This window comes from Diplocloster modestus (assembly GCF_019042245.1).
Lineage (GTDB): Bacteria > Bacillota > Clostridia > Lachnospirales > Lachnospiraceae > Diplocloster > Diplocloster modestus.
The window spans coordinates 56,004-171,346 of the sequence record NZ_JAHQCX010000001.1; the positions used below are offsets into that span (position 1 = coordinate 56,004).

Annotated in this window: 112 protein-coding genes, 1 tRNA gene and 2 pseudogenes (2 of these 115 cut by a window edge); 90 read left to right on the plus strand and 25 right to left on the minus strand. The window is 47.7% G+C overall.

Annotated features, from left to right (window positions below; all coding sequences use genetic code 11):
• Positions 1–260 carry the 3' portion of a TnpV protein gene (locus tag KTH90_RS00345; protein WP_024724768.1) on the plus strand. It extends 94 nt beyond the left edge of the window, so the window shows 260 of its 354 coding nt (coding positions 95–354); its start codon lies off the left edge, out of view; its stop codon occupies positions 258–260.
• A gap of 60 nt (positions 261–320) precedes the next feature.
• Here the strand turns inward: KTH90_RS00345 and KTH90_RS00350 are convergent, their stop codons facing one another.
• Entirely contained in the window at positions 321–1,304 is a 984-nt protein-coding gene (locus tag KTH90_RS00350) for a helix-turn-helix transcriptional regulator (protein ID WP_050004277.1), read from the minus strand.
• A gap of 294 nt (positions 1,305–1,598) precedes the next feature.
• On the opposite strand from KTH90_RS00350, the gene KTH90_RS00355 reads away from it, so the two are divergent.
• The 12 genes from KTH90_RS00355 (at position 1,599) to mobQ (ending at position 12,801) form a co-directional block, all read left to right on the plus strand.
• Positions 1,599–2,204, plus strand: a complete 606-nt coding sequence (locus KTH90_RS00355; protein ID WP_015533385.1) for an MptD family putative ECF transporter S component — start codon at positions 1,599–1,601, stop codon at positions 2,202–2,204.
• Positions 2,204–2,944 (plus strand): energy-coupling factor transporter transmembrane component T, encoded by a 741-nt coding sequence (locus KTH90_RS00360; RefSeq protein WP_050004278.1) that lies wholly within the window; start codon positions 2,204–2,206, stop codon positions 2,942–2,944. Before KTH90_RS00355 ends, KTH90_RS00360 begins: the two co-directional genes overlap by 1 nt.
• The gene (locus KTH90_RS00365) at positions 2,944–4,437 is read left to right on the plus strand and encodes an ABC transporter ATP-binding protein (RefSeq protein WP_050004279.1); all 1,494 of its coding nucleotides are present in this window, start codon (positions 2,944–2,946) and stop codon (positions 4,435–4,437) included. The genes KTH90_RS00360 and KTH90_RS00365 overlap by 1 nt, the downstream gene beginning before the upstream one ends.
• Positions 4,418–5,080, plus strand: coding sequence for a hypothetical protein (locus KTH90_RS00370; RefSeq protein WP_059004508.1), 663 nt, complete (start codon positions 4,418–4,420; stop codon positions 5,078–5,080). The genes KTH90_RS00365 and KTH90_RS00370 overlap by 20 nt, the downstream gene beginning before the upstream one ends.
• Entirely contained in the window at positions 5,073–6,812 is a 1,740-nt protein-coding gene (locus KTH90_RS00375) for an ABC transporter ATP-binding protein (RefSeq protein ID WP_238726041.1), read from the plus strand. Before KTH90_RS00370 ends, KTH90_RS00375 begins: the two co-directional genes overlap by 8 nt.
• Positions 6,809–8,548 carry an ABC transporter ATP-binding protein gene (locus KTH90_RS00380; protein ID WP_238726042.1) on the plus strand — a complete coding sequence of 580 codons (1,740 nt, stop codon included), beginning with the start codon at positions 6,809–6,811 and terminating at the stop codon, positions 8,546–8,548. Before KTH90_RS00375 ends, KTH90_RS00380 begins: the two co-directional genes overlap by 4 nt.
• Positions 8,548–8,931, plus strand: a complete 384-nt coding sequence (locus KTH90_RS00385; RefSeq protein ID WP_238726043.1) for a metal-dependent transcriptional regulator — start codon at positions 8,548–8,550, stop codon at positions 8,929–8,931. The genes KTH90_RS00380 and KTH90_RS00385 overlap by 1 nt, the downstream gene beginning before the upstream one ends.
• 477 nt (positions 8,932–9,408) lie before the next feature.
• Entirely contained in the window at positions 9,409–9,822 is a 414-nt protein-coding gene (locus tag KTH90_RS00390) for an RNA polymerase sigma factor (protein ID WP_238726044.1), read from the plus strand.
• A 103-nt stretch (positions 9,823–9,925) separates the two neighbouring features.
• Positions 9,926–10,378, plus strand: coding sequence for an RNA polymerase subunit sigma-24 (locus tag KTH90_RS00395; protein ID WP_238726045.1), 453 nt, complete (start codon positions 9,926–9,928; stop codon positions 10,376–10,378).
• A 10-nt stretch (positions 10,379–10,388) separates the two neighbouring features.
• Entirely contained in the window at positions 10,389–10,850 is a 462-nt protein-coding gene (locus KTH90_RS00400; RefSeq protein ID WP_238726046.1) for an RNA polymerase sigma factor, read from the plus strand.
• A 28-nt stretch (positions 10,851–10,878) separates the two neighbouring features.
• The gene (locus tag KTH90_RS00405; protein WP_238726047.1) at positions 10,879–11,169 is read left to right on the plus strand and encodes a DUF3847 domain-containing protein; all 291 of its coding nucleotides are present in this window, start codon (positions 10,879–10,881) and stop codon (positions 11,167–11,169) included.
• Positions 11,170–11,355: 186 nt separating this feature from the next.
• Positions 11,356–12,801, plus strand: a complete 1,446-nt coding sequence (mobQ, locus tag KTH90_RS00410; protein WP_238726048.1) for a MobQ family relaxase — start codon at positions 11,356–11,358, stop codon at positions 12,799–12,801.
• Between the two features lie 106 nt (positions 12,802–12,907).
• Here the strand turns inward: mobQ and KTH90_RS00415 are convergent, their stop codons facing one another.
• Positions 12,908–13,198, minus strand: a complete 291-nt coding sequence (locus tag KTH90_RS00415; RefSeq protein WP_003509355.1) for a type II toxin-antitoxin system YafQ family toxin — start codon at positions 13,196–13,198, stop codon at positions 12,908–12,910.
• Positions 13,195–13,473 carry a type II toxin-antitoxin system RelB/DinJ family antitoxin gene (locus KTH90_RS00420; RefSeq protein WP_055175432.1) on the minus strand — a complete coding sequence of 93 codons (279 nt, stop codon included), beginning with the start codon at positions 13,471–13,473 and terminating at the stop codon, positions 13,195–13,197. The genes KTH90_RS00415 and KTH90_RS00420 overlap by 4 nt, the downstream gene beginning before the upstream one ends.
• A gap of 126 nt (positions 13,474–13,599) precedes the next feature.
• Between KTH90_RS00420 and KTH90_RS00425 the strand changes: the two genes are divergently transcribed.
• From KTH90_RS00425 to KTH90_RS00525, 21 genes and pseudogenes are all read left to right on the plus strand, one after another.
• Positions 13,600–13,998 (plus strand): cysteine-rich VLP domain-containing protein, encoded by a 399-nt coding sequence (locus KTH90_RS00425; protein ID WP_209290181.1) that lies wholly within the window; start codon positions 13,600–13,602, stop codon positions 13,996–13,998.
• A 113-nt stretch (positions 13,999–14,111) separates the two neighbouring features.
• The gene (locus KTH90_RS00430; protein ID WP_238726049.1) at positions 14,112–14,861 is read left to right on the plus strand and encodes a phage replisome organizer N-terminal domain-containing protein; all 750 of its coding nucleotides are present in this window, start codon (positions 14,112–14,114) and stop codon (positions 14,859–14,861) included.
• Complete coding sequence (locus KTH90_RS00435; protein ID WP_238726050.1) at positions 14,858–15,721, plus strand: ATP-binding protein; 864 nt, start codon at positions 14,858–14,860, stop codon at positions 15,719–15,721. The genes KTH90_RS00430 and KTH90_RS00435 overlap by 4 nt, the downstream gene beginning before the upstream one ends.
• Before the next feature lie 43 nt (positions 15,722–15,764).
• Entirely contained in the window at positions 15,765–15,959 is a 195-nt protein-coding gene (locus KTH90_RS00440; RefSeq protein WP_238726051.1) for a transposon-encoded TnpW family protein, read from the plus strand.
• Positions 15,960–16,031: 72 nt separating this feature from the next.
• Entirely contained in the window at positions 16,032–16,403 is a 372-nt protein-coding gene (locus tag KTH90_RS00445; RefSeq protein ID WP_330655766.1) for a hypothetical protein, read from the plus strand.
• Between the two features lie 94 nt (positions 16,404–16,497).
• Positions 16,498–17,349 (plus strand): annotated as a pseudogene (locus KTH90_RS00450) (VirD4-like conjugal transfer protein, CD1115 family); the annotation flags it as partial.
• A 150-nt stretch (positions 17,350–17,499) separates the two neighbouring features.
• Positions 17,500–17,715, plus strand: coding sequence for a Maff2 family mobile element protein (locus KTH90_RS00455; RefSeq protein WP_238726052.1), 216 nt, complete (start codon positions 17,500–17,502; stop codon positions 17,713–17,715).
• 82 nt (positions 17,716–17,797) lie between these two features.
• Positions 17,798–18,649, plus strand: a complete 852-nt coding sequence (locus tag KTH90_RS00460; RefSeq protein WP_238726216.1) for a VirB6/TrbL-like conjugal transfer protein, CD1112 family — start codon at positions 17,798–17,800, stop codon at positions 18,647–18,649.
• A 10-nt stretch (positions 18,650–18,659) separates the two neighbouring features.
• Entirely contained in the window at positions 18,660–19,208 is a 549-nt protein-coding gene (locus KTH90_RS00465; protein WP_238726053.1) for an MT-A70 family methyltransferase, read from the plus strand.
• Between the two features lies 1 nt (position 19,209).
• Positions 19,210–19,602, plus strand: coding sequence for a PrgI family protein (locus KTH90_RS00470; RefSeq protein WP_103228167.1), 393 nt, complete (start codon positions 19,210–19,212; stop codon positions 19,600–19,602).
• Complete coding sequence (locus KTH90_RS00475; RefSeq protein ID WP_238726054.1) at positions 19,562–21,958, plus strand: VirB4-like conjugal transfer ATPase, CD1110 family; 2,397 nt, start codon at positions 19,562–19,564, stop codon at positions 21,956–21,958. Before KTH90_RS00470 ends, KTH90_RS00475 begins: the two co-directional genes overlap by 41 nt.
• Positions 21,955–22,911 (plus strand): DNA-methyltransferase, encoded by a 957-nt coding sequence (locus tag KTH90_RS00480; RefSeq protein ID WP_238726055.1) that lies wholly within the window; start codon positions 21,955–21,957, stop codon positions 22,909–22,911. Before KTH90_RS00475 ends, KTH90_RS00480 begins: the two co-directional genes overlap by 4 nt.
• Positions 22,908–24,878, plus strand: a complete 1,971-nt coding sequence (locus KTH90_RS00485; RefSeq protein WP_238726056.1) for a C40 family peptidase — start codon at positions 22,908–22,910, stop codon at positions 24,876–24,878. Before KTH90_RS00480 ends, KTH90_RS00485 begins: the two co-directional genes overlap by 4 nt.
• A gap of 13 nt (positions 24,879–24,891) precedes the next feature.
• Entirely contained in the window at positions 24,892–25,623 is a 732-nt protein-coding gene (locus KTH90_RS00490; RefSeq protein ID WP_238726057.1) for a phosphoadenosine phosphosulfate reductase domain-containing protein, read from the plus strand.
• Positions 25,617–26,057 carry an XF1762 family protein gene (locus KTH90_RS00495; protein ID WP_021393617.1) on the plus strand — a complete coding sequence of 147 codons (441 nt, stop codon included), beginning with the start codon at positions 25,617–25,619 and terminating at the stop codon, positions 26,055–26,057. Before KTH90_RS00490 ends, KTH90_RS00495 begins: the two co-directional genes overlap by 7 nt.
• A 15-nt stretch (positions 26,058–26,072) precedes the next feature.
• The gene (locus KTH90_RS00500; protein ID WP_238726058.1) at positions 26,073–26,339 is read left to right on the plus strand and encodes a DUF4315 family protein; all 267 of its coding nucleotides are present in this window, start codon (positions 26,073–26,075) and stop codon (positions 26,337–26,339) included.
• Entirely contained in the window at positions 26,329–27,078 is a 750-nt protein-coding gene (locus KTH90_RS00505; protein ID WP_238726059.1) for a DUF4366 domain-containing protein, read from the plus strand. Before KTH90_RS00500 ends, KTH90_RS00505 begins: the two co-directional genes overlap by 11 nt.
• On the plus strand, positions 27,075–29,150 hold the full coding sequence (locus KTH90_RS00510; protein WP_238726060.1) for a type IA DNA topoisomerase: 2,076 nt from the start codon (positions 27,075–27,077) through the stop codon (positions 29,148–29,150). Before KTH90_RS00505 ends, KTH90_RS00510 begins: the two co-directional genes overlap by 4 nt.
• Positions 29,147–29,515 carry a cysteine-rich VLP domain-containing protein gene (locus KTH90_RS00515; protein WP_238726061.1) on the plus strand — a complete coding sequence of 123 codons (369 nt, stop codon included), beginning with the start codon at positions 29,147–29,149 and terminating at the stop codon, positions 29,513–29,515. The genes KTH90_RS00510 and KTH90_RS00515 overlap by 4 nt, the downstream gene beginning before the upstream one ends.
• 126 nt (positions 29,516–29,641) lie before the next feature.
• Positions 29,642–32,992, plus strand: coding sequence for a YodL domain-containing protein (locus tag KTH90_RS00520; protein WP_238726062.1), 3,351 nt, complete (start codon positions 29,642–29,644; stop codon positions 32,990–32,992).
• Between the two features lie 4 nt (positions 32,993–32,996).
• The gene (locus tag KTH90_RS00525; protein WP_238726063.1) at positions 32,997–33,206 is read left to right on the plus strand and encodes a transposon-transfer assisting family protein; all 210 of its coding nucleotides are present in this window, start codon (positions 32,997–32,999) and stop codon (positions 33,204–33,206) included.
• Between the two features lie 190 nt (positions 33,207–33,396).
• Here the strand turns inward: KTH90_RS00525 and KTH90_RS00530 are convergent, their stop codons facing one another.
• The 4 genes from KTH90_RS00530 to KTH90_RS00545 all read right to left on the minus strand — a co-directional run bounded on the left by KTH90_RS00530 (position 33,397) and on the right by KTH90_RS00545 (position 36,527).
• Positions 33,397–34,272, minus strand: a complete 876-nt coding sequence (locus KTH90_RS00530) for a BRO family protein (protein WP_238726064.1) — start codon at positions 34,270–34,272, stop codon at positions 33,397–33,399.
• Between the two features lie 66 nt (positions 34,273–34,338).
• A complete protein-coding gene (locus KTH90_RS00535) occupies positions 34,339–35,679 on the minus strand; it encodes a relaxase/mobilization nuclease domain-containing protein (RefSeq protein ID WP_238726065.1) in 1,341 nt (446 codons plus the stop codon).
• Positions 35,640–35,969: a plasmid mobilization protein gene (locus KTH90_RS00540; RefSeq protein ID WP_002584958.1), complete on the minus strand. Its 330-nt coding sequence runs from the start codon at positions 35,967–35,969 to the stop codon at positions 35,640–35,642. The genes KTH90_RS00535 and KTH90_RS00540 overlap by 40 nt, the downstream gene beginning before the upstream one ends.
• Before the next feature lie 201 nt (positions 35,970–36,170).
• The gene (locus KTH90_RS00545) at positions 36,171–36,527 is read right to left on the minus strand and encodes a helix-turn-helix transcriptional regulator (protein WP_002584957.1); all 357 of its coding nucleotides are present in this window, start codon (positions 36,525–36,527) and stop codon (positions 36,171–36,173) included.
• Between the two features lie 398 nt (positions 36,528–36,925).
• Between KTH90_RS00545 and KTH90_RS00550 the strand changes: the two genes are divergently transcribed.
• From KTH90_RS00550 to KTH90_RS00590, 9 genes are all read left to right on the plus strand, one after another.
• Positions 36,926–37,111 carry a cysteine-rich KTR domain-containing protein gene (locus KTH90_RS00550; RefSeq protein ID WP_003431289.1) on the plus strand — a complete coding sequence of 62 codons (186 nt, stop codon included), beginning with the start codon at positions 36,926–36,928 and terminating at the stop codon, positions 37,109–37,111.
• 16 nt (positions 37,112–37,127) lie between these two features.
• Positions 37,128–38,111 (plus strand): 23S rRNA (adenine(2503)-C(2))-methyltransferase RlmN, encoded by a 984-nt coding sequence (gene rlmN / locus KTH90_RS00555; protein WP_002584956.1) that lies wholly within the window; start codon positions 37,128–37,130, stop codon positions 38,109–38,111.
• A gap of 473 nt (positions 38,112–38,584) precedes the next feature.
• Positions 38,585–39,022, plus strand: a complete 438-nt coding sequence (locus KTH90_RS00560) for a sigma-70 family RNA polymerase sigma factor (RefSeq protein ID WP_002604474.1) — start codon at positions 38,585–38,587, stop codon at positions 39,020–39,022.
• Entirely contained in the window at positions 39,006–39,248 is a 243-nt protein-coding gene (locus KTH90_RS00565) for a helix-turn-helix domain-containing protein (RefSeq protein ID WP_238726066.1), read from the plus strand. Before KTH90_RS00560 ends, KTH90_RS00565 begins: the two co-directional genes overlap by 17 nt.
• A gap of 122 nt (positions 39,249–39,370) precedes the next feature.
• Positions 39,371–39,982 carry a DUF6870 family protein gene (locus KTH90_RS00570; protein ID WP_238726067.1) on the plus strand — a complete coding sequence of 204 codons (612 nt, stop codon included), beginning with the start codon at positions 39,371–39,373 and terminating at the stop codon, positions 39,980–39,982.
• 96 nt (positions 39,983–40,078) lie between these two features.
• On the plus strand, positions 40,079–41,761 hold the full coding sequence (locus KTH90_RS00575) for a recombinase family protein (RefSeq protein ID WP_238726068.1): 1,683 nt from the start codon (positions 40,079–40,081) through the stop codon (positions 41,759–41,761).
• Positions 41,762–42,094: 333 nt separating this feature from the next.
• Positions 42,095–42,781, plus strand: a complete 687-nt coding sequence (locus KTH90_RS00580; protein WP_238726069.1) for a collagen-like triple helix repeat-containing protein — start codon at positions 42,095–42,097, stop codon at positions 42,779–42,781.
• A 388-nt stretch (positions 42,782–43,169) separates the two neighbouring features.
• A complete protein-coding gene (locus KTH90_RS00585) occupies positions 43,170–43,580 on the plus strand; it encodes a phage holin family protein (RefSeq protein WP_238726070.1) in 411 nt (136 codons plus the stop codon).
• Positions 43,577–44,518, plus strand: coding sequence for a GH25 family lysozyme (locus tag KTH90_RS00590; protein WP_238726071.1), 942 nt, complete (start codon positions 43,577–43,579; stop codon positions 44,516–44,518). Before KTH90_RS00585 ends, KTH90_RS00590 begins: the two co-directional genes overlap by 4 nt.
• Positions 44,519–44,809: 291 nt before the next feature.
• On the opposite strand, the gene KTH90_RS00595 is transcribed toward KTH90_RS00590, so the two are convergent.
• From KTH90_RS00595 to KTH90_RS00610, 4 genes are all read right to left on the minus strand, one after another.
• Complete coding sequence (locus KTH90_RS00595) at positions 44,810–46,078, minus strand: hypothetical protein (protein ID WP_238726072.1); 1,269 nt, start codon at positions 46,076–46,078, stop codon at positions 44,810–44,812.
• A gap of 97 nt (positions 46,079–46,175) precedes the next feature.
• Positions 46,176–47,096 (minus strand): recombinase family protein, encoded by a 921-nt coding sequence (locus KTH90_RS00600; RefSeq protein WP_238726073.1) that lies wholly within the window; start codon positions 47,094–47,096, stop codon positions 46,176–46,178.
• Between the two features lie 211 nt (positions 47,097–47,307).
• Entirely contained in the window at positions 47,308–47,583 is a 276-nt protein-coding gene (locus KTH90_RS00605; RefSeq protein ID WP_238726074.1) for a hypothetical protein, read from the minus strand.
• A gap of 44 nt (positions 47,584–47,627) precedes the next feature.
• Complete coding sequence (locus KTH90_RS00610; RefSeq protein WP_238726075.1) at positions 47,628–48,005, minus strand: hypothetical protein; 378 nt, start codon at positions 48,003–48,005, stop codon at positions 47,628–47,630.
• A gap of 125 nt (positions 48,006–48,130) precedes the next feature.
• Between KTH90_RS00610 and KTH90_RS25245 the strand changes: the two genes are divergently transcribed.
• On the plus strand, positions 48,131–48,379 hold the full coding sequence (locus KTH90_RS25245) for a helix-turn-helix domain-containing protein (RefSeq protein WP_238726076.1): 249 nt from the start codon (positions 48,131–48,133) through the stop codon (positions 48,377–48,379).
• Between the two features lie 114 nt (positions 48,380–48,493).
• Positions 48,494–48,631: a hypothetical protein gene (locus KTH90_RS00620; RefSeq protein WP_238726077.1), complete on the plus strand. Its 138-nt coding sequence runs from the start codon at positions 48,494–48,496 to the stop codon at positions 48,629–48,631.
• Between the two features lie 82 nt (positions 48,632–48,713).
• Here the strand turns inward: KTH90_RS00620 and KTH90_RS00625 are convergent, their stop codons facing one another.
• Entirely contained in the window at positions 48,714–48,932 is a 219-nt protein-coding gene (locus KTH90_RS00625) for a helix-turn-helix transcriptional regulator (protein ID WP_238726078.1), read from the minus strand.
• A gap of 1,114 nt (positions 48,933–50,046) precedes the next feature.
• On the opposite strand from KTH90_RS00625, the gene KTH90_RS00630 reads away from it, so the two are divergent.
• The 8 genes from KTH90_RS00630 to KTH90_RS00670 all read left to right on the plus strand — a co-directional run bounded on the left by KTH90_RS00630 (position 50,047) and on the right by KTH90_RS00670 (position 56,014).
• Complete coding sequence (locus tag KTH90_RS00630) at positions 50,047–51,063, plus strand: hypothetical protein (RefSeq protein ID WP_238726079.1); 1,017 nt, start codon at positions 50,047–50,049, stop codon at positions 51,061–51,063.
• 191 nt (positions 51,064–51,254) lie between these two features.
• Positions 51,255–52,262, plus strand: coding sequence for a PDDEXK nuclease domain-containing protein (locus KTH90_RS00635; protein WP_158351490.1), 1,008 nt, complete (start codon positions 51,255–51,257; stop codon positions 52,260–52,262).
• Between the two features lie 420 nt (positions 52,263–52,682).
• Positions 52,683–52,904 carry a hypothetical protein gene (locus tag KTH90_RS00640; protein ID WP_158351492.1) on the plus strand — a complete coding sequence of 74 codons (222 nt, stop codon included), beginning with the start codon at positions 52,683–52,685 and terminating at the stop codon, positions 52,902–52,904.
• A gap of 128 nt (positions 52,905–53,032) precedes the next feature.
• The gene (locus KTH90_RS25250) at positions 53,033–53,272 is read left to right on the plus strand and encodes a DUF1016 N-terminal domain-containing protein (RefSeq protein ID WP_238726217.1); all 240 of its coding nucleotides are present in this window, start codon (positions 53,033–53,035) and stop codon (positions 53,270–53,272) included.
• 187 nt (positions 53,273–53,459) lie between these two features.
• Positions 53,460–53,933 carry a GNAT family N-acetyltransferase gene (locus tag KTH90_RS00650; protein WP_158351494.1) on the plus strand — a complete coding sequence of 158 codons (474 nt, stop codon included), beginning with the start codon at positions 53,460–53,462 and terminating at the stop codon, positions 53,931–53,933.
• Positions 53,934–54,185: 252 nt separating this feature from the next.
• Entirely contained in the window at positions 54,186–54,698 is a 513-nt protein-coding gene (locus KTH90_RS00655; RefSeq protein ID WP_158351496.1) for a dihydrofolate reductase family protein, read from the plus strand.
• Between the two features lie 148 nt (positions 54,699–54,846).
• The gene (locus KTH90_RS25565) at positions 54,847–55,467 is read left to right on the plus strand and encodes a DUF1905 domain-containing protein (protein WP_330655770.1); all 621 of its coding nucleotides are present in this window, start codon (positions 54,847–54,849) and stop codon (positions 55,465–55,467) included.
• A gap of 55 nt (positions 55,468–55,522) precedes the next feature.
• Entirely contained in the window at positions 55,523–56,014 is a 492-nt protein-coding gene (locus KTH90_RS00670; protein ID WP_158351497.1) for an AAA family ATPase, read from the plus strand.
• 127 nt (positions 56,015–56,141) lie between these two features.
• Here the strand turns inward: KTH90_RS00670 and KTH90_RS00675 are convergent, their stop codons facing one another.
• Together KTH90_RS00675 and KTH90_RS00680 are read right to left on the minus strand one after the other, a co-directional pair.
• Positions 56,142–57,188 (minus strand): Fic family protein, encoded by a 1,047-nt coding sequence (locus KTH90_RS00675; RefSeq protein ID WP_158351499.1) that lies wholly within the window; start codon positions 57,186–57,188, stop codon positions 56,142–56,144.
• 119 nt (positions 57,189–57,307) lie between these two features.
• The gene (locus KTH90_RS00680; RefSeq protein WP_158351501.1) at positions 57,308–58,300 is read right to left on the minus strand and encodes a linear amide C-N hydrolase; all 993 of its coding nucleotides are present in this window, start codon (positions 58,298–58,300) and stop codon (positions 57,308–57,310) included.
• A gap of 338 nt (positions 58,301–58,638) precedes the next feature.
• Here KTH90_RS00680 and KTH90_RS00685 point away from each other — a divergent pair.
• The 3 genes and pseudogenes from KTH90_RS00685 to KTH90_RS00695 form a co-directional block, all read left to right on the plus strand.
• Positions 58,639–59,169, plus strand: a pseudogene (locus tag KTH90_RS00685) (sugar O-acetyltransferase); the annotation flags it as partial.
• Between the two features lie 406 nt (positions 59,170–59,575).
• The gene (locus KTH90_RS00690) at positions 59,576–59,989 is read left to right on the plus strand and encodes a bacteriohemerythrin (protein ID WP_158351505.1); all 414 of its coding nucleotides are present in this window, start codon (positions 59,576–59,578) and stop codon (positions 59,987–59,989) included.
• A gap of 183 nt (positions 59,990–60,172) precedes the next feature.
• On the plus strand, positions 60,173–60,658 hold the full coding sequence (locus KTH90_RS00695; protein ID WP_158351507.1) for an amidase domain-containing protein: 486 nt from the start codon (positions 60,173–60,175) through the stop codon (positions 60,656–60,658).
• A 3-nt stretch (positions 60,659–60,661) separates the two neighbouring features.
• Here KTH90_RS00695 and KTH90_RS00700 read toward each other — a convergent pair whose 3' ends face one another.
• Together KTH90_RS00700 and KTH90_RS00705 are read right to left on the minus strand one after the other, a co-directional pair.
• Positions 60,662–61,285, minus strand: coding sequence for a DUF47 domain-containing protein (locus tag KTH90_RS00700; protein ID WP_158351508.1), 624 nt, complete (start codon positions 61,283–61,285; stop codon positions 60,662–60,664).
• A gap of 12 nt (positions 61,286–61,297) precedes the next feature.
• Positions 61,298–62,350: an inorganic phosphate transporter gene (locus KTH90_RS00705; protein ID WP_158351510.1), complete on the minus strand. Its 1,053-nt coding sequence runs from the start codon at positions 62,348–62,350 to the stop codon at positions 61,298–61,300.
• Between the two features lie 263 nt (positions 62,351–62,613).
• Between KTH90_RS00705 and KTH90_RS00710 the strand changes: the two genes are divergently transcribed.
• From KTH90_RS00710 to KTH90_RS00720, 3 genes are all read left to right on the plus strand, one after another.
• Complete coding sequence (locus tag KTH90_RS00710; RefSeq protein ID WP_158351512.1) at positions 62,614–63,222, plus strand: uracil-DNA glycosylase family protein; 609 nt, start codon at positions 62,614–62,616, stop codon at positions 63,220–63,222.
• Positions 63,223–63,363: 141 nt separating this feature from the next.
• Positions 63,364–68,691, plus strand: coding sequence for a diguanylate cyclase domain-containing protein (locus KTH90_RS00715; RefSeq protein WP_158351514.1), 5,328 nt, complete (start codon positions 63,364–63,366; stop codon positions 68,689–68,691).
• A gap of 87 nt (positions 68,692–68,778) precedes the next feature.
• Positions 68,779–69,345 (plus strand): tRNA (mnm(5)s(2)U34)-methyltransferase, encoded by a 567-nt coding sequence (locus KTH90_RS00720; RefSeq protein ID WP_158351516.1) that lies wholly within the window; start codon positions 68,779–68,781, stop codon positions 69,343–69,345.
• On the opposite strand, the gene KTH90_RS00725 is transcribed toward KTH90_RS00720, so the two are convergent.
• Positions 69,342–70,535: a M23 family metallopeptidase gene (locus KTH90_RS00725; RefSeq protein ID WP_158351518.1), complete on the minus strand. Its 1,194-nt coding sequence runs from the start codon at positions 70,533–70,535 to the stop codon at positions 69,342–69,344. The genes KTH90_RS00720 and KTH90_RS00725 overlap by 4 nt on opposite strands.
• Positions 70,536–70,761: 226 nt before the next feature.
• A tRNA-Arg gene (locus KTH90_RS00730) sits at positions 70,762–70,835 on the minus strand.
• 190 nt (positions 70,836–71,025) lie between these two features.
• Between KTH90_RS00730 and KTH90_RS00735 the strand changes: the two genes are divergently transcribed.
• The 12 genes from KTH90_RS00735 (at position 71,026) to KTH90_RS00790 (ending at position 82,498) form a co-directional block, all read left to right on the plus strand.
• On the plus strand, positions 71,026–71,496 hold the full coding sequence (locus KTH90_RS00735; RefSeq protein WP_158351520.1) for a hypothetical protein: 471 nt from the start codon (positions 71,026–71,028) through the stop codon (positions 71,494–71,496).
• A 35-nt stretch (positions 71,497–71,531) separates the two neighbouring features.
• On the plus strand, positions 71,532–72,230 hold the full coding sequence (locus KTH90_RS00740) for a M48 family metallopeptidase (RefSeq protein WP_238726080.1): 699 nt from the start codon (positions 71,532–71,534) through the stop codon (positions 72,228–72,230).
• A gap of 161 nt (positions 72,231–72,391) precedes the next feature.
• Positions 72,392–73,243, plus strand: a complete 852-nt coding sequence (locus KTH90_RS00745; RefSeq protein WP_238726081.1) for a DegV family protein — start codon at positions 72,392–72,394, stop codon at positions 73,241–73,243.
• Complete coding sequence (locus KTH90_RS00750) at positions 73,230–73,655, plus strand: hypothetical protein (RefSeq protein WP_238726082.1); 426 nt, start codon at positions 73,230–73,232, stop codon at positions 73,653–73,655. The genes KTH90_RS00745 and KTH90_RS00750 overlap by 14 nt, the downstream gene beginning before the upstream one ends.
• A 308-nt stretch (positions 73,656–73,963) precedes the next feature.
• Complete coding sequence (locus KTH90_RS00755) at positions 73,964–75,058, plus strand: 2-oxoacid:acceptor oxidoreductase family protein (protein WP_238726083.1); 1,095 nt, start codon at positions 73,964–73,966, stop codon at positions 75,056–75,058.
• Positions 75,058–77,286: a thiamine pyrophosphate-dependent enzyme gene (locus KTH90_RS00760; protein WP_238726084.1), complete on the plus strand. Its 2,229-nt coding sequence runs from the start codon at positions 75,058–75,060 to the stop codon at positions 77,284–77,286. The genes KTH90_RS00755 and KTH90_RS00760 overlap by 1 nt, the downstream gene beginning before the upstream one ends.
• Before the next feature lie 98 nt (positions 77,287–77,384).
• Complete coding sequence (gene rbr, locus KTH90_RS00765; protein WP_158351529.1) at positions 77,385–77,981, plus strand: rubrerythrin; 597 nt, start codon at positions 77,385–77,387, stop codon at positions 77,979–77,981.
• A 95-nt stretch (positions 77,982–78,076) separates the two neighbouring features.
• A complete protein-coding gene (locus tag KTH90_RS00770) occupies positions 78,077–78,634 on the plus strand; it encodes a DUF4358 domain-containing protein (protein WP_158351530.1) in 558 nt (185 codons plus the stop codon).
• A 6-nt stretch (positions 78,635–78,640) separates the two neighbouring features.
• On the plus strand, positions 78,641–80,155 hold the full coding sequence (locus KTH90_RS00775) for an MBOAT family O-acyltransferase (RefSeq protein ID WP_238726085.1): 1,515 nt from the start codon (positions 78,641–78,643) through the stop codon (positions 80,153–80,155).
• Between the two features lie 14 nt (positions 80,156–80,169).
• Entirely contained in the window at positions 80,170–81,330 is a 1,161-nt protein-coding gene (locus tag KTH90_RS00780) for a DHHW family protein (RefSeq protein ID WP_238726086.1), read from the plus strand.
• Between the two features lie 134 nt (positions 81,331–81,464).
• On the plus strand, positions 81,465–81,908 hold the full coding sequence (locus KTH90_RS00785; RefSeq protein ID WP_158351536.1) for a hypothetical protein: 444 nt from the start codon (positions 81,465–81,467) through the stop codon (positions 81,906–81,908).
• 62 nt (positions 81,909–81,970) lie between these two features.
• Positions 81,971–82,498, plus strand: a complete 528-nt coding sequence (locus KTH90_RS00790) for a DNA-deoxyinosine glycosylase (RefSeq protein WP_238726087.1) — start codon at positions 81,971–81,973, stop codon at positions 82,496–82,498.
• Here the strand turns inward: KTH90_RS00790 and KTH90_RS00795 are convergent.
• The 3 genes from KTH90_RS00795 to KTH90_RS00805 form a co-directional block, all read right to left on the minus strand.
• Positions 82,464–83,678 carry a D-alanine--D-alanine ligase family protein gene (locus tag KTH90_RS00795; protein WP_238726088.1) on the minus strand — a complete coding sequence of 405 codons (1,215 nt, stop codon included), beginning with the start codon at positions 83,676–83,678 and terminating at the stop codon, positions 82,464–82,466. The genes KTH90_RS00790 and KTH90_RS00795 overlap by 35 nt on opposite strands.
• Before the next feature lie 82 nt (positions 83,679–83,760).
• Complete coding sequence (locus tag KTH90_RS00800) at positions 83,761–85,323, minus strand: UDP-N-acetylmuramoyl-tripeptide--D-alanyl-D-alanine ligase (protein WP_238726089.1); 1,563 nt, start codon at positions 85,321–85,323, stop codon at positions 83,761–83,763.
• Between the two features lie 3 nt (positions 85,324–85,326).
• Positions 85,327–86,100, minus strand: coding sequence for an alpha/beta fold hydrolase (locus KTH90_RS00805; protein WP_158351542.1), 774 nt, complete (start codon positions 86,098–86,100; stop codon positions 85,327–85,329).
• Between the two features lie 463 nt (positions 86,101–86,563).
• On the opposite strand from KTH90_RS00805, the gene KTH90_RS00810 reads away from it, so the two are divergent.
• The 8 genes from KTH90_RS00810 to uvrA all read left to right on the plus strand — a co-directional run bounded on the left by KTH90_RS00810 (position 86,564) and on the right by uvrA (position 100,507).
• Positions 86,564–87,610, plus strand: coding sequence for a PLP-dependent cysteine synthase family protein (locus KTH90_RS00810; RefSeq protein WP_238726090.1), 1,047 nt, complete (start codon positions 86,564–86,566; stop codon positions 87,608–87,610).
• Between the two features lie 415 nt (positions 87,611–88,025).
• On the plus strand, positions 88,026–89,381 hold the full coding sequence (locus KTH90_RS00815) for an MATE family efflux transporter (protein ID WP_238726091.1): 1,356 nt from the start codon (positions 88,026–88,028) through the stop codon (positions 89,379–89,381).
• A gap of 166 nt (positions 89,382–89,547) precedes the next feature.
• Complete coding sequence (locus tag KTH90_RS00820) at positions 89,548–92,640, plus strand: PAS domain-containing hybrid sensor histidine kinase/response regulator (RefSeq protein WP_238726092.1); 3,093 nt, start codon at positions 89,548–89,550, stop codon at positions 92,638–92,640.
• Positions 92,641–92,738: 98 nt separating this feature from the next.
• Positions 92,739–93,353 (plus strand): TetR/AcrR family transcriptional regulator, encoded by a 615-nt coding sequence (locus KTH90_RS00825; protein WP_158351549.1) that lies wholly within the window; start codon positions 92,739–92,741, stop codon positions 93,351–93,353.
• Positions 93,350–94,585, plus strand: coding sequence for a cation:proton antiporter (locus KTH90_RS00830; RefSeq protein ID WP_275061292.1), 1,236 nt, complete (start codon positions 93,350–93,352; stop codon positions 94,583–94,585). Before KTH90_RS00825 ends, KTH90_RS00830 begins: the two co-directional genes overlap by 4 nt.
• Positions 94,586–94,792: 207 nt before the next feature.
• Positions 94,793–95,041 (plus strand): RNA polymerase sigma factor, encoded by a 249-nt coding sequence (locus tag KTH90_RS00835; protein WP_238726093.1) that lies wholly within the window; start codon positions 94,793–94,795, stop codon positions 95,039–95,041.
• A 595-nt stretch (positions 95,042–95,636) separates the two neighbouring features.
• Positions 95,637–97,649 carry an excinuclease ABC subunit UvrB gene (gene uvrB, locus KTH90_RS00840; protein ID WP_275061293.1) on the plus strand — a complete coding sequence of 671 codons (2,013 nt, stop codon included), beginning with the start codon at positions 95,637–95,639 and terminating at the stop codon, positions 97,647–97,649.
• 17 nt (positions 97,650–97,666) lie between these two features.
• A complete protein-coding gene (uvrA, locus tag KTH90_RS00845; protein WP_238726095.1) occupies positions 97,667–100,507 on the plus strand; it encodes an excinuclease ABC subunit UvrA in 2,841 nt (946 codons plus the stop codon).
• 64 nt (positions 100,508–100,571) lie between these two features.
• On the opposite strand, the gene KTH90_RS00850 is transcribed toward uvrA, so the two are convergent.
• Together KTH90_RS00850 and KTH90_RS00855 are read right to left on the minus strand one after the other, a co-directional pair.
• On the minus strand, positions 100,572–101,108 hold the full coding sequence (locus KTH90_RS00850) for a hypothetical protein (RefSeq protein WP_158351558.1): 537 nt from the start codon (positions 101,106–101,108) through the stop codon (positions 100,572–100,574).
• A 59-nt stretch (positions 101,109–101,167) separates the two neighbouring features.
• Positions 101,168–101,581, minus strand: coding sequence for a hypothetical protein (locus KTH90_RS00855; protein WP_158351560.1), 414 nt, complete (start codon positions 101,579–101,581; stop codon positions 101,168–101,170).
• A gap of 265 nt (positions 101,582–101,846) precedes the next feature.
• Between KTH90_RS00855 and KTH90_RS00860 the strand changes: the two genes are divergently transcribed.
• The 11 genes from KTH90_RS00860 (at position 101,847) to KTH90_RS00910 (ending at position 113,586) form a co-directional block, all read left to right on the plus strand.
• Positions 101,847–102,761, plus strand: a complete 915-nt coding sequence (locus KTH90_RS00860) for a diacylglycerol/lipid kinase family protein (RefSeq protein ID WP_238726096.1) — start codon at positions 101,847–101,849, stop codon at positions 102,759–102,761.
• Positions 102,762–102,956: 195 nt separating this feature from the next.
• Positions 102,957–103,949, plus strand: coding sequence for a rod shape-determining protein (mreB, locus tag KTH90_RS00865; RefSeq protein ID WP_158341832.1), 993 nt, complete (start codon positions 102,957–102,959; stop codon positions 103,947–103,949).
• A 135-nt stretch (positions 103,950–104,084) separates the two neighbouring features.
• Positions 104,085–106,310 carry an SF1B family DNA helicase RecD2 gene (gene recD2 / locus KTH90_RS00870; RefSeq protein WP_238726097.1) on the plus strand — a complete coding sequence of 742 codons (2,226 nt, stop codon included), beginning with the start codon at positions 104,085–104,087 and terminating at the stop codon, positions 106,308–106,310.
• Positions 106,307–107,023 (plus strand): ComF family protein, encoded by a 717-nt coding sequence (locus KTH90_RS00875; protein WP_238726098.1) that lies wholly within the window; start codon positions 106,307–106,309, stop codon positions 107,021–107,023. Before recD2 ends, KTH90_RS00875 begins: the two co-directional genes overlap by 4 nt.
• Before the next feature lie 276 nt (positions 107,024–107,299).
• Positions 107,300–107,755: a hypothetical protein gene (locus tag KTH90_RS00880; protein WP_158351567.1), complete on the plus strand. Its 456-nt coding sequence runs from the start codon at positions 107,300–107,302 to the stop codon at positions 107,753–107,755.
• The gene (locus KTH90_RS00885) at positions 107,730–108,686 is read left to right on the plus strand and encodes a hypothetical protein (protein WP_238726099.1); all 957 of its coding nucleotides are present in this window, start codon (positions 107,730–107,732) and stop codon (positions 108,684–108,686) included. Before KTH90_RS00880 ends, KTH90_RS00885 begins: the two co-directional genes overlap by 26 nt.
• Positions 108,687–108,800: 114 nt before the next feature.
• Positions 108,801–109,682, plus strand: a complete 882-nt coding sequence (cdaA, locus tag KTH90_RS00890) for a diadenylate cyclase CdaA (protein WP_158351569.1) — start codon at positions 108,801–108,803, stop codon at positions 109,680–109,682.
• The gene (locus KTH90_RS00895) at positions 109,660–110,934 is read left to right on the plus strand and encodes a CdaR family protein (RefSeq protein ID WP_238726100.1); all 1,275 of its coding nucleotides are present in this window, start codon (positions 109,660–109,662) and stop codon (positions 110,932–110,934) included. Before cdaA ends, KTH90_RS00895 begins: the two co-directional genes overlap by 23 nt.
• Before the next feature lie 158 nt (positions 110,935–111,092).
• Positions 111,093–112,442 (plus strand): phosphoglucosamine mutase, encoded by a 1,350-nt coding sequence (gene glmM / locus KTH90_RS00900; RefSeq protein ID WP_238726101.1) that lies wholly within the window; start codon positions 111,093–111,095, stop codon positions 112,440–112,442.
• A 14-nt stretch (positions 112,443–112,456) separates the two neighbouring features.
• A complete protein-coding gene (locus KTH90_RS00905) occupies positions 112,457–112,720 on the plus strand; it encodes an HPr family phosphocarrier protein (protein WP_158341818.1) in 264 nt (87 codons plus the stop codon).
• Between the two features lie 572 nt (positions 112,721–113,292).
• Positions 113,293–113,586, plus strand: a complete 294-nt coding sequence (locus KTH90_RS00910; RefSeq protein ID WP_158351575.1) for a hypothetical protein — start codon at positions 113,293–113,295, stop codon at positions 113,584–113,586.
• 32 nt (positions 113,587–113,618) lie between these two features.
• Here the strand turns inward: KTH90_RS00910 and KTH90_RS00915 are convergent, their stop codons facing one another.
• Positions 113,619–114,494, minus strand: coding sequence for an alpha-1,2-fucosyltransferase (locus KTH90_RS00915; RefSeq protein WP_158351577.1), 876 nt, complete (start codon positions 114,492–114,494; stop codon positions 113,619–113,621).
• A 125-nt stretch (positions 114,495–114,619) separates the two neighbouring features.
• Positions 114,620–115,343: the 3' portion of a DUF2142 domain-containing protein gene (locus KTH90_RS00920; RefSeq protein WP_238726102.1), read on the minus strand. The gene runs 1,223 nt beyond the window's last position; the window shows 724 of its 1,947 coding nt (coding positions 1,224–1,947); its start codon lies off the right edge, out of view — the gene reads right to left on this strand; its stop codon occupies positions 114,620–114,622.

Here is a 115,343-nt window from a genome sequence, read left to right on the forward strand (position 1 = left end):
GAATGCGAAAATCCTACCTAAAGGAACATCGCCCCATTCTCTACAACCATCTGCTGATGAGCGAGAAGCTGTATCCACACCTGTTAGAGATTGAGCGGACAGCACAGGGGCGTGTGGAAACCATGTTGCCTCACATGATGGAAGTTGCGGGTGTCACGGAGGAACTGAAAGCCTGTGACCCTATGCGCTGGATGGGGCTGATGAACACGCTGAAAGCGCAGGCAGAAGAAATCATATTAGCAGAATTGATTAACGACTGATTCCCTAACAATAAATTACAATATAATCAAAAAGACGAAGTTAGTGTAAATAGACTGACTTCATCTTTTTTGATTCCTATATTCTTCTGGGGATTTTCCATAAACTTTACGGAAAGTGGCCGCAAATTTACTTGCATTGGCATAGCCCAAATGCTCTGCAATATTGCCGATTGTCAAATTCGGTTTTGACATCAATAAAAGCGCATACCGCATTTTTGCCTGTCGGATATAAGCCCCAATAGGAACACCATACATGGCTTTGAATGATTCTCGAAGTTTGGTCTGCCCCATTGCTGCTATTTTGCAAAGCTGCGAGAGTTCTGGTGGGTTTAAAATATTCTGTTCAATAGCCAGACGTACAGATTCCAGCGCCTTTTTCTCTTGTTTGGAAAGAGACTGGTGTTTAGATGCTATCTCCTGTCGCTGTTTATGAAAGTTGCCTGCCACAATAGAAAGCAGTTCACCTACTTTGCTTTCGTAGTAAAGACGGGAGGTTTCGCCAGCAATCAGTTTATCCCGTATCTGCAAAAACAGGGTTCCAATTTCCGGGGTATTATAATCAAAAGCTTTCCAATCATAAACCTCTGCATAGTCAAAATCGTCCGGGGTAAAACGGTCTTGCAGATTTTTCTCTATGTAATCTTCAAACAGCAAAACTGACGCATAGCTGATTGGTATATTGGGTTGATATAATACTCGCCCCTGTGACGGCTTATTTAGATAAAGGTGGATTCCCTCTGTGATAGGTTGGGCTTTCCGCCCATTCTGGATCAGGGTAACACCGCCGGATTCCAAATAATAAATTTTCACCAGCTTTTGATTGATCTCATATTTGCGTTCCATTGAGGCGTATGGTATCCAGCTTCCGGTTGACAGGAATAATCCATCTGTCGGTTGAACCTGATAGATATTTCCATAGCCTTGTCTGTTTTGCGGCTGCAAGGTGCAGATTCCATTATGATTATCCTGTCGAAAATGATAATCATGCAGATAAAAAGAAGCATCCCCTAATTCGTGCGCGGCCTGTGTAGAATCGGTCTGCATCCTGCTCACCCCCGTTTCTTATGTAGTCGGAATAATCCGCAGTATCTTTTTTTATGCTCCAAAATGTCGCAAAGGCTGTCAGCAAAACCACAAAAAGCACTGATATATCCGGTTGTTTTTCCACTTTTAACTCCTGTTTTGACCTTTTTTGCCGGATTTGACACCCAAAAAATCACTGAGTAGAATGACATTACTGGCTGGTTAGCTGACTCTAATCACAGCAATTCTATCACGATTTTGTGCGTAGGTCAATGAGGCTTCTGCCAGCAAATAATAAATAGGAGGACGTTGAAAATGTCTAATTCACAACAAATGAAAAAAGGGCTGTCTGTGCGTGATTTGATTACCACCGGCATCCTTGCTGCTTTGTACATGGTATGCGCCATGATTGGCGAGGCTATCTTTGGGTTCTTCCCTGTACTGACTTTCCTTTGCCCGCTGTCTATTGCGCTGCTGTGCGGCCCGGTTTATATGCTGATACTGGCGAAGGTGCCGAAGCATGGCCCAATCATTGTCACCGGTATTTTGGTAGGAGGTGTACTGTTCGTACTCGGTATGTACTGGTCTATGTGTTTGGCATATTGTATTCTCGGCGTTGTGGCCGATCTGCTGGCCGGTTCCGGGAACTTTAGAAACAAAGGGCGTAACCTGTTGTCCTACATGATTTTTGTTCTCAGCCCAGTTTTCTCCTACGGTATGCTTTGGTTTGACCGCGACGCCTATGTGCAATATTTGGTAGAAAAGGGAACAGAACAGACCTATATGGACACAATGGTTTCAACCGCGCAAAACTGGATGCTCCCGGCAATGATTATCGGCGTGTTGATCTGTGCTGCTATCAGCGGTCTTGTAGGCCAGAAACTATTGAAAAAGCATTTTGAAAAGGCCGGAGTAGTGTAATGGAGATGCAACTGCAAACAAAAGACACACTTGCCACATTACATTTAGACCCTCGCACAAAACTATATCTGTTGATCGTCGGAAATGTTGCGTTGTTCCTTGCGCCCTCTTTACTCTATGAGATTGCGCTGGTTGTATGCGTTGTGATTCTCGGCATCCTTGTAGGAGCAAAGCGGTTTACGGTAAGAATGGCTGCTGTCTATGCGGGAATGGTTGTTCTGCATATCATTGGAACAAATTATTTGACAGGGACTTTGCAGATTGCGATTGTAACATTTACCGTATTTATCCGTAAAATCTTTCCTTGTGCCATGCTCGGAGGTATTTTAGTCAGCACGACAAGGGTAAATGAATTTATGGCGGCCATGAACCGTATTCATATGCCAAAAGCAATGGTTATTCCTCTGACGGTCATGCTCCGCTATTTTCCTATGGTGCATGAGGATTGGGGCTATATCAGCGACGCCATGCGGATGCGCGATGTAGCTCCAACCGTCAAAAGTCTGCTGACCCATCCGGCCCGAACAGTGGAATGTATCTATGTTCCGATGATGATGTCAGCACTGAAAGTGGCGGATGAATTGTCGGCGGCGGCTGTTACAAGGGGGCTGGAAAATCCGAAGCCCCGAACCTGCTTGCAGGAAATCCACTTTAGTGTTGCGGATGCCGTATGCTTTATCCTGTTCACTTTGTTTATGTCAGTGTCAATCTGGCTGAAATTGAAAGGGGGTGCAGGCTAATGATCCGTTTTGACAAGGTTTCTTTTACCTATCAGGAATCATTACAAAATGGCGGACTGCGCGATGTTGATTTGACAATCAACAAAGGCGAGTGTGTGCTGTTGTGTGGGCGAAGCGGCTGTGGGAAAACCACATTGACCCGTCTTGTGAATGGCCTGATTCCATACTTTTATCCGGGAGAAGTCACCGGAACAACCTATGTTGACGGTAAAAATATACAGGATTATCCCATATATGAAGTGTCCGAGTATGTGGGGTCTGTATTCCAAAATCCACGCTCTCAATTTTTTAATGTAGATACAGACAGTGAAATCTCCTTTGGAATGGAAAATCTGACTTATCCAAGGGAAAAAATGAAAGAACGCATTTCAAAGACAGTTGCGGATTTAGATATAGCACATCTGACGGGGAGAAGCATATTTGAATTGTCTGGCGGTGAAAAACAAAAGGTGGCGTTTGCGTCCATCTATGCTATGTCTCCGAGTATTTACTTGTTAGATGAACCATCGTCCAATCTGGATATGGATGCTATTGAGGATTTGCGGCGTACACTTGAACTCCTAAAGAAACAAGGCAAGACCATTCTAATTGCAGAACATAGGATTTATTATCTGAGGGAATTAGTTGACCGCATTGCGTATATGGAAAACGGGGCTATATCTGCTGTGTTTTCTCCAAGCCAGTTTCTTTCTATTCCTGAAGAACAGCGGCATAGTATGGGACTTCGCGCTTTAGATTTGTCAAAGGTACAGCCAAGGGCCTTTGCTGAAAATTCTCAAAAGCCGATTTTGGAAGTCAGGAACTTATCCTTGTTCTATAAGAAAAAACTGGTTCTGGACGATTTGAATTTGAGTGCGGCACCGGGAGAAATCATAGGAATTATCGGCCATAACGGAGCCGGGAAATCTACATTTTCCAGAACACTATGCGGCCTGCACACAAACTGTACGGGACAAATTCTTTGGGATGGTAAAGAACTGAACGCAAAGAGCCGGTTAAAACGCTCCTATATGGTGATGCAGGACGTAAGCTATCAGTTATTTGCCGATACATTGGAAAAGGAATGTGTATTTGGAATTAAGCATCCTGATCTGGATGCAGCAAAACAGGCAATGGAACGGCTGGGTATTTATGAGTACCGTACTCATCATCCCAATACACTTTCCGGGGGGCAGAAGCAGCGTGCAGCCGTGGCGGTCAGTATGGTATGCCGTAAGGATGTTTTAATTTTTGATGAACCAACTAGCGGACTTGATTATGACAGCATGATTCAGGTTGCGGGGTTATTTCAAACGCTTTCCAAAATGGGAAAGGTAATTTTTGTTGTAACCCATGATTACGAATTTTTAGCGGCAGCCTGTACAAGAGTGATTCATTTAGATAACGGAAAACAGCAGGAAGATTACCCACTTTCCCCCGACAATCTGCATCGACTACATGATTTTTTCTTGCGGTCAGAAAGGAGGCAGAACCTTGAGGAGAATGGAAAATGACCTCCTGTTCTTCCATGAGCTGATTGGTAACTGTTCCGTTGAAAAGGATTCAAAGATATATACAATTTCTCCCAAATTTGGGAAAGGCACCATGCAGAGCTTTGAAGTGATGCCTGGTGCTGAAATTGTTTATAGCAATGTTCATATCACAACTCCAATTCAAAAAAATATCCAATGTATAGATCGTTTTATTGAAGTCACCTATTGCTTTCATGGGCGAGTGAATATGCTGTTCAGCGACCAGCCGGAGATGATTATGAGCGACCATTATATTTCTGTTTTCAATGGTGCAAGCCACCTGAAAAGCTGTGATTTTGGAGAAGAACCTTTTGTTGGTGTTTCAGTGGTGGCTTATCTGCCGCAGATCATAAACAGCCTGAATATCATGCTGGGGACAATCGCGTTTGACGAGGACATGGATTTTCAAGGACTTTTTACAGCGGGCGGATGCTTTATAGCACCCGCAACAAAAAGTGTGGAGCATATTTTTACCGAACTGCTCTTGCTGCCGGAACAGTACCGCAATTACCTTATGCGTATTAAAGTCATGGAACTATTGCTATACCTGGTTGGCAAAATGGAGTATCGGACAGATTTTGGAATTTCACTATTCCGCAAGGAGGAGATGAATTGTAATGAGTGATGTAAAAGCCCTGTTTGGACTAATTGATAAGAGAAATAAGCGCCGCCTGATTGGTGCGGTGATCTGTTGCGTCCTGTCTGTTTTGTGCGGCATCCTGCCCTATTTAGGCGTTTGGGGTATTGTGACCTGTTTCCTGGATGAACGGACAGAGAACCTTTTTCAATATGTGTGCCTGATTGCCGCAGCAATCATTTTGAAACATCTGCTGTTTGGAACCGGCACAAAAATCTCTCACAAGGTAGCCTACCAGACATTGGGGGAAACCCGTAAAAAGCTGTTCCGTAAAATTGCCCGCTTACCAATGGGCTATGTGAAAACAACGGCATCCGGGCAGGTCAAAACGATCATTATGGACAATATGGAACAGTTGGAGACATTTTACGCCCATAACATTCCAGAGATTATTTCCGGCCTCGCTGTACCGCTGTGTATGGAAATCCTGCTGGTGATATTGGACATCAGGGTAGCCGGTATCATGCTGATTCCGGTCGTTCTGTTTATTCTTGTCGGTATTCTTATGATTATCGTTCAGATGAAAAAAATGGACGAATTTAATCAGGCGTTTGCCGATGTCAGCGTTAAGACGGTGGAATATGTCAACGGTATGAAAGAACTGAAGATATTTGCTGCCGACGAATCCACTTATGGCCGCCTGTCAGAAAGCATCCGCACTTACAGCACCGTTGTAACAGAGTGGTTCCAAAGCTGCTTGAAATATGTTGCTTTCAATCATACCGACTTAAACAGCAACCTTGTGTTCCTGTTTCCGCTTGCCGGTTTGATGTACCTCTCCGGCAGCGTGACAGCGGCCAGCTATATTATGTATCTGTTTATGGGGCTTGCCATGCTGATTCCGTTGGAAACTGTTTCTAATAACTTTGATTATATCGGCATGAACGCCTCTGTTGCAAAAAAGATAGACGAAATTCTGAAGCTGGATGAAATGGCGGATACGACCTCAAAGGCAGAACTTGCCGACCACACGATTGCGTTTGAACACGTTACATTTTCCTATGGGGAAGAACAGCCGGTATTAAAAGATGTCTCATTTACTGTTCCTGACGGAAAAGTAACGGCGCTCGCCGGTGTTTCCGGCAGCGGCAAAAGTACAGCGGCCAGCCTGATCTGCCGGTTTTGGGATATAACCGAGGGACAGATTTGTATGGGCGGCGTACCGCTGAACCAGATTCCGCTATCCGATCTGATGTCCCAGATTTCCTTTGTGACCCAGAATACGTTCCTGTTCAAAAAGAGCATCCGGGATAACATTATGATGGGAAACCCAGAGGCCACGGAGGAAGAAATGATGCAGGCAGCCAAGGATGCCGTATGTCACGACTTTATTATGCGGCTTCCAAAGGGCTATGACACAGTGATAGACAAGGAAACCAAGTTGAGCGGCGGTGAAAAACAGAGAATCACATTGGCAAGGGCGATTCTGAAAAATGCGCCGGTCGTGATTCTTGACGAGGCAACGGCTTACATTGATGCCGACAATGAAGATTTACTGCAAAAGGCGCTAGCTAAATTATCAGAGGGAAAAACCGTACTCGTAATAGCGCACCGTCTTTCCAGTATCAAGGAAGCTGATTCGATTGTGGTTCTGGAACAGGGCGAAGTGATTGACTGCGGCACACATGATGAATTGATAAACCGTTGCTCCCCGTATCGGGATATGTGGGCGGCCTTTGAGCAATCCGATCAATGGAAAATGGGAGGTGTAAACGCATGATTGCTATGATACGGAAATTCTTAGACCTTGCAGGCGAGCGCAAAAAGCAGCTTTATCTTGCGTGGCTGTTTCAGGCGTTGACCTCAATTTGTGAGGGTGCGATATATTTCATGCTGTTCCTTGCGATAAAAGATATTTTGGGTGGCTCGTTTACAAGGGAAAAACTGATGCAGTATAGCCTTATGTTTCTGATCTATACTGTCCTGCATTTTGTTTTTTATTACTTTACGATTGCAAAACAGCGCCCGGTATCTTATGCCATGATGCGGGATGAACGTCTTTCGATTGCGGCGAAAATCAAACAGTTTCCGCTCTACTACTTTACAAAAGACAAGATCAGCCAGCTTACATCTTTGTTTACAACTGATTTAAGTTTCGTGGAAATGAATATCATGGAGATTATTGCCGGTTTCGTTTCCAGCATGATCATGACGGTTGTATTTGCTCTGATGCTGCTTAGTGTGGACTGGCATATGGCGCTTCTTCTGTTTGTGGGGATCATCCCCGGCTATATCCTCTACCAGCAGTTTCAAAAGAGCATGGTTCAACTGGGAGAGCAGAAGAAAAATACGCAGGTGGCAATGATTGATTCCACGCTGGAATATGTACAGGGCATGGAAACGATTAAGGCATACCGGCTGGAGCAATCCGGTAAGCTCGTGGAGAAGCAGGTGAACGGATATTGCACGGCTTCTGACCGTTATGAAGCGACGCTGACGAATTGGAGCATGGGTTATAAAATCTGCCTGAATCTGGGCCTGTTTTTGAGTTTGGGTGTTGGCATTGCAATGGTTCGTTCTGGTTCATTAGCCCCGGCAACCTATTTGTTTTTTGCAATCATGGGTATTATTTTTTACCGTCCGCTGGAAGCTCTGATGGGTTCCTTTGCCATGATGAATCTTGCAAACGCATCGTTGGATAATATAGCAGAAATCAACAACCTGCCGACCGAAAATGAAAAACAGGGAACTACACAGTTTGCAGATACACAAGCCGATGTACGGTTTGAAAATGTATCGTTTAGCTATGATGGAAAGCGTGACGCAGTTAGTCATGTAAGTTTTTCAGCTAAACCCGGAACGATTACTGCATTGGTGGGTCCTTCTGGAAGCGGCAAATCCACTCTCCTTAATTTAATTCCGGGATTCGTGACGCCGAAAAACGGGCGGATTCTGTTGAATGGGAAAGATGCGGCAACATTAAAGCATAGTGATCTGGTGCGTCATGTGAGTGTCGTTTTTCAGGAAGTATATCTTTTTCAGGATACCATGATGAATAATATCCGAATGGGAAACCAGAGTGCAACGGACGAGCAGGTGATAGAGGCGGCAAAAAAAGCTCACTGTCACGAATTTATAGAAAAGCTCCCGCAGGGCTATCAAACGGTTATCAGCGAGGGCGGCGCAAGCCTTTCCGGTGGTGAGCGTCAGCGCGTCGCTATTGCGAGGGCAATTTTGAAAGATTCCCCGATCATTCTTTTAGATGAGGCGCTTTCCAGTCTGGATGCTGAAAATGCCGTAGCAATACAAAAGGGCATAGAAGAAATGATTAAGGGAAAGACGGTGTTCCTTGTATCACACACTTTGTCCTATATCCAAAATGCAGATCAGATACTAGTCCTATCTGACGGCATATTGCAGGGCTGTGGGAAACATGAAGAACTATTACAGACCGTGCCACTTTATCAAACTATGTGGGAAAAAGAAAAATCCATTAAAAACTGGAAGCTGGCATAATGAGCAGCAAGAACAAACTTCATACGCCTGGGGAGGACTACCTGGAAACCATCCTTGTTCTCCAAAAGAAACGCGGTATGGTACGCTCCGTAGATGTGGCCCGGCACATGGAGGTGTCAAAGCCCAGCGTGTGCCATGCAGTGGCTATCTTGCGGGACGGCGGCTTTCTCACTATGGACGAAGATCACTTTCTCCATCTGACCGATGTGGGCCGCGAGGTAGCCGAAAAAATCTACGAGCGTCACTGCTTCTTTACCGAGCAGCTTATCGCCGCAGGCGTTGACCCCAGGACTGCGGAGGCTGACGCCTGCCGGATTGAACACATCATCAGCGATGAGAGCTTTTCACGGCTGAAAGAGGCAGCCGAACAGGAACAAACCTAAACCAAATAAGACAAGCGATCCTGCCCCGCAAGACGGGGAAAGAAAAAAACCGTTGCAGGGCAGGCAGCTTCGTGCGCCCATAATGGATTTTCCGGGTACTGCGGCGGTTTTGAGTAACATCAAGGCCGCCGTTCCTTATGCCCTCAACAAAGGAGTGACGACTACACGCTGACACGGCGGCTTTAGGAGGGAACCGCCATGAAGCACATTGACCGCCGACAAATTCAGACGATATTTCACTACCGTCAAAAAAAGCCCAGTCAACGAACAGGCCCCGTCTGGTAGCCGGTGCGAAAATTGTCATTCTGTAAGTGAATATTGGAGTTTTTGCGCTCGAATAGCTTTTTGCTGTCCGGGCGCTTTTTTGTCCCTATGGAGCCGGAACATCGGGCCAGCATGGCCCGAACCCTGGCCCCAGTGCCGCGCCCCGCCGCCTCATTCAGATTTACCCAAAAAATCTGAATGGAGGAAAGGCAGATGGAAGTTACCATCAATTATAACGGACAAGCTGTAGCCGTGGAGGTTACGCTGGAAGTCTATGAATTTCTTGACCGGGCCGATCACAAAACGGAGAACCTGTTCCATGAACAGCGGCGGCATTGGGATGGCCGGGAGTTTGACGAGTACATCATTACCACCGAGGGTGTAGGGGTCTACGGCGAAACGCCGGAGGAATACCTTTGCCGCATGGAAACGCTGCATGAGCTGATGGCTGTTCTGGACACCTGTACCGAGGCCCAGCGCCGCCGGTTCCTGCTCTATGCGCTTGACGAGCTGAGCCTTGCAGAGATCGGTGTGCTGTGCGGCTGCTCCAAAGTGGCTGTGTATCAAAGTGTGGAGGCGGTCAGAAAAAAATTTATAAATTTCTTTGAGAACAGGCTTAACGAATGACCTGTTTTCTGGCTACCAAGTGAAAGGGATCATTTCCCTTATCTCAGCGAGGGGCGGACAGCGGACGAGCTGTCCGCCTCTCCCATTTTCAGGAGGTAAGCCTATGAAAACAATCAATCTGCGGTGGATTTATCCCCACTACCGGCATGACGAGTTTGTGGAGGTCAGCGATGAGGTTTGGGAGGTCATGCGGCAGGCCCAGCGCGAGATGAACAACTATGAGCGCCGGAAGGTCTACCAGCGCGCCTACTACTCTCTGGACGCATACAGCTGGCTGGAAAATTACGCACTGGAACACAGCAGATCGCCGGAAGATATTTTGCTGGAACGAGAAGAAATGACCACCCGCCTGCACCTGATTGCAGCTCTGCCTGCGGCTCTGGCTCATGCCACTCCGACACAGGCCCGCCGTGTTCACGCCTACTACATCGCCGGTATCAAGCAGCCGGAAATCGCCCGGAGAGAGGGTATCCATAGCAGTAAGGTCAGCGTTGCCATCCACCGGGGGCTGCGGAATATGCGCCGCTGCTATGATGACCTTTTTCAAACAGAGTGAGGGCGTGCCTATGCAGACCATCAATCTCAAACAATATTATCCATTTTGCAAAGAGGACATTTTTGTGGAGGTGTCCGATGAGATCGTCGAAGCGTTTCTTCTGGACAAGAGAGCCGAGGCCGCCAGAGATCGCAAGATGTTCCGGTATAAGGCGTTTTATTCCCTCGATTGTAACGATGGAATCGAAAATGCCGCCATCGGCTGGGCGCAGCCAGCGCCGGAGGACTACCTGATAGAAAAAGAAGAATTAGCCGAATACGAAGAATTGATACGGCGATTGTACGAAGCCATTTCTTCCCTGCCGCCTATGCAGGCTCGCCGTGTCCATGCCCGCTATATGCTGGGTATGAAAGTGAAAGATATTGCCGCAATGGAGGGTATCACACCATCGCAGGCGGGAAAATCCATCCATGCCGCACTGCGGAGGCTGCGCCGGTACTTTGCTCGACAGAAATGGACGGTCAATCTATGAGTATTTCCAAAGAAAAGAGGTGCCTGACATGAACGAAAAAATTACAGCCCACCCCCAAAAAGAAGAACGGGAGAAAGTCCTGAAGGAGATTCGGCAGCTTGAAAACCGAAAGAAGATTTTGGAGAACAAGCAGCGGAACGAAGAACGCAGGGTTCGTACCCGCCGCCTGATTGAGCGCGGAGCTATTTTGGAGGGGATTTTCCCGTTGGCTCCCGACCTTTCCGGCGCAGAGGTTAAAGCATTTTTGATTACCCTGTCCCATCTTCCGGGGGCTGCGGAATTGACTGCAAACCTGCCAAAATCCGGGGACACGCCATAAGTCCCTTGTTTACAAGGGCGCACTTATACACCGTTGCCGGTGCTGTGCGCCCTGCCGGGAGCGTTGCGTACTTCGTCCGCGATGGGAAGCTACGCTCCCCAAACCCCTTGTGCGCTCTGCGCAGCCAGACACCCGCTTTGCGTTTGTCCGGCTCCACAGAGCCTGTTATCCCCTCACTGAAAGGAGGTGTTCCCCATAGATTTCTGTCATATCCCCGTCAGTATCATCAAGCGCAGCGCAGGCCGTTCTGCCGTTGCCGCAGCCGCCTACCGCAGCGGAACCAAGCTGACAAATGAATGGGATGGAATGACCCACGACTACACCCGGAAAGGCGGCATTGTTCATGCGGAGATCATGCTGCCTGCCTACGCCCCGCCGGAATTTGCAGACCGTTCGATCCTCTGGAACAGCGTGGAGCAAATCGAGAAGGCAAGGGACAGCCAGCTTGCCCGTGAGATCGAGGCAGCTCTGCCCCGTGAACTGTCCGGTGAACAGCAGCTTGCCCTTGTGCGCGCCTATGTGAAGGACAACTTTGTAGACAAAGGAATGTGTGCTGACTTTGCTATCCATGACAAGGGAATCGGCAACCCTCATGTCCATATCATGCTGACGCTCCGGCCTCTGAAAGAAAATGGACAGTGGGGCGCAAAGTGCCGCAAGGCATACGATCTGGACGAGAACGGCCAACGCATCCCGGACGGGAAAGGCGGCTGGAAGAACCACCGGGAGGACACCACCGACTGGAACGACAAAGGGAATGTGGAGATTTGGCGGGCGGCATGGGCGGCCTGCACCAACCGGGCATTGGAGGCCGCCGGTCATCCCGCCCTGGTAGACCACCGCAGCTACAAGCGCCGGGGCATTGATAAAATCCCCTCTGTCCATCTGGGGCCAGCCGCCAGCCAAATGGAAAAGCGCGGCATCCGCACCGACAAGGGCGAAGTAAACCGGCAGATCGCCGCCGACAACAAGCTGCTGAAAGAAATCAAGGCCCGCATTACCCGCCTCTACAACTGGTCGAAGGCCGAGGCCGAGAAGCCGGAGGGCCAGCAGCCCAGCATGATTGACTTGTGGGAGGCCCAGCAGCAGCTCAAGCGGCCCGACACCCGCACCGGCAAAATCCGGGCTTTACAGGAGAGCGCCGCCCTGTTCAGCTTTTTGCAGGCAAACGGCATCCAATCCATGCAGCAGCTCCATGAAAAAATCGCAGATATGAACACCCGTTACTATGACCTGCGGCGAGAGATCGTCAAGGCTGAGCGCCGGATCGCTGTCCTCACCGAGCGCGGGGAGATGTGGGCGCAGTACAACGAGTATAAGACTGTCCACAAGCAGCTTGCCAGGGTAAAGCCGGAGAAGCGGGAACTGTTCGAGCAGCGCCACAGCCGGGAACTGATCCTCTATGACGCGGCGGCCCGGTATCTGAAGGAACTAAAGGACAGCGGCGAGGAAATCACCCCCAAGGCATGGCAGCGCGAGATCGACCTGCTGACCGCCCAGAAGCAGGTGGACACCATCGACATGAAAGCCATGCGGGAGGAACTGAAAACTGTGGAACGGCTCCGCAAGGCCGCCGACCAACTGACCCGGCAGGAACGGGACAAGCCCCGCAACCGGGGGCCGGAGCGGTAAAGGGTACGGCGCTTTGCCGACCCCTTTCAGGTGCGTCGCGTTTCACGACACCCTTTTGCACACAGAAAAACCGCCGTACAGGTTTCCCCATACGGCGGCAGATGGTTTATTTGCCGAACAAGTCGCTGTGCGACCCGGTGCGGGCAAGCGTCAGCACCAGCACATCATCCTCGATACGGTAAATGAGCAGCCAGTCCGGGAGAATGTGACATTCCCGATGGCCCACCCAATCGCCGGACAAATCGTGATCGCGGTTTTTATCCGGCAGCGGTTCGCCCATCGACAGCAGAGCCACGACCTGTTCCAGCAATTCGATTTTCAGGCCGCGCTTGATTGCCCGCTTGTAGTCCTTTTTGAAAGCGGTCGTGTACTTGACGGTGTACTTTGTTTTCCTCATTTTTTCAGGTCGGCAAACAACTCGTCAAGGTCATTGTATCCCTTTACAGACGGGTCTTTTGCAATCCTTTCCGCTTCCAGCATGGCAGCAATCGTTTCCTTGTTGGGCTGTTCCAGCTTCACCTCAAAGGGAATGCCGCCCTCACGAAGCGACTGGCGCACGAAGATGTTGAACGCCGTAGTCAGGTTCATGCCAAGTTCAGTAAACAGTGCGTCCGCTTGCGCTTTCAAATCTGCGTCCATGCGGATACTGATGTTTGTGGTATTTCCAGCCATACGATCAACCCCTTTCTGCTGGCAATTATAGTATATGCCATTTGCACGAAGAAAACAATACTTTGCACGAATATTTAACAATAAATTCATTCGAGGAGGTTAGCTACACTATGAAAGAAATCATTTATGAAGAACAATAAGTCTGAATCTATCCCCGTCATGGATTACCGCCAGTACCGCAGAGCGCGGAGGCTGGTGCATGAGTGCTGCAACTACATCGACGGAAACTGTATCGCTCTGGACGATGGAGAGGAATGTGTCTGTGTCCAGTCTATTTCCTACTCCCTGTTGTGCAGGTGGTTTCGGGCGGCGGTATTGCCGCAGGATAAGGAACTGGAAACGGCGCTGTTCCACCGGATGAATGCGAAGAAATGCGCCGTATGTGGGGCGCTGTTTACCCCCGGTTCCAACCGGGCCAAATACTGCCCGGAATGTGCCGCACGCATGAAGCGGATCAATGCCGCAAAGCGCAAGCGGAAACAACGGGAGAAATGTCACGCTTTAGGGGCTGAAAAACCCTTGTAAATCAAGGCTTTTTTCGAGGGTGTCAAAGGCAGGCTGATAGATTTATCTTCCGACCACTAAAACGGCCTTAAAATGCGTACAGAATCCCAAGAGAAACCCCAAGGAGGAACCCTATGTCAGACAACCGAAAATATTATTACCTGAAACTCAAAGAAAACTATTTTGACGATGATTCCATCGTGCTGCTGGAAAGTATGCAGGATGGTGTGCTGTATTCCAACATTCTGCTCAAGCTGTATCTGAAATCGCTGAAACATGGCGGACGGCTTCAACTTGACGAGGACATTCCTTACACGGCGCAGATGATCGCCACCATTACCCGCCAGCAGATCGGCACTGTGGAGAGAGCCTTGCAGATCTTTTTGAAGCTGGGCCTTGTGGAAGTGCTGGACAGCGGCACATTCTACATGAGCAACATCGAACTTTTAATCGGCCAGTCCTCTACCGAGGCTGAGCGAAAGCGGGCTGCGAGGCTCCAAAATAAGGCTCTTTCTGCGCCCCGGACAAACGGCGGACATTTGTCCGACATTCGTCCACCAGAGATAGAGATAGAGTTAGAGAAAGAGATAGAGATAAAGAGAGAGATAGAGAAGGTACGCCCTGAAACGGGGCACCCTTCCCACACCTATGGCCGTTACCAGAATGTTTTCCTGACGGACGAGGAACTGGCAGACTTGCAGGCCAGTTTTCCCACTGTATGGGGCCAGTACATCGAAAAGCTGTCCGAATACATGGCCTCTACCGGTAAGCGGTATCAGAGCCATGCCGCCACCATCCGGCGCTGGGCCGGTGAGGACGCGAAAAAGGTGGCCCCGCCCACCCGCAACCGGGATTACAGCGTAAAGGAGGATGAAACCGTATGATGGAGATTACCGCAGAAATCCGGGCGTTCATCGACAAGGCAGCTGCTGGTGCGGAACTGGCTGAGGACGAGTATATAGATCCGTCAGACGGTCTCATTCACTGTAAGAAATGCGGCGGCCAGAGGCAGACCGTTGTGCCATGCTTTGGGAAATCCGGCTACTTTATGCCGCGCTGCATCTGCCAGTGCCAGCAGGAGGCTGAGGAGCAGCGCAAGGCTACTGAAGAACGGCAGCGCCGCATGGAGCGTATCAAACGCCGAAAGGCACAGGGTTTGCAAGACCGCTATCTCTATGACTACACCTTTGCCAACGACAACGGCAAAAACCCATTGATGGACAAGGCCCGCGCCTATGTGGAGAACTGGAAGGAGGCATATAAGAGCAATATCGGGCTTTTGCTGTTTGGAGATGTGGGAACCGGCAAGTCTTTCTTCGCCGGATGTATTGCCAACGCTTTGCTTGACCAGGATGTGCCGGTGCTGATGACGAACTTCCCCACCATTCTGAACCGCCTGACCGGGATGTTCTCTGAGGACAGGTCGGAGTTTATTGCCAGCTTTGACGAGTATGACCTGCTTATCATTGACGATTTGGGTGTAGAGCGCAGTACCGAATATACTATGGAGCAGATATTTTTCGTCATTGACAGCCGCTATCGCAGCCGCAGGCCCATGATCATCACCACCAACCTGAAGCTGGCCGAACTCAAAAACCCGCCTGACCTGGCCCACGCTCGTATCTATGACCGTATTCTGGAACGGTGTGCGCCGATTCTCTTTGACGGGAATAATTTCCGGGAAGAAAATGCCGGTGCTACCCGACAGGCAGCAAAAGACATTGTAAACAGTAAGCACGATTGATTTTTTACCGGGCGGCACAGACCCGTTCGGAGAAAGGAGCGCCATGAACAAAGAACCCCGTACTATGCAGGTGACAGACGCCGCTACTGCGTCCAGAGCGCCGAAAAACACGCCAGCGATGGTAAAGAAAATCGGCAAGACAACCTACAAGGTTCATGTCCATTTCAGCAATACCAGCACAGAAACCATGAGCGATAAAATCAAGCGTATGCTCAAAAATGAAATTCAGCAGATGTGAAAGACTGATAAACGAAGCCGCCTTGTGCTAAACTGATGGTGGTACGCACCAAAACTTTTATCTAAGGAGGACATGAAAATGCTGTACACAGAAAAAGAGAAAAATGAGATTGAGCGCGTCCGTAAAGTGTTCGAGAAACACATCCAACAAATGACTGCTTATGATTTGGTTTGGTCGGACAAGGTCGGCTATGTGTGGCTGGCAATATCTATCGACCCAGTCTATATTGATACCGGCAACTGGATAGAGTCCGCTGCTGGCCTTTGTTATGAGTGCTTGAATGATATAGCACTGGATGTTTTTGGAATGACCGGAAACGACCATGACTTCGAGGACGCCGATCCGCTGGAACTGGCCGAGATTAAGCGGCGCTGGAAACCCTATATCGGCCAACTGCCGGAATATGCGTACCTTTGCGACGAACTGTTAAGCAGGAGCAAATAACCCATCCGCAAAAGTGTCAGGAGCTAAAATCTGCTTCTGGCACTTTTTTGTGGCTTTTTTGTGAATTTGATTAAAAAGTCCTTGACAATTTGTCTCTGGCAAGACAGCAAAATCAATCCTCATTTCTTGCGGTGCGCGGCTTGCCCCCTTTGATATAAAGGAACTCCGCGATCTCATGTCCTACGACGAATTAGAACTTGATACGTTAGGCGATAGAAAAACAGCTTTGTTTTTGATTATGAGCGATACGGACAGCACATTTAATTTTGTTATCGCTATGCTGCAATCGCAGTTATTTAATCTCTTGTGCGACAAGGCCGACGACGAATACGGCGGCAAGCTGCCTGTTCATGTTCGCTGCCTGTTAGACGAGTTTGCGAACATTGGACAAATCCCACAGTTTGAAAAATTGATTGCCACAATCCGCAGCCGGGAAATCTCGGCTTCTATCATTCTGCAATCGCAGAGCCAGCTAAAAGCCATTTACAAGGACGCGGCAGAAATCATACTTGACAATGCCGACAGCACCTTGTTTTTGGGAGGGCGCGGGAAAAATGCAAAGGATATTTCGGAAAACTTGGGACGGGAAACAATCGACAGTTTCAACACTTCCGAAAATCGCGGCACGCAGGTTTCCCACGGCCTCAATTATCAAAAATTGGGAAAGGAGTTGATGACACAAGACGAAATCGCAGTTATGGACGGAGGAAAATGTATTTTGCAGTTACGCGGCGTGCGCCCCTTTTTCAGCGATAAATACGATATAACGCAGCACCCGAACTACAAATACCTTTCCGACTTCGACAAGAAAAACGCTTTTGACGTTGAACGGTATATGTCTACCCGTCCGGCAATCGTAAAGCCGGACGAACCCTTTGACATATACGAAATAGATTTGTCCGACGAGGACGCAGCCGCCAGTTTCGGGGACCCCGACGAAACGTAGTTTCGTTGGGGAGAGGAGGCGCAACGGAGTGATAGAGTTTTCGCATTTATGCGGAAACGATTGATACGAAGTTTGCGCCGACGAAACGGCGGCATTTTTATTTCAACAACATTTTTTTGAGCCGTTTTAGCGGCAGAAAGCGAGGTTTCTATGGATTTTTTCAACAGCGCAGTTGACGTATTGCAGACTTTGGTAATCGCGCTTGGCGCAGGACTTGGCATTTGGGGCGGCATTAACCTCATGGAGGGCTACGGCAACGACAACCCAGGTGCAAAATCCCAGGGCATGAAACAGCTTATGGCGGGCGGCGGCGTTGCCCTGATCGGTATGACCCTTGTACCGCTGCTCTCCGGCCTGTTTGGATAATGCCGCAAACTAACACTACCCGCCGCGCCCTCTCGGAAACGGGAGGGCGCGGGAAAGGAGGGATTAGCTTTTGATATGGCAGATGATTGAAGATTGGTTCCGGGGCATATTGACAGACGGGATTTTATCAAACCTTTCCGGGCTGTTTGACAGCGTAAATACAGAGGTTGGCGAAATCGCGTCGCAAGTCGGCACGACCCCCGCCGGGTGGAACGCGGGCATATTCAATATGATACGCAGCCTTTCGGAAAACGTCATTGTGCCGATTGCGGGCGTTATCATTACCTTTGTCATGTGCTACGAACTAATCCAGCTTGTAATTGAGAAAAACAATCTGCACGATCTCGACACTTGGATTTTCTTCAAGTGGATTTTCAAAACCTTTGTCGCGGTGCTGCTGGTAACAAATACTTGGAACATCGTCATGGGCGTTTTCGATATTACGCAAAGCGTCGTCAACGACAGCGCGGGCGTTATCATATCCGACACAAGCATAGATATTGCAACCGTTATCACCGATATAGAAACAAAGCTGGACGCTATGAGCGTCGGCGGACTTTTGGGGCTATGGTTTCAATCCCTTTTTGTAGGGCTTACCATGAAAGCCCTCTCTATCTGCATTATGCTGGTGGTGTATGGGCGCATGATTGAAATATACCTTGTAACGAGTATCGCCCCTATCCCCGTTGCGACAATGGTAAATCACGAATGGGGCGGCATGGGACAGAACTATCTGAAATCCTTACTTGCCCTCGGTTTCCAAGCGTTTTTAATCCTTGTGTGCGTCGGCATTTATGCGGTTTTGATACAGACAATCGCAGCAACCGACGATATATCCGGCGCGATCTGGTCTTGCATGGGCTATACCGTCCTCTTGTGCTTTACCCTGTTCAAGACGGGAAGCCTTGCAAAGAGCGTCTTTTCGGCGCATTAAGGGGGCGGGAATGAAAAAATATAAAATCATTTACGCAGATCCCCCGTGGCGGTATGAACGAAGCAAAGTACAGGGAGCAGCGGAAAAGCACTATCCTACTATGAGCATTGAGGAACTATGCGCTTTACCTATCAAGGAAATTGCGGACAAGGACTGCATTTTATTCCTATGGGCGACGTTCCCGCAGCTTAAAGAAGCGTTGCAGTTAATCAAGGCTTGGGGCTTTACTTATAAATCCGTTGCCTTTGTATGGTTAAAGCAAAATCGGAAATCGCCCACTTGGTTTTATGGCTTGGGCTTTTGGACGCGAGGAAATGCGGAAATCTGCTTGCTTGCTACCAAAGGACACCCGAAGCGGCAATCAAACAAGGTACATCAATTTATCATTTCCCCCGTCGAGCAGCACAGCAAGAAGCCGGATATAACGCGGGAAAAGATACTTGCCCTTATGGGCGATCTCCCGCGCATTGAACTGTTTGCAAGACAGCATACCCCCGGTTGGGACGTGTGGGGAAATGAAATTGCAAGCGACATACGGTTTGCCGGAAAGGAGGTTTGAAATGGCATATGTAACCGTCCCAAAGGATTTAACCAAAATCAAAAGCAAGGTAATGTTCAACCTTACCAAACGACAGTTAATTTGTTTCAGCGCGGCGGTGGCTATCGGGCTACCGCTATTCTTTTTGACAAAGGACAGCGCGGGAACGACAACGGCGGCTTTGTGCATGGTGCTTGCCATGCTGCCTATGTTCCTACTCGCTATGTACGAGAAGAACGGGCAACCGCTGGAAGTGATTATACGGCAATTTGTGGAAGTGAAGTTTCTTCGCCCCAAAGAGCGACCTTATCAGACCAACAATTTTTATACTGCCCTTGCGCGGCAGGAGCGATTAGATAAGGAGGTACGGGCGATTGTCAAAGGAAAAGGGAAAGACCCAAAACGAAAAGCGTAAACTTACGCGGCAGGAAAAGAAACAGATCGACGCGCTTATCCGGCAGGCAAAGGGCGACGGGAAGCCCCATACGGCGCAGGACAGCATACCGTTTGAGCGAATGTATAAGGACGGGATTTGCCGCCTTGCAAACGGGCGGTATTCCAAGTGCATTGAGTTTGAGGATATTAACTATCAGCTTGCACAGCCGGACGATAAGACCGCCATTTTTGAAGCCCTTTGCGATATGTATAACTCTTTTGACGCTTCGATTGGCGTGCAGCTTTCCTTAATCAGCCGCCATGCGAACAAGGAGGATTTCAAGAGCAGTATCACGATTGCCCCGCAAAATGACGACTTTGATAGTATCAGAGCCGAGTACACCGAAATGCTGCAAACGCAGCTTGAACGCGGCAACAACGGGCTTATCAAGACCAAGTTTCTCACCTTTACCATTGAAGCAAAAGATATTAAATCGGCGCGGGCGCGGCTTGCCCGTATCGAAACGGACACGCTCAATCATTTTAAGGTGATCGGCGCGGCGGCGCGGGTACTGGACGGGAAGCAGCGGCTTGAAGTGCTGCATGGGCTTTTCCACCCGGACGGGGAACGCTTCAACTTTGCGTGGGAATGGCTACCCGCAAGCGGCCTTTCCGTCAAAGACTTTATTGCCCCGTCCTCTTTCCGTTTTGGCGACGGGCGAATGTTTCAGATGGGCGGGAAGTTTGGCGCGGTTTCCTTTTTGCAGATTGCCGCGCCGGAACTTTCAGACCGTATGCTTGCCGACTTCATGGAAGCGGAAAACGGGATTGTCGTCAATCTGCACATTCAGAGTATCGACCACAACGAAGCGATCAAGACCATCAAGCGGAAAATCACCGACCTTGACCGCATGAAAATCGAGGAACAGAAAAAGGCAATCCGCAGCGGCTACGATATGGATATAATCCCGTCCGACCTTGCCACCTACGGCGGCGAAGCGAAAAACCTTTTGCGGGATTTGCAAAGCCGGAACGAGCGAATGTTTTTGCTTACGCTGTTAGTTTTGAATATGGCAGACACAAAGCAGAAATTGGACAACGATGTATTCAGTGCCGCAAGTATCGCGCAGAAATACAACTGTATGCTCACCCGCCTTGACTATCGGCAGGAACAGGGGCTTATGTCCTCTATCCCGTTGGGCGAAAACCTAATCCAAATCCAGCGGGGCTTGACGACTTCCAGCACCGCTATTTTCGTCCCCTTTACGGTGCAAGAGCTGTTCCAAAGCGGCGAAGCGTTGTATTACGGCTTAAACGCCCTTTCCAACAATATGATTCTGTGCGACAGAAAACGGCTGAAAAACCCAAACGGCCTTATCCTCGGCACACCGGGCAGCGGCAAGAGTTTTTCGGCAAAGCGCGAGATCACCAACGCTTTTCTCATTACCGCAGATGATATTATCATTTGCGACCCGGAAGCGGAGTATTACCCCCTTGTGGAACGGCTGAAAGGACAGGTTATCAAGGTTTCGCAGAATAGCACGCAGTACATTAACCCGATGGACATAAACCTCAATTACAGCGAGGGCGACACGCCCATAGCCTTAAAGAGCGATTTTATCCTTTCCTTTTGCGAACTCATTATGGGCGGCAAAAATGGGCTGGAAGCGGTTGAAAAGACCTTGATTGACCGCGCCGTTATCAGCGTGTACCGCAGCTACCTTGCAGACCCGAAGCCGGAGAATATGCCGATTTTGGGCGACCTCTACAATGAAATCAAGAAGCAGCCGGAAAAGGAAGCGCAGCGTATCGCGTCGGCATTGGAACTCTATGTAAACGGCAGCTTGAATGTGTTTAACCACCGCACAAACGTTGACATTCACAACCGCCTTGTCTGTTTTGACATTAAGGAACTCGGCACCCAGCTTAAAAAAGTCGGTATGCTCATTATCCAAGACCAGGTGTGGAACCGCGTAACGCTCAACCGCAGCGAGGGCAAGGCGACGCGGTACTACATCGACGAGTTTCATTTGCTGCTCAAAGAGGAACAGACCGCAGCGTACAGCGTTGAGATTTGGAAGCGTTTTCGCAAATGGGGCGGTATTCCGACAGGTATCACGCAGAACGTCAAAGACCTTTTGACGAGCAGAGAAGTTTCAAACGTTTTTGAAAACAGCGATTTTGTGTATATGCTCAACCAAGCGCAGGGCGACCGGGAAATCCTTGCAAAGCAGCTTAACATTTCGCAGCAGCAAATGACCTATGTAACCCATTCCGACGCGGGCGAGGGGCTTATCTTCTATGGCAACGTGATTTTGCCGTTTATTGACCGTTTCCCGCAGGATACGGAACTGTACCGCGTCATGACGACCAAACCCGGCGAGGTGTCGGCATGAGGATAGAAACGGACAAAATCTATTGCGGCGACAGCTTGCAGGTGCTTCAAACCTTGCCGGAAAACGCAGTTGATTGTTGCGTAACGTCCCCGCCCTACTATGCCTTGCGGGACTACGGCGCAGACGGGCAGATCGGACGGGAAGCAACGCCGGAAGAATATGTTTCCCGCATTACGGCGGTATTCCATGAGGTAAAGCGAGTGCTTACGCCGGAGGGGACTTGTTGGCTGAATATCGCGGACACTTATTGCGGCACAGGCAGCAAAGCCGACCACCAAGACCCCAAATACCCCAAAGGCAGGAACGGGCAGCAAGTGGCGTTTAACCACCGCGCCCCCGGCTGCAAGCCCAAAGATTTAATCGGTATTCCGTGGCTTGTAGCCCTTGCCTTGCGGGGCGACGGTTGGTATTTGCGCAGTTCTATTATTTGGCACAAAACAAACCCCATGCCGGAAAGCACGCGGGACAGGCCGACCCGCTGCTATGAATATGTCTTTCTGCTTACCAAGTCAAAGAAGTATTACTACGATTGGCAAGCAGTAGCCGAGCCGATAGCCCCCGCAACGGCGGGGCGGCTGAAAAGCGGAGTTGGCAAAGGAAACAAGTATAGCGTTACTGTTCCGGGGCAAAACCAACCGCAGAAAATCAACCGCCCCCGCGAAAAGGGCGCATACGCCGACGAGTTGATTTCTCCCGTCCGCAGCCGCCGCAACGTTTGGCAGATCAGCAACGTTGCTTATCGCGGCGGGCATTTCGCGGCATACCCGCCCAAACTTGCGGAAACGTGCATTTTGGCGGGGTGTCCCGTGGGCGGGATTGTCCTTGACCCGTTTTTAGGCAGCGGAACCACCGCAGCGGCGGCAAAAAACCTTGATCGCCGCTATATCGGCATTGAGTTAAACCCCAACTATTGCGAACTTGCAAAACAGCGGATTGGAGGTGATGAAGATTGAGCAAGGAACTGAAAGCCCCCGACAAGGTAACGCAGAAAATGACCCGCGACGGTGCGGTTGCAGAAAACCTTACGACGGGCGAAACGTCCAGTATCAGCGAAAGGCCGCAGGAGGAAAACTATTCAGCCCCCGCAGGGGCGGCAGCGGAAAAGGTTGTGCAGCATATCGGCGCAGAGGTTGAACGACACGCGGCAAAAGGCGCGGAGAAAAAAGCCCTTGACGCGGCGCAGCTAAAAAACCATACTTCCCGCTTGCAGTTTTCCGAAGCGGAACGGGCAACGCCGGAACTTCAAAAGGCAATTAAGAAATCGGACAAGGCGGCAGGCCGTTTAGATGCGGCGCGGGCAGCTATCCCCAAGCAGACCAAAATCAAGAAAGAGCGCGTTTTTGACGAAGCGAAAGGCAAGGCAAAGACGCGCCTTTCCTTTGAAAAGACCGATAAGCCCCCAAACGGCAAGTTGCGGCATAACCCCTTATCCCGTCCGGCGCAGGAGTTAAACAGTACCGTACACGGGAAAATCTACGAGGTAGAGAAAGAAAACGTCGGTGTGGAAAGCGGGCACCGGGTAGAACTTGCCGGAGAGAAAGCGGGCGGCATGGCGACACGGGCAGTTAAGGGCGGCATACGCAGCCATAAGCTGAAACCCTACCGGGCAGCGGCGGCAGCGGAGAAAAAAGCGGTAAAGGCAAACGCCGATTTTCTCTATCAAAAGGCGCTGCACGATAACCCCGCGCTTGCGCACTCAAACCCCATTTCCCGCTTTTGGCAGAAGCAGCGCATTAAAAAGCAGTATGCAAAGACGCTGAAAGCGGGCGGCAAAGTGAAAAAGACCGCCGAAGCCACCGCAAAGGCGGCGAAGAAAACCGCGCAGGAAACCAAACGGGCGACGTTCTTTGTTGTCCGGCACTGGAAAGGCTGCTTGATTGTGGGCGGGATTGCCTTTATCGTGCTGCTGCTTTTTGGCGGGCTGTCCTCTTGCTCCCTCTTTGGCGGCAACAGCGGCAGCGGCTTGATTGCGTCGTCCTATCTCTCCGAGGACGCGGATATTACGGGCGCGGAAAGCGCGTATGCCGCTATGGAAGCCGAGTTACAAGATATGCTGGACAATATCGAAAGCGAATACCCCGGCTACGACGAATACCGGGTAAACGCGGACGAGATCGAGCATGACCCCTATGTGCTAATTTCTATCCTTTCCGCGTGGCATGAGGGCGTGTTTACCCTTGACGAAGCGCAAAGCACCCTTGAAATGCTCTTTGAGAAACAGTATATCTTGACCGTTACGGAGGAAGTCGAGGTACGCTACCGCACCGAAACGCGGACGGACAGCGAGGGCAACGAATATGAGGTTGAAGTACCCTACAACTATTATATTCTTCATGTGGATTTGGAAAACTTCAACCTCTCCCATGTTCCCGTCTACATCATGGGCGAAGAACAGCTATCCATGTACGCTATGTATATGTCGTCGCTGGGAAACAGACCCGATTTGTTCCCGCAATCCGGCTATGTGTCTAAATACTATGAAAACCCGCCCGCAGATTACGAAGTCCCCGCCGCGCTGCTCAATTCCGATGAAAAGTTTGCGCGGCTCATGGAGGAAGCGGATAAATACGTCGGTTTTCCCTATGTGTGGGGCGGCAGCACCCCGGAAACCTCTTTTGATTGCAGCGGATTTGTGAGTTATGTGTTGACGAACAGCGGCCTATACAATACGGGCAGACTTGGGGCGCAAGGGCTTTACAACATTTCAACCCGCGTTTCCAACCCGCAGCCGGGGGATTTGGTTTTCTTTACGGGTACATACGATACCCCCGGCGTTTCCCATGTGGGGATTTATGTGGGCGAGGACGGGGACGGAAGCCCCGTCATGCTGCATTGTGGCGACCCTATCCAGTATTCAAGACTGGACACCAGCTATTGGCAATCCCACTTTTACGCCTACGGGCGGTTACATTACAACTAAAAGGAGTTGAAAAATGAATATTGTATCTTTTGGCGGCGGCACGAATAGTGCCGCCTTACTTATTGGCCTATACAAGCACAAAATCCCGGTTGACCTTATCACCTTTGCCGATACGGGTGCGGAACACCCGCATACCTATCAATTTGTTAAGGTAATCAATCAATGGCTTGCGGAACGCGGTATGCCGCAGATTACCGTTGTGCAGTATGTTGACCGCTACGGCAACCGCCTACCTCTTGAAACCGAGTGCTTGCGCTCTCATACGCTCCCGTCGATTGCCTACGGGCATAAGCGTTGTTCGCAGAAACACAAAATCGCACCGCAGGAAAAGTTTTGCAACCACTATGCGCCTTGCCGCGAAGTATGGCAGCGCGGCGAGAAAGTCAACCGCTATATCGGCTATGACGCAGGAGAAGTGAAACGGTATGAACATTCCCGCAAGTACAACGAAGCCGACAAAAAATATCATAACCGCTACCCCCTCATTGAAGAATGGGGCTGGAACAGGGACGATTGTATTCGGGAAATCAAAGCGGCAGGATTGCCGCAGCCGGGTAAATCGTCCTGTTTCTTTTGTCCGAGCATGAAGAAACAAGAGATTTTATATCTCAAAGAACACTATCCCGATCTATTTAACCGGGCGGCGGCTTTGGAAGAAAACGCTATGCCCTATCTTAAAACTGTAAAGGGCTTGGGGCGCAATTATTCATGGAAAGAGCGTTTTGGAGAGGAAAAGCCATGCTAATGCTTATTCCCGTTTCCCTTGCGGAAGCAAACGCCTTTGTTGCACAGCACCACCGCCACCATAAGCCCGTTACCGGACATAAGTTTTCAATCGGCTGCACCGCAGACGGGCAACTTGTAGGCGTTGCGATTGTGGGACGACCTGTTAGCCGTTATCTCGACGACGGGCAAACCCTTGAAGTCAACCGCCTTTGCACAGACGGAACAAAAAACGCTTGCAGTATGTTGTATGCCGCAGCTTGGCGGGCGGCGCGGGCTATGGGCTATCGGAAAATGATAACCTATATCCTTGACACAGAAAACGGCGCAAGCCTACGCGCCGCAGGTTGGAAATGTGCCGGGATTGCGGGCGGCAAGCGTTGGACGGGAAGCCGAAAACCCGCAACAGACCTCTATCCACCACAAATGAAATATCGTTACGAAAAAACAGTTTGAAAGGAGTAAATGACTATGGCGAACACGAAACTTGACCGTATCGAAAGGGATATTGAGAAAACGAGGGCAAAAGTCCTTGAATACCAAAAGAAGCTGAAAGACCTTGAAGCGCAGAAAGTCGAGGAAGAAAACGCGCAGATCGTGCAAATGGTAAAGGCGGTACACCTTGACGGGACGCAGCTTGCCGCGTTCCTCTCCGCTTACGCCAGCGGCGAAATTACCTTGCCGCAGCCGGAAGCGACCTACCCCGCCGAACAGGAGGACAGCGACAATGAAGAATAAAAAGCTAATCCGAACGTTTACCGTACTGCTTGCCGCGCTGGTTATCATGTGCGGCCTTTCTGTTACCGCATACGCGGGCGGCGGCGATGAAAGCGACGACACGCCTACCCCCGTAACCGAGGAAACACCCGCGCCGGAAACCGAGCCGGAAGAAACGACGGGCGGCTATGAGCCGCAGCCCCTTACCCCGGACGGGAATATGTCCCTTGTGGACGATATAACGGGTGAAGCGTCCGGCGACAAGCAGTTTATTACCGTCGTTACCAAAAGCGGCAACTATTTTTACATCATCATTGACCGCGCCGAGGACGGGGAAAACACCGTCCATTTCCTTAACCAAGTGGACGAAGCGGATTTAACCGCCCTTATGGAGGACGGGCAGACCGAAGCCCCCGTTTGTAGCTGCACCGAAAAATGCGTTGCCGGAAGCGTCAACACCGATTGCCCGGTTTGCAGCGTCAACATGGGCGAGTGCGCGGGCGTGGAAGCCGAGCCGGAGCCGGAAGAAACCGAGCAGCCGCAGGAGGAAGAAAAAGGCGGCGGCATGGGTATTCTGCTTGTCGTGCTGCTTGTTGCCGTAGCGGGCGGCGGCGCGTTCTACTACTTTAAGATTTTGAAGCCCAAAAAGGACGCGGCGAAAGGCAGCAGCAACCTTGACGACCTTGATTTTGACGAGGACGACGAGGAAACGGAAGTAGTTGAAACCGAACAGACCGAGCAGGAGGACGATAATCTATGAAACTTGTAATTGCAGAAAAACCGAGCGTCGGGGCGGCGATTGCCGCCGTTATGGGCGCGAATGAAAAGCGCAGCGGATATTTTGAGGGCAACGGTTATCTTGTGTCGTGGTGTATCGGGCATTTGATTAGCCTTGCAGACGCGGCGACCTACAATGAACAATTCCGTAAATGGAAGTACGACGATCTCCCCATTGTCCCGCAGGAGTGGCGGTTTATTGTTGCCAGCGGCAAGGAGCAGCAGTTTTCCATTCTCAAAGACCTTATGCACCGCAGCGACGTTACCGAGATTGTCAACGCTTGCGACAGCGGACGCGAGGGAGAACTCATTTTCCGCTTTGTCTATGAACAGGTGAATTGCAAAAAGCCCTTTTCCCGCCTTTGGATTAGCAGCATGGAAGAAAGCGCAATCCGCGAGGGCTTCTCTAATCTCAAAGACGGGCGCAGCTACGACAACCTTTATCAATCCGCGCTTTGCAGAGCAAAGGCCGATTGGCTCATTGGCATTAACGCGACCCGCCTTTTCTCTATCCTCTACCATAAAACATTGAATGTCGGCAGAGTGCAAACGCCCACCCTTGCTATGCTGGTAAACCGCGACTATGCGATCAGCAGCTTTCAGAAAGAGAAATATCATATCGTCCGGCTGGACGTTGGCGGCGTTGCCGCCCTTTCCGAAAGGCAGGACGACGAAGCGGCGGCGCGGCAGATGAAAGCGGCTTGCGAGAAATCGCAGGCCGTTTGTACTTCCCTCAAAAAAGAGAAAAAGACCGCAGCCCCGCCGAAACTGTTTGACCTTACTTCTTTGCAACGGGAAGCAAACCGCTTATATGGATTTACGGCGAAACAGACCCTTGACTATGCGCAAGCCCTCTATGAAAAGCGGCTTTTGACCTATCCCCGCACCGACAGCAAATATATCACTTCCGATATGGAGGGCAGCACAAAAGAACTCATTACCGGGCTTTGTTCTCTGCTTCCCTTTATGCAGGGCGTGAAGCTGCAAGCCGACCTTACAAGGATTTGCGACAACAGCAAAGTAACCGACCATCACGCCATTTTGCCGACAGCGGAGTTTTTGAAAAACGGTTTTGCGCCCCTTGCCGAGAGCGAGAAAAAGCTAATGACCCTTGTATGCGCAAAACTGCTTTGCGCCGTTGCCGCGCCCTATACCTATGAAGCAGTTACGGCGGTTTTCACTTGCGGCGGCTATGCCTTTACCGCAAAGGGCAGGACGACGCTTTGCGAGGGTTGGCGCGAGATTGAAAGACTGTCCCGCGCCGCGTCCGGGGAACAGGACGAGGACGCAGAGCCGGAAGCGGTTTTGCCCCCGCTTGCCGAGGGACAGGCCTTTGAAAATCCGGCAGCGGAGATCTCCGAGCGTTACACGCAGCCCCCAAAGGCATTTACCGAAGATACGTTACTTTCGGCTATGGAGAGCGCGGGCAAGGAGGACACGCCGGAGGACGCGGAACGCAAGGGATTAGGCACCACCGCGACGCGGGCGGGTATCATTGAAAAACTCATTTCAGCGGGCTTTGCCGAGCGCAAGGGCAAAAAGCTAATCCCCACAAAGGACGGGTATAACCTTGTCGCCATTCTGCCCGAAAGCCTTACGTCCCCGCAGCTTACGGCAGAATGGGAAACGCGCCTTACCGGGATTGCAAAGGGCAGCGACAGCCCCGCCGACTTCATGCGCGGGATTGAGGAAATGACAGCGGGGCTTGTCAAGACCTATTCCGCGATTTCCGAGGATAAAGCAAAACTGTTTACCCCGCAGCGGGAAGCAATCGGCACTTGCCCCCGTTGCGGCGCAGCGGTTTACGAGGGCAAGAAAAACTTTTATTGTTCCGACAGGGCTTGCAGCTTTGTCATGTGGAAGAATGACCGCTTTTTTGAGCAGCGTAAAAAGGCTTTCACAAAGGCGATTGCCGCCGCCCTTTTGAAAGACGGAAAGGTAAAAATCAAAGGTATGTACTCGACCAAGACGGGAAAGACCTTTGACGGTGTTGTGCTGCTTGCCGACACAGGCGGCAAGTATGTAAACTTCCGCGTCGAGCAGAACCGAAAATGATAAGGCTTGATGAAAAGCAGTACCGCGCCGTAAAGAAAATGACCCGCGCCGCTTGTGCAAACAACGATTGCGGGAATTGTCTGCTATTGGACGACGGGGAAACTTGCGTTTGTGTGCAGAGTATCAGCTATTCGCTGCTATGCCGCTATTTCCGCGAAGCGGTATTGCCCGCCGACAGGCAGCTTTGCGAGCAGATCACCCGCAGCGGGGAAACCGATTTGAAGCGTTGCGCGGTATGCGGCAGCACGTTTGCGGCGGGAAGCAACCGGGCGAAATACTGCCCCGATTGCGCGGCAAAGATACGTCGCAGACAGAAAGCCCAAAGCGAGAGAAACAGGCGTTTACGGAGTAAAACAACTACATAGCAAGCACAGCAAACGAGTACCCGTTTGCGAGAAATGCCCGCGCTGCTCTATGGGAAGCGCGGGCATTTTGCTTGTTGGGATAGTCCCAAACCCTTATATGACCGAGAAAGGACGTGATGAAACAATATGCCGTACACCTCATACGACCATGACAAATTAGAAGCCGCCGAAACCATGCGGATAGAACGCCGGATATATTTTGAAGCAAAGGACGGGGATATTGCCCCTTATGCTTCCTTGCCGATTGCGCAGCTACTTTCCATGCGCAGCGAAAGCGCGGCGGCAGAACAGGCGATTTTTGACAGCTTAAAGGAGCAAGCCGCCGCATGGGAAGAACAGGCGGGGAAAACGCTTTTGCTGGATAAAGCATTGGAATATGTGAGAACGCCGCACGTCCAGCACACCGCTAACCAGTGGCAGGAAAACGAGTATAACCGCCATACTCGCAGCAACCGGGTATATCAGATGAATTACTACATTTACGAGAATACCCGATACGACCGGGAAAAGCAAGAAAGCGTCCCTTACTCTTATTCTCTTACATGGGGCGTTTACACCAACAGTCCAAACAGAAACGGGCAAGCGAAGATCGCCGGACAGGACAGAAAGGTTTTCCCCGATAAGGCGGCTATGGAAAAGTATCTGAATGGGCGTATCAAAGCATACGACCGCTTGTTTACGGAAATATCCCCACCTATCCCGCAGGAGTACGCCGAGTATTTCAAAGTAAACGGTATGCTCATGCCGGACTACACCATAGAGGGCGAGGAACCCCCGCAGCAGCAACAGGCGGCAGCTATCCCCGAACCTACCGGGCAGCAAAAGGAGCGTGAACACATGGACGGACAATTTTCTATTATGATAGGCAACCGCAGCCGCTTTGAAGCGGGCGACCCAAGCGGCTATTGGCTGGATATGCCCGCCACAAAGGAGCAGTTACACGAAGCTATGCAGAGCGTCGGCGTTACCGCCGATAACCCGCAGGATTTTTCCATTCGCGGCTATTCCGACGACCCGGAGAAACATATTGCCTTGCCTTATGAAATGGTATGCGCCGCCGACGTGGACGAACTCAATTTTCTTGCGGCGCGGATTGAGCAGCTGGACCCCGCCGAGATCGGCAAGCTGAACGCAGCTTTGCAGCAGAAAAACGGGCTTGCAAATATTGGACAGGTAATTGACTTCACCTACAACGTGGATTTTTACGTCCATATCCCCGAAGTACATACCTACCGCGATTTGGGCGACTACTACTTAAATCAATCCGGCATGGTACAAATGCCCGAAGAATGGAAAGGCGGCATTGACCTTACTACTTTCGGAAGAAATGCCGCCGCGCAGGAAAAAGGCGCGTTTACCGAATATGGTTATATCGTGGAAAGCGGCGACGAGTGGGAACGGCAGTTTGAGGGGCGCGAAGTGCCGGAGGAATACAAGATTATGAGTTACCCGCAGCCGGAGCGCAGCGAACAGGACAAGACCTATATGGACGCAGCCGAAGTGCAGCAAGCAGCCGTACAGACCGCCGAGCCGCAGCAGCCCCGCCCCGTCGTCCCCATTATCCTTACTTCTGAAAAGCCCGCCGAAAAGGTAAAGGAGATTACCGCCCGTTTGGAGCAAGGCGTACAAGCAATTTTTGACAGCGACCGCTATAAAGAGTTTTTAACCGCTATGTCAAAGTTTCATGATTACAGTCTGAACAATACGATTTTGATTGCCATGCAGGGCGGCAATTTGGTAATGGGCTTCCGTCAATGGGAAAAGGAGTTTGACCGCCATGTAAAGAAAGGCGAGAAAGGCATTAAAATCTTTGCCCCCGCACCCTACAAGGTGAAAAAGCTGGTTGATAAAATCGACCCCGAAACGAGAAAGCCCATGCTTGACCGCGAGGGAAAAGCGATTAAGGAAGAAAAGGAAATCACCGTCCCCGCCTTTAAGGTTATAACCGTCTTTGATATTTCGCAGACCGAGGGCAAGGAGTTTCCCGACCTTTCCGTTAAACCGCTGCTTGCCGATGTGGAGCAATACGAGGATTTTTTCGCCGCCCTTGAAAAAGCGTCCCCCGTCCCGATTGCATTTGAGCAGATCACAAACGGCGCAAACGGGTATTTCAGTTTAACCGATAAGCGGATTGCCATTAAAGAGGGTGTAAGCGAGTTACAGGCGGTAAAGACCGCCATTCACGAAATCGCCCATGCGAAGCTGCACGATGTAGACTTGAACGCCCCGCCGGAGGAACAAAACCGCGTTGACCGCCATACCCGCGAGGTAGAAGCGGAAAGCGTCGCTTACACCGTCTGCCAGCACTTTGGCCTTGATACTTCCGATTATTCTTTCGGCTATGTGGCGGGTTGGAGCAGCGGCAAGGAAATGACCGAACTAAAAGCGTCCCTTGAAACGATACAGGCCACCGCAAAGGAACTCATTACCGAGATTGAGGGGCATTTTACCGAGTTGCAGCAACAGCGGCAAGCCGAGCAGGAGCAGGGCGACACCTTTTCCATTTATCAGTTAAAGCGCGGGGACGAAACAAGGGACTTGCGCTTTGAGCCTTACGACCGTCTGCAAGCAACGGGGCATACCGTAGACCGGGCAAATTATGAACTCGTTTATACCGCACCGCTTACAAAGGATATGACGCTGGGCGACATTTGGGAAAAGTTTAATATCGACCACCCCGCCGATTTCAAGGGGCATAGCCTTTCCGTTTCGGACATTGTTGTACTTCATCAGAACGGCGAGAACACCGCCCACTATGTAGACAGTATCGGTTTTCAGCAAGTGCCGGAGTTTTTGCAGGAACAGCAGACCCCCGTATTTGACAAGCTGCCGCCCGAACAGCAGCAAGCCCTATCCGACACCGTAAAAGACACCTTGCAAATGCTGGTTGACGCAGACAAGCGGATTTACGGCGATGTTACGGGTAAGACCCTTGAAGCAATCGCGGCGCAAGGGTATTCCTACAAGGACGGACAGCTTGAAAAGCAGCAGCCGGAAGCGACCCCCGAAAGCCTTTTGACGGGTGAAACTGTTAGAACGCCGAGGGGCAATTTTCATATTACCGATATGAGCCGCGAACAGATCGAAGCGGCGGGCTTTGGTTTTCACCATGCGTCGGAGGACGGGAAGTATCTCATTATGGGGAACGGCACACAGGCTTACGCCATAGCCGCCGAGCAGCCGCAGCGGGATAATCCCTTAAAGCACGTCGAGGACACCATAGAGCAGAACGACAACAATTTTGACGGGATTATCAATAACACGCCGCAAACGCCCACCGTCGCAGATTTGGAGCAGCGGGCAAAGGCGGGCGAAGCAATTTCCGTTACCGACCTTGCGAAAGCGGTAAAAGCCGAGAAACGGGAGCAGCCGCAGAAAAAGCCCTCTATTCTGAAAAAGCTGGACGAGTATAAGAAACAGGCGGCGCAGCAGCCGAAAGACAAACAGAAAGAGCATAAAAAGGATTTGGAGGTTTGATAGTATGAATATCCGCTTTACCATAGAGGAAGAAAGCATTGTTGCGATCTACGCCGAGGACAGCCGAGAAACAACGCTTGAAAATATCCTTGCCGTCATGCCCTACATGGACGAGGATATACGCCAGCTTGCCGCCGCAGCGGTGGACAAGCTGCAAGCCATGACGGACAGCGAGTTTTCTGAACGGGAGTTTATCTTGACCGACGAGGAATAGTCCATAGAAAACAGGGGCGCGGTTGCCGATTTCCGGCGCCGCGCCCCTGTTCTTTTTTTGTCCTTGCGTGGACAATTAGAAAGCCGTTTTTGCGGGTTTGAATATACTTTATCGTCTATGCCATTTCCCCGCGCTGGAAGCCGCAGAAACACAGGCGTTTTCAGCCCCTAACGTTCCACTTGCAGCCCCTTTATTCGTACGTTTCGTCTTTCTTCTTTTCCGCGTCCACAACGCCCTCAATCATGCCCGTTACAACGGCGTTTAATTGCGCCGCGTTTTGGGAAGTGATAACGGGCTTGCCCGTTTCCGCTTCAAGGGCTTGTTTTGCAATCCCGGCGACATTCCCGCCGCGACGGGCAACCTCTATGTTTTCTTCAAAGGTTTCCGGCTTGGACGCTTGGGAAATATCTTTTGTAGAGGTTTCCGCGAGCATATTCAAGATGATTTCCGTTGTACTCATGTTATCCCGTAGATTTTCTTTTTTTAAGCCTTTCAGCTTTTTGTATTGCCGCGTCGTCATTCCCGACCATGCGCGGGTGATCTCGTCGGTGAGTATCGCATATTCAACACCCTTTTTCACGCCCCGGTCTTGCCATTCGTCGGTTAATTCTTTCCGCACTTGGATTGCCTGTAACCGCTGGTTAATCCATTCGCGGGTATATCCCTTTTTTAGATAGGTTTCAAGGGCGCGGTCAATGGCCTGTTCCGGGTCTATGGTTTCTTCTATCCGTTCCCGCCCGACTTCCGCAAGCCACAGCTTAAACGGCTCTGCTTTCGGTGAGGGAATAGACTGAATGATACGCAAAAGCTGTTCCGTCGTTGCAACGTCGGTCAACCTCTTTTTCCCGTCAGCGGCGGTCATTTTCAAAGCGTTACAGTTTGTAACGGTTTCATTTCCCTCGTCTTTTAAGCGTTTTTTCATTACGCGCCAGTAGGTTTGAGGGTTGGGGCTGTCGGTCAAAACCGCGACAACATCAACAATGGAAAAGTACCATTCTTCCTTTTCCTCGTCCCATGCCGTTCTGATTGCTTTGTTTTCAAAAAGCTGCAATTTGTCGTTATCCATTTGCGGTACTCCTTTCCGGGCATTTCTATTTTACAATAAAATTATGACTTTTTCTACTGTAACCTCTTATCGTTCCTGCTCCCGCGTCTTGCTTTGGGACGGGTAAAGAATACTATCGACGTTCTTTTTGACAATGCCGTACTCCTGCATTTGCTTTTTCGCTTGGCGGTAATCCTCATACAATTTGCTTTTCCTGTCGTTTAAGCTGCTATACTCCTTACGCAGCGCGGCGAGATCGGGCAGCTTCTTTATCTGCATTTCCTTTAATGCCCTTGCCGCAGCTTCAAACAGGATAATTTCGCTTTCATGCCCCCGCAGATACTTTTCCTTGTCCCGCGACTTTTTGTATTCCTCGTAAATCGGTTTTAATTGTCGGTATGTGGTTGTGTGCTTGATAAGCAGCGACAAATCAGACATACGCTGCTCTACGTCCTTAACCGCCCTTGCCGCCGCGTCATGGGCGGTCATAATATCCGCGATTTTGCTTTCAAGGTCGCTATAATATTCAATCTTGTTTTCGGTTAGGAAGTTCATGCTTTTTGCCGCCTGTTTCAGATTATGGATTTTCGCCCACCGTTCATAGCCCGCCGACTGTTGTGCTTTGATACTGTTTTCAAGATCGACGACAAGCCGGATTTTCCTATCTTCCCGCAGCGGTTTTGACTTGGCGATATATACGCCCTTGATACGCTCCTTTATCGCTTCTTCCGTATAGGCCGCGCCGAGCGTCTTTTCTTTCAGACGGGTAAAATGCTCTTGTCCAGCGGCGCGGCAGGAAACATATTTGCCCCGTTTGATTTCATACCCCATTTCCTGCAAGCGGCGCAGCAGTTCGTCAAAATCTTTCACTTGGGGAATGAGAGTATCTATCGCCGTTTTCAGCTTTGCTTTGTAGCTTGTCCCTTGCTTTTCGGCGGTGTATTCTGCATAGCTTTTTCCCTTGTCCTGTCCCGGTACGACGACGGATAGCCCATGCTCTTTACATATCCTGTCGCTGGTGCGCCGGATAAAGTGATAGCTTTGCTTGTTGGAATGGTACTTTTTGTAGTCAACGAAGCTAACCGCGTTGAAAATCAAGTGATTATGCAGATGGTCTTTATCGACGTGAGTTGTCAAAACAAACTCATACTTGCCGCCTAATACCGCCCCGGCAAGTTCCATGCCGATTTTGTGCGCTTCTTCCGGTGTGGTTTCTCCCACCGCAAAGGATTGTATCAAGTGCCGCCCTAAATGTGTGCCGCGATCTCCGGCAGCTTCCCGCGTCCATGCAAACTCAATATCGGCGGTTTCCAGCCCGCAGCCGAAAGAGGACGCAAGCAGCTTCCCGTCTGTCTTTTCGGGATTTAAGATATAGTCTATCGCAGCCTTTAAGGTTGATTTAATAGGGTGCGTCTTTGTAACCGCCATATCTCGTCCACCGCCTTTTTAATGTCCTCTATATCCTGCCTGTAAACCGTCCCCGTCGCATTGGCGCGTTTTGCAATTTGGTTGATGTTCCGGCTCACCGCTTGCAGTTCCCGGATATATGCTTTTGTGTCGCTTCGGTCAACGACAAGAATATACCCGTCTATCGCCATTTTACGGAAGTATGCCCCATACTGCTTTATGGGAAGCTGCTTCATCTTCTCGTCGATCAGCCGCTTTTCTTCTTCCGTAACGTAAAACTTCATCTGTATATTTCTCTTTCGGTTTTCCATTTCCGCACCGCCTTTCGGTATAAGGGTTTGGGATTATCCCAACAAGCATTTTCCGCAAACGGGTACTCGTTTGCTGTGCTTGCTATCTACTCCATACCCCCACCGAAAGGCGGTATTTGTTGCGCGTTCCTTTGATTTTGGACGCAAAAAAAGATTGCAGCCGCCATGCGCTGCAATCTCCCGATTTCTCATATTGTGAGGTTAATCCTCTGCTTTTTCGACTTCCGTTATCTCCCTTGCTGTTGCGGTTACAATCCGTATGCCTTTATCGCTCATACCGTCCAGCAGCGCGTCAAGCTGCCGCCGCCCGGTGGATTTCTCCGCATTGCTGTTCGGGAAGAAAAATTGATCTACCGAAATATGATACCGGGTTACAAGGTCATAGAATACCTGTAAACTCGGCTGTTGTCCCTTGTTCTCGATATTCGCAAGGTAGCGCGGGGAAATATATAACTCGTCGCTTACCTTTTTGCGGCTCTCGCCGTATTCATTTCTCGCGGCTTTTATAGCTGCCCCGAAAGCCTTAAAGTCGTACAATGGTACGGGTCTTTTTGCCATTTTCATTCACCCTGTTACATTTTACAGTTCACCTTTCTTTTTGGATATGTCCACACAATTCATATCATTAGGTTAAATACTTCCTGTTGTGTATTGACAGTAGACTGATTTTCTGATAAAATAAAATTTATGTAAAAGGAGGCGGCGTTTATGTTGCATAGCATGCGTATTAGATAAGCATTGAAAAAAAGGATTTTCCCATTTTCAACATGGGCTTTTTTGTCATGCTTATTTTGCGGATGCTATACAAAAAACTAACGACGTATAGATATAGTATAGACATAGTGCAAGCTATGCCTTAGTTTTGTTGTACTGCTCTGTGCATTATAAATGCAGGTCAATGCTCATGTTGAGGATTGACCTGCATTTTTTTGTGTAAAAAGGACGAGTGAAATATAATGCTTAAAAAATATTGGATAAAATGTCCGATTTGTAACGGAAAGACGAGAGTTCAAGTATTTCATAATACTGTATTAAAAGATTTTCCTCTTTTCTGCCCTAAATGCAAATTGACGCATATCATTGATGTAGAAAAATTAGAGATTGTAATCAAAAATACAGAAAAACAAACTTTTATTATTTAGAAGAAAGGATATAAAAATGAAACGTTTACCTAAATATACGCCTGCGGAAGTACGGAATGATCCATACGGATTTACTTACAAAGAAATGTCGGAAGTTATTGGCGAGAATGAAGCAAAAGCCTTATATGAAGAATTATATAAGCAATTACCACGCAAAAAAAATCTATCAATGTTGGTAAAAAATATTTGCAAAAGCAGTGATACTGAAAAGTATGTTTACGAACTGAAAGACAACAAATACATTGAAACGGTTTTTATCAAGCGGCGAGATGGTGGAACTGTTTGCGTGAGCACACAAGTCGGTTGTCCTGTTGGTTGTATTTTTTGTGAGTCCGGGCGAAATGGCTTTGTTCGTAATCTAACATCGTCAGAAATCGTACAACAGATTATATTGTTGCGTCGAAAAGTAAACCGTATCGTTTTTATGGGTATGGGAGAGCCTTTATTCAATTATGACAACTTGATAAAAGCAATCCATATTCTCCGAGATAGATATGGGCTCAACTTTCCAACCGACGGCATTACCATATCAACAGTTGGTCCGGTCGATCAATTAAAAAAATTGCGCGAGGAACATCTTAAAATTCAGTTGACAATATCTTTACACGCAGCAACACAATCTGCAAGAAATCGTATTATTCCTCACATGCGCATATATGCTATTGAAGATGTTGTTAAGCAAGCCTTATCCTATTCTGAAAGGCATAATCGCAAAATTGTCTTTGCGTATTTGCTTTTACCGGGTATAAATGACCGGCCCTCAGATGTAAGACAACTTGCAAAATGGTTTCGGGGCAAAAAAGTTATGATTAACGTGTTACAATACAACCCAACAAGCAATTCAAGAATTAAAGCACCACAGAAACGGGAAATAGTTGCATTCAAACATCAATTAGAGCAAGCAGGACTTGAAGTTACTATGAGAGTTTCTCATGGCAGAGAGATTAACGCGGCTTGTGGACAGTTAGCTAACACATATAATAAATTCAAAAAAAAATGATTAAAAGTGCCAGACGCATAGACGCAGAGCCGATAACGCATTAGGTCAAAAAACCTATGTGTTATCGGCTTTTTTATTTAATATTGCGCAAAAGCCGCTGTTCCCTATTATAGAATGGATTGCGGGTAGTGTATTAAAGTCGCCCTTTTTTAAGGATACGGCGGTATCGGGGAGGTATCGCCGTGTCCATTTTTATTTACTGTAACCCGCCTAATGCTTTGCGGTCAAAAAAAGCTATGCTCCGCAAGCGGGATATTCCGGCTATGAATGTGAACTGTCAATACATTTAGCTACTGCTTACATTTCCTTTGCGCCCGTCCGCGTCTTGCGGACGGGCGCATTTTGCTTTTTTCAACTTTTTTCTGAAAAGCGCACTCAAGAGCCATCTCCCGAACGGGTACGGAGCGAAAGGGGCAGAGAGGACAAGCCCTTAACTCCCGTCCTCTACTCCACGCGGGAAGGAGGTGAACTCTATGGAGCTATCTTCTTCCGACAAGGAAAGAATACAACATCAGTACGACGCATTAGCAAAGAAAACTTTGGTCGGCGAAGCGAAAAGCCACCGCCGCACTCTTGCGAAACGCGCAGCACGCGAAGTTACTTTTTCGGATTTGAGCGAAAGCGAACTCGCGCAGCTTTTCACAACGGACGAATACGAAAGCGATTATTTCCGTTTTCAAGTGTCCGGCTTTGATGTACTCGTCAAAAATGAACTGCTTGCCGAAGCCCTTAACGCTTTGCCCGAAAGGAAACGCGACATTATCCTTTTGTCCTACTTCTTGGATATGAGCGACGCGGAAATTGGCGAACTGCTGAATGTTGTACGCACGACGGTTTTCCGGCACAGGAAATCCGCGCTTGCGAAAATCAAACAGTATTTGGAGGGAAAAGCAGATGATGAATACCGTTAGGAAGTCTGAAAATCTGTTGCCGTTCCCTGTTATTTCCGCAGCGGTCAACGGCGACACAAACGCCATGTGTGCGATCTTGAAGCATTACGAGGGCTACATAGCGAAACTTTGTACCCGTACGCTGAAAGACGACGCGGGCAATACCTATTCCTTTGTTGACGAGGAAATGAGGAACAGGCTGCAAGTGCGCCTTATCACCCGCACACTTGCGTTTCGTATCAGATAATTTTCAAGCCCATATGGGAAGTGTGTCCCCTTTTCCACGCTTCCCTCTATGGGTTATTTGTCGTTCCGTAACAGCATATCGGAAACGGTGTGCTGTTACAGGCCGACAAAGCCGATTGTTCTTTGACAAAGAAAGCGGCCTTTGGTGCGCAGCATAACAGGCAAACGGGTACATTCCGTCTGTATCGAGCCGGGCGGCAGGTACGCCATGACGCTTTTTCCCTACGGGGAAAAGCCGAGCGAGAACTACCGCGCCGTAAAACAGGTTTAGCAGCTTGTGGGCGACGACATACAAACGGCTACAATGATACTCCCGCGTTGAACGCCCTCAAAGCATTGCGCGGCGCACCCATCAGCATGGGCCGGGGTGAAACTCCCGTGAGGTTGCAGCTAACAACCGCCCGTTTTTGCCTTATTTCTCATATCGTACAAGCCGGAGCGCATATTCTGTACTATGCCGCTAACCGGGAGGGAAAGAAGATGATTACCAAATTACAGCTTCAACAAATGAGAAGCGTTGATATTACACAGGTAGACCGCAGCACTTTGGTTGATATTCGCAATATCCATATCGACAGTTCCTTGCCAGCAGTAAAGAAAATGCAAAGCTACTTGGAGCAGATCGTCAATCCGTATTGTTTTCTTTGCGGCGATACGCCCGTAAGAATACGGTTTGTCGCAGAGGATAGGACGCTGAAACAATCATTGTGCGATTACTTTTTAAGTCTGAAATAACCGCCGACCTTTCCCTAACCTTATGGGTAAAGACCTTGTGATTATGGGGCGAAAATGGTATAATTAACTCGTAATCATAGGGGGAAAGGAGGTATAATGCCCCGCATACGCAAAGACAAAGCGGTACGCAGTTATGCAGAGCCGTTTTGGAAAATTGGGCTATACATTCGACTATCCAGAGAGGACGACAACGAGGACGAAAGCGAGAGTGTTATCAACCAAGAAAAGATACTCCGCGACTTTGTAGACAGCTATTTTGAGCCAGGCACTTTTGTCATTGTGGACGTGTTTGCCGACGACGGATTGACAGGCACCGACACAGCGCGACCAAACTTCAAACGGCTTGAGGGCTGCATTGTCCGGAAAGAAGTAAACTGCATGATTATCAAATCCCTTGCACGCGGTTTCCGCAACCTTGCCGACCAGCAAAAGTTTTTAGAGGAGTTCATACCCATTAACGGCGCAAGGTTTATTTGCACAGGCACGCCATTTATTGACACTTACGCAAACCCCCATTCTGCAAGCGGGCTTGAAGTACCTATAAGGGGAATGTTCAATGAGCAGTTTGCCGCGACCACTTCCGAAGAAATCCGCAAAACATTCAAGATGAAACGGGAACGCGGCGAGTTCATAGGCGCATTTGCCCCTTACGGCTACAAGAAAGACCCAAACGACAAAAACAGCTTGATTGTAGATGAAGAAGCAGCGGAAGTTGTCAAAAGCATTTACCATTGGTTTGTCAATGAGGGGTACAGTAAAATGGGGATTGCAAAGCGACTTAACCAAATGGGAGAGCCGAACCCCGAAGCCTATAAGAAGAAAAAGGGCTTTAAGTACAACAACCCCAATTCCGACAAAAACGATGGTTTGTGGTCTGCCAGCACGATTGCAAGGATATTGCAAAATGAAGTTTATACGGGCGTAATGGTGCAAGGCCGTAATCGCGTAATAAGCTACAAAGTACACAAGCAGATCAACGTCCCCGAAGAAGAATGGTTTGTCGTCCCCAACACACACGAAGCGATCATTGACAGGGAAACGTTCGAGAAAGCGCAAGCCCTACATAAGCGCGACACAAGGACAGCCCCCGGCAAACAAGAAGTTTATCTCATGTCCGGCTTTGTCCGTTGCGCGGATTGCAAAAAGGCCATGCGGCGCAAAACCGCCCGCAATATTGCCTACTACTCTTGCCGCAGCTATACCGATAAGAAGATTTGCAGCAAACATTCTATCAGGCAAGACAAGTTGGAAAACGCGGTATTGGCAGCGTTGCAAATGCAAATTGCCCTTGTAGATCAGCTTGCAGAAGAAATTGAACGGATTAACAACGCGCCTGTTATCAACCGGGAAAGCAAGAGATTATCCCATTCCTTGAAACAGGCAGAGAAGCAGCTAAAACAGTACAATGACGCTTCCGATAGCTTGTACCTTGATTGGAAAAGCGGTGAGATTACCAAAGAGGAATACCGCCGCTTGAAAGGCAAGATTGCAGAACAGATACAACAGCTTGAAGCGAACATCTCCTATCTGAAAGAGGAAATGCAGGTAATGGCTGATGGTATCGGAACCGACGACCCGTATCTAACCGCCTTTCTGAAATACAAAAATATTCAGAGCCTTAACCGCGGGATTATGGTTGAACTCGTAAAAGCGGTTTGGGTGCATGAGAACGGGGAAATAACGGTTGACTTCAATTTTGCCGACGAGTACCAGCGAATTATTGATTACATCGAGAATAATCACAACGTTATCCGAGTGATTGAAAACAAGGCAATCTAACGGCTTGCCTACTCAACATAAAGGAAAATCTAATGTTGTGCATAAATAAACGGCTCTACTGGCCCACAAGGGCCTCAAGGAGAAACGGGACCTGCGGGGGAAACTGGTCCTACTGGTGCTACGGGGCAGAAAGGGGCAACGGGGGCGACCGGGGCTAAAGGTGATACTGGACAACGAGGAAGTCAATGGTACTCCGGTACCGGGATCACCGGAACGTCTACAACAGCAACCATATTTTCGGGATCTGGGGTGTCGGCAGCGTTGGTTGGTGACTATTATCTAAATACTTCTGCCGGATATGTATATAGATGCACAGTAGCCGGTGCTGCCAGTGTGGCAAAATGGGTATATGCTGGCAGCATTAAAGGGCCAACTGGGGCACAGGGGCCGACGGGACCAACTGGGGCGACTGGTCCGCAGGGCGCGAAAGGGGATAAGGGTGATAAAGGTGATAGGGGATTACAGGGGCCGCAGGGCGACAAAGGAGATACGGGCGCAGTAGATGCTACCACGGTGATCCCTTTTACCACGCCTTCTGTGGATACCGATATGGTCAGCGGCGATCCGATCAACATCCTGTTTGGCAAGATCAAAAAACGGTTGTCCGTCCTGGTGGACAAAATTGGTGATCTTACCACGCTGACAACGACGTCGAAAACGAGCGCTGTTTCCGCAATTAACGAGCTAAATAATAATTTATCGTGGTCAAAATTATCCGAATCCGCCGTCGTAGGAAGCACGAATCCCGTAAACCGGGACTTCACGCAATACCGGGAACTACTTATTGTAATTGGCGAAAATACCACAGGAAGTAATACTCGATTTGTTTTCAACATTCCAACGGCCTGTTTGACTGACACTATGCAAAAATTCCGGGACGGCTATTATCGTGACAGCAGTGTGAATGCATTTTGTTCCGTAGGTGTTACAACGACCACACTGTATGTTACCGATTTTAACATCAACGGTACATCATATATGAGTAATACCAACAATCTTAGGATTGTGTATGCACGGTAATGATTACTTATACAGGTATCCTACGGACGCGTAGCACCACTGGTTTACGCCTCCAGAGGACGCATTTGATAGCGATAAACTCGTAGGCTTTGCGGATGTACTGCCAAGCAAGTGGCCGGATACCGCAGCAGCATTAGATGCGCCCGTTACGCTGATCAAAAACGCGCATAAGTCTCCAGTATTGTATTCCAGGGCTATTGTGGTCTCCCCTCCGGTATTGAGATTTGCCTGGTACAGTTTTGAACGAAACTTAATAACGGTAGATAAATTATTATTTACCGAACAAATGGTTGGCTTTTGGAAAAGAGGGTGATAGACAAAAATTGAGATACCGTTTCAGCCGGTCCCTGCGGGGGCCGGTTTTAATTTAAGAAAGAGAGGAAAAAAGATGGAGAAAATATTTAATACAATCAGTTTTGTTTTTGGAGTTATCGGAGGATTTATCGCTAAATGGCTAGGGGGCTGGGATGCATTGTTAATAACAATTGTAGCCCTGGCAGCACTGGATTATGCGACCGGCGTGATTAAGGGGATCTATAAAAAGCAGCTATCATCCGAGATCGGATATAAGGGGCTGCTTAAAAAGATTGTTATGTTCATTGTGATTGCGGTGGCGTTTATAATTCAGAGATTAATAAGCGACATTATTCCGCTACGCGAGGTTGTGATCATGTTTTACGTATGCAATGAGGCATTAAGCTTGCTTGAAAATGCGGCCGAATTTGTGCCGATACCGGATAGGCTGAAAAATACGCTGTTGCAGCTTCGAGATAAAAACGATACGGAGGAAAAAGAATGAGAGGAATAGACGTAAGCTCCTATCAGGGGCGGATAGATTGGAACGCGGTTAAAAAAGACAATATTGATTTTGTCATCCTCCGGAGCATTACCCAAAACGGGAAGCCGGACGCCCGCTTTGATGAATATTATACCGGTTCCGTGGCTGCCGGATTCCGCCCGGATGTGTATGTGTACATGTACGATCTGACACCAGAGTCGGCGAGGGTCCGCGCCGGGAAGGTAGTGGATCTGATCCGAGACCGGCAGGTCAAGCGGGTGTGGCTTGACATGGAGTTGGCAGCACAGCGGAATCTCCCGAAATCCCGCCTGACCGAGATCATCAATGCGGCCGCAGAAGTGATCCGGGCCGCCGGATACGAGGTCGGGATCTATTGCAATCAGGATTGGTATGATAATGTCCTGGATGTGCCTAACCTGCCGTACATGTACTGGATCGCCAGGTATGGATTGAACAACGGGACCGCTCCGGATAAGTATCGCCCGGAGGAAGCTGTGATCTGGCAGCATACCAGCAATGGATTGGTGGACGGGATCGCTGGCCGTGTAGACATGAATATCTGCTATAAGCCTGAACTGTTCGACGTCATGTCCGATCCGGCCCCCGCCCCGTCGTCTGGCCAAGCAGAAGTGGAAGCGTTGCAGAATGCCCTGAACCTGGATGGATACAGGGACGCTGCCGGAAGACCGCTGGTTGTTGACGGGAAGATGGGGCCGCGTACCCGGGAGGCGATCCGTAAGGTGGTCCTTAAGCGGGGAAGCGACGGGGTGACCGTGGATTGGGTCCAGAAGCGGATCAACGAGATCATGGCTGCTGGCCTGGACGATGACGGAAAGTTCGGCCCTGCGACCGAAGCTGCCGTGAAAGATCAGCAGGCGCGGGCGGGGCTTGTCGTTGATGGCTTGTGCGGACCGAAGACGATCTCCAGTCTACTATAAGTATAAAATTCCCGACCAGTTTTGTTTTTTTATTTCTGGCCGGGAATTTTATATATTATCAATGATTTATAGACACTTTTAAAATTGTGTAATATAATAAAATGAGAGAGGTGAAAAATATGAAATTATTGAATTTTTTATATCGTATTTTTTTTAATACTGTCTCGTTTTTAGCTGTAATGAGCATATGCGTAGCAATTAATATCTTAGTCTTAAGCGAAGAACTCTTATTTTCATTAAACGGATTATTATTAACGGTATTCATTCTAGATATAATTATATCTATTTTTTTTACTGTGAAAATAAATCTGTTTCTGACAAAGTATCTTTAGCCAACTTCAATTTTTCTGGAGATATATCAGCTGGTGTTATTTCGAGAGGAATTATACATTTTTGGATAATATCCCGGACATCTTCTCCTATCATACCATCTAAACTGGCATCAATAAGTTGTGTTTGTATACGATTGATTTTATCTTCTAAATAATTATCGTCATTAATTTGTTTTGTTGCATCTAATATCTTAGCCTTTTCTTTTTCTTTTTCTTTTTTTAGTTCCAGTTCGAGTTTTTCATTTTCAAGCCTTTTAGTTCTTAATTCTTCTTTTTTTAATTCCGTATTAATTTTTTCTTGAGCGACTGTGGATTTTAAGGTAAATATTCTTTTTAAAAACTCTGGAAGATCGTTAATATTATTAATTAGTTTCTGAGATGTAATTAAAATAAGAAAAGCATTAAAAACAGTTTGACCATGATCTACAAAAAAGTCTATTATGTTTTTTATTGTAAATAAAATTGGCCCTTCTGAACTTACATTAACCTTAGTTGTTACTTTGGATGAATCAAAAAAATGAGAAAAGTATTTTCCGCTTCCGTATAAAAAACCAGATAGATCTGTTAATCCTATATCGTTCGACTGATTTACAAATAATGATATATGTAAATCACCCTGATAAATGAATATATCGAATATCAAACTTAAAATCAAAACCGCATGTTCATCAACATCATCAATGCCATTATAATTTCTTAAAGTCTGATAAAGATGATAATTGATTTTTTTAGTTTTTATGCTTCTTAATGGAATAATATGCCTCCTTTTTTTATATGGGCATTTTACGTTAATCATTGCGGCAGGTTCTTTTTCTATTCTATATGATATTTCATTTTCTTTTTCAATAGTAGCGGTATCATCCTCAAAGTAATCACCCGCTAATGCTATTGTAATTTCTTCAGTCCCTGAATTTGGAATAATAATTAGATCATTTATTTGAATGTCATTAATAAAATAATTGCATTTATTAATTACCTTTGTTGTTTGTTTTATATGTGGATGATCTTTTTTTATTTGATCAGGAAGAGTTGGATTAAATTTAACATTAAGATTTGTATTTTTATCGATTGTGTTATAACCTAAAGCAACAAATTCGTCTTTAATATATTCATGATAGAAGAAGCCTTTCTTAGATCTGATCATCCAATAATGGATATTTGGTGAAATAACAGGTATATTCTGATTAAACGATTCTTCTAAAATATTACCTAGATTTTTATTATCCATATGATTGTCCTCTGGCTTTTTTATTTATAATATACCAAAAATTTACAGATTACAACATAATGGACAAATATCTTTACAATTTAGTAATCCCCGGTCATCATTGGCCGGGGATTGTGATAATATCCTTTCGAGGATCTATGTAAAACAGCATATTATGTCTGTATCTGCCTACAAGTTGCCCCTGCGCCTTAAGTGTGCGGATAATTTTATTGTGGGTTTCTATACTTATAAGCCGCGGGTGCATGCCTTTATAAAATTTCCCGCAAAATTTGTTAAAACCGCAGTATAGTGGATTGGTAATAATCACAAAGACGGACTGCGGCGTGGGGCGCTTTCCGCGTTTTCCTCGATATCCTCTTTCGTCACACAACCGTGCAGTTTCTATTAAATTCTTCCGCTCTAAATAAGTTCGTGCCGCAAAAAGCACATACTCTGCTTCCAACTCATTATACATGAGACTGTCTTTCCCGTGTAGATCATACCCCAGGACGCTGGTACATGTCCGTTTCCCCTGTTCGGCGCGTTCAGCCATTCCTAACATCACATTTTCGGAGATGATTTCCCGCTCAAATTGTGCAACAAGTCCAAGGATTCCTCTCATAAATCGACCAATCGAGGTGCTGCTGTCAAACGGTTCAGTATAGCTGGTTAGAAAAGTATTATATTCTTCGATCTGGTCGCAGGTTTCAACCAGATCAATCAAGCATCGGGAAAAACGAGAAAGCTTCCAGACAAGAACAACTCGTTTTTTATTTTCAGGGTTGTCTTTAATGTCCTTAAGCAACCGCAACAGATCCGGCCGATGGACGATATCTTTTGCAGATATACCTCGATCCGCATAAAACCCGAGAACCTTGTATCCATGCTCTGTACAGTATTGTCTAAGCTTCTTTTCCTGCGCAGCCAGGGAGTACCCTTCCTCTGCCTGGTCTGCGGTACTTACCCGGATATATATAAACGCTTCCGTGACTTCTTTTTCTCGACGGAGCTTATATTTCTCGTATAGTCTTTTCTTCATATGATCACCTATTCTGATTTTGGGATAACAGGAATAGGTTCCGGGCTTTCTCCCTAAAAACCCGTCAAACTTGCTGACCGACGCCCGGTTCGCACTAAACTGGGCCAAAACTTGCTAAACAGTACACTATTCCTGCATCCACCCCGCCGGGTCTCCGGCGGACGCTTGCGGCTTAAGGATCTGTTTAGAGCCGCCGCAACGGCTACTATGTTTAATCTGTAAATTCCCAGCCTGCCTCCTGCAGGAGCTCAATGGCCTCATCAAGATACTCCTCCGCGCTATATGCGGTCTCAAGTTTGTAGATCGTCGGACTGCGGTATTCACGCCAATCATTTGAGCTGATGAACGTGTCGCTCCACACATCTGCGTCATCCGTATCAATCATCATTGTGTAGTAAGCACCGGTGTCGAGCTTGCAAAAGCGGATGGCTACCGCATATTCCCTTTCGATTTTCCTGGATAATTTTTTGATGCTAGTCTTTTTCATTTCAAATCCTTTCTGCCCTCATAACCTCCGGGGCGGGTGACATGTTATCTTACGTGCTCAATTACGTATTTCGCGCTGGTCATTGCGGAGAACTGATCCATCAGGCTATCCATGCCGGCATGATACTCATCTACAGTCATTTTCCCGCCGGCCATCATGCATTCACACAGCACGTTTGTTTTGTCGAGTTTCCGATTAATTATGTGTGATGCATAACTGATCTGCTTTTCAGTTCCTTCCAAATTCAGCTCACACCGGAAAATCCGGTTAATATCTTTTGAACTTCTCATTTCGATAACTAATGTCATTTCTTTCGCTTCCTCCCATGCCATTTTCAAACAGAGGGCGAAGATGTTCCGGCTATCCTCCTTTTTGATTTCCCATGCTCTTTTCATGATTTTTCTTAAATCGTATTTTTTCATCTTCGTTTCCTCCTTCATTTGATAGTTCAATTATACATGATATCTCATGTAATTTCCATCGACATAATGCATGAAATATCATGTAAAAAGTTGTGCAAAATGCATTAAAAATCGTGTAATTGACAATGAATGAAAAATCATGTACAATAAATAATAGGAAAGGGGTGAAGGATTTGTTGAAATATAAAATTGATGTCTTGGAATCGCTAAAAGAGGCTGGATATACGACTACCCGGCTAAGACGGGAAAAACTGTTGAACGAAAGTGCGATACAGTATTTGCGTGAAGGGAAGCCAGTCGGTCCGGTTCCTCTTAATCAGATATGCAAGTTACTGGATATGCAGCCAGGGAACATTTTAAAATATGTTGAGTAAAATACATGATAAAACATGTAAAAGTATATTGACAATACATGAAATATAATGTATACTTATATTAAGTTAAGAGATTAACTTAATAGCCGGGGCAGGACGGGGAAAGGAGGAACAATGACGGAGGCTATGACAAGACTGGAACTGCTTACATTGCTCTACTCTATACAAGCTCTGATGGAGACCGGGAACACAGATAAGGCGAAAGAGATCATCGAAAAGGTGATCAAAGAGGCGGAAAGCAACGAAAAATAAAAGAGCCAAAGGCTCTAAAGGGGTAAACAAGGGAGGGCGGGCTTGCCACCGCTCCCCCGTTTTTTATATGATAGCATATTTTTTAGGACCGGGAAAGGTCCTTTTTTAATTCCGCCGCCATCTGATCCAGGGTAATCCCATACAGCCGGCAGAGCTGCACGATATCATCGATCCGCGGCTCCCGGTGTCCGGTCTCCCAGTTCCCCAGGCATTGCCGGGATACATGGATCTGATCGGCGGCTTCCCGCTGCGTTAGGCCGGCAGCACGCCGGTACTCGGCCAGTTTTTTCCCGATTTCCATATGATCGCCCCCCTAATTGCTACATTATGAAGCTTTTTCGGTGCGATTGCAAGCTAAATAATAATTTATCATGGAAAAAGCTCTCGGAATCTGCTGTCGTTGGTAGTAGCAACCCTGTTAATAGGGACTACACCCAGTACAGAGAAATATTGATCGTGGTGGGTGAAAATACAACAGGTAGCAATACCCGGTTTATTTTCAACATCCCTACGGATTGTCTAACTGAAACTATGCAGAAGTTCCGGAGCGGCTATTATCGTGACAGCAGTGTAAATGCATTTTGCTCTGTCGGTGTTACGACTAGCACACTGTATGTTACCGATTTTAACATCGGGGGCACGTCATACATGAGTAATACCGACAATCTTAGGATTGTGTATGCTCGGTGATGATTACTTATATAAGTAGCCTACAACGGCATAGCACCATTGATTAACGGCCCCAGAGGACGCATTAGCAAGGTTTAAACTGGTAGGTTTTGCAGATGTGCCACCGAGTAAGTGCCCCGAAACTGCCGCAGCATTGGAGGCCCCGTGCACGCTGATCAGGAATGCACATACGTCGCCGGTATTGTACTCGAGCGATAGTGTTGTCTGACTCCCGGTGTTGATATTTGCCTGGTATAATTTCGAGCGAAACTTAATAACAGATGATAAATTATTATTTGGAGAACAAATGTTCTTGAACTCGCGCCGAAAAAAGGTAGGCAATGTCTACAATTTGTCTACCTTGTGCAAGTGTTGGTAAGTTATGAAAAATTATGATAAGATATAAAAAGTGATGAGGTTTCACATATAGCATAGGTTTAAGGACTTAAAAAATGTCAATAAGTTATGAAAAACGATAATAAATTATTGAGTGCTTACATACGGTGCATGTGGAGACCGTCACGCTTCTCGTGAGGAAACCTTAATTCAATGCGGGTTTGCGGGATTATTTGAAGAAAATGGAGTTGTGTTTTTACGGAAGGTAAGATGGATAAGTTTCCCTGGAGTTGGAGATGGGGATAACGTTGGAGAATTTGAAAATGAGTGCATTGTTGGATGAAAGATATAAACCGGCAAAACCTCTACTATCTGGCGAAACATATATTTGAAAAAGAAAGGATTATATTGTGGAACGAAAATATATATTTGAAGCTGGTCTTGATGTTTTTACATCATTTAAGACTATTGTTCCAGTAGAGAACCTAATGGAATTAAGTAAATTTGATGAGCATTTATATCATATTTATGGGATATTGTCTTATAATAGGATTTACTTTAGAAAAGAAAAGACAAAAGTAATTTCAAATGGTATTCAAGTTACTCTTTTCACTGTAGAAGATGGTAATGAGGTGAATTATGACTTACCTTTGTGGGAGATTTTTCCAGGAGTGGATTATCGTAAGGTAAAACTTACACTTACCTTCCCCTACACATTTATTGCGGTAAAAATAGAGGATGAGGATTTTTTGAGTTCGCATCCCGAAATTGTGAATCCGGAAATAGAAGTCCATGCACAACATTTATTTAGTCTATTTGCAGAGACCTTGGTGCATAAGCAGGAATTTAAGGTGCTTTATATTGGACAGGCATATGGAAAGAACGGTAGTAGAACCGCATTTGATCGACTAGCATCTCATTCTACATTACAAAGTATTTTGACAGATTACCAAACTAAAAATCCTAATAAATATATATATATTTTGCTCCTAGAATTTACGCCTAACTTGTCCATGTCATTTGACGGATTAACAAAAAGGTATACCAAGAGTGAGGAAGAAAGTGACCAGCATATGGAAGAAGTTTTATGCGATTTACCCAGAGGAGAGCAGATTATTAATATAACAGAAGCAGCACTTATTCATTATTTTAAACCGGAATATAATGTCACTTTTATAGAAAATTTTCCTAATGTGTATCATAAAGGATACAAACAGTATTTTGATTTGGATTATAATTCGTTGACAGTTGAATTAGACATGGAATTTGACCATGCGCCAACAATCCAACTATATAGTAAAACTAATCGTATTAATTCGTCCTTTGATTTTATAAGGTATAAATTATATAATGATATTGAACGTTTGAGCATGTATGAAATTTTTGAAAAGAAGGATAGAGGGCTGGCTATTAAAGGGTCAATCTAGTTTGAGAGATTGGTAGAGAGATGTACAGAAGTATGTATGATAGGTAATAATGACGGAAATAAAGTATGTCGATTGAATATTAAAGGTGGTGTCTGCGAAGCATACTTTAAAGGTGAAAAAGACATATCATATCTGGCTGAACAATTCGAAATAAGCAATTGAATAAAAGTTATTTAACGAAAGGGGAGGCTATGGAACAACAATTCTATGAACAAATTAAAAGAATTCTTTCTGAAGCCAGAAACAAAGTGTATAAAACTGCAAACTTTGCAATGGTGGAAGCATACTGGAATATAGGGAAAAGTATCGTGGTACAGCAAGGCGGTGAGGGAAAGGCTGAGTATGGAGCCAGACTAATGACAGAACTATCCAAACAGATGACCATGGATTTTGGAAAGGGATTTACTGTTGCGAATCTTAAAAACATGCGCCAGTTTTATCTTACTTTTCCAAAAAGCTACGCACTGCGTAGCGAATTGAGCTGGACACATTATCGTCTGCTTATGCGTGTGGAAAATAAAAATGCCCGTGAATTCTATACAGAAGAAGCAATAAAATCAAGTTGGAGCACACGGCAGTTAGAAAGACAGATTAATTCGTTTTTTTATGAAAGGTTGTTGTCCAGCCAAAATAAAGAAAAAGTTTCGGAAGAAATTCAGAAATTGGAACCCACAAAAGTTCCAGAGGATATTATACGCGATCCATATGTATTAGAGTTTCTGGGCCTAAGTCCAAATGATGATTTTTACGAGAGTGACCTTGAAGAAGCGTTAATAACACATTTGCAGAAATTCCTCTTAGAATTGGGAAGAGGTTTTTCTTTTGTTGCCAGACAAAAGAGGATTACGTTTGATGGGCGGCATTTCCGAATAGATCTTGTCTTTTATAATTACGTTTTAAAATGCTTTGTATTAATTGATTTAAAAATTGGAGATTTGACACATCAGGATCTAGGACAGATGCAGATGTATGTGCATTATTACGAACGTGAATTGATGAATGAGGGAGATAATCCTCCGATAGGAATTGTTCTTTGTGCGGATAAAAGTGAATCTGTAGTAAAGTATACATTGCCAGAAAATGAAACACAGATTTTTGCATCAAAGTATAAGCTATATCTTCCAAGCGAAGAAGAGCTGTTACAGGAATTGCAAAGAGAGTATAGAGCATTGGAATATGATAAAGAAAAATCAAATTAATTTTACTTAAAGATAGTGTAATTTTGGTGGGAGGGGGTAAATTTATTCATAAAGGGGTAATTTTCCTTCAAAAGGGGTAAGAGAGGTAGAATCATTGAAAAAATTTACTCCACCATTATGTAATGAAAATACTTTTGCCATGTAGTATAAAACCTATGTTCCAATGCATGTTGAAACCGTCGTGCTTCTCGTGCGGAAACCTTGATTTTAGGCGGGCTTGCGGATTTTTAGCAGGAAATGGAGTTGTATTTTAAAGGAGTAGAGATGGGTAAGTTTCCGCAGATAGGGGGACGGGGATAACGCCGGATAGTTCGAAGATGAAGATTTTGTTATGTAAATTAAACTATGTAGCAAAACCATACTACTGTAAAATAGTTAAATGATTTGATAAATTTATAAATTGGAATTTGGGGTGATAGAATGTTGGAGGCAATTACCTATCAGAATATGTTAAAAGATATTAACAGCAATGAAATTAAGGAAGATAAATCATTAAAAGACATTAGTAACGCATTTGGAAAGGATAAATTAATCCAAGTAACTAAAGAAAATATTTTAAAAAACATTCCATCAAGTCTGGCAAATGTATTTTATACAGGAAAAATATTTCAATATTTCTGTATTCGAAACTGTGGTAAATGAGTTGTATACAATTTTCGGAGGAATCAAATGGAACAACAATTTTATGAACAAATTAAAAGAATTCTTTTTGAAGCCAGAAACAAAGTATATCAAACTGAGAATTGAGTTGGACACATTATCGCTTGCTTATGCGTGTGGAAAATAAGAATGCCCGTCAGTTCTTCACAGAAGAGGCAATAAAATCGAATTGGAGCACACGGCAGCTGGAAAGGCAAATTAATTCGTTTTTTTATGAAAGGTTACTGTCCAGCCAGAATAAAGAAAAAGTTTCGGTAGAAATCCAGAAATTGGAACCCGCAAAGGTGCCAGAGGATATTATCCGCGATCCATATGTATTAGAGTTTCTGGGATTGAAACCGGTTGGATAGACAAATTTTCCGCTATCAAAAATGGAACTTTGGTTTATGGGCAGTCATCCTTATAGAAACGGTATGATAATGATGGACACATGGACAAAATATTATAAGGTGTCGATATGCCTCATTACCGCTATATCGTATATCGCTGACGAGTCCAGTTGCTGAACTGTTAAAACAAACTTATGCGGAGATATCTATGAACTACATTATCAGAGAAATATTAGAAAAAGAATACAGTCTGCTTGAAAATTTTTTATATGAAGCTATTTTTGTGCCGAAGGGTGTACCCGCTCCGCCGAGAACAATCATCGAACAGCCTGAGCTACAGATATATGTAACGGATTTTGGAAAGAAAAAAGATGACATTGGCTTGGTGGCAGAAGTTGGCACAAAAGTAGTCGGCGCTGTCTGGGTCCGTATTATGAACGATTACGGACATATAGATGATGCGACACCTTCCTTTGCCATTTCCCTGTATAAAGAGTATAGGGGATGGGGAATCGGTACTGCTTTAATGCAGGAAATGCTTTGTATATTAAAACGAAGAGGATATCAACAGGTATCACTTGCTGTACAAAAGGAAAACTATGCCGTGAAATTATACAAAAAAGTGGGATTTGAAATTGTCGATGAGAATGAGGAAGAATATATCATGGTCTGCTATTTATAGAAAAGCAGTTGACTATGCCTTTTTCCAATAGTAAAGGAATATGAGAATGCCGGAAAAAATAAGGCCTGCCATGTTTGCACCATGTGCATTGCTTACCAGGAGGTAATGGTGGTTGGTTTGCTGGCCATTTTATAGGGAAAAGGAGATCATCATCAGCAATCGAAAGAAAAAATGAGTTATATTAACCATTACTTGAATACAAGTCAATGTGCTGTTGAAACATTTAATTTGAAGATGATTGGAGCATGAGATATGAGCATATATTTTTATGGCTGTATTACTATGGATGGATATCTTGCTGACAAAGCCCATAATTTAGATTGGCTTTATCAAACTGGCACTACAACGGAAACAGGTTATGAAGAGTTTTATAAAAAAATGGATATTACGATTATGGGTAAAAGAACATTTAATGAAATAGAAAAAGCAGAAAATATTTGGGATTTCTATCCGACTACCCAAAATTATGTTTTTACCCATGCCAGTGATTTATCTCAAAATGGATTCATATCCATAAATGCTGATGTTGTGGAATTTGTAAAACAGATGGACAAAGACAAGAATATCTGGATTATCGGCGGCAACACGATATTGAGACCTCTGTTGAATAATAACATGGTTGACCATATTATAATGCAGGTTGCACCCGTATTATTGGGGACAGGAATTCCTTTGTTTACGCAAAAAGAGGAATTAAAGCGCTTTCGGCTGAAATCCGTAAAAAAATATGGACAGTTTGCAGAATTAGTTTACGAAAAGGTATAAGATAGCTTTATAAAGAAATTCCAATCTGCCGAGTTGAAAAAATTAGTATGTGTAGCACAAAAAAGGTGAATTGCTTGTAAAGTATAATTTATTTTCCAATACATGAAAGTGGAAGGTATGAAACACAATCTTGATAAGGAGAGAGAAAATGAAGAAAAAACTTGAATTTGACGCAGTTCTAATAAAAAATCCGGATATGGATGCTGCATATGTAGAGGTGCCTTTCGATGTAAAAGCGATTTTCGGAAAATCACGGCTGCCGGTACACGCAACTTTTGACGGCGAGCCTTATGACGGACAGGTGGTGAAGATGGGTACGCCATGGCATATCATTGGTGTCCGAAAGGATATTCGCACAAAGATTGGCAAACAGCCGGGAGATATGGTGCATGTGACCCTGGAAGAACGGGAAACGCCAAAGCCGGCGTTTTCTACTGTAGATGAATATATTGCAAGCTACAGCGGTGATGTGCGGCAGCGTATGGAAACGTTACGGCAGATTATTTTAGAGTGTTCACCGGATATCACCGAGAAGATTTCCTGGGGTATGGCTACTTTTGTGCTTAACGGTAATCTTGTTCATTTTTCAGGGGAAAAGAAACATCTGGGTTTTCATCCGTCCCCAAGCGCTATTGAAGCTTTTAAGGACGGTTTTGCGGATTACAAATATTCAAAAGGCACATTACAGTTGCCATATGATAAACCGATGCCATATGAATTGCTTCGTCAGATGATAATGTTCAGGGTTCAGGAACAAACGAAGAAATAAAGCAGGGAATGGAAAGGAATTCGTTAGTCAGGTATATTATTGGAGGGTTGAGGCAGTGAAAAGGTTATACATGATTGGTGGAACCATGGGTGTAGGAAAGACAGCTACCTGCCAGATTTTAAAGCAGAAGTTGGATAACAGCGTCTTTCTGGACGGTGATTGGTGCTGGGACATGCACCCGTTTCAGGTAACACAGGAAACAAAGAAGATGGTACTGGAGAACATAGCTTTTCTTCTGAATAACTTTATCCATTGCCCTGCCTATGAAAACATCATATTTTGCTGGGTGATGCATGAGCAGGATATCGTAGATGATGTTTTGTCCAGACTGGATACTTCCGGGTATCAGGTTCATGCGATATCACTTATATGCAGTGAGAAAGCTTTAAGAGAACGCCTGCAGAAGGATGTAGATATGAGATTGCGCACAGCGGATGTGATTCCACGGAGTTTGGCACGGTTGCCGATGTATGAGAAACTGGATACCGTCAAGATTAATGTATCCAGTCTTTCACCGGAACAGGCAGCAGATATAATGCTCATATAAAATCACTCCCTTCTATTAAAATTGGGCATAAGAAAAGCACCTACCATTTTGATATGCCTCTCGTAATGTTTATTGTTCCTCTTAAAACCATAGCATTTTTAAGGAAAAGCTGTTTGCATAAGGGCATTTACTTCAACCGAATGTAGCAGGTTGCTTTTCCTGTGCCTTCACGTTTTAATTCACCGGACTTTACCAGCTTTCGCAAAGAGCCCTCAATGGAACTGATGCTTAGGGACGGGCACAACTCCCGTATATCCTGCTTATTAAATTTTCCGATTTTGTTTTGCGTTGCTTTTCTTACCATGTCAATCGCAGGTAATTTGGTCTCAACAATGGAAAATCTATCTTCAAAATCCTTATATGCCGCCAGTATAGTACCAAGCAAGTATTTAATGAATGGAATGGTATCCTCGCAACCTTCATGCCATCCATCCTGTGACCGGCTAAGGGCGTCATAATAAAGGTCTTTCGCCTGTGCAATTTTAGACTCCAGTGAGATGTACTTTCCAACATAAAAACCATTTCGGTATAAAAGCAGTGTCGTGAGTAAGCGGCTCATTCGGCCATTTCCATCATTGAAGGGATGGATGCATAAAAAGTCATGGATAAATACTGGTATTGCAATCAAGGGCTCAACTTCCATGTTTCCAATGACTCGATTATATTCTTCGCAAATTCTATCAAGGGCTTCCGGCGTTTCGAATGGAGCAAGTGGAGTAAATAAAATTTCTTTGTGTCCATCCGAGTAGGCAGCACTGATATAGTTCTGAACATTTTTTGTCTGTCCTGCAATCGGGTTATTCATGTGGCTGTACATGATTTTGTGCAGCTGCAGAATGTAGTTTCTGGAAATCGGAATAGCATCGAAACTCTCATGAATGACATTCAGGACATCACGGTATCCGGCGATTTCCTGCTCATCACGGTTTCTGGGTTTCGTTTTTTCTTCCACCAGCTGTTTGATTCGTGTGTTGGTGGTGACAATACCTTCGATTGCATTAGATGCCCCGGTACTCTGCACTTTTGCAATTTGCACGAGCTTTTCCAGTTCCTCAGGACGTTGCTTCAGGTATTGTTCCTGCTTACCGGCTTCTTTATAGATGGCTGCTATATATCCAAGGATGTCAGAGTCCCATTTTTGTTCTCTGATTTGTGAGTAGTTGAATTCTCTCATTCCCTTAGCCTCCTTTCGATTCCCTTAAATACTATCATAAAATAAGGGAAAAGTCAATTCGCAGCTGCCTGCAGAAATACGGTGGTAAAGTCACTGCTAAAGAACGAGAATAACCTCCGTTAAGTATTCCATTCCTCCAGTTGTGCGGGCCTGATTAATTTACCGAGGGACTTAATTCCAGCCCATTGGCCGGAGGGCAGCCTGGCAGATACTACCTGACTATTCTCATAGGTTTTAAAATAATACTCACCGGCGCAAAGATCCATAAACGCGGTGTACTGTGTATAGTCCGGAGCGCACCGGTCCGTCATAACCGCTCCTTTGGGGATACTGACGCTTTCCATAATGTGGAAACATGCGTTGACCGCACCCTCTTTTGTTTCTGGAATAACAGTATGGTTTTTTAGATAAGCAGTTCTGACAAAGCGGGATGGCGGCGTATAATCTCCGGGCAGTCCAAAGGTACCGGCCCCCTGCCCAAAAGGAGTCAAATTTACCGGCCCCCATTCCTTTTCTGACTGTTGAGATGGAGCTATATTCATATAATTATTGAGGTTCGTCATATGCCACTGGAAATCGGGGCTGTTGGAGAGCACACCCAGAGGATTGGGGATCAGATGGAGACCCTCCGCCGTTTTTTCAACTACCATACATGCCCCCCTTTTATCGGCAATGATCCAGTGTAGGGGAGCAATGGACTCCGTCACAGGATCCTCCACGCCGACGATGCGGATGATGCGCAGGATAGACGCCGCTTGATCCACGCAAGCACATTGGCCCAGCAGAAAGTTGACCAGCTCCAGGGCAGCAACCGGAAGTTCTGGGGAATTCCCCGAGCCGGCCGCGTCGTATCGGGCATAACCGGGAAAATACAGGACTGCAGCTGCAAAGCCCATCTCGTTCACCCCATCCGCCAGGATCACGGGGGAGATATCCTGCCCGATCCCCATAATCCGGTATTGGTTTTCTATTCTATGAGTATTCCATAAATTATTCCATTTATAGCCTTTGGGGATCACATATAATTCAGGATCAAGAGGATAGGAAAAATCCATCGTGCGTCCGAAATAAATATCTCCGTGCGGTGTTTGTACATTCACAGCAGTACACATGTTACGCCTCCTATATTTGAAGATGCATGATTCTATGCTTATGTATATTCGATCCGCCGGGGGTTCATTCCTCTTTGTGATTAAGGCGCGCGGGAGGTGGGACTGTCCGAAACCAGGGCGCAGCCCGCCAGGTGTCCGCTCATATGGATGTGCCCTAAGGGGTGCTGACTGGGTGGACGGATATCCTGTCTGTAAGGAATAAAATCGTATATTTGGGTTGCGTGAAGGAATAACTCGTCATATAATCAAGCCATAGCGTTGTACTTTAAAAATTGAAACACATAGTGACAGGAAACAGACACAACAGCTTGAATGAGAAAAAGAAAAGGAGTTAAAATATGACAGAAAAAGAAAAAGCAGCCGCCGGCTATCTGTACGATGCCAACTATGACCAGGAGATCATCGAATCCCGTACCGCCTGTATGGACATGTGCCATGATTATAACCAGCTTCGTCCCTCGCAGGTAGAAGAGCAAAAAAAGATGATCAAAAAAATACTGGCAAAAACAACAGACAGATTCTGCATCGTAGCTCCATTCCACTGCGATTTGGGTTATAATGTAGAGATTGGGGATAACTTTTACGCTAATTACAATTGCATCATCCTCGATGGGGCGAAGGTGGTCTTTGGAGACAATGTGTTTATCGCGCCTAACTGCTGCTTCTCCACAGCGGGCCATGCGTTGGATGTGGAACAGAGAAACCGGGGACTGGAATTCGCTTATCCGATCACTGTGGGGAATAACGTATGGATCGGAGCCAATGTATCGGTTATGCCGGGGGTGACCATTGGGGATAATACGGTGATCGGCGCTGGAAGCGTAGTGACCAAAGATATACCGTCCGGCGTGATAGCGGTGGGCAATCCATGCAGGCCGGTTCGCGAGATCACAGAGGCAGACAGAGATAAATACCCCAGATCTGAGGATGATGTTCAGCCAATGAAAGAGTGGTGCCCGCACTGCCAGGCCATGCGGGATATAGAGGTCAGCGAGACAAAGGAAGTTGAAAAAACTGTGGATGGCGCTGTTCGCAGAGTAATGACCAAAAGCTACCAATGCGCTGTGTGCCATAGTTTCATAAAAAGTGAGGACAAACAAATTTAATGGATTCCGATAAACGCAAAAGACAGTACTACTAAAAGGATGCGGATCAGGCATTCATGGACTATGCTATATGGTCCGCTGTCAGATTATGAAAAGCCAATCATTTGCATATAATAACATTATCTGTGCAGTGTATTTGAAAAAAATGTGCGATAGGAGGCTGTAAAGAGTGGACATAGAATTTAACAAGAGTCTGTTAACGGGGAATGAATTAATCGATACACAACATCGGGAGCTGATTCATAGGGTTAATAAGCTTACCGGTGAATGCGCGGCCGGGAGGGAGAAGAACTCCGCTATCCAAACGCTGGATTTCCTGATGGATTATGTGGATTTTCATTTTTCTGCGGAGGAAGGACTCCAGGCAGAGAACGGGTATCCCCTTCTGGAAGCTCATAAAAAGCAGCATGCCTATTTTGCGGCGGCTGTGGATTCCCTGCGGGAGATGCTGGAGGAGGAAGAGGGGCCCAGCGGCGCTTTCGTGGCGGCGGTAAAGAAAAATGTGGTTGAATGGCTCTTAAACCATATCCAGATCTGGGATAAACAGGTCGCAGAATATATAAGGAGCCTGCAGTGCAAATGACTCCAAGCAAAACAGCGTAAGCCTGGACGGCTCAGCGGAAGTCTGGACGGCTCAGCAGAATTGCCACGAAACAACCTTCAGGGAGCAGGCGAAATATTTAACCGGTGAATATCTGGATATAGTATTGGATTCCCTGGTATCGGCATAGAATACTAAAAATGGGTATCAGGGAATGAATTCAGAATGAAAGAAAAATCTTACGATCGGGAAGCGGCTGTAGAATACGCGCGGACCTGGGCTTTTAAGAGAAATCCGGCCTATCTGGATTTTGAAAAGCTGGGAGGTGACTGCACCAACTACGCGTCCCAATGTCTCTTTGCCGGAAGTAAAACCATGAATCCCGCAAAAACCTTCGGATGGTACTATTATTCCGCCAGTAACCGCACCCCTTCCTGGACCGGTGTAAGGTATCTCTACAACTTTCTTACAAACAATAAAGGAGTTGGGCCCTATGCATCCGAGACTGACAGGAACAAGGTGAGTCCGGGCGATATCGTACAGTTAGGACGGGCAGACGGGACGTTCTATCACAGTCCGGTCATCGTGGCGGTTACGGCGGAAGATATCTTTGTGGCCGCGCACAGCTATGACGCCTATATGCGCCCTCTGAGCAGCTACACCTACGACCGAGCCCGGTTTCTGCATATAGACGGGGTGAGGACCTGGTAACGTTTATGAATTTTTCATAACCACCAGTTCCATGTCGCTGGTGACATCCTCCATGGAGTCCAGGCAGTTTTCCATACTCTGATAGATTTCTGTCCAGACCAGAAGCTCTACGGGGTCGGTGGAAGCGGAATACAGACTGCGAATGACGTCGGTATACAGCGCGTCCCCCTCATTTTCTATGGAATTGACCTCAATGATCAGCTCATGGAGTTTTGCTGGTTTTTTAAAGCGGCAGAATTCCTTCATAACGCTTCTCATGGCATCGCAGCAGGACAGAATCAGTTCCGCAAATTTTAAAGTGGCCTCCGGAAGTTCCTTTATATGAAACATATACATTTTAATCAGAACATCCTCAATCGCGTCCGTCACATCATCGATGCCCTGGGAGATGGTGACGATATCTTCACGGTCAATGGGAGTAATGAATTCCTTCATCAGATAATTCATCATGTCATGCTTCTTCAGATCACCGGTATGCTCAATCTCATGAGCTTCCCTGATCTGAAGCTCTGTGATCTCTCCTTCGTAATTAGAAAGGACCTTCTGAAGATGTTTGGCAGATTGATAGGAGCATTTCGAGAGGCCCTCCAGGGCTTCAAAGTAATCATACTTCTTGCTTTTTTTCATATCCAATCCCTCTTAAAATATGTGCAGGAACAATTTCGTGATAAGGTAGGCTATCAGGCCGCATCCAGGGAACGTCAGAATCCAGGTGAAAACCATTTCTTTAGCCGCTCCCCAGTTCACATTGGTGAGCCTTTTGGAGGCGCCTACCCCCATGATCGCAGTCGTTTTTGTCTGAGTGGAGCTGACAGGCAGTCCGCATAAGGAACAGAAAAGCAGAGACAGAGCACCAGCCAGATCCGCGGCAAACCCCTGATACTGCTGAAGCTTGACCACATTCATGCCCACGGCTTTGATAATCTTATACCCTCCGAAGCAGGTTCCGAGTCCCATGATCAAAGAGCAGAGAATCATAAGCCAGACCGGAATACGGAAGCCGCCCTGTAGATCCACGCCCTCGGCCATGAACATACCCAGCATGAAGACCCCCATAAATTTCTGCCCGTCCTGGGCGCCGTGCATAAAGGACATGGCAGCAGCCCCGGCTACCTGGGCGTTTTTAAAGAAACCGCTTGTTTTCTGCCGGTCCATCATCCTGAATATGTATTCCACAATCCGCACCACCGCCCAGCCGGTCAAAAATCCCAGGATTGCAGATAAAAACAGGCCATAAATAACTTTAACCCACTCTTCTGCGTTAATCCCCGAGAAGCTGTTCTGCATGGCGATCGCTGCTCCAGACAGACCGGCGATCAACGCATGGCTTTCGCTGGTGGGGATTCCAAAAAACCAGGCGGTCATGGCCCAGATTACAATAGCGATCATAGCCGCGCACAGCGCGATCAGCGAATCATGATAATTACTGCCAAAGTCCACCATATGATAGATTGTCTCAGCCACATTTGCATTGATAAATGTCATCACAAATACGCCGAGAAAATTACATATTACCGCCATGATAATAGCGGGATATGGCTTAATAGCGCGGGTGGAGACACCGGTGGCGATCGCATTCGGGGCATCGATCCAGCCATTTACCAGTACCACTCCCAAGGTTAGGGCCACCGTAATACATAACACCGGATTCCCGGCCAGATGATCCAGAAAATCAGGAAACGAGACAGTCATAACTCCTCCTGCACAACAACATTTTCCATCAAATAGTTAACTATGTAAAGTTTAGGATAGCACCATTTTCGATAGCATGCAAGAGGGCAGAAATAGGAGAAATTATAAAGGAGCAAATTAACTGGGGTTCCGAAGCGGATATGGCCGGGGATTTTGGAGATTAATAATAAAATGGCAGAAATAGCAAGGGTAGAAATAACAAGGACAGAAATAACAGGGACAGAGTGGACAGCATTGGAAAAATGGAAGGAGGGAGTAGGTTGATGAAAAACCGGGAAAGGGATAAAAGAGACTGGGAGATGCTGCAAGAAGAGATCAGGAGCTGCCGGTTATGCCAGGAGCGTTTTGGATTTGAGCCGAATCCTATAGTCTGGGGAAGCGCAGATTCTAAAATTATGCAGATCAGCCAGGCACCCAGCAAAAGAGTACATGAGACCCGTATTCCCTTTAACGACCTGAGCGGACAGAAGCTCCGAAGAGAGTGGTATGAGATCACGGATGAACAGTTTTACGATGTCCGTAATTTCTATATCGTCTCGGTGGGACACTGCTATCCTGGAAAAAACGCTTCGGGAGGTGACCGGATGCCGCCGGCCCTATGCGCCAGAACCTGGCTTGACAGAGAGATCAGGCTGGTAAACAATGAAATATACCTGTTGGTAGGAGGCGCGGCAGCCAAATTCTTTTTCCCCACCCGCAGCTTTACGGGTCTGGTATTCGAGAATCTCGAATTGAGGGGAAAACCGGCCTATGTACTCCCCCATCCGTCCCCGCTGAACATAAAATGGTTTCGTGACAATCCGGACTTCCTTGCGTACAGGCTAAAAGAAATCCGCCAGATCATTCATCAGACTCTAAACCTGCCGGAATAGATCCTATACCACCGTTACTTCTCCCAAAAGGCAAAAGATTTCTATACATTTTCCAGCCGATGTTATACAATAAAAACGGTGAAGCAGCAGTACGAAAGCGTGAGCGGTGTTGATGGAACGCCGGACTAAGGAGGAAATGTTGTGAGGGATCAGGACAGGACAAATTTCAAGATGACTCCTGGTGGGATTTTTCAGTGTAAATATGATCCCGGCTGGACCGTAATATATGCGAATGATGGGTTGTTTCAGTTTCTGGAATACACGCGGGAGGAGTTCCGGGAATTATTTGACAATCAGATGGCGGGCGTTATTTATCCGGAAGATCTGGAACCTATGTACAGAACCGTGAGTGAACAGCTGAAGAAGGGGAATGTGGTAGAAAATGAGAATCGGCTGGTCTGTAAAAGCGGTGAGGTAAAATGGATCTGGATCAGTTGTGAGTTCGTTGCCAGGGAAGGAGAGGAGCCGTATTTCTATTGCATGTTTCATGATATTACCAGGCAGAAACAGGCCCAGTCCAGAATTAAGATCAGCGAACAGCGTTACGATATCATTCTGTCTATGACGCAGGATGTGATTTATGAATGGAACTATGAGACCAGGGAGATTTATTATGCTCCTACTTTTGAGAAAAAATTCGGATATGTACCGCCTGCAAAAAATTTCCCCTGTACGGTACTGGAGAAGGGGATTATTTATCCCGATGATGAAGAACTGTTCCGCAGCCATTTTCAGAAGATCGTGGATGGTGAGGCCGAGGCGGTTGGAGAGTATCGGATTTTGAAAGCGGATGAAAGCTTTATCTGGTGCAGGATTACGGCGTCCGCGATACGGGATGATAATGCAAAGCTTCAAAAGGTGATCGGGATGATCTCCGATATCGATGAGCAGAAGCGGAAAGTTTTCTTCGCACAGGAACAGGCCATGCGGGATACGCTGACCGGGCTGTATAACCGGGGAGCGACGGAGAGGCTGATCAATGAATATCTGAATGGTTATGGCGGGATGGCTGCGTTCCTGGTTATTGACGTGGATAATTTTAAGGGCGTAAATGACACGCTGGGACATGTGTACGGAGATGCCGTGCTGGGGGATATGGGTTATCATCTGAAGAAAATGTCCAGGTCCGGAGATATTATCGGCCGGGTAGGCGGCGATGAATTTGTGGTGTTCCTGACCGAGCTTCCCAATGCGGAAACCGCGCTTCATGTCGCACAGCGGATCGGAAGAATATTTCATCGGTCTATTGAGGAAGCCCACATCCAGTATGAGATTACCGGAAGTATCGGGATTGCGTTTTATCCGAAGGATGGGCAGGATTATCTAAGCTTATTTTCCAGGGCCGATACGGCTATGTATTATGCCAAACACAGTGGGAAAAACCAGCTGGCTGTATATGATGAGATAGAGGCTTCGGAGCTTCCGTTAAACAGAAAAGAAGAACCGGATGAGGAAAAGGCAGGAATTCAGAAGAATTTCCGTGATAATATCATCGAGTATGTGTTTCGAATTTTTTATGAAAACGAAGATGTGGATAAAGCGCTGCCGGTACTGCTGGATTTAATCGGAAAAATATTTGATGAGAGCCGGCTCTACATCCTGGAGATCGTGGGCGGGCCGGGACTGGCCCGCAATACGTTCGAGTGGTGCAATACCGGGATCCCTTCTATGAAGGAAGAACAGGATGTGTTTGAATATTTACAGAACCCGATGGAGTTTGATCAGAATCAGATCTATTCCTGCGAGGATGTGGAGGCTTTACCGGAAGGCGAGTTTAAAGACTGGCTGGTCAAACGGGGAGCGGTCTCTACACTGATCTGTAAACTGATTGAAGATCACAGGGTGGTGGCAGTGATCGGATTCGAGGATTGCCGTAAGAAAAGACGGGCCTCCCTGGAAGAGAAGGATGCGCTGTCATTGATCTCGCAGACGATCAGTCTCTTCCTGATGAGAGCCAGGCGGCAGGAAGAGATTCGCAGACAGCAGGCTTTTTCTGAACGCCTGCTCAAACGGGTGACCACCTGTATCTACAGTATCGATCCGGAAAGCTATAAGCTTATCTTTGTCAACAGTAATATACGCTGCTATTTGAAGGGGCTGAAGGTGGGAGATCTATGCTACCGGTCCATAAGGGGAATGGAACGGCCGTGTCCGGACTGTCCCATGGCGGAGTTGAGCCAGGAACACAATTGTGTGACGAAAGAGCTGTACCATCCGAATATGAAAAAGTGGACGGAAACCACGGCTGCGTTCATGCGATGGGCAGACGGCAGAACGGTGTGTCTGGTCAACAGCTATGATATTACCAGATACAAGGAGAAAAAAGAAACAAATCCTGGCAGTGAAATCCAGTATATGACTGCTGCGAGCCATACAAGGCTGAAGGTATGGGAATATGATCTGCAAAAAGAGGTACTGATTCTGGCGGAAAGTACCAGGGGACAGGGAGACAGCCAGAGATGTCTGGAGCAGATACCGGAATCTTTGATCGATATGGGGATGATTCATCCGGAGAGTGTGGAAACGGTGCGGAAGCTGTATGCCGAGCTGAAGGAAGGCAAACGGGCGGTACAGCAGGAGATCAGAATCCGCACAGCCGATTGTCCAAAATGGCAGTGGGAGAGGATCCGGTATCTTACCATCTTCGATGAAGTGGGAAGGCCTGTCCGGGCTATCGGTGTAGGCGAAAATATAACACAGCAGAAGGAAGCTGAGATCAACTACCAAAAAGAACTTCAGGCTATGCATACCTTGTCGGACGGAGTGGTCTGGGTCAGCCGGGTCAATCTGACGGAGAACCGGGTAGAATATCTGAAAAGTGAGCAGTATCCTGATTATGAATACCAGGGAGTTATGCCATATGAGGAAATGCTGCAGCTGGTGTCCGGTGAGATTGTAAATCAGGATGACCGGAAACGGTTTTTAAGTACTATGTCCAGAGGGGCTTTAAGAACTGCCTACGCCAGTAATCACACCACGGTATCCATGGATTACCGGTTTAAAAACTCGAAGGGCAGAATGTACTGGGTAAATTACCATATAAAACTGGTGCCGGATGCGATTTCCAGAGATCTGTATGCCTACGGCATGGTGCGGAATATAGACGCCCAGAAAAATATGGAACTGTCCCTAAGTAAAAAGGCCCAAAAAGATCCGGCCACGGGGGTATACAATAAAGATACCGCCATGATCATGATGAAAGAGGCTATTCGCAAAGCGATGGAAGCACAAAAAAGCCAGCTGTTGCTGGTCTTCCGTCTGGATACCTACGGAGAACTGGTCAGAAGAGGCGGCTACCTCATGGCGGACGATGTGATGAAAGAGCTCAGCAGTCAATTAAAGCTGGTATTTGGTTCGATCCAGGTTATGGGAAGGTTCAATATGGACGAACTGGATATCCTGCTGATCAGCGAAAAAGCCGAGCAGGATATTCTGGGTCTGGTTAAGGAGGTACGAAAGACGATCAAGACTCCCTATCTGTTTGCGAAAATACCAATCGAAGCTATTATAACCACGGGGATCGCCTATACAGAAGGGAACTATACAGACGTGGCCCATACAGACCTGGAAAACTTGTATCAGAGAGCAAGAATCGCCCTGGAAGCCGCTGAAAAAGAGAATTCCAGATGCCAGATTTATTCGGAAAAGCTGTCTGCGAAAGACTGGAAGATAAAAACGGTAAAAGCCTGGGAGGACAGCCGGGTAACTTTTTATGAAAACAGAGATATGCAGGAGGTGCTGTTAAGGTGTGCATTTTCCCTGATGACCTCCAAGGAGTTCGAACGGGCGATTGACAATGTATTAAGGCAGATTGCCGGCTATTACGGTGCGGACCGTGCGTTCCTGGCAGAATTTAAATCCGGCGCAGATGAATGCAGGCAGTTCTATATTTCCGATATCGGCCACAATCAAATGATAAAGAAACAAACGGCCCCAGACGAAGTGAGTTTCTGGCGCAAGTGGTTTATGAACAATAAAAAACTGGCCTGTGAGAATATCGAAGAATTCCGGGATAATTTTCCGGAAGATTATAAGAGGCTGAAGAAAAACGGCATCTGTTCCATTCAGGCGGTGGCACTGGAGGCGGATAATGAGATTACGGGCTGCCTGGGAATTGAAAATCCGGTTAAGAACTGGATGGACTTTGATCTGCTGGATTCCGTGAAGCATTTCGTGATAAATGAGATGGTAAAGCGGGATATGCAGCAGGAGCAGAAATATCTGGGGTACCACGATGTGCTGACCAATCTTCTGAACCGAAACAGTTATATCCGATACAACACTTCTCTGAAAGAAGATGCACTGATCTCTCTGGGGGTACTGTCTGCGGATATCAACGGGCTGAAGAAAGTCAATATTGCCTATGGGCATGACGCGGGAGACCATCTGGTGAAATTGACGGCAGATATTCTAAACAGCCAGTTTTATGACAGCCAGGTCTTTCGTTTCGCGGGCGATGAATTCATGGTGGTGGCGGAAAACCTCACAAAGGATGTATTTCGGGAGCGTATCGAGTTAGTGCGCATGAAAGTGGCAGAAAGCTATGCCATGGGAGTTTCCATCGGCTATGCCTGGGCAGATACCGAGATCAATCTGGATCGTCTGGTTGCCCACGCCGATGAGCGCATGGTGATTGCAAAACAGAATTTTTATAAAAAAGAAGAGTGGGAAAGCGGCCGGTACAATCCCCACAGACTGGAAGGATTGAAGCGGGTAATCCAACAGGGACTCTTTAAAATGTATCTGCAGCCTAAAGCCGAGCTCCCCACCGGCCGCATCTGCGGCGCGGAAGCCCTGGTGCGCTTCGAGGACCAGAGGTTCGGCGTGATCGGCCCGGATAAATTTATCCCGCAGCTGGAGCGGGAAGGTATGGTCCATGCGGTAGATCTTTACATGTTCGGGAGGGTCTGCGAGACCCTCAGGGACTGGCAGGATCAAGGAATAACTCTGATTATGATCTCCGTAAATTTTTCCAGGTCCACACTGTTGGAGGAGAATCTGATGGAGCAGGTCGAAGAGATCTGGAAAAAATACCAGGTGCCGAAGGAGTACATTGAGATAGAGATCACGGAAAGTTTCGGCGAGATGGAACGGGAAACACTGGTACAGATCGGACAGCGGATCATAGAACATGGTTTCCGCGTGTCTCTGGATGACTTCGGCGCCCAGTACAGCAACATTGCGATCCTATCAGTACTCCCATTACACGAGTTAAAGTTGGATAAAAGTCTGACACACGACCTGTTTTCCAGCAACAATACCAGAGTAGTGGTAAAGCATTTCCTCAATCTGTGCAAAGAACTGGGTATCCTGAGTGTGGCAGAGGGTGTGGAGTCCAGCGAACAGCTGGACGTCCTGCGGGAACTGGGCTGCAATTATATCCAGGGATATTATCTGAATAAGCCGATACCACTGGCGGAGTTTGAACAGATGTATATGCTGATATCTCCTTCCACATCAGCACATTAGTGGGGGATTCCCAACAAATCTGCTTGAAAATTATGGACATATTGGATATACTGAAAAATAACGAATACATATGCAGGGAAAATTAGGATGAAACGTCATACGATTGTAGAGTACACACATGATTTTTTGAGGAAGTATATTGGGGAAGGGAATGTCTGTATCGATGCCACGGCTGGAAATGGAAATGATACCGAGTTTCTGTGCGGGCTGGTAGGCAGTGAGGGCAAAGTGATCGCTTTTGATATTCAGGAGGATGCGGTGAGTACGACCAGAAGTCTTCTGGAGATGTTCGGGCTGAGCGAGATCGCCGAGGTTTACCTGGATTCCCATGAGAACATGGATTCTTACGTGGAGCCGGACTCGGTGGACGGGATCGTGTTTAATCTGGGTTATCTGCCCGGCGGAGACCATTCCATATGTACCTGTCCGCAGACCACGATCTCCGCCATAAAAAAAGGACTGACGCTGCTGAAACCGGACGGTGTGATGTCGGTAAGTGTTTACAGCGGCAAAGACAGCGGATTCGAGGAGAGGGATGCCGTGCTGTCTTTTCTGGAAACTTTGGATTCCAAGGATTATACCGTTATTAAGAATGAATTTATTAATAAACCGAATCATCCGCCGATTCCGGTGTTTATATTTAAAAATTATTAATTGGATGTGGTTTTCGTGGAGTCGGAGGCGTTGGGGTGATGGGTGGAGGCGTATTCCTGAACGGAGGGATCTTTGATTTCATAGATCCGGAACCATTCTTTCGTGGATTCATCTTTGGTTGTCTCCGAACGGTTTTTGTACAGGAAGCGGACCAGGCTGTAACAGTCTACCCAGATCTCGGAGGCACCTTCTTTCTGGGACTCGTCGAAGATCAGCTGTAGACCGAAATGCAGATGTGTGGTGTCGATATTATTGACATTTTCCGTGGTGCTGTAACCGGTATGACCCATATAGCCGATGACATCACCGGCCTGTACGATGCTGCCTTCCTTTAAGGTTTTTACGTAGGGAAAGTTCTGGCGAAGATGCGCGTAATAGTAATAACGCTTCTGATCAAAACTACGGATGCCCAGGCGCCAGCCGCCGTACTGATTCCAACCTAAGGCCTCCACATAACCGGATTCCACGGCGATGATGGGGGTTCCCGTCTGCCCCATCATATCGTGTCCCAGATGCTGCCGCTGATAACCGTAGGAGCGGGATACCCCAAAATCATCATAATCGCTGTATTCAAATCCTTTCGCAATCGGGTGGTAGGCTTTCAGGCCGTACTTTTTCACCCATTCCAATTGGGACGGGTCTGATTCAGAGGGCTGCTGGATATCGTACTCACCTACAAAACCGCCCAGTATGGCCGTGTAGGCTTCCAGATAATAATTATAGTATTTCATATCCTTCGTGGCTTCTGCCATGGTAATCTCTTTGTTTTGCAGCTTTTCCGCCAGGGCGGACATATCTTTTAACGCACTTTTGGGAAAATCACCGCCGTTTTTGGCTGCCGTATAGGCAAGCAATTCGATCCAGTTCAGATGCACGGGTTCGGACTGGGTGTCCACATCATAGTGATAGGCGGCGTCAAGGGCTTCATAGGAAGCTTTGAAATCAACCCATTTGATAAAATCCTTCTGGGCGTCCTGCGTCTTGGTATCCGTCGTGCCGGCGGAGCCGGCCAGATCCGCGGTATTGTCCGCGGATTCTTTTTTAGTACCGGAGGAATCTTCCGGGCTGTTTGAGGCTGTGTAAACGGTATCTCCCGTTGCTTTCTGATAGGAAAATATACAGACAAACAAAAACAGGAGGATCAATTCACAATAGATACTTCTTTGAATTCTTTTCTTATATTTTTTCATAGTATCCCCTCAATCATATACAATTCAATTTTGACATGCAAAGCACACGGACGATTATAAAGCACTATTTAAACTCGGGTAAACATCCACCGTGTAATGAAATACAAGTCCTGTCTGAAATATTTTATGAAAGGGTAAGGGACAATATAACCTAAGAAAAAAGTCCGAGGGGAGAAAAAAGAACAAAAAAATTCCATATGCATAGACATATGGAATTTTTACTCTATGTACCCGATGCGATTCGAACGCACGGCCTTTGGAGTCGGAGTCCAACGCTCTATCCAGCTGAGCTACGGGTACGTGTCCTTATGTGGAAACCTTTCCTATTGTACCGCGGAAACAGGAAGAATGTCAATAGAAAATTGTCCATTTCCCCTTTTTCCTTTTGTATATTAACCAAAACTGGATTATTGATTCACAGATGAAAATTAATTATAATAGAAACAGAACTGATAAGATTGGACGCAGAGAGTAAAAGGGGAGGAAGCGTATGGGAGAAATCTATCCGGTGCCGGAAAGGGTATTAAAGAAAAAGGGAGCGCTGCTATTTTCGGAAATAGAAGAAGGCTTCTCCAGATACGAGCATGTGATCCTGGAGCGGACTGAGCCGGAATACCGCCATATGCTGGATGTAATGCTCCAGATCAACGGAAGGGAGGAAGCCTACTGTGATTTTTATTATGGGCGATTGTCGAGGGAAGAGCAGAGGGGATTCCGGCGGAGCCTGTCGGAGGAACAACTGGCGATGCTGATGAATTTTTATTTTCAAAAAGATGAAGTTTATTATCCGCTGACCCGTTCTATGATTCGGTTTTTGTCTGATATTACGGCCAGAGAGGTCCTTTTCTCGACTTTTTACTTTACCAGATATCCGTGCACGGTATGGGGGAACTACGGGCTGCGCTATCCGGTTTTTTTCAAGGACAAGCGTACAAAGTTTCAGTATTGTGATCTGATATGAAAAAAAAGGAATTTCATACATCGGAGGCAGACAGCATGAAATACCAGGCTGAATATCCATTTCCGATCGAGCTGGATCGGAAGAACATTAAAAATCTGTATATCAGAATCGTGCCGCCGGATGGAATTGTGCGGATATCGGCTCCCAGGCGTATGCCTGACCGGATGATCAGAGAAGCCATAGAAAAGCGTCTCACATGGATCATGACACATAGAATGAAAATGCTCGAAAGACCCGCACAACCGGTTCATGATTATAAAACCGGTGACCGGATTCTCTACTTCGGGCGGAAATATCCGATCCAGAATGTCCGGGGCCGCCGCAGTGATGCGGTAAAATTCAACGGGAAGCAGCTGCTTATCCCCTGTTGGGAGGGGCAGACAAGCGAAGAGGCGCAGAATAGTCTGTACCGGTGGTATGCAGGACAGCTTCAGGACGCAGCGGAACCGCTTCTGGAGAAATGGCAGGCGGCGATTGGGGTATCTATCACCCACCTTACGATCCGAAAAATGAAAACACGCTGGGGCTCCTGCAATGTAAGAGACCGAAGAATCAGCCTGAATCTGCACCTTGTAAAGTATCCGGTGCAATGCCTGGAATATGTCATTGTACATGAGCTGGTTCATCTATTGGAAAAAGGACATAATGCGGTGTTCTGGGGATATGTGGAACAGTTCTATCCGGATTGGAGAAATGCCAAATCTATATTAAACAGCGGGGGGATATGGGGATGATACAGCTTATGGGGAGTGATTGCAGAAGGAAACACAGAGCGGGGAAAATGAGATTTAGGGAAAGGGCTGTTCGAATTTAGGAATTTGTGATATTATATGTTCTGGTTTGATTTATAGATATATAAAATCTGAAAGATAGATAAAGATTTGGGGGTTTATGCATGAAGAAAGTAATATTGAGCGCGGACAGTACGTGTGATTTGGGACAGGAGCTGAAGGAGCGGTATCAGGTAAATTATTATCCTTATCATATTATTCTGGGCGGGAAGGATTATATGGATAATGTAGATATCACTCCGGATATTATCTATGATGCATATTGGACGAAGAAAATCCTGCCTAAGACTGCTGCGATTAATGTGGAGGAGTATAAACAGTATTTTAAGCCATGGATCAGTGAGGGGTATGAGGTGGTGCATCTGAATCTGGGCAGCGCCCTCTCCAGTTCCTATCAGAACTGTTGTCTGGCCGCGGAGGAGATGGGCGGCATTTATCCTGTGGATTCCTGTAACCTGTCTTCCGGTATGGGACATCTGGTATTGGATGCGGCGGAAATGATCGGCCGGGGTATGCCGGCGTCACAGATCAGTGAAGCGTTAAAAGCCAGAACCGGAAAATGCCATGCCAGCTTTATACTGGATACCCTGGAATTCATGCATGCGGGGGGAAGATGCTCTTCCGTTACCGCTCTGGGAGCCAATCTTTTGAATCTTAAACCCTGTATTGAGGTGGATAACAGCTCCGGCGCCATGGGAGTCGGTAAAAAATACAGGGGAAATCTGGAAAAGGTACTGGTGAAGTATACAAAAGATAAGCTGGCCGCTTATGAGCATATCAGAAGAAACCGGATCTTTATAACGCATTCCGGGATCGATGATTCTTATATTGAACTGGTGCGCAGAACCATTCAGGAGACGATGGACTTCGAGAATATCTACGTGACCAGAGCCAGCTGTACGATTTCCTGCCATTGCGGTCCTAATACTCTCGGGATCTTGTTTGAGACTGAGTGAGAAGGGGCCGGGCCTGGAGCAGGAAGAGGGGCGCGAGCGCGGCACGGGTTATCCGGGGCCCGGTGGCTGTCCCCTGCGGCAGGCCGCACACGGGAACGGATGGAGGACGGAGGCGGCAGTTTTGGCCGTGATCCTGGGCTGTGGGCTTGCGCCGGCAGCTGCTAAACAGAATCAGGACGGCGAATTCGGGAACCGGGCCTATTCACCAAGAACGCATGACGCGTTCTCGGTTCAGAGGCCCTTGCAGGTCGGCGGTGAACGCCGCCCCGCATCCCGAATTCACCGTCCTGATTCTGTTAAGCAGCTGCGCGGCTGCCCAATGCCCCGGATCACGGCCAAAACTGCCGCCTCCGTCCTCCATCCGTTCCCGTGTGCGGCCTGCCGCAGGGGACAGCCACCGGGCCCCGGATAACCCGTGCCGCGCTCGCGCCCCTCTGCCTGCGCCAGGCCCTGCTTTAATTATGAATCAGATGCCTGTCTTTTGAGACGGTGTTTATGAGGGGGTTAGAAATAGAATAGATTTTGCTTATGATTAGAGGAAAGAACCTATCATGTTTGACTTGTCTGGAAACGATGACGAGTTTAACGCGGCGAGTTTGGCGGCGGACATGTAAGGTTCTTTTTGCGTTTTTTACAGCTGATAATTTTTTTGTTTGATTATGCATATTTTTCCAATATTTCCAGCATACTACCATTGATTATGGATAAGGAGGAAAGGACATGTCTAAGAGTGCTGCATTGCCTGTTGCCAATGAGAGAGGGTATTATGAGATGCGCCTGGAGAGTATCGGCGGTCTGGGAGCGAATCTTTGCGGGAAGATGCTGGGCGAGCTGGGGGCGAATTATCTGGGGCTTAACTCGGCCAGTTTTTCAAGCTATGGGTCGGAGAAGAGAGGGTCACCTGTGAAGGCGTTTATCCGGTGGTGTGAGAAGGACCGGGATATTTATGTGAATAGTCCGGTGGAGAAACCTCATATTCTGGGGCTGTTTCATGAGGCTATGGCAGGAAAGATGCCTGTGACGGCGGGCGTGGATGCGAATACGAAGATCGTGATGAACACACCGGCGGGACCGGAGGAGATCCGGGAGAAGTTAAAGCTGTGTTCCGGGGAGATTTTTTGTATTGATGCGCTGAAGATCGCTATGGAGAATAAGAGCAGGATCAATATGGTGATGCTGGGGGCGATTGCGAAGGCGTCGGGATTTATTCCGCTGGAGGCCGTGATCGAACTGGCCAGGGATACGGTGGGGAAAAAGTATCCGAAACTGCTGGAGAATAATATTGTCGGGATTCAAAAGGGATATGAACTTACAAAGTCCATGATGTTTGAAGACGATGAAAAATATTCTTATGTTCCTTATAAGGAAGCACAGAATGAATGGGGTTATGAGACAGCCCCGTTAGGAGGTGTGAATCCCAGATTCGGGAGTACGGTGTCCAATGACCTGTCGGCTTCCCGGGAAGGGTATCTTCCTCTTTTTCTGCAGGATAAGTGCATCAATTGCGGGCTGTGTGACAGCACCTGCCCGGATATGGTGTTCCAGTTCCGGCCTGGTGAGTATAAGGGCAGGGAAATGATGGTCAATATGGGGCTGGATTACCACCACTGCAAGGGCTGTCTGCGTTGTGTGGATGTGTGTCCGACCAATGCTCTGGTCCGGGGACTGGAGAGAGAACATTCGGAGCCGAAGTGGTTTGTAAGGAATAAGGACCTGATTGTGGATCATCTGGAATTCGAGGATGTGGGCGCGAATTCCTGGGTGACCAGCGAAGCCTATCTGGAAGAAAAAAGAGTGGACGGAGGTCTGGTGTGATGGAAAAACAAAAAGTGCTCTTTGAAAGCGGTAATGAACTGGCGGCCTATGCGGCCAAACAGATTAATTATCATGTGATGGGGTATTATCCGATCACGCCGTCTACACAGATCGCGGAATTTTTGGATTTGATGAAGGCAGAGGGGGAACATGATATTTCCCTGATCGCTGCCGAGGGAGAGCACAGCGCGGCAGGGATCTGCTACGGAGCCTCCACGGCGGGAGGCCGTGTGTTTAACGCGACCAGCGCCAACGGGCTTTTGTACGCGCTGGAACAGCTGCCGGTACAGTCCGGCACCAGATTTCCCATGGTAATGAATGTGGCCTGCCGTACCGTATCAGGACCCCTCTCTATTAAGGGCGACCACAGCGATATTATGTATACACTGAATACGGGCTGGATCATTTTATACGCGAATACACCGCAGGCGGTCTATGATATGAACCTGTGTGCGCTGAAGATCGCGGAGCGGGTCAAGCTTCCGGTTATAGTGGCATTTGACGGTTTCTTTACCAGCCATCAGAAGAGGCGGTGTATGGTGTTTGAAGAGGACTGTACCGTACAGGAATTTTTGGGGAAATATGATGCGGATTATTCCTGCCTGGATCTGGAGCATCCTGTTTCTATCGGGTCTTATATGAATGAACCGGATACGCTTAATAATAAATACCAGCTGCATCTGGCCATGGAAGAGGCCCGGGAGGTAATCCCGGAGATTTTTGGTGAGTATGGGCAGCTTTCCGGAAGAAATTATACGGAGACGGAAGGGTACCGCACGGAGGATGCCGAGTTCCTGCTCTTTCTGCTGGGCTCCAGTTATCATACGGCCAAACTGGCTGTGGATGAGATGCGGGAGCACGGCTGCAAAGCAGGCGTATTTACCACGAATATCCTGCGTCCGTTCCCGGCAGATGAATTATATGAGCACTGCAGAAACGCCAAAGTGATATTGGTCTGTGACCGGCAGGACAGCTACGGGGCCCATGGTGGAAATATGACACTGGAGATCAAGGCGATGCTCCAGGAGCATGAGAAGACGGCTCATGTACTGAGCAGGATCTACGGCCTGGGCGGCAGGGATTTTTATGTGGAGGACGCGCTTAAGCTTTTTAAAGAGTGCGTGACGGATGATCCCGTACGCTTTGATTACTATGGAAAATATCCGGGAACGAAGTCCTATGACGGCTCACAGTATTTTAAGCCCATTACCGCCGCCGAGGCGTCACCTGGCCTGACAGTCTGTGAAAAGGATGAGAAAACCAATAAACTGACCGTAAAAGGTGCAAAAGTCGGAGATACCACCGCGATGCCGAAGAGACTGGCACCGGGACATGGAGCCTGCCCGGGCTGCGGTATTCCGGTGAATGTGAATCTGCTGCTGCGTGGAATCGAGGGAAATGTGGTGCTGCTGTTCCATACGGGCTGCGGCATGGTGGTGACGACCAACTACCCGAAAACGGCGTTCAAGGTACCCTATGTGCACAACCTGTTCCAGAATGGGCCGGCCACGCTGACCGGAATTCTGGAGATGTACCATCAGCGCCAGAAGAGAGGGGAATATCCGGACGAAGAGATTACGTTCCTTATGGTCAGCGGTGACGGCGGTATGGACATTGGTCTGGGTTCCGCGCTGGGAGCCGCTCTGAGAAATAATAAGCTGATTCTCTTTGAATACGACAACGGCGGCTATATGAATACCGGATATCAGCTGTCTTATTCCACACCGATGGGGGCCAAGAGCTCCACTTCCCATGTGGGAGCCCAGCAATACGGCAAGACATTTTTCCACAAGGACACACCTATGATTATGGCGGCTTCCCACATTCCTTATGTGGCGACGGTGGCGGAATCGAATCCGGCGGACTTTATAAAGAAGGCTGCCAAGGCACAGTATTATGCGAATCGATACGGCATGGCTTATGTCAAAACCCTGTCCGCCTGTCCGCTGAACTGGAGTGACCGTCCCGATACGGAGCGCAAAGTAATCGCCGCAGGCGTGGACTGCTGTTACTTCCCGCTGTATGAGATCGAGGAGGGAGTGACAAATATTAACTATAATCCGGAAAAAGGAAATAAAAAAATCCCGGTTCTGGATTGGCTGGCCATGATGGGCAGAACGAAGCATCTGGGTAAAGCAGAATATGCCTCAGTCGTGGAAAATATACAAAAAGAGACAGACCGCCGCTGGGAAAGGCTGAAAGCGAGAGCGGAGAACCCGTTGCTGTAATATCATTTACATTACTAACAACAGGAAAGATCAGATCGTAAATGTTCCCATTCAGTACCATAACCCAAAATAAATCAGGTAAATAGGAGGAATTCCAAATGTCAACAGAATTCAAAAACAGCCAGACGAAAGATAATTTAATGAGGGCTTTTGCCGGGGAATCCCAGGCCAGAAACCGTTATACTTTTGCAGCGTCTCAGGCCAAAAGCCAGAACTTGTATGTGATCCAGAGTATTTTCCAGTTTACAGCCGACCAGGAGAAAGAACACGCGGAGATTTATTATAACCACCTGACGGAACTGGCAGGGGAGAACATCCATGTGGACGGAGGTTATCCGGTGGATATCAGCAGCCGGGTAGTGGATCTGCTGAAATTCGCGCAGCATAATGAATATGAGGAATGGCAGGATGTCTACAAGACCTTCGGTGATATCGCGAAAGAAGAAGGTTTTCACAAAGTAGCCAGTTCCTTCCATATGATCGCCGAAATTGAAAAGACCCACGGTGACCGCTTTGGGAAATTCGCCGAAATGATGGAGCAGGATAAACTGTTTGTATCCGATGTTAAAACCGGCTGGATGTGCCTGAATTGCGGATATATTTATACTGGAACACAGGCGCCTGCGGTATGCCCGGTATGCACCCATAATCAGGGATATTTCATCCGTCTGGAGCTGGCGCCTTACCAGAAATAGAGATACGGTTATAAGAAATAAAGATAGCCTATTAAGAAATAGAGGCAGAAATAAAAACAGGATGGTTTAAGAAGGGATGGAAAGGTGAGAGTAAAATGTGCTTAAAAAAAGCAGGAATCCGGGGCATGATGCTTCTTATGATGACCACATCGCTGTGGGGGTGCTCCAGACCGGAAGAAAACAAGGGAGATACACCGGTAACGGATGTGGCGCTGGCAGATATCGAAAAAGCGGTGGCCGCGGTATATGGGGATAATTATATCCCCAATACGGAGTATGATGTCAGCGCGATTGAGTCTGAATTCGGAGTGAAACAGGACTGGTATGAGAATGCCATTGCCAAAGGCCCTATGATCAGCACACAGGTAGATACCTTTGTAGGTATAGAAGCGAAAAAGGATCACGCACAGGAAGTGGAGGATGCGTTGCAGGCATACCGCAAACGCCTGCTGGATGATACGATGCAATATCCCATGAACCTGATCAAAATCCAGGCTTCCCAGGTGGTCCGGTATGGAAATTACGTTTTCTTCCTGATGCTGGGAGAAGTATCTATGGAGGATATGGAGCGGGGAGATCAGGCGGCTCTTGAGGCGGCACAGGCAGAGAACCAAAAAGCTGTGGATGCCGTGGAAGAGATGCTGTACGAGTAGACGGTTATGGTATTCAGCAGCTTTGTATTTTTGTTCCGTTTTCTTCCTGCTGTCCTGCTGGTGTATTATCTGGTTCCCCGGATCTACAAGAACCTGGTGCTTTTTCTGGCCAGTCTGATTTTCTACGCATGGGGCGAGCCTCTCTATGTGGGACTTATGATTTTTTCCACAGTGACAGATTATGTTCATGGAAAACTGGTGGATTCCTTTCTCAACCGGAACCGGCGGCTGGCGGCGAAATGCACAGTCGCCTCTTCAGTTGTGATCAATGTCCTGTTGTTAGGCATTTTTAAATATTCGGATTTACTGATTCAATGGGTCAACCTGGCTGCACACACGCAGATCCCTTTGCTTGAACTGCCGCTGCCTGTGGGTATATCATTCTACACGTTCCAGACGATGTCCTATACCATCGATATTTACCGGAGGGAGGCCAGACCGGCCAGGAACATCATAGATTTCGGAGCTTTTGTGGCGCTGTTCCCCCAGTTGGTGGCCGGTCCTATTATCCGTTACGAGACCACGGATCTGCAGCTCAGAAAACGAGAAATCAACCGGGAAAAATTAGTCCGGGGTACCCTGCGTCTGGTCATCGGACTCGGGAAAAAAGTGCTCCTGGCTAATAATATCGGAGTCCTGTGGCAGACGGTGTCAGCGATCCCCATGGATGAAATGACTCTGTTAAAGGCGTGGCTTGGAACGGCGGCATTCGCTTTTCAGATCTACTTTGATTTTTCCGGTTATTCAGACATGGCCATCGGCCTGGGTTATCTGTTCGGATTCATTTATCCGGAAAATTTCCGTTATCCCTATATGGCCGACAGTATCACGGATTTCTGGAGACGGTGGCATATCACCCTGAGTACCTGGTTTAAGGAATATGTCTACTTTCCACTGGGAGGGAGCCGGAAAGGGAAGGGGATACAGATACGAAACCTGCTGATCGTATGGGGCCTTACCGGTATCTGGCACGGCGCATCCCTTAATTTTTTGTTTTGGGGTCTGTATTTTGCTGTTCTACTGATCAATGAGAAGCTTTGGCTGCTGAAAGCACTGGAAAAATGCCACGCGGTTGTCCGGCATCTCTATGCACTGTTCTTTATTATGATCGGCTGGGTAATTTTCGCATTCGATCATATTCAGGATGGAATCCGCTATATGTCTGCCATGTTCGGGGTCAGCGGGCTTCCGGCAGTGGATAGGGAAAGCCTGTACCTGCTGTCCGAATACGCCCTCCTGCTGGTCCTGCTGGCATTCGGCTGTACCAGGCTGCCCTCCAACCGGATCAGAACTCTGGTTTCTGAACATTGCAGAACAGCCGCCAGCCCCAGTCCCAGCACAGATACTGTCGACAGTGGTACTGCCAACAGCGGCACTGCCGGTGCCGGCACCGATCACGGCGGTATCCGGCGCGTTGGTATCTATTGCATCGTCTGCATGGGCACCGTGTGTATCTTGCTTTTATCCATTGCTTATCTGGTTAACGCATCCTATAACCCATTTTTGTATTTCCGATTCTAGAAAGGAACAGACCAATGAAAAGCTACCCTTGGATGGTCATTGCCGTATTTGCCGTGATTACCGGTATCAGCCTTCTGAGCCTGATACAGCCCCCGGCTTATTATTCCGAACATGAACGTCGTTTCCTGGCTCAGCAGCCGAATTGGAATATGTCCAACATGCGATCCGGAGACTTTGCCAAGGATTATGAGACCTATCTTTCAGATCAGTTTCCTTTCCGGGATGCCTGGATCTGCGTAAGAACCACCGCGGAACGTGTTCTCGGAAAGAAGGAGAGCAACGGAGTATATCTGGCTGACGACGGATACCTGATCGAGCGGCATACCAGAGAAGATATCGATGGAACGATATTCCGGGAAAATATAGAGCGGACCACCCGTTTTGTTAAGCAGGCGGAAGAGATCATCGGAAAAGGAAAAGTAAAAATCATGCTGATCCCTTCCGCGGACAGTATCCTGACCGACCGACTGCCCGCGTTCGCGGTGGGACTGGATCAATCCGAATTATTGAGCCAGGTGCGTCAGGCGCTGCCGGATCAATATGTGGATACGGAGGCAATCCTTCGGGAGCACAGGGAGGAGGAGATCTATTACCATACGGATCATCACTGGACCACCCTGGGAGCCTGGTACGGCTATCAGGCATGGGCGCAGGAAGCAGGAGTTTCAGCCTGGGCAGCGCAGGACTGGCATGTGGAAGAGCCTGACTATGATTTTTACGGAACCGTCTATTCCAAAGTCCATGTGAAAGTTCCGCCGGACCGGATTCAGATCTATACCCCGGCGGAAGAAATGTCTTACCAGGTAAATTATAATGATGGAGAACGGATTAGCGACAGCCTGTATGCGTACGATAAACTGAGTACCCGGGATGGCTATGAAGTATTTTTAAATGGCAACCAGCCATTGGTGAAAATAACGCGATGTGAGGGTATGGGGAACGGAAATCGCCCCGGTGGAACAGGAAATCTGCTGGTGATAAAAGATTCCTATGCCAACTGTATGATTCCCTTTCTGGTGAATCATTTCAACGAGACCCATATAATGGACCTGCGCTATCTGTGGCCCGACATACCGGCCTATATACGGGAAAATCAAATCACGGACATTCTGATCCTGTATCAGACCATCCAATACTCCAGCAGCAGCCTGTACAGATTGGAACATGGAAAATAATCGGGTATTTTTCCATCCGGTATCTGCCAGGCGGCCGCTGCCGCACAGAACATCTTTACAACAGAATCATTACACACTATAATATCAGAAGATTCCATGATAAATAAGACCGTACACAAGAAAGAGAGGATTTCATGAAATATTTCAAAGAATGCCAATACATCTGGAAAAACTATGTACCAGCAAAAGGCCAGTCTAACGTTCTCCAGGGAGAACTGCTGCGGCAAATCGAAAAGCTTCGTTATGAAGCACAGAACAATGGAAATATAAATTGGGATGAAGATTTTGAATACTTCTGTGATTTCCTGACCCGGGCGCTATGTTCAAGCGACGCCCTGTCCAGGCAGGAAAAAGCGCAGGTACAGGACGCACTACATAAAATGAAATCAGCGGGACAGACTGCCTTCCGATATCATAACGGCCAGATGAGCGACGAGGAACTGGAAACCAAATATCACGGCGAACTGGCCTGTACCCAGGACGAGCTCTACGACCTGGTAAACGATGCGATCGGAGCCTTCTACATGAAATATCCGACCCCAATCCCCTACAGTCCGAACCCATCAATCCACCGTTAATGGAAACACCCGTCCATAAGAACTGAAAAATAATAAAGTGATATAAATTTGAGGTCCTGACTATGTCCGAATATATTACCCATGCCTTTCCACCCATATACGATACAGAATCCCGTATTTTAATACTGGGTACCATGCCCTCCCCGAAATCCCGTGAAAACGGCTTCTACTACGGGCATCCGCGCAACCGTTTCTGGAAGGTGCTGTCAGAGATCCTGTCCCAGCCCCTTCCGGGAACGAATGAGGCCAAGATCTGCTTCCTGCGGGAGAATCACATAGCGTTATGGGATGTCCTGGCCTCCTGCGAGATCCACAGGGCCGACGACAGCAGTATCCGCAACCCGGTCCCAAACGACCTGACTCCAATCCTGGCCGCGGCCCCGATCCGTACCATTTTCACCACCGGAACCAAAGCCGCCGCCCTTTACAAACGCTATTGCTATCCGAAGACCCTGTTGCCGGCCACACAGCTTCCATCTACAAGCCCGGCCAACTGCGCGTTATCCTATGAGCAGTTAAGATCTGCCTATGCGGTTGTGGAGGAAGCCCTGCGCCTCAGCGCTTGGAACCCTTACTTCCCCCGAGGGTAACCCCGGCCAGAAGATTTGTATCAAAGGAAAAATGCAGGTCTTCACTTTCGCGTTCCCGCTTCAGGGCCAGCCGGATCATGCGGTCCAGAAGTTCGGAATAAGGGACGCCCAGAGGCTCCCAGAGATAGAAGGAGAGAGAACCCGGTATCGTGTTAATCTCATTTACATAGACTTCATTGGTATCCTGATCGATCATGAAATCAATACGGGCGACACCGCTGCAGCCCAGAGCCTTAAAGGTATCCACAGCCATGCTGCGGATCAGCTGCCGGACTTCCCCGCTGATCTCGGCGGGCAGTTTACGCTTCAGGCTGGACATACCGCCTTTAGCGCCGCCTGTTGAACCGGTTTTCGATCCGGACTTGGATCCGCCCCCGGACATATATTTATCCTCATAGCTTAAGATCTCATCGGAATTGACCGGTTCCTCACACTCAGAAGCCTCCGCTGATTCATAATCCCCTAAAACGGAGCAGTTGATTTCTTTCAGATTCGTGATGGCTTTTTCCACCAGTACCTTGGAGGAAAATTCAAAAGCGTAATCCAGTGCGTCCAGTAACTCGTCATGGTCATGGGCGATACGGATACCGACGCTGGAACCCAGATTGACAGGTTTGACGATTACCGGGTAGGAGAGGCGGGCTTCCACTCGGGCCAGATGCCGCTCCGTATCCGCATTATATTCCCGGATGTTCAGCACGACGCAGTCCAGTACCGGTATATCATGGTCTTTTAACACTGCTTTCATAACATATTTATCCATTCCCACCGCGGAGGAGAGAACGTCACAGCCCACATACAGAACATTCAGAAAATGAAGATAACCGGCCAGAGTGCCGTCCTCCACGTTCGTGCCGTGGACAGCGGGAAACGCCACATCTATATAATCGTACACGTTATTTCCGAACTTTTTCATCGGATATTTCATCAGGCACAGTTTATTCCCCTCTTTTACCGGGAGAACGCGCTGGCTCTTCTTCAGCAGTTCGGGAATGTTGCGGTATTCTTCGATCACTCCGGCATATTCTCCGGTATACATCTGATTCTCTTTGGTAATGTAAATGGGGACCACCTCGTATTTGTTCCGGTCGAAGGCATAACAGGCCTGAATTCCGGTGATCACGGAGACTTCATGCTCCACGCTCATTCCGCCAAACATAACGCCAACTTTGATTTTCATAACACTGACTCCTTTATTTTGATTCAGATATGGATAGAAGATATCCGGGGATTATATAGTTCAGTATGGGAAAGGCACCGGCTTAATAATTATCCGGCAGGTCATTTTCCAACAGGACCACCTTCATAGTTCCGTGGGCGTTGATGCCGTCCACCTTCTGTAACCCTTCCTGCAGATCATTGACTACAAAGAACTGCTCCGCAGGATAATCAGCTTCCGCCAGACCATCCTGGATCGGTTTTGTCTGCTTGGGCCCCACCAGGATTACATAATCACAGACGGCGGCTGCCTGCAGTCCGAACGTTTTATTGCATTGGTACTGCTGATCACCCAATTCTACCATTCCCGGAGTAACCAGGATCTTCAGGCCTTCGAACTGGTTCAGGGTATCTAAGGCCGCCTTGGCCCCGCTGGGATTCGAATTATAAGCGTCATCGATGATCAGCCTTGTGGGACCCGGAATCAGCTGTAGCCGATGGGGCACCCCGTTAAGCTTACGGACCTGGGTCACGATATCCTGCATGGGGACGCCCAGTTCCCATGCCACCGCTATGGCACCTGCGATATTTACCACATTGTGGATACCGATCAGTTTGGTGGAGAATTCATAAGTATGCCCATCAGGAGCATCCAGCTTAAAGGAGGAACCCTTCCTGGAAACCGTAATATCATAAGGATGAAAATCGCAGTCCGGATTCCCGGCCCCGTAAGTGACCACCGGTTTATCCAACTGCTTCTTACGGATATATTCATTGTCGTAATTCAAAAATACTTTTCCGGCAGGCGGTATCGAATCGGCCAGCTCAAATTTCGTTTTTATCACATTCTCAATCGATAGAAAACTCTCCAGATGCTGCGGCCCGATGGAAGTAATTACACCATAATCCGGATGCACCAGATCACAGATCTCCTTAATTTCCCCGACGGTCTTGGCGCCCATCTCACAGACAAAGATCTCATGGGTAGCCTTTAAATGCTCCCTGACTGTTTTCACTACACCCAGCGTTGTATTAAAATTGCCTGGAGTAACCAGAACGTTATATTTAGCGGATAACAATTTCCCCAGATAAAACTTCACGCTGGTTTTCCCATAACTGCCGGTCACACCGATGATGGTCAGGTTGGGCATAGCCTTCAAAATATCCTCGGCCTCCCGGATAAAATGCCGGTTAACGGATTTTTCCACAGGCCGGTTGATCAGATTGGCCAATAAAATGAGAAAAGGAGCCAGGATGCCAATGGCGGGAAGCACCAGTAAAAAAGCCGGATGCAGGAACCGATACAGCAAAATGCCGCCGCCGCTCAGAACCAGAAACAAGATTCCGTCAGTCACGAACATGCGAATGACCCGTTTGGTAAAAACCAAAGGCTTCTTCGCCTTTTTCGGACGGTTCCCCACAAGGGTAAGCAGATTGCAGACGATAGCCAGTACCTTAAAGACCGGATGCGGTATCAGCAGCAGAACCATACTGACCAGCAGAGCCAGAACCCGGCCGGTCATACTTCCCAGATGCTCCTTTAACCAGTGCACATGCGGCCCGGGCTTGTAGGAGTTCAGCTGGAACATGTGCATGTGATAAATGGACAGCACCACAAAAGCAGCCGTAAAGGAAACTGCATAGAGACCCAATATAAGATTATTCATAGATTACTCCTTAATATTCAAAAATGAACCGATAACTTTGTGAACCAGATAGCTGGATTCCAGGAAAGAGAAATGACCAGCCCCTTTGACCGTCACCAGGCCGGCGCCCGGAATTAATTTTTCCATGAGCTGGCCGTCGGTAAGCGGCGTAGCCGTATCCATTTCCCCCCATATCAGCAGGGCGGGCGAAGAAATCAAAGCGAGAAGCGGGGTCAGGTCCTCATTTACCACCTTAACCAGAACCTGCCGCATCAGCGGGGACGCCGCATTATAATCCGCAGATCCGCTTTTGGCGCGCATTCTCTCCAGGGCATCGGGATAAAGCTTTTTCACAATACCAATATTCAATATCTTCTTTCCTAATTTATATATTCGTATTTTGCATTTTTGTTTCAAAGTTTTTTTCGGAAGGATCCCGGCGCTGTCTATCAGGATCAGTTTAGGAAATGTCACAGGAAGATTCCGTCGGGTCACCATTTTAATAATCACTCTGCCCCCAAAGGAATGCCCGATCAGGATTACGGAACGGATTCCCATTTCCCGGATAAAATCCAGTACAAAGTCCACATAATTATCTACATTCCAGGCTGCCGGAGGTTCCGGTGTCTCCCCAAACCCAGGCATATCCAAAGCATAGACTCTATAATGCGGCGCCAGATAAGCTGCCATCTGATTGTGCAGAGTGAGATTCGAGCCCCACCCGTGCAGGATCAGGACATCCTCCCCTTCACCGGATACCATATAATTGGTGCGAATATTCTGAACCGTAATATTCAATAAAATCATCCTTTAACATATAATAATAGAGATCATTTCATTATAGTGCGAGACGAGCTCCTTTGTCAAGAAAACTGAGGGGGGAATTAGAGGGGGCCGGGGCTGCCGGGGCCGGGATGCGCAGGGATCGTCCGGCTGCAGGCAAAGTTCCCCCTGTACGGCCCGGCCGGATTACTTATGGCGGAAAAAAGCAACCTCATAAACAGCTCCGGGAGCCTCTGAAAGCAGGGAAAATGCCGGCAGGGAGCCGCCATTTTCCCTTGAGTCTCCCTCCGCTATTCGGCCATGCTTTTTTCTGCCATAAGTGATCCGGCCGGGACGGAGCCGTATGCTGTCAATGCTGGTGAATAGTAGTAAAGGGATAAATTGTGTATAGGGGAATGGGATAAAAATGTGCGCATTGACAGAGGAAAACGAAAGGGTTATGATGAAAAAAGTGAATTTAATAAGGAGCGTAATGGAAATGGATTTAGAAAAAATGAATTTATTTGATCGGATAGAACCGATGATTGGCAGGACGCCGTTGTTGGAGATTCAGTTTAAATTTAAGGGGACAAAAAGACGGATTTTTGCCAAAATGGAATCATATAACCTCACCGGTAATATAAAGGACCGGGTGGCTTTTTATATAATGAAGAAAGCCTATCAGGAGGGAAGTATTCATCCCGGGGATAAGATCGTGGAGGCGACCAGCGGTAATACTGGAATCGCTTTTTCTGCCCTGGGCAGTTATCTGGGGCATGAGGTAGTGATCTATATGCCGGACTGGATGAGCAGTGAACGTGTGAATCTGATGAAGAGCTATGGGGCTAATGTACGTCTGGTTTCCAGGGAAGAGGGCGGCTTCTTGGGTTCGATCCGGATGACCGAGGAACTGGCGGAAAAAGGGAACGTATTCTTGCCCCGCCAGTTCTCTAACGAGGACAATACGAAAGCGCATTATGAGACAACCGGACCGGAGATTGTAGCGCAGCTTTTAGAACTGGGACTAAGAGCGGACGGTTTTGTAGCTGGCGTGGGAACCGGCGGAACCGTTATGGGAGTCGGCCATGCACTCAAGGACAGCAATCCTTCCTGCAAAGCTTATCCTCTAGAGCCCCTGAACTCCCCCACACTTTCCACCGGTTATAAAGTCGGAAAACATAGAATCCAGGGAATTTCAGATGAATTTATACCGGATCTGCTGAAGCTTCCGGTACTGGATGAGGTGGTCTCCGTAGATGACGGTGATTCCATCATCATGGCCAGAATGCTTTCTGAGCGGCTGGGCTTAGGTGTCGGAGTATCCTCCGGCGCGAACTTCATCGGCTGTGTAATGAAGCAGGAAGAGCTGGGGCAGGACAGCGTATTTGTCACCACCTTCGCAGACGACAATAAAAAATATCTCTCAACAGACTATTCCGAACCACAGGAAATGAAAGATACCTATATAACCAAAGAACTGGAGCTTCTAAGTGTGACAGCCCATCCCTGTCCATCATGCCAAAAATCAGAGCACATGGATCTATAACTATCACCAAAGAAGGAGCGGGCTGGGGCAGGAAGGGGCTTGCGGGGACGGGCGCAGCGGAAAAGGGAACCGAATCCAGGGCGGGGGCCCAAACGTCACAGGCTGGAAATCGCTTGAGGCCGGATCTTAGAATGGGTTACGGAGAAGGGAACGGAACCTTGCAGGTTCGGGCCACTGTTTGAGCCGTATTTTGGCGAGTTTGGCCCGGACCTGCGAATAAAAGGTTCCGTTCCCTTCGGAGTTACCCATTCTTAGATCCGGCCGAAGCGATTTCCAGCCTGTGACGTTTGGGCCCCCGCCCTGGATTCGGTTCCCTTTTCCGCTGCGCCCGTCCCCACAAGCCCCTTCCTGCCCCAGCCCGCTCCTTCCCTTAGTAAAATAAAAATGTAGCAGAACCACAAACAGGAGGATGACTATGGAAGAAATACAACAGGAAAATAAGATGGGTGTTATGCCGATCAACAGATTATTGATTACGATGTCCCTGCCGATGGTGATATCCATGCTGGTGCAGGCTTTATATAATGTAGTGGACAGTATGTTCGTGGCTATGATCGGGGAGGATGCACTGACTGCGGTTTCTTTGGCCTTTCCGATCCAGAGCCTGATGATCGCGGTTTCTACAGGAACCGGCGTCGGGATCAATGCGCTGCTGAGCAGAAGCCTGGGGGAAAAGAATTTTAAGGAGGCGAACCGTGCGGCGGAAAACGGGGTCTTTCTGGGCATTTTGAGCTACCTGGCGTTTGCCTTGTTCGGCGTTTTTTTTTCGAGGATCTTTTTCGAAACACAGACGAATGATGCACAGATTATTCAATATGGAACAGAGTATCTGATGATCTGTACCATATTTTCACTTGGTATTTTTATGCAGATTACGTTTGAAAGGCTGATGCAGTCGACCGGACGAACGATTTATAATATGATCACCCAGGGTACCGGCGCTGTGATTAATATTGTGCTGGATCCGATTCTGATCTTCGGACTTTTGGGATTTCCGAAAATGGGAGTCGCCGGGGCTGCTGCCGCAACCGTAATAGGCCAGACTGTGTCCATGCTGATGAGTTTTTATTTTAATGAAAAGAAGAACGTGGAGATCAAACTGAAGGTCCGGGGATTCCGGCCGAACGCGAAAACGATCCGGAACATTTACGCGGTGGGATTTCCCTCTATTATCATGCAGTCCATTTCTTCGGTGATGACGTTTGGGGTAAATAAAATCCTGCTGATGTTTTCCTCTACGGCCGTTTCCGTATTTGGGGTTTATTTTAAACTGCAGAGTTTTATTTTTATGCCGATCTTTGGACTGAACAATGGAATGGTTCCGATCGTGGCTTATAACTATGGGGCCAGGAACAGAAAACGGATTATGGATACGGTAAAATTAAGTACCATACTGGCTGTGGGGATTATGCTGGTGGGAGTATTTATCTTTGAGATTTTCCCGGAACAGCTGCTGAAGCTGTTCAATGCTTCGGAGCAGATGCTGCAGATCGGCGTGCCGGCGCTTCGCATTATCAGCTTAAGCTTTGTGTTTGCCGGTGTAAGCATTACGGTTGTTTCCGTGTTTCAGGCGCTGGGGAACGGGATATACAGCCTGATTATTTCCATCGTCCGTCAGCTGGTTATTATCCTGCCGGTGGCATACCTGTTTGCTATAACGATCGGCCTTGGGGCGGTATGGTTTGCATTTCCCATCTCGGAGATCGCTTCCATTATCATGACGTTACTGATGTTCCGCCACATGTACAGACAGAAACTGGCCGATCTGTGATCCAGACAGAACGGCCTGCACAAAGATGATTGTGAAATAGGGAGGAATCAAGTATAATTAGATTCTAAAGGATATGTGTTATGCGCAGCAGGAAGCGCCGGTGCGGGGGCTGGAAGGACGCCGCATTCGGCAAGGGGTATGGTGTGCGTAAAGGAGGGAATGTGGGATGATGGACGGAGCAGGGACGGAGAGCTTAAGTAAAATACTCAATCATATGGGGAACACTGCCGTTTATGTAATAAGACGGGATACTCATGAACTACTCTTTTTTAATGATAAAGTCAAAGAGATCACACCGGATATTTCACTTGGAAAAATCTGCCATGAAGTGTGGAAAGGCAGCTGTTCCAACTGCCCGCTGCTTACGATGGGAGACCAGGAGACGAATACCAGGGTCAGTTATGGCGATCCTTTCGGAAAGGTTGTGGACATTTCAGCCACTAAGTTTACCTGGGGTGATGAAAATATCCCGGCATATCTGATCTCTGTCACGCCACATGTATCCAGCCTGGAAGAGCAGAAGCTGGAACGGGAAAGAGAAAAACTGGTTATTGTGGCGGGGAAAGAGTATCCGGTGATCTATTCGGTAAACCTGACGAAAAATACATATGTAAAATTGAGCCAGGAATCATCCCAGGCGGTTCTGCCCCGGCCTTCCGGGATCTTCGATGATCTGCCGCTGACGGCGTCGGAGACGGTGCATCCTGACTACCGGGAACGCTATCTGAAGATGTTCAACCGGCAGAATCTTCTGGCTTGTTATGCGGCCGGCCAGGAGGAGGTGGAACTGGAATTTCCGCAGCTTTATCAGGATGGAAATTATAAGTGGGTGCTTGTCCGGGTCGTATTTCTGGAGAGAATGACGGAACAAGGGGATGTGATGGAGATCACTCTCTGTAAAAATATAGATGTTCATAAGAAAATGAAGGATCAGCTGGAGCTGGAGCGACAGACTGCATTTGACAGTATTCCGGGCGGAGTGATCAAATGCCTGGCGGATGAGCAGTTTACTATAATGGAAATCAGCCGTAACTGCCGGGAAATGCTGAATATCTCCGGGACGGATCCGGGCGGCGGACTGCGTTTCTTCCAAAGCAAGAAAAATATAGAATACTGCAGAACCAGTTCTGCCAGGGGACTTCCGGTGAATTTCGACGGGCGGGTCAGGGGAGAACAGGGCCTGATACAGTGGTTCCATATAGAGGGGAAGAAAACCGGAGAGCAGAACGGAATCGCGGAGTATACCCTGGTGATGCTGGATATTACGAAACGCAAAGAAGCGGAGGCGGAACTGGAGCAGGAAAAGCTCAAATACCGGATTGCTGTGGAAAATTCCGCGGATGTCATTTTTGAATATTATCCTGAGGAGGATCTGTTCCTGAGCCAGGAGAATGCACAGATGGGCGGGAAGGCTGTCCGTATGGAAAAGTATCATGAAAAGGTGGCCGAGGTCATATATCCCCCGGATCAGCCTCTTATAGAACAGTTAATTATGGGGGAATCACACCAGGCGGAAGTGCGTATAATCCCATATCAGGGCCAGGATTATCACTGGTATCTGATCCAGGCGGATTACATGCGCGGTAAGAATGGAGTTATGCGTCTGATCGGGACCATGCGGGACATTAACCGTCTTAAGATGACAGAAGCAGAATATCGTTCCAAGGAAAAACTGTTAATCGATAGTGTAATGACTCTCTTTGGAGAATTTATCGTGTTGAATCTGGACACCGGTAAATTTATTTCTTACAAATCGGATGAGCTCATGAGCGCGATAAAAGAACAGGAGAATTTTCAGGCGTTCAATAAAGAATACGGAGAGACCATTGTCCATCCGGAAGACCGGGAGAGATTCTTTGAATTTTATAAGCTGGATCATATCCGTCAAAGAATCGGGAATAAAGACAGGAGGATTATACTGGAAGTGCGCCGGCTGAATGCCGCCGGGGAGTACCGGTGGTGCGAAATGATCGGCACTCTCCTGGAAGGACGCGAGGATAATTTGATTCTTCTGACTTTCCGTGATATCCACGAGCTGCATCTGGTCCTGCAGGATGCCCTTAAGATGGCGGAACAGGCAAACACTGCCAAAAGTGATTTTCTTTCCCGGATGTCCCACGATATCCGGACTCCGATGAACGCTATTATGGGAATGACTTCTATTGCCGCCGCGAATCTGGATAACCGCACGAAGATCGAAGACTGCCTGGCGAAAATAGGACTGTCTGCAAAGTTTTTGCTTTCCCTGCTGAACGATGTTTTGGATATGTCCAGAATTGAGAGCGGGAAGATAAATATTGTCAATGAACCATTTCAGATCCAGGAAGTGATTGAGAGCGTTATTCTGCTGATTGAAGGGCAGACCAAGGTGAAAGATCAGGAGCTCCAAATACAGATTGACGATAGGGTCAAAGGGACTTATATAGGAGATTCCCTGCGCGTTCATCAGATTCTGATGAATCTGCTCACAAACGCGGTAAAATATACCGATGAAGCCGGGCAGGTGTCCCTGTGTATCACACCAATCCGCCAGGTTCAGGATGTTATGTGGACTCGTATCGTGGTAAAAGACAATGGGATCGGCATGTCGAAGGAGTTTCAGCAAAAGATCTTCGAACCGTTTGAGCAGGAAAGACAAAACGGCGGAAGGGTCTTTGAGGGAAGCGGGCTGGGGCTTGCCATTGTGCAGAATCTGATTCATATGATGGGAGGCAGCATCTCGGTGGAAAGCAGTCAGGGTGAGGGCAGTTGTTTCACGGTGATATTGCCGATGCAAAAAGCAGAGTACCCCCAGGAAACGGAAATTTTATATGAGGAGGACAGCCTGCCTGATACCGGAGATTATGATTATCAGGGGGAACAGGTGCTGCTGGTGGAAGACAGTGAACTGAACCGGGAGATCGCGCAGACGATTCTGGAAATGCGCGGTCTTAAGGTAGATACCGCTGAAAATGGAAAGAAGGCTGTGGATCAATTTAACCGGTCGGCTCCTGGAACCTATCGGGCCATTCTCATGGATATCCGGATGCCGGTTATGGACGGACTAAAGGCCACGAAGATGATCCGGGAGGGGATGCATCCGGAGGCTGAGAGTATACCGATTATAGCAATGACGGCTAACGCGTTTGAAAATGAGAGGCAGGAAGCCGAGCAGATGGGAGTGGACGAATACCTTACGAAACCGATTGACCAGGATCAGTTGTTTTTTACATTGAATAAAGTGTTGCGGGGCAGGAATGGAAAATATACAGAGCTATAATTTTTTGAATATAATATAGACCGATCGGTCTGTTTGTGATATACTATGAAACAGACTGATTGGTTTGTTTTTTGTTTTAGTAAAAAAGGAGTGAAGATATGACCCGAGAGGAACAGAATACTAAGAGTAAGGAGGCCATCATTACCGCTGCCGTCGCAGAGTTTGGCAGACATGGGTATGAGGGCTCTTCCCTGAATACTGCGCTTAATGAGGCTGGTATTTCAAAAGGTAAAATTTATCATTATTTTGAAAGTAAGGACCAGGTGTACCTTGCATGTGTCAGTGCCTGCTTTGACCAGCTCATGGAAAGGCTGCAGGGAGAAAAGGATAAAGAGGTGCGGACGCTTCCGGGATATTTTCAGATAAGATGGGAATTTTTTGAAGAATACCCCTCATTCGCGCAAATTTTTTTTGAAGCGGTTGAACGTCCGCCGGAACATTTAAGGGCAGAGATACAGCAGCGGAAGGCCTGTTTTGATGAGTTTAATCTGTCCGTGTTCCGCGCGCAGCTTGCGGGACTAAAGCTGCGTGATGGAATCTCCGAGGAGGATGCGATCGAGTATTTCCAGGTGTTTCAGGAGATATTTCATCGTCTGATGATCACAAAGCTGAAGGATGCTCCGGCGCAAAATGTGCTGGAACTACATGAAAAAGAGCTGCGGAAGAACCTGGATATCCTCCTGTATGGCATAGCGAAGGAGGAGACCGTATGATAACGATATCGCTTCTTAGGCTGGCCATCGCTTTTGTGCTCGCTTTATTACTGGGGAAACTGGTGGCGAAAATCAGACTTCCATCAATACTAGGCTGGCTGCTGGCGGGTATGATTCTGGGGCCGCATGCCTTTCGGCTCATCGACACCTCTGTTTTAGATGCCGTATGGTTCCAAAATGCAGTCCATATTCTGGAGTGCGCTGTGGGTCTGATGATTGGTACGGAAATAATCTGGAAAGTGATCAGACGTTCTGGAAAACAGATTATCGTGACTACGCTGACAGAATCTCTGGGCACCTTTCTTGTAGTAACTCTGGTTTTCGGCATTATTTTTTTTATTGAAGGAGTTCCGTTATATCTTGCCGCTGTCTTCGGGGCCATTGCATTAGCTACTGCTCCAGCACCGTCTCTCTCTATCGTCAGGGAGTTTAAGACCAACGGTCCGGTGACAAAGACGCTTATCCCCATGGCGGCTTTGGATGATATCGTAGGCGTTGTGGTGTTTTTTACAGTCATTTCTGTGGTATCCGCCAAAGTGTCCGCTCAGGCGATGCCGGTTTGGGTGATTATACTGACGCCGGTTCTTCCGCTGCTGATCGGTGTAATTGTGGGAATACCCGCTGGATTTGTGTTGAAAAAGGTTCGGGGACGGTATGCGCTGCCCGTTCTTCTTGCCTTTATTCTGGCTGCGGCTGGCGTCGGATTTCTATTTAACAATTGGATTATGCCGCAGCCCGTATTGAATTTTATGCTGATTGGTATGGCATTTTCCGCCGCATTCGCCAATATAATCCCTACAACGCAGCTGGAAAGCCTTATGAAGAAGTTTAATCCTATTCTGGGCTTTTCCCTGATTGTGGTGATCCTTAATCTGGGAGCGCCGCTGGATTATCACTTGATTCTGGGGGCAGGCGCGTATACCGCTGTCTATATAATTACCCGCGCCATCGGAAAATACAGCGGTGCGTGGTTCGGTGCGCGTATCACGAAATCCCCGAAGGTCATTCAGAAATATCTGGGATTTACTTTGCTCCCTCATTCCGGTGTCTCTTTGGTATTTACCGGAATAGTGGTATCTACGCTGTCAGCTCCAGCTCCTGAGGAAGCAAAAATCGTTCAGGGCACGATTGCGGCTGCCGCTGTGGTCAACGAAGTAATCGCTGTGATCTTGGCTAAGAAGGGATTTGAATGGGCGGGAGAGACAGGAAAGCCGGAAATAACTGCTCCATAAGGTATAAGAAAAGGCATTGGAGGTCAGCGGGGTATCCGTCCGCTGCTTTTAAACCGGGCAGGGAAAGCGGTACCAGAGGATATCACAAGTATCTCAAGCTTTGCAGAGCTTCTGACTATCCTGGAGAGTGAAGGTTTATAAAAAAATTGTCACAACCTGCGTTCTTGGCTGTCTAATATAGTGAAAGTAATAGAAGGAGGAAATTGCATGCAGACGGAAACTTTTGAACTGATTGACAAAGCCGTGGATGGCAACAAAAAGGCGCTGGAAGGGTTGATTTTGGAGGTAGAGGATATGATCTACAACCTTTCCCTTCGAATGCTGGGGAGCCTTTATGACGCGCAGGATGCAACTCAGGAAATTATCATCAAAATCATTACCCAGCTCTCGACTTTGCTGGTTATGTCGGCGGTGCTGGGGACGGCTATTTCAGCAGCGGGTCATTTTATCCTGTAAGAATTCCGGTATATTGGAGGGGGCCCTGGCAAACTGGAGTGACGTTCTAGTATTATGTAGGAACGTAATCCGGTTAACTTCTGACGGTGTTGGTGTATTTTCCAGTATTGTAGTAGTATTTCTCTAAGCCGGTAAAGACGGAATTTCAGCATTAAGCTGGCGTTCCGTCTTTTTTAAATCTTATATTGGATATGGATTAGACAGCTTGTTAAAATATACAAACGGAATTAGGTTGGTAATATTTAGATGCGGAAAAAAGAACAAGTGTTCCATTTTTTCCTATACTTTTTTGAATGTCTATGGTATAATTCTTGTTAGTCTCAACATTGACCACAACAAAACCTTGCAGACCTTACTTTTATCACAGCAACTGGAGAAAGTGATGTAAATGCAATATATTTTGATGAAAATGTTTGGTTTACGCATAAAATGATGGGGCCTTTATACTAATGTAGAAACCCATACGATAAATTACTACTTAAAAATTATTTTCAGGTGGTGTGACTTAAATCTGTATAAGGTTAAATTAGATAATCTATCAATTGGCCATACAAATATCACACGAATTTAAGGTAGATAGACGAACTTTTTTACTATGAAATTTGGAGGTGGAATTTTGGAAAATTTGTTCAAATTACACAGTGAATATCAGCCTACCGGCGACCAGCCCCAGGCCATCGAAGCCCTTGTAAAAGGCTTTAAAGAAGGCAACCAATTCGAGACTTTGCTGGGGGTTACGGGTTCCGGTAAGACATTTACCATGGCGAATGTCATTCAGCAGTTACAAAAACCGACCCTGATCATTGCCCACAACAAAACCCTTGCCGCGCAGTTATACGGAGAGTTCAAGGAGTTCTTCCCGGAGAATGCCGTGGAGTATTTTGTGAGCTACTATGACTACTATCAGCCGGAGGCATATGTCCCCTCTTCGGATACCTATATTGCAAAAGATTCCTCCATCAATGATGAGATAGACAAGCTGCGGCTCTCCGCGACTACCTCGCTGTCGGAGCGGCAGGACGTGATCATTGTGTCCAGTGTGTCCTGCATCTACGGCCTGGGAAGCCCGGTGGATTACCAGAATATGACCGTATCCCTGCGTCCGGGAATGCAGAAAGACCGGGAGGAGGTGATCCGTAAACTCATCGACATGCAGTATGACAGAAATGAGATGGACTTTAAACGTGGTACCTTCCGGGTGCGCGGCGATGTTCTGGAGATTATCCCGGCTGACTGGAGTGAAACCGCGGTGCGGGTGGAATTTTTCGGAGACGAGATTGACCGGATTGTTGAGATTGACATGCTGACCGGTGAGATTAAGAATACCCTTACACATATTGCCATCTTTCCGGCGTCCCACTACGTGGTTCCGCAGGATAAGATCAATGAGGCCTGTAAGCATATTGAAGCAGAGCTGGAAGAGCGGATTCGCTATTTTAAGAGCGAGGACAAGCTTCTGGAAGCTCAGAGAATATCGGAACGGACAAATTTTGATATCGAGATGCTGCGGGAAACCGGCTTTTGTTCGGGGATCGAGAATTACTCCAGGCATCTGTCGGGTTTGGAACCCGGTACACCGCCCTGGACGCTGATCGACTATTTTCCAGATGATTTTCTGATTATGATCGACGAGTCCCATAAGACAGTGCCTCAGATCCGGGGCATGTATTTTGGGGATCAGAACAGGAAGAAGACTCTGGTGGAATACGGATTCCGGCTCCCCTCGGCCAGAGATAACCGGCCCCTTAACTTTGAGGAATTCGAGAGCAAGATCAACCAGCTCATGTTCGTGTCCGCGACGCCGGGAGAGTATGAGGCGGAGCATGAGCTACTGCGGACGGAACAGATCATCCGGCCTACGGGTCTGCTGGACCCGGAGGTGGAGGTGCGCCCTGTGGAAGGACAGATCGATGACCTGGTGGGTGAGGTAAATAAAGAGGTGGCAGCACACCACAAGGTGCTGATTACTACACTGACCAAACGGATGGCGGAAGATCTGACAGACTATATGAAAGATCTGGGAATCCGTATAAAATATCTGCATTCCGACATCGATACACTGGAACGCACGGAGATCATCCGGGATATGCGTCTGGATGTATTCGACGTGCTGGTGGGAATCAACCTGCTGCGTGAGGGACTGGACATTCCTGAGATTACCCTGGTCGCCATACTGGATGCGGACAAGGAAGGGTTCCTGCGTTCGGCTACCTCCTTGATCCAGACCATTGGACGGGCTTCCCGTAATTCCGAGGGACATGTCATCATGTACGCGGACAAGATTACGGATTCCATGAAAGAAGCCCTGGAGGAGACCGGCCGGAGACGGCAGATACAGCAGAAGTATAATGAAGAGCACGGAATTACCCCCCAGACGATCCAAAAAGCGGTGCGGGATTTGATCAGTATCTCCAAAGCTGTGGCGAAACAGGAGATGATATTTGAAAAAGACCCGGAATCCATGAGCAAAAAGGAACTGGAGAAGCTGGTGGCGGATCTGAACAAACAAATGAAACAGGCGGCGGCGGATTTGAACTTCGAAGCTGCCGCAGAGCTGCGTGATAAGATGATCGAGTTGAATAAGCAGCTGCATGATCTGGAAGGATAAGAGCAGGAGTAAGAACGATGACAAAAATAAAAGATACAAAAAATTACATTAAAATCCGGGGGGCAAATGAGCACAATCTGAAGGATCTGAGCGTGGACATCCCGCGCAATGAATTTGTGGTACTCACAGGTTTGAGCGGATCCGGCAAATCATCCCTGGCGTTTGACACTATCTACGCGGAAGGGCAGCGGCGGTATATGGAATCCCTGTCCTCTTACGCCAGACAGTTCCTGGGACAGATGGAAAAACCCAATGTGGAGAGTATAGAAGGGCTGCCGCCGGCCATCTCCATCGATCAGAAATCCACAAACCGGAATCCCCGTTCCACGGTTGGAACTGTGACGGAGATCTATGATTATTTCCGGCTGCTGTATGCCAGGATCGGAATTCCCCATTGTCCGAAATGCGGCCGGGAGATTAAGAAACAGACGGTAGACCAGATGGTAGACCAGATCCTGGAGCTGCCGGAAGGAACCCGCATTCAGCTGCTGGCGCCGGTAGTCCGGGGCAGAAAGGGCGAGCATACGAAGCTGTTCGCCAAGGCAAAGAGAAGCGGATACGTCCGGGTACGGGTTGACGGGAACCAGTATGAACTCTCGGAAGATATACAATTATCCAAGAATATCAAACATAACATAGAAATTATAGTGGACCGCCTGATCGTAAAACCGGGAATCGAAAAGAGGCTGACGGATTCGATTGAAAATGTGCTGGAACTGGCGGAAGGCCTGCTGATCGTGGATGTGTTCGGAGGCGACCCGATTAATTTCAGCCAGAGCTTTTCCTGCCCGGACTGCGGGATCAGCGTCGACGAGATCGAACCCAGAAGCTTTTCCTTTAACAATCCGTTCGGCGCCTGCCCGGACTGCTACGGTCTGGGGTACAAGATGGAGTTTGATGAGGATCTGATGATACCGGATAAATCTATCAGTCTGGCCGATGGAGCGATCGTGGCCATGGGCTGGCAGTCCAGTACAGACTCCGGGAGCTTTACCCATGCGATACTGAAGGCTCTGTCAGAGACATACAAATTTGATCTTCACACACCCTACCAGGAGCTGCCGGAGGATATCCGGGACGTCATCATTAATGGGACCAACGGCCGCGAGGTAAAGGTGCACTATAAAGGTCAGCGGGGAGAAGGCGTCTATGATGTGGCCTTCGAAGGTCTGATCCGGAATATGGAACGCCGTTACCGGGAAACCGGTTCCGATACTATGAAACAGGAATATGAGACCTTTATGCGTATCACCCCCTGTAAAACCTGTGGTGGCCAGAGGCTGAAGCAATCCGCCCTTGCGGTAACAGTGGGAGACAAGAACATCCATGAAGTAACCTCCATGTCCATACTGAATCTGCGGCAGTTTTTGAATGATCTGGAGCTTACAAACCAGCAGATGCTGATCGGCAAGCAGATTTTAAAAGAAATCAAATCCCGTATCGGATTCCTGAATGATGTGGGATTGGAATACCTGACCCTGGCCAGGGCCACCGGGACTCTGTCCGGGGGGGAAGCACAGCGGATCCGTCTGGCCACACAGATCGGCTCAGGTCTGGTAGGCGTAGCTTATATCCTGGACGAGCCCAGTATCGGGCTGCACCAGCGGGACAATGATAAACTGCTCCGGACACTGAATAACCTAAAGGAACTGGGGAATACGCTGATCGTGGTAGAGCATGACGAAGATACGATGTATGCGGCGGACCATGTGATCGATATAGGACCGGGAGCCGGAGAACACGGCGGACATGTGGTGGCCCAGGGAACGGCCGAGGAGATTATGAAATCCAAAGACTCCATAACCGGAGCCTATCTGAGCGGAAAGATCAAAATTCCGGTGCCGAAAGTGCGTAAGCAGCCCACTGGTTTCCTGACGATCAAAGGAGCCAGGGAAAATAACCTGAAAAACATCGACGTGGACATTCCGCTGGGCGTTATGACCTGTGTCACCGGAGTATCCGGGTCAGGTAAAAGCTCCCTGATCAATGAGATTCTGTACAAAGCCCTGGCGAAGAAACTGAACCGGGCGCGGACGATACCCGGAAAGCACGCAGGGATTCTGGGAGTAGAACAGCTGGATAAGGTGATTGATATAGACCAGTCCCCGATCGGAAGAACACCCCGGTCGAATCCGGCTACCTATACCGGAGTATTTGACCAGATCCGGGATTTGTTCGCGGGTACCCCTGACGCCAAGGAGCGGGGGTACAAAAAAGGCCGATTCAGTTTCAATGTGAAAGGCGGCCGGTGTGAAGCCTGTAGCGGGGATGGTATTATAAAAATAGAGATGCATTTCCTGCCGGACGTCTACGTGCCGTGTGAAGTCTGCCAGGGAAAACGCTATAACCGCGAGACACTGGAGGTTCATTACAAAGGAAAGAACATATACGATGTGCTGGACATGACGGTAGAGGAGGCAAACAAATTTTTTGAAAACGTGCCGTCGATTCAGCGCAAGATCTCCACACTGAATGATGTGGGCCTGTCTTATATCAAGCTGGGTCAGCCATCCACTACATTGTCCGGGGGAGAGGCGCAGCGAATCAAGCTGGCTACTGAGTTAAGCCGGAGGAGCACTGGAAAGACGATCTATATCCTGGACGAGCCGACCACCGGCCTGCATTTCGCAGATGTCCATAAGCTGATCGAGATCCTTCAGAGGCTGGCAGAAGGCGGCAATACGGTTGTGGTCATCGAACACAATCTGGATGTAATCAAAACAGCGGATTATATTATAGATATCGGCCCGGAAGGGGGCGATGCCGGCGGTACGATCATAGCGACTGGAACGCCGGAAGAAGTGGCGAAGAATCCGAAATCCTACACAGGGCAGTATGTGGCGAAATATCTGGAATAGCTGCTCGTTCAGACGAGAGACTTCCCGAAAGCCAGGGGATAAGATACAGGATTTTTAAAGAGGATCATACGGTAATATCTATCGTGACAGCAGCCTCGCCGCCCTGCATGGCGGCAGCGGAAGGGATACCTGCCGGAACAGCAGGCGAAGATTGCATATCCTGACTGCTCTGAGTCATTCCACCTGAGATGTTTTCCAGCTGGTCTTTCAGACGTTTTTCTTCTGCCTTGAGTTCCTGGGGGCTGGGATAATAGTCATGTATTTGCCCGTATTCACGAACCGTTCTTTTTACCTGTTTTTCTTTGAGGAGGCGTTTGAAATACATGGCTTTTTTCAGATTATGATTGCGTTGAGCCTTCTTCCGGGCAGAGGCTATGAGTTCTTCTTTTTTTAGCTGTTTGCTCTTCAACAGCGCCTTTCGCAGTACCTGCTCCGCCTGATGCGTCAAAGGCATAGCCTCTTTCACGGCATAAGAGCCGGATTTCAGCTGATAGATATTTCTACGGATGGAACTGATAGTAACCTTAACCATCTGCTGATTTCTGGCTCTGGCCAGTCGGGCCAGATCTCTGGATGGAGTGTAGGAAGGCTTCTTTTTCACAGTGATGGTTGAGCCGTCTTTATTATGATAACGGCTGATGGAATTCCCCTTAAACAGGGCTAACGCTCCACCTGGTTAAGCAGAGACTTCCAGGTCTTAGTGAGCTCTTCCAGACACCAGTCTCTGAACTCTGTATCGTTTTGCATTTTCTGCAGTATGTCCGGGGGCAATACCAGCTGGAACTGCTCTTGATGACTCCTGGCATAAAGGATAATCTGTTCTTTTCCCGACAGATCCTGTATCGAAATCTGTGCGCCGGGCATCCATTGCTGCAAATTCAGGTGACTGAGATAGGCGGCAGTATTCCGGCTGTCACCTGCCGTTTTCACAAACCGATCCATGGGCATACCGCCGGCAGCAGAAATATGATCTTCCGGCCGGGAAGTCTGCGCACTTTGTTTTCTTTCGTCTGCGGTGCTGCGCTTTTCAGGAGCAAGAGCTGCATAAGCCCCCCGATTCTGTTCAATTTTCAAGAAACCATCCCCTCCACAAACCATTCCGATCTAATGCCAGTCAGTATCGTTTATTATCCTTATTATACAACGCTGAATTACAATTGTTAACTTCTAAATTTTAAAATGTCTCTATGAAATTAAAATATCTCAGGGAAATGTCCGGGCACTATAATAAAACCCGACGCTTTCCTGTTATCGTATATATTTAAGAGAAAATTAAGTTGCGGGATGGAAACGCAAGTAGTACAATTGTGATGGTAATGATTAGATAGAAGGAGTCTGTATGAGGAAGAAATTACTGTTTATCTATAATGTACATGCAGGTAAAGAGTTAATTAAAAATAAATTGGCCGGGATCCTGGATATATTCGCCAAGGCCGGATACGAAATCACTGCGTACCCCACGCAGAGAAGTAAGGATGCGGAGGAAAAAACCCGTGAGGATGCCGGCGATTATGACCTGCTGGTATGCAGCGGAGGCGACGGTACGCTGGATGAGGTGGTAACCGGTATGATGAACCGGACCCAGCGGATTCCCATTGGGTATATCCCCGCCGGTTCCACCAACGATTTTGCCAACAGCCTGGGGCTGCCCAAAAATATGCTCCATGCCGCCCGGGTTGCTGTGCGCGGAGAAAGCTTTCCCTGCGATATCGGAGCGTTCAATGACAATTTCTTTGTGTATATCGCGGCGTTTGGAATATTTACGGACGTATCCTATCTCACACCGCAGGAACGGAAGAACGTGCTGGGGCATATGGCTTATGTGCTGGAAGGAGTGAAGCGCCTGTACTCGATCAAGTCTTATCGGATCCGGGTAACCTATGACGACGACAGTAAGATAATCGAAGATGAATTTATGTTTGGCATGGTCACAAATTCGAGATCAGTGGGCGGGTTTAAATCGATTATAGGAAAACATGTGGTACTGGATGACGGAGTGTTTGAAGTCACATTGATCAAAAAACCCACGAATCCCATAGAACTAAATGAGATCCTCTCATCCCTGCTGATTAAGGAAATAAACACCAAACATATGTACACATTCCGAACGGGAAGCCTGCATATTGAATGCAGAGAGGAGATTCCCTGGACACTGGATGGAGAATTCGGCGGAGAGCATACCCATGTGTTCATAGAAAACCATCACCAGGCAGTGGAGATCATGGTGAAGAAGCCGGAAATGGCTCTGAGATAGAAAATAGAGCAGGAATATCCAGCGTTAACGATAAAAATAGAATAAATTCCCATCAGAAATTGGGGAAAACGTAAAAAATTATGAAAATACTTTGATTTTTTAAATGAATTGTATATAATAATGAATACACACGTTTAAAGATGCTTACGATTGGAAAAAATAAATGAAAAACGAGTATGATGAAAGGGGATTGTCATGATAGCAACAGATATCGGGATTGACCTTGGTACAGCCAGTATTCTGGTGTACATCAAAGGTAAAGGCGTTGTACTGAAAGAACCCTCGGTTGTAGCTTTTGATAGAGATACGAATAAAATTAAAGCCATAGGAGAAGAGGCCCGGCTGATGCTGGGAAGAACTCCCGGTAATATTGTAGCGGTGCGTCCGTTGAGACAGGGTGTTATTTCCGATTATACCGTTACGGAGAAAATGCTGAAATATTTTATACAGAAAGCCATCGGCAAGAAGACCTTCCGAAAACCCCGGATCAGTGTCTGCGTTCCAAGCGGCGTAACGGAAGTGGAGAAAAAAGCCGTGGAAGATGCGACATACCAGGCCGGAGCCAGGGAAGTTTCTATTATAGAGGAACCCATTGCAGCTGCCATCGGCGCTGGGATTGATATTGCCAGGCCCTGCGGCAATATGATTGTAGATATCGGCGGTGGTACTTCTGATATCGCGGTTATCTCCCTTGGAGGTACGGTGGTCAGCACCTCGATCAAGATCGCCGGCGATGATTTCGATGAAGCGCTGGTTCGTTATATGCGTAAAAAACACAATCTGCTGATCGGAGAGAGAACGGCAGAAGATATCAAGATAAAGATCGGATCGGCCTACCACAGAGCGGAGACGGATTCCTATGATGTAAGGGGAAGAAATCTGGTTACGGGGCTTCCGAAGACCGTTACCGTTACCTCCGATGAGACGGAAGAAGCCCTTCGTGAGACTACCGCACAGATCGTGGAAGCGGTGCACAGCGTATTGGAGAAAACTCCTCCTGAGCTGGCGGCTGATATCGCGGACCGTGGAATTGTCCTGACCGGAGGCGGCAGCCTTTTACGGGGACTGGAAGAACTGATCGAAGAAAAGACGGGCATTAACACCATGACAGCAGAGGATCCAATGACCGCTGTGGCCATCGGGACCGGTAAGTTCGTAGAGTTCCTGTCCGGAAAAAGGGATGATTAAAGCTGAATAAACGGGGACGGAGGCTTTGAGGTTCGCATTGTCGAGCCGGTCAGAAGCCCCCGTCCCTTGTTGCATCAGGCGGAATATAATCGAGGTTCGGTTGCGAAACTCTATTAAGATGAGAAGGATGACGGGATGGAGAAGCTGGAAGGTTACATAGAGCATATTGTGTTCCGAAATGAAGAAAATGGATATACGGTTTTGTCCATGATCAGTGAAGGGGAGGAGATAACCTGTGTCGGATCTTTTCCTTATATCAGTGAGGGCGAGCGATTACAGGCATCCGGCAGCTATACGGATCACCAGATCTATGGCCGCCAGTTTCAGGTGGAAACCTTCGAACTGAAAACACCGGAGGATATCATGTCCATTGAGAAATATCTGGGGAGCGGTGCGGTCAAGGGAATCGGAGCGGCCCTTGCGGCCCGGATCGTCCGGAGGTTTGGAGAGGACACATTCCGTATTATGGAGGAAGAGCCGGAACGGCTGGCGGAGGTTAAGGGGATCAGCGAACGCAAAGCACAGGAGATCGCGGCTCAGGTTGTGGACAAACATGATATGCGCAATGCTATGATATTTCTCCAGAAATATGGGATCAGTACCAACCTGGCGGCCAAAATTTACGGGCATTACGGCCAGGAACTATATGGGATCATACAGGAGAACCCTTACCGGATGGCCGACGAACTGGCGGGAGTGGGATTCAAGATAGCGGACGAGATAGCGGCCAGAGTCGGGATACAATCCAACTCAGACTACCGGATCCGCAGCGGTATTCTCTTTGTTCTGATGCAGGCGGCAGCGGAAGGACATACCTATCTGCCGGAACCTGTGCTGCTGAACAGGACAGGAGACTTGCTCCGGGTGGAGATCCCTCATATCGAGAAGTTTATCATGGATCTTTGTATAGATAAGAAACTGATCGTAAAGGAAAAAGACGGAGTCCGGAATGTATACGCCGCTCAGTACTACTATCTGGAGTTAAACGTGGCTGCTATGTTACATGATTTGAATGTAAACTGTGAGATTTCTACTGATAAGATCAGTGAACGGCTGGAGAAAATCGAAGAAATCGCACATATTGAGCTGGATGAGATGCAGCGGATGGCCGTGATCGAAGCGGTGAAGAACGGATTGCTGGTAATAACAGGAGGTCCCGGCACCGGAAAGACAACCACGATCAATGCCATGATCAAATTCTTCGAAACGGAAGGCCTGGAGATCCGGTTGGCTGCGCCTACAGGACGCGCGGCAAAGCGGATGACCGAGGCCACCGGCTATGAAGCGCAGACGATTCACCGTCTGCTGGAGCTGTCCTATGTGCCGGATGATGATGACGGCCGGATAAATTTTGAACGAAATGAGCAGAACCCTTTGGAGGCGGATGTCCTCATGATCGATGAGATGTCCATGGTGGATATCAGCCTGATGAATGCTCTGCTAAAAGCGGTAACGGTAGGTACCCGCCTGATTATGGTTGGGGATGTGAATCAGCTGCCTTCGGTAGGCCCCGGCAGTGTGCTGAAAGATATTATCGATTCTCATTGCTGCAATGTAGTACGGCTGACGAAAATATTCCGGCAGGCATCCATGAGCGATATTGTGGTAAATGCGCATAAGATCAACGCTGGTGAGCAGGTGCTTCTGAACAATAAAAGCAAAGACTTCTATTTCCTGAAGCGGGAGGATGCCAATGTCATTGCGCAGTCTATCATTTATCTGGTTGACAAAAAGCTGCCGCCCTATGTGGAGGCAAGGCCTTACGATATTCAGGTGCTGACCCCCATGCGCAAAGGCAATCTGGGCGTGGAACAGCTGAACAAAACACTGCAGCAGGCGTTAAATCCTCCCGGGCCCAATAAGCGGGAGAAGGAATACGGCGATCACATTTACCGGGAAGGCGATAAAGTGATGCAGATCAAGAATAATTATCAGCTGGAATGGGAAGTGCGGGGCCGCTACGGAATACCGGTAGACAAAGGGACCGGCGTCTTCAACGGTGACATGGGTGTAATCAAAGAAATCAATCTGTTCGCGGAGCTTTTAACTGTGGAGTTCGATGAGGGCAGGTGCGTGGAGTACAGTTTTAAACAGCTGGAAGAGCTGGAGCTGGCCTATGCCATTACGATTCATAAGGCCCAGGGGAGTGAGTACCCCGCGGTGGTGATACCGCTCCTGACGGGGCCCAGGATGCTTCTGAACCGGAACCTGCTGTATACGGCAGTGACCAGGGCCAGACGGTGTGTAACGATAATAGGCAGCGAAGCTACGTTTCGGGCTATGGTGGAAAATGAGAGTGAACAGTCACGTTATTCCGGTCTCCGGGACCGGATCAGGGAGGTGTCACAGCAGCATATATGAGATGGAAAGAACTGTTGTTAGACTTTTTCTTTCCCAGAAGGTGTCCGGTCTGCGATCAGATCGTGACACCTTACGGGGAAAAAATCTGTAAAAAATGCCGCCCTCTTCTCAAAAGGATTGGCGAGCCCAAGTGTAAAAAGTGTGGAAAACCTTTGGAAAATGAAACGGCGGAATATTGCTATGACTGCAGCCGAAAGACTTATCATTATGAGAGCGGCGTGGCGGTGTTTGTCTATGACACACGTATGAAAGGCAGTATCGCCAGATATAAATACCCGCCGTTTAGGCGTGAATACGCAAAGTACTATGTGGAGGAGATGATCCATGCCAGCCGCATGCAGATGCAGCGATGGAAGCCGGATGCTCTGATCCCGGTCCCCATACACAAGTCAAGGCTTGCTTTCCGCGGCTTTAATCAGGCTGAATTGCTGGCCCGAGGTCTTTCGAAAGAATTTCAGATACCTGTCCGTACCGATCTGGTATATCGTATTAAGAAAACAATTCCCCAGAAAGAATTAAATGAGAAAGAACGTAAGAATAATTTAAAAACCGCTTTTCATGTAATGCCAAATACGATAGAATGTAAAACAGTAGTGCTTGTGGATGACATTTATACCACCGGAAGTACCATGGAGACGCTGGCGAAGGCACTGAAAGCCAATGGCGTGGATAGAGTGTATTTCGTGTGCCTGGCGATTGGCAGGGGATATTGACCAAATTACTTTTCATTCCCGGGCTTTTATGATATAATGTCGACAGACATTATATCTGCGCCGGAGCGCTTTCCTTAGCGCGGAGTGTGCATCTCCCGGAAGGGATCATGATTGCGTGCAATCATGATATAATGTCGACAGACATTATATCTGCGCCGGAGCGCTTTCCTTAGCGCGGAGTGTGCATCCCCCGGAAGGGATCATGATTGCATGCAATCATGATATAATAAGTTTTATCAGAATTTGGAAATTCAATGAATGCTTTGAGGTGACCAGATGGTAAATGAAGAAAAGATCAGGTTGATGACAAAGCTGGCTATTTATGAAGATAATGACGGAAAAAAAGAGATTCCGCTGGCCAGTTATTTTCAATCCGATTATATCAGTTATAATGTAATCAAAACGGCAATATTTGTGACGATTGCATATGCCATTATGCTTGTGCTCTGGGCTGTCTGTAACATGGATTATGTTCTGGCAAATCTGAATCCCGACCAGCTGATCGTTATGATTGAAAAGATCGTAATTATATATGTGGCGGTTATGCTTGTGTATCTGATATGTTCCTACATTATATATCGGATCCGTTATAAACAGGCGAGAAAAGATTTGAAAGATTACTACAGGCTGCTGAAAGAACTGAATGCTTTCTACAGTAAGGAAGAGCAAAAGACAGGGCGCCAAGAACGATCAGGAGGACAACTTTATGATGATCACATTACTGGAATTTAGGGAGCAGTTGAAAAACTTCTACGCAAGATTCGAAGTTTATATCACACCGCTGTATAAGTTCTTAGTTTCCTTAACGGCGTTTCTGTTAATTAACCAAAATATGGGTTATTTAAAACCGCTGAAGAACCCGGCAATTGCAATCATACTGGCGCTGCTTTGTTCCTTTTTGCCGATGAATTTCGCGGTATTTTTTGCGGGGATACTGATACTCGGGCATGCGGTTGGCCTTTCTTTAGAGGCCGGGATCGTGGTTCTGTGTGTGGAGCTTCTGATACTCATGCTCTATCTCAGGTTATCTCCGAAGTCCAGCTTTATACTGCTGCTGACTCCGATTGCATTTGCACTGAAAGTGCCTTATGTGATACCGATCTCCGTTGGACTGGTGAGCATGCCGGTAGCGGCGCTGCCTGTAGGCTGCGGGGTAGCCGTATATTATCTGATTGACTTACTGAAGACCAACGCCAGCGCGCTGAGTAATTCAGATACGGAATCAATGCTGACCAGGATCACCCTGCTGGTCAATGGTATTATCGACAACAAGGCCATGCTTCTGACCATCGCGGCATTTACAATTACAATTATTATAGTATATATCATCCGGCGTTTGTCTGTAGACTATGCATGGAGTATCGCGATCGGTGTGGGGGCCATCACGGATATATTCGTTCTGCTGATCGGCGACTTTATACTGGATGTGTCCAATTCCCTGCTTATGCTGATCGTGGGAAGCCTGGTGGCGGTGCTGTTGGCTCTGGTATTGCACTTTTTCCTGTTCAGTGTGGATTATTCCAGAACAGAACGGGTACAGTTTGAGGACGATGAGTATTACTATTATGTAAAAGCGGTTCCGAAGATGAGTGTCACTACGCGGAAGAAACAGATCAAGAAAATCAACGCGAAGAAAGACGACAGAAGAAGCGAGCGGTACTAAGAAACTGCTAAAACACAGTTAGATATAACTGTGAAAAAATGCATAAGATAGTGAAAAACGACAGTGAAAGACTGCAAAAGATAGTTAGAAATAACAGAGAAAGGAAGTGATAAAATGAGTACACTGGCAAATTATTTCAGTCAATATATGACTGATCTGAAACCCCTGAACCTAAAACTGACGGATTTCGTTGAAGTACTTATTTTGGCCTTCCTGATTTATGAGATACTGGTATGGATCAAAAATACGAGAGCCTGGATACTGCTAAAGGGGTTTATTTTGCTGATGCTCTTTATTTTAATGGCGCTTATTTTCCGGATGGATACGATCCTGTTTATCGTGGGGAAATCCGTAAACGCCGGTATTATCGCGCTGGTGGTTATATTCCAGCCGGAGCTTAGAAAGGCCCTGGAGCAGCTGGGACAGAAAAATGTGATTGCCAATATAGTCTCCTTTGACAGTAACAAGGAACCTTCCGAGCGCTTCAGCGACCGGACCATCAACGAAGTAGTGAAAGCCTGCTTTGAGATGGGAAAAGTAAAGACAGGCGCATTGATAGTCATAGCTATGGACATACCGCTGACAGAATATGAGCGTACAGGAATCGTCGTTGATTCCGCCATATCCAGCCAGTTGATTCTGAATATTTTTGAGCATAATACGCCATTGCACGATGGTGCTGTTATCATGTGCGGAGATCGGATCACAGCCGCAACCTGCTATCTGCCGCTTTCGGACAACATGGAACTCAGCAAGGAACTTGGAACCAGACACCGGGCGGCTATAGGAATCAGCGAGGTTACGGATTCCTTTACAATTGTCGTATCGGAAGAAACCGGTGCGGTTTCCATTGCACAGGGGGGACGTCTGTGGAGAAATGTAGATCAGGACGTGCTGAAAAAACGTCTGGTAGAGATACAGGGCAAGGAAGCAGAAGCCAGACGGTTCAGACTGTGGAAAGGAAGGCATAGAGATGAAAGAAAAGCTGGCCAATAATTTTGGTTTAAAACTGATCTCGCTGGCCGCCGCTATCGTCATCTGGTTCCTTGTGGTACAGATCAACGATCCGGTTATATCGGAGTCCTACGACGGAATCACGGTTGAAATGTTAAATGTAAAAGCACTCGCAAGTGATCAGGAATACAGTGTGCTGGATGACAGCGATCATGTGGATATTACGGTAAAAGCGAGAAAATCAGTCATACAGGATTTAACAGCGGAAGATTTTAAAGCCCATGCGGATATGCTGGAACTGACACAGATGGGATCAACCTGGGTCGCTCCGATTGATATCACTCTTCCGAAGGATGTCAGTGAGAGTGATATATATTATCGTCCGCATAATTTGAAAATTTCGATAGAAGAATCAGAGACAAAAGCAGTGAAAGTCTCTGTGGTAACGAAAGGAACGCCAGGCGGCGGGTATGTGGTAGGAGATAAGCAGCCCAATCCCAGTTCCATAGAGATTAAAGGCCCGGAATCCGTGGTTAAGAAAGTTAAAAACGCAGTGGCCACAGTGAATGTCACGGACATGACCGCGGATCAGACATTCCCCTCAATCAAGCTTACCATGGTGGATAGCGATGGGGATCCGGTGATAAATGCAGATAAACTGAAATATGAACAAAAAGAAAGCGGTATCAGTGTCAAGATTGTTATGTATAAAAAACAGCTGGTGTCCTTGAAGGGATCCTACAGCGGGAGTCCGGCGGAAGATTACCGGGTTACGAATGTGATTTGCGATCCTGATCAGATTACGATAGCGGGTCCGGAGAGTGCCCTTGAGAAGATAGGCAGCTCTATAACAATAAATCCGTCCTTTTTAGATGTAAGCGGTTTAGACAAGGATAAAAGTGTGGTTGTCGATATAACGGAATTAATAGACTCGGATAAGATCAAAGTCGTAGACCCGGTGGATGAGGACGGCAAAAGCCAGGTACTGATGATTGCCTATATCGAAAAAATGGTGGAATGGAATGAGTTGGTGTCAAAAGACAGTATAGAAGTTACGGGCGCGCCGGAAGGTTATTCCTATTCGTTCTCCGATAGCATGGCAAACCTGGTGGTTACACTGGAGGCACTGGAAGCGGAAAAAGCCAAATTTGACCAGAGCACGCTGAAGACTTCCATAGATCTGTCCAATTATAAAAGGGCCGGCAGTTATGAAGTTCCAGTAACCGTGAGTGTTCCGAGCCCATATACTGTGAAAGAACCGGTCACAGTAAAAATCGATTTGCGGAAAAAGTAGACGATATAGCAGGTCAATCATGAAACAGGTCAGCTATAAGGCATTAGGGGTTCCTGTATAGGAACATATATGCGGATACGCATTTACTTGTGATTATTAAACTTCTGTATAAGACCTGAGTGACCAAAAAGAATAAATATTAAATCTGGAGGTTTTAAATGGGAAGACTATTCGGTACCGATGGCGTAAGAGGAGTAGCCAACACAGAGCTGACTCCCACGCTTGCAATGCAGCTTGGACAGGCGGGTGCCTATGTTCTGACAAAAGAAAACGAACACAAACCAACGATTTTGGTAGGATGTGATACGAGAATATCCGGCGGGATGCTGGCAAATGCCCTGATGGCAGGGATCTGTTCCGTGGGGGCCAACGCAGTCTATATCGGTGTGCTGCCGACGCCGGCGGTGGCCTATCTGACCAGAAAATACCAGGTAGATGCGGGTGTCGTGATATCTGCCTCTCACAATCCGGTCGAATTCAATGGAATCAAATTTTTCAACGGAAGCGGATATAAGTTATCCGACGCTTTGGAGGACGAGATTGAAGAAGTCATCCGAAGCGGCATGAAAGATCTTCCGGTCCCTGTAGGTCCCATGGTCGGCCACGTCAGCTATCGGTTCGACGCGCGGGAAGACTACATTGAATTTGCGAAATCAGTCGTGGATTTGGAGCTGAAGGGTTTGAAAATTGTCGTAGACTGTGCGGAAGGCGCGTCCTATTATACCGCAATCGAAACCCTGACTGAGTTAGGGGCCGATGTAGTAGCGATTCACACCGATCCGGATGGCACCAATATAAACGCCAACTGCGGTTCAACCCACATGGAAGAGTTAATGGCCAGGGTTGTATATGAAAAAGCCTCCCTGGGCCTGGCATTTGACGGTGACGCAGACAGACTGCTGGCTGTAGACGAGCAGGGAAAAGTCGTGGACGGCGATCAGCTGATGGGCATCTGCGGATACTATCTCAAAGAAAAGGGAAAACTAAAACAAAATACAATCGTAGCAACAGTCATGAGTAATCTGGGCTTCTTCCTGATGGGTAAGAAGAACGGCCTGGTGATCGAGCAGACGAAGGTCGGCGACCGATACGTACTGGAGCGGATGATAGAAGCCGGTTACAACCTGGGTGGGGAGCAGTCCGGACACATCATTTTCCTGGATGAAAACACCACCGGCGACGGCCTGATCAGCGCGCTGCATCTGCTGGAAGTCGTGGTGAAGACAGGAAAGCCCTTATCGGAGCTGGCATCCATCATGCAGGTAATGCCCCAGGCTCTGATCAACGCCAAAGTTCCGACTCACAAAAAAGACCGTTACATGGAATATCCGGAGATAGCGGCCGCCATCAAAGAACTGGAAGACAAATTCGCCGGAGAAGGCAGGGTGCTGATCCGTCCCTCCGGAACAGAACCATTGGTAAGAGTAATGATAGAAGGCAAGGACCAGAAGCTGATTGAAAAAGAAGCAAAAAAACTGGCAGATTTGATAACAAAGACCATGCTGTAGAGGAGGTATCATTTATGGTTAGCCAAAAAGTAGTCATCAAGAACCCGACCGGTCTCCACTTGAGGCCCGCCGGAATTCTGTGTAAAACGGCCATGCAGTTTAAATCCGTGATTACATTCACATTTAAGGAAAACACGGCAAACGCCAAAAGCGTTTTAAGCGTCTTGGGGGCCTGTGTGAAATGTGGAGACGAAGTAGAATTCGTATGTGAAGGCGAAGACGAGGAACAGGCACTTAAGACTCTGATAGAGGCCATTGAAGGGGGCCTTGGGGAGTAGACGATGGGGAATGTGCTGTGGGGGCGGATCGGAAGGACAGCGGCCGGCTGCAGTCTGCTTAAGCGGGGGCGGTCGGCTGGGTGCCGGGATGCCGGGGGGTATCGCTGGCTGGGTTCCCGTCGGGGGCCGGCGTGTTTCGTCCTGCCGTGCTGCTCTGTCACAGCTTTAAGTACCTCTAAAATGAAAAACCGCAGGAAATCGAAGAATCGGGCTGATTCGCGGAGAAACCTTGATGGTTTCTCCACTCAACAGCCCTCTCAAAACGGTACGGAAAACCGTTTTGAGTCTCCGATTTCCTGCGGTTTTTCATTTAAGAGGTACTAAAAGATGTGCCAATGCAGCGCGACAGGATGAAACACGCCGCCCCCCGGCGGGAACCCAGCCAGCGATACCCCCCGGCATCCCGGCACCCAACCGACCGCCCCGCCTAAGCAGACTGCAGCCGACCGCTGTCCTTCCGTTCCTTTGCAGATTCCCCGCTGGTTGGTTTGCAGCTGTGGTTCCAGTATCCAGAGTAAGATTGATTTCTAATATAGAATTAAAGTAGGAGCTTGGAGAGGGGGGCGGATGCCGTGGGCAGGGGTTTTGTACCTGGGGTGGCGGACTGCTGTTCCGGGGAAGCGGCATTGGCCGATCGTATTAGATGTACTTACAGGGAAGGAGAAAAAGTCCCGTTTTCCGTCACACTGTCCGAGCCGTTTTTTGGCGAGTTTGTGACGGAAAATGTAATAAGGACTTTTTCTCCTTCCCTGTTAGTACATCTTATACGATTGGACACAGCCGCTTCCCCGGAACAGCAGTCCGCCACCCCAGGTACAAAACCCCTGCCCATGGCATCCGCCCCCCTCTCCAAGCTCCGGCCCTAGAATTATAATCATGTCAAAGCCAGAAACAATGCTCAGGAAGCAATGATCTCAGCCGGTATTGCAGTCCATTCAGGCAGATAGAAATCATTGGTCCAGAGGTCCGCAAGGGGGGCTATGATACGCCTGGAAGGGTTCGGGTTCAGATAGGCGGCCCACCAGGAAAAGGTGCTGTTGGCTATGATCTGGTGGCGGCAGGCGGACATCAGATAGAACTCTTCCAAGTCGGTGAGCGTGAGGGAATCGCTCAGGAATATAGGTGACGGGAGGGGGCTTAAGGCCTGCTTTACGTAGGGGACATCGTCGGAAAAAATGTAGAGACGAAGATCCGGACCGGCAGATTGCTGCAGGAGGTTTAGGGCCTTAATGTAGTACGTAGGGGAAAGACATTTACCGCCTTTGAAATTCACATAGTCTCCGCGGCGGATGTGGATAGCGGCGGAGTTTGTGGAACGGAGTGTGGATAACTGCTCCTGGATCTCAGGGCGGAAAGGGGTCTTAGGAATGTATTGACGCAGCAGATCCTGCCGGTATTGGTCGAAATAGCGATAGTTTTGCCAATAACCGGTCAAGTGGATATTGATGTCGTAGGCGAACTGCTCCGGGATGTAGGTGAACTCATTTTTTTCCCGCACCATTTTGATGGGAGCGGGGAGTTTGCGGTCACGCCTGTATTCATAGAACTTCGTGCGGAAGGGATGCTTATAACGGTCAAAAGGAGCAGCGGGCGGCAATAGCGTTTCCGTACAGTCGATGTTTAACTGATCCAGCTGGAAACGACGGAAATAGCCGCAGTCATAGAGATGCTTGTCCAGGATCAGAGTATCGTTGTTCCGCTTTGCAGTTGCGTAGGCGCAGGCGTAGGAAAACAGCTGGTTTCCGAAGCCGCCCATAATTTCAGAGATAACCATTTTGTACTCCTTTTATTTGCGTTATAGTTTTTTATCGCAATGAGCACTTAGTGCCTGTATTTTAGGCACTTACGTGCGATGCATGAAAAATAGTCAGCGAGGTAATTTCGAGCGTTACTATTTTTTTATACGTTGAACGGCAGCATGATGGAGTATGCGCCGTACAGGACGACGAATGTCATGATGGCCATGACAATGCGGTTGTAGTTCTGCATTTTTCCATGGCAGATCAGGGTTTTGTTCCTGCAGAGGAACGGCAGCATTACCATTATGGGAAGGTAATAGCGGGGCTGCACCCCGTTGAAGCCCAAGGCGCCTATTTGAGTAAAGCTTAAATACAGTGCGGTCCAGATCAGGCAGAATACACCGAAAACCAGGACACCAACCAGAAGTTTATACTTTTTCTCCAGTACGTATTTGGTTTCTTCCTGGCAGGAGATGAAGCCCAAACCCAGGAAGAGGGGGGTGAACAGGTAGGTAAACTGCGCGGAATAAGCTCCCAGGAAGGCAAAATTAGCATTGGCGCCGATTCCGAATATATAGTCGCAGAATGTCTTGAAGATTGTTCCTACAAGCAGTTTGGTATAGGTCCAGGGATGATCCAGGATCATCATCAACTGTTTGACGATTCCTGTCTCGGACTCTTCGTTTCTTACGTCAGATCCCCAGTTTACATTTCCCATAGAAGTCTGAGAGGCCACAGGGAACAGGAAGGTGTAGATGATAGTTGCCATGATGGCGACGACACCGGCGATGAAACACACCCTCTGTTTTTTGCTGCTGAACTTGGTCTTTGGGAAGAAACACAGTAAGCCCAGCAGTATGATATAGATCGCTTTGGGTAAGCTG

Coding starts and splice junctions, on each gene's coding strand:
- KTH90_RS00350 (WP_050004277.1), bottom strand. CDS start 1,304: ATGCAGACCGATTCTACACAGGCCGCGCACGAATTAGGGGATGCTTCT.
- KTH90_RS00355 (WP_015533385.1), top strand. CDS start 1,599: ATGTCTAATTCACAACAAATGAAAAAAGGGCTGTCTGTGCGTGATTTG.
- KTH90_RS00360 (WP_050004278.1), top strand. CDS start 2,204: ATGGAGATGCAACTGCAAACAAAAGACACACTTGCCACATTACATTTA.
- KTH90_RS00365 (WP_050004279.1), top strand. CDS start 2,944: ATGATCCGTTTTGACAAGGTTTCTTTTACCTATCAGGAATCATTACAA.
- KTH90_RS00375 (WP_238726041.1), top strand. CDS start 5,073: ATGAGTGATGTAAAAGCCCTGTTTGGACTAATTGATAAGAGAAATAAG.
- KTH90_RS00380 (WP_238726042.1), top strand. CDS start 6,809: ATGATTGCTATGATACGGAAATTCTTAGACCTTGCAGGCGAGCGCAAA.
- KTH90_RS00385 (WP_238726043.1), top strand. CDS start 8,548: ATGAGCAGCAAGAACAAACTTCATACGCCTGGGGAGGACTACCTGGAA.
- KTH90_RS00390 (WP_238726044.1), top strand. CDS start 9,409: ATGGAAGTTACCATCAATTATAACGGACAAGCTGTAGCCGTGGAGGTT.
- KTH90_RS00395 (WP_238726045.1), top strand. CDS start 9,926: ATGAAAACAATCAATCTGCGGTGGATTTATCCCCACTACCGGCATGAC.
- KTH90_RS00400 (WP_238726046.1), top strand. CDS start 10,389: ATGCAGACCATCAATCTCAAACAATATTATCCATTTTGCAAAGAGGAC.
- KTH90_RS00405 (WP_238726047.1), top strand. CDS start 10,879: ATGAACGAAAAAATTACAGCCCACCCCCAAAAAGAAGAACGGGAGAAA.
- KTH90_RS00415 (WP_003509355.1), bottom strand. CDS start 13,198: ATGAGGAAAACAAAGTACACCGTCAAGTACACGACCGCTTTCAAAAAG.
- KTH90_RS00420 (WP_055175432.1), bottom strand. CDS start 13,473: ATGGCTGGAAATACCACAAACATCAGTATCCGCATGGACGCAGATTTG.
- KTH90_RS00425 (WP_209290181.1), top strand. CDS start 13,600: ATGAAGAACAATAAGTCTGAATCTATCCCCGTCATGGATTACCGCCAG.
- KTH90_RS00430 (WP_238726049.1), top strand. CDS start 14,112: ATGTCAGACAACCGAAAATATTATTACCTGAAACTCAAAGAAAACTAT.
- KTH90_RS00435 (WP_238726050.1), top strand. CDS start 14,858: ATGATGGAGATTACCGCAGAAATCCGGGCGTTCATCGACAAGGCAGCT.
- KTH90_RS00440 (WP_238726051.1), top strand. CDS start 15,765: ATGAACAAAGAACCCCGTACTATGCAGGTGACAGACGCCGCTACTGCG.
- KTH90_RS00445 (WP_330655766.1), top strand. CDS start 16,032: ATGAAAATGCTGTACACAGAAAAAGAGAAAAATGAGATTGAGCGCGTC.
- KTH90_RS00455 (WP_238726052.1), top strand. CDS start 17,500: ATGGATTTTTTCAACAGCGCAGTTGACGTATTGCAGACTTTGGTAATC.
- KTH90_RS00460 (WP_238726216.1), top strand. CDS start 17,798: ATGATTGAAGATTGGTTCCGGGGCATATTGACAGACGGGATTTTATCA.
- KTH90_RS00465 (WP_238726053.1), top strand. CDS start 18,660: ATGAAAAAATATAAAATCATTTACGCAGATCCCCCGTGGCGGTATGAA.
- KTH90_RS00470 (WP_103228167.1), top strand. CDS start 19,210: ATGGCATATGTAACCGTCCCAAAGGATTTAACCAAAATCAAAAGCAAG.
- KTH90_RS00480 (WP_238726055.1), top strand. CDS start 21,955: ATGAGGATAGAAACGGACAAAATCTATTGCGGCGACAGCTTGCAGGTG.
- KTH90_RS00490 (WP_238726057.1), top strand. CDS start 24,892: ATGAATATTGTATCTTTTGGCGGCGGCACGAATAGTGCCGCCTTACTT.
- KTH90_RS00495 (WP_021393617.1), top strand. CDS start 25,617: ATGCTAATGCTTATTCCCGTTTCCCTTGCGGAAGCAAACGCCTTTGTT.
- KTH90_RS00500 (WP_238726058.1), top strand. CDS start 26,073: ATGGCGAACACGAAACTTGACCGTATCGAAAGGGATATTGAGAAAACG.
- KTH90_RS00505 (WP_238726059.1), top strand. CDS start 26,329: ATGAAGAATAAAAAGCTAATCCGAACGTTTACCGTACTGCTTGCCGCG.
- KTH90_RS00510 (WP_238726060.1), top strand. CDS start 27,075: ATGAAACTTGTAATTGCAGAAAAACCGAGCGTCGGGGCGGCGATTGCC.
- KTH90_RS00515 (WP_238726061.1), top strand. CDS start 29,147: ATGATAAGGCTTGATGAAAAGCAGTACCGCGCCGTAAAGAAAATGACC.
- KTH90_RS00520 (WP_238726062.1), top strand. CDS start 29,642: ATGCCGTACACCTCATACGACCATGACAAATTAGAAGCCGCCGAAACC.
- KTH90_RS00525 (WP_238726063.1), top strand. CDS start 32,997: ATGAATATCCGCTTTACCATAGAGGAAGAAAGCATTGTTGCGATCTAC.
- KTH90_RS00530 (WP_238726064.1), bottom strand. CDS start 34,272: ATGGATAACGACAAATTGCAGCTTTTTGAAAACAAAGCAATCAGAACG.
- KTH90_RS00535 (WP_238726065.1), bottom strand. CDS start 35,679: ATGGCGGTTACAAAGACGCACCCTATTAAATCAACCTTAAAGGCTGCG.
- KTH90_RS00540 (WP_002584958.1), bottom strand. CDS start 35,969: ATGGAAAACCGAAAGAGAAATATACAGATGAAGTTTTACGTTACGGAA.
- KTH90_RS00545 (WP_002584957.1), bottom strand. CDS start 36,527: ATGGCAAAAAGACCCGTACCATTGTACGACTTTAAGGCTTTCGGGGCA.
- KTH90_RS00550 (WP_003431289.1), top strand. CDS start 36,926: ATGCTTAAAAAATATTGGATAAAATGTCCGATTTGTAACGGAAAGACG.
- rlmN (WP_002584956.1), top strand. CDS start 37,128: ATGAAACGTTTACCTAAATATACGCCTGCGGAAGTACGGAATGATCCA.
- KTH90_RS00560 (WP_002604474.1), top strand. CDS start 38,585: ATGGAGCTATCTTCTTCCGACAAGGAAAGAATACAACATCAGTACGAC.
- KTH90_RS00565 (WP_238726066.1), top strand. CDS start 39,006: ATGATGAATACCGTTAGGAAGTCTGAAAATCTGTTGCCGTTCCCTGTT.
- KTH90_RS00575 (WP_238726068.1), top strand. CDS start 40,079: ATGCCCCGCATACGCAAAGACAAAGCGGTACGCAGTTATGCAGAGCCG.
- KTH90_RS00585 (WP_238726070.1), top strand. CDS start 43,170: ATGGAGAAAATATTTAATACAATCAGTTTTGTTTTTGGAGTTATCGGA.
- KTH90_RS00590 (WP_238726071.1), top strand. CDS start 43,577: ATGAGAGGAATAGACGTAAGCTCCTATCAGGGGCGGATAGATTGGAAC.
- KTH90_RS00595 (WP_238726072.1), bottom strand. CDS start 46,078: ATGGATAATAAAAATCTAGGTAATATTTTAGAAGAATCGTTTAATCAG.
- KTH90_RS00600 (WP_238726073.1), bottom strand. CDS start 47,096: ATGAAGAAAAGACTATACGAGAAATATAAGCTCCGTCGAGAAAAAGAA.
- KTH90_RS00605 (WP_238726074.1), bottom strand. CDS start 47,583: ATGAAAAAGACTAGCATCAAAAAATTATCCAGGAAAATCGAAAGGGAA.
- KTH90_RS00610 (WP_238726075.1), bottom strand. CDS start 48,005: ATGAAAAAATACGATTTAAGAAAAATCATGAAAAGAGCATGGGAAATC.
- KTH90_RS25245 (WP_238726076.1), top strand. CDS start 48,131: ATGAATGAAAAATCATGTACAATAAATAATAGGAAAGGGGTGAAGGAT.
- KTH90_RS00620 (WP_238726077.1), top strand. CDS start 48,494: ATGACGGAGGCTATGACAAGACTGGAACTGCTTACATTGCTCTACTCT.
- KTH90_RS00625 (WP_238726078.1), bottom strand. CDS start 48,932: ATGGAAATCGGGAAAAAACTGGCCGAGTACCGGCGTGCTGCCGGCCTA.
- KTH90_RS00635 (WP_158351490.1), top strand. CDS start 51,255: ATGGAACAACAATTCTATGAACAAATTAAAAGAATTCTTTCTGAAGCC.
- KTH90_RS00640 (WP_158351492.1), top strand. CDS start 52,683: ATGTTGGAGGCAATTACCTATCAGAATATGTTAAAAGATATTAACAGC.
- KTH90_RS25250 (WP_238726217.1), top strand. CDS start 53,033: ATGCGTGTGGAAAATAAGAATGCCCGTCAGTTCTTCACAGAAGAGGCA.
- KTH90_RS00650 (WP_158351494.1), top strand. CDS start 53,460: ATGAACTACATTATCAGAGAAATATTAGAAAAAGAATACAGTCTGCTT.
- KTH90_RS00655 (WP_158351496.1), top strand. CDS start 54,186: ATGAGCATATATTTTTATGGCTGTATTACTATGGATGGATATCTTGCT.
- KTH90_RS25565 (WP_330655770.1), top strand. CDS start 54,847: ATGAAGAAAAAACTTGAATTTGACGCAGTTCTAATAAAAAATCCGGAT.
- KTH90_RS00675 (WP_158351499.1), bottom strand. CDS start 57,188: ATGAGAGAATTCAACTACTCACAAATCAGAGAACAAAAATGGGACTCT.
- KTH90_RS00680 (WP_158351501.1), bottom strand. CDS start 58,300: ATGTGTACTGCTGTGAATGTACAAACACCGCACGGAGATATTTATTTC.
- KTH90_RS00695 (WP_158351507.1), top strand. CDS start 60,173: ATGAAAGAAAAATCTTACGATCGGGAAGCGGCTGTAGAATACGCGCGG.
- KTH90_RS00700 (WP_158351508.1), bottom strand. CDS start 61,285: ATGAAAAAAAGCAAGAAGTATGATTACTTTGAAGCCCTGGAGGGCCTC.
- KTH90_RS00705 (WP_158351510.1), bottom strand. CDS start 62,350: ATGACTGTCTCGTTTCCTGATTTTCTGGATCATCTGGCCGGGAATCCG.
- KTH90_RS00710 (WP_158351512.1), top strand. CDS start 62,614: ATGAAAAACCGGGAAAGGGATAAAAGAGACTGGGAGATGCTGCAAGAA.
- KTH90_RS00720 (WP_158351516.1), top strand. CDS start 68,779: ATGAAACGTCATACGATTGTAGAGTACACACATGATTTTTTGAGGAAG.
- KTH90_RS00725 (WP_158351518.1), bottom strand. CDS start 70,535: ATGAAAAAATATAAGAAAAGAATTCAAAGAAGTATCTATTGTGAATTG.
- KTH90_RS00735 (WP_158351520.1), top strand. CDS start 71,026: ATGGGAGAAATCTATCCGGTGCCGGAAAGGGTATTAAAGAAAAAGGGA.
- KTH90_RS00740 (WP_238726080.1), top strand. CDS start 71,532: ATGAAATACCAGGCTGAATATCCATTTCCGATCGAGCTGGATCGGAAG.
- KTH90_RS00745 (WP_238726081.1), top strand. CDS start 72,392: ATGAAGAAAGTAATATTGAGCGCGGACAGTACGTGTGATTTGGGACAG.
- KTH90_RS00755 (WP_238726083.1), top strand. CDS start 73,964: ATGTCTAAGAGTGCTGCATTGCCTGTTGCCAATGAGAGAGGGTATTAT.
- KTH90_RS00760 (WP_238726084.1), top strand. CDS start 75,058: ATGGAAAAACAAAAAGTGCTCTTTGAAAGCGGTAATGAACTGGCGGCC.
- rbr (WP_158351529.1), top strand. CDS start 77,385: ATGTCAACAGAATTCAAAAACAGCCAGACGAAAGATAATTTAATGAGG.
- KTH90_RS00770 (WP_158351530.1), top strand. CDS start 78,077: ATGTGCTTAAAAAAAGCAGGAATCCGGGGCATGATGCTTCTTATGATG.
- KTH90_RS00775 (WP_238726085.1), top strand. CDS start 78,641: ATGGTATTCAGCAGCTTTGTATTTTTGTTCCGTTTTCTTCCTGCTGTC.
- KTH90_RS00780 (WP_238726086.1), top strand. CDS start 80,170: ATGAAAAGCTACCCTTGGATGGTCATTGCCGTATTTGCCGTGATTACC.
- KTH90_RS00785 (WP_158351536.1), top strand. CDS start 81,465: ATGAAATATTTCAAAGAATGCCAATACATCTGGAAAAACTATGTACCA.
- KTH90_RS00790 (WP_238726087.1), top strand. CDS start 81,971: ATGTCCGAATATATTACCCATGCCTTTCCACCCATATACGATACAGAA.
- KTH90_RS00795 (WP_238726088.1), bottom strand. CDS start 83,678: ATGAAAATCAAAGTTGGCGTTATGTTTGGCGGAATGAGCGTGGAGCAT.
- KTH90_RS00800 (WP_238726089.1), bottom strand. CDS start 85,323: ATGAATAATCTTATATTGGGTCTCTATGCAGTTTCCTTTACGGCTGCT.
- KTH90_RS00810 (WP_238726090.1), top strand. CDS start 86,564: ATGGATTTAGAAAAAATGAATTTATTTGATCGGATAGAACCGATGATT.
- KTH90_RS00815 (WP_238726091.1), top strand. CDS start 88,026: ATGGAAGAAATACAACAGGAAAATAAGATGGGTGTTATGCCGATCAAC.
- KTH90_RS00820 (WP_238726092.1), top strand. CDS start 89,548: ATGATGGACGGAGCAGGGACGGAGAGCTTAAGTAAAATACTCAATCAT.
- KTH90_RS00825 (WP_158351549.1), top strand. CDS start 92,739: ATGACCCGAGAGGAACAGAATACTAAGAGTAAGGAGGCCATCATTACC.
- KTH90_RS00830 (WP_275061292.1), top strand. CDS start 93,350: ATGATAACGATATCGCTTCTTAGGCTGGCCATCGCTTTTGTGCTCGCT.
- KTH90_RS00835 (WP_238726093.1), top strand. CDS start 94,793: ATGCAGACGGAAACTTTTGAACTGATTGACAAAGCCGTGGATGGCAAC.
- uvrB (WP_275061293.1), top strand. CDS start 95,637: ATGAAATTTGGAGGTGGAATTTTGGAAAATTTGTTCAAATTACACAGT.
- uvrA (WP_238726095.1), top strand. CDS start 97,667: ATGACAAAAATAAAAGATACAAAAAATTACATTAAAATCCGGGGGGCA.
- KTH90_RS00860 (WP_238726096.1), top strand. CDS start 101,847: ATGAGGAAGAAATTACTGTTTATCTATAATGTACATGCAGGTAAAGAG.
- mreB (WP_158341832.1), top strand. CDS start 102,957: ATGATAGCAACAGATATCGGGATTGACCTTGGTACAGCCAGTATTCTG.
- recD2 (WP_238726097.1), top strand. CDS start 104,085: ATGGAGAAGCTGGAAGGTTACATAGAGCATATTGTGTTCCGAAATGAA.
- KTH90_RS00875 (WP_238726098.1), top strand. CDS start 106,307: ATGAGATGGAAAGAACTGTTGTTAGACTTTTTCTTTCCCAGAAGGTGT.
- KTH90_RS00880 (WP_158351567.1), top strand. CDS start 107,300: ATGGTAAATGAAGAAAAGATCAGGTTGATGACAAAGCTGGCTATTTAT.
- KTH90_RS00885 (WP_238726099.1), top strand. CDS start 107,730: ATGATGATCACATTACTGGAATTTAGGGAGCAGTTGAAAAACTTCTAC.
- cdaA (WP_158351569.1), top strand. CDS start 108,801: ATGAGTACACTGGCAAATTATTTCAGTCAATATATGACTGATCTGAAA.
- KTH90_RS00895 (WP_238726100.1), top strand. CDS start 109,660: ATGAAAGAAAAGCTGGCCAATAATTTTGGTTTAAAACTGATCTCGCTG.
- glmM (WP_238726101.1), top strand. CDS start 111,093: ATGGGAAGACTATTCGGTACCGATGGCGTAAGAGGAGTAGCCAACACA.
- KTH90_RS00905 (WP_158341818.1), top strand. CDS start 112,457: ATGGTTAGCCAAAAAGTAGTCATCAAGAACCCGACCGGTCTCCACTTG.
- KTH90_RS00915 (WP_158351577.1), bottom strand. CDS start 114,494: ATGGTTATCTCTGAAATTATGGGCGGCTTCGGAAACCAGCTGTTTTCC.